Raw genomic sequence first — 92,992 nt, 5'->3', positions numbered from 1 at the left:
CCATTGCGCATCGTTCAGTTCGCACCGCTTCACCGCCATCACTTGCTCCGCGTCTCAACACGGATGCCTATGAATCAGCGATCAGCTCGTTTGGGAATCCCGAATGTCGATCCGCGCTAGACGGTGCGGGGGGCGGCCTCCTAGCGCCGGCACGGAAATCCCGCCGATCGTGTCATGAAGGGAAGGCGCTGGCAGCAGGGGACCGATCTTCAACGCCGCGCGTTCGCCCCCTGACCAGGGAGGCCCCGCATGCCCATCAACATCAACGGCGTCGAACATGAGCTCGATGTCGATCCGCGTACCAGTCTGCTCGATTTCCTACGCCGCGATTGTGGCCTCACCGGCACGAAGAAAGGGTGCGACCACGGCCAATGCGGCGCGTGTACCATCCTGCTCAACGGGCAGCGGATCAACAGCTGCCTCACGCTGGCGGTGATGCACGACGGCGACAGCGTGACCACCATCGAGGGCCTGGGTACCGCCGATGCGCCGCACCCGTTGCAGACGGCGTTCGTCCGGCATGACGGCTACCAGTGCGGCTATTGCACGCCCGGCCAGATCTGCTCGGCCAAGGCCATGCTCGACGAGGTCGCCGCAGGTTGGACCAGCATGGTCAGCGACGACGTCGCCGGCACGCCCAGGCTTTCCGAGGAAGAGATACGCGAGCGGATGAGCGGCAATGTCTGCCGCTGCGGCGCCTATTCCAACATCGTCGCAGCGATTGTCGAAGTGGCGGAGGCGCAGGCATGAAGCCCTTCGAATATCAGCGGGCCCATGGCCTGGGCGATGCCGGACAGCTGCTCGTCGCCGACGGTGCCAAGCCGATCGCCGGCGGCACCAACCTGCTCGACCTGATGAAGCTGGAGGTGGAAACGCCCACAGCCCTTGTCGACGTCAATCGACTGCCGCTTGGCGGTATCACGACGCACGGCGAGGGGCTGCACATCGGCGCGCTCGTCTCGAACAGCGCCTGCGCCGCCGATCCGCGTATCCGCGCCGACTATCCGGTGCTCGCCCGCGCGATCTTGGCAGGGGCGACCTTCCAGCTGCGCAACAAGGCGACGACCGGGGGCAACCTCTGCCAGCGGACGCGCTGCTATTATTTCACCGACCTCTCCCAAGCCTGCAACAAGCGCGAACCCGGCACCGGCTGCGCGGCGATCGGCGGGTTCAACCGCATCCACGCCATCCTCGGCGCCAACGACGCGTGCATCGCCACCTATCCGGGCGACATGGCGGTGGCGCTGTCGGCGCTCGACGCGACGGTGGAGATCCACAGCGCCAAGGGCGACAAGCTGATGGTGCCGGTACGCGACTTCCATCGCCTGCCCGGCGACACGCCCCAGCGCGACAATGTCCTCGAGCCCGGCGACGTGATCACCGGCGTGGTGCTGCCGGCACCGGCCGGCGGGACCCAGCTCTACCGCAAGGTCCGTGACCGGGCCTCCTACGCGTTCGCGCTGGTCTCGCTGGCGGCGGTGATTCATGTCGAGGCCGGCAAGATCGCCAAGGCGCGGCTTGCGTTCGGCGGGCTGGCGCACAAGCCGTGGCACGATGCCCGGGTCGAGGCGCTGCTCGAAGGCCAGGCGCCGTCGGATGCGCTGTTCAACCAGGCCGCCGCGCTGCTGCTCGAGGACGCCCGCGGGCAGGGCAGCAACGATTTCAAGATTCCGCTCACCCGCCGCACGCTCAAGGCCGTGCTGCGCGAAGCGACGGGAGGTACGCTGTGACTCGCCTGTACACGATGGACAAGCCGGACGACCGTAACCGGCTGGACGCCATGGCCCAGGGCATCATCGGCCGCCCGCTCGACCGGCCCGACGGCAGCGCCAAGACCAGCGGCGTCGCCCCCTATGCCGCCGAATACAAGATCGCGGACTGCGCCGAGGGCGTGCTGGTCCTCGCCACGATCAGCCGCGGCGAGGTCGTCGAGATCGAATCCGAGCCCGTGCTGGCCATGCCCGGCGTGCTGGCGGTGATCGCCGATCCGCGGATGATCACCCGCTCGGCCCAGGGCGGCGCGGGCAAGTCGCCGGTGCGCGAGATCCAGAAGGTCGACTATTTCGGCCAGCCCGTCGCGCTCGTCGTCGCCGAGACCTTCGAGCAGGCGCGTGACGCCGCCACGCGGCTGCGCATCGCCTATCGCGCCGACGATCCTGCCAAGGTGCCGCTGGATTCCGAGGACGGCCACGCGGCCCATGAATCCTTCGGCGAGCCGGTGCAGCAGGGCAATCTCGACGCCGCGATGCGCGACGCCGTCCATGCGGTCGACGTCACCTACACCACCGAGGGCCATGCCAGTGCGGCGATGGAGCCGCATGCCAGCATCGCCGAATGGGACGGCAATACGCTCACCGCCCATTCGAGCCTGCAGATGCTCAAATACAACCAGAAGGAACTGGCCGACGCGCTGGGCCTCGAGCCCGAGCAGGTGCGGCTGGTCGCGCCCTATGTCGGCGGCGGCTTCGGCTCGAAGCTGGGTATCAGCGCGGAGCTGACCGCGGCGGCGGTCGCGGCAATCGAGCTCGGCCGGCCGGTGCGGGTGGTGATGAGCCGCCAGCAGGTGTTTCAGACCGTGATGCGTCGGTCCGAGACGCGCCAGCGCATCCGCCTCGCCGCCGATGCCGAGGGGCGGCTGGACGGCTTCGGCCACGAGGCCTGGGTCTCCAACCTGCCCGGCGAGAAGTTCGCCGAGCCGGTGACCCAGGCGAGCGAGTTCCTCTATCGCGGCGAACATCGCACGCTGCGCATCGACCTCGCCCGGATCCACCGGATGACCGCCGGCTCGGTGCGCGCGCCGGGCGAGGCGGTGGGCATGCAGTGTCTCGAAGCGGCGATGGACGAGCTGGCGCTGGCCAGCGGCATCGATCCCGTCGAGCTGCGTCTGCGCAACATCCCCGAGCAACATCCGAGCGAGGGCCTGCCCTATAGCTCGCGGCGGCTGGCGGAATGCCTCAAGGTCGGCGCCGAGCGCTTCGGCTGGGACGGCAGCGACCGCCGTCCGCTCCAGCGGCGCGAGGGCGAATGGTGGATCGGCACCGGCATGGCCAGCGCCACCCGCGTCCACAATCTCAACGAAGCTCAGGCCAAGGTGACGCTGTCGACCGATGGCACCGCGATCGTCGAAAGCGACATGACCGATATCGGCACCGGCACCTATGCCATTCTCGGCCAGATCGCGGGCGAGATGCTCGGCCTGCCGCCGGAGAAGGTGCTCGTCCAGCTCGGCGACACCCGCTATCCGCCGGGGTCGGGGTCCGGCGGCAGCTGGGGGGCCGCATCGACCGGTTCGGCGGTGCTGGTCGCCTGCGAGGCGATCCGCGAGCAGCTCGCCGAGCAGCTCGGTGTCGAGGAAGCCGACCTCACGCTCAAGGACGGCGAGGCGATTGCCGGCAACCGCCGCATCCCCTTCACCGAGCTGCTCAAGACCGACCTCACCGAGACCGGCCATTTCAAGAATGGCGGGATCGACGAGCAGTTCGCCATCGCAATGTACGGCGCCTTCTTCGTCGAGGTCGGCGTCAACGCCTATACCGGCGAGACGCGGGTGCGGCGGATGACCGGCGCATTCGGTCTGGGCCGCGCGCTGAACGCGAAGACCGCCACCTCGCAGTGCCTGGGCGGCATGGTGTGGGGCATCGGCAGCGCGCTGACCGAGGAACTCGTCTTCGATCCGCGCGACGGCCACCTCGTCAACCATGACCTCGCCGAGTACCATGTCCCGGTGAATGCCGACGTGCCCGCGCTCGACGTGGTGCTGGTCGACGAGCGCGATCCGGCAGGTAGTCCGCTCCAGGCCAAGGGCGTCGGCGAGCTCGGCATCTGCGGCGCGGCAGGGGCTATTGCGAATGCCATTCACCATGCCTGCGGTGTGCGCGTGCGCAGCTTCCCGATCACCCCCGACAAGCTGCTAGGACAGCTGCCGGAGGTGTGAGCGCAGGCACCTCGGTTTCAAGGATGAAAAGCTAGATCTTATAACAGGTTAAGCCGAATTTCCCCCATGGGTGTGATTGCCAGCCGGAAGTGGGCCGGTTAGGAATCGTTTCGCGAGCGACTGCGGCCCGGCGTGGAAGGGCCGCCGTGCCGGCGAACACATCCAGTAGGGGGGGAACATCGGGGGTGCCGAACTATCCGTTGACGCGGTTCCACGAGCAGGCGACGCTCACCGAAGCGGAAGCCCACGCCCTGCGCGGCATGGGCGATCCGGAAATTCTCGTCCGTCGCAACGGCACGATCCGCCGCGAGCGCGATCCGGTGGACGCGATCTATCTGTTGCTCGAAGGCTGGGCCACTGCGGCGATCCGGCTGCCCGCCGGGCAGCGGCAGATCGTCAAGGTCCACATCACCGGCGACATGATGAGCACGCCCAGCATGGTCCTGGATACCGCTGCCGATACGCTGGTGGCGGTGACCGAATGCCGGATCGCGGCGGTGCCGCTGGTACGGCTTCGTGACGTGCTGATCGCCTATCCGCGGCTTGGGTCATTGCTGTTGATGGGCGTTCAGGTGGAGCGACTGGCATTGATGGACATCGTGGCGGCGATGGGAAAGTCCTCTGCGCGGGAGCGGATGGTGCGGCTGCTGCTCGATCTGCACGATCGGCTGGCCAAGATCGGGGCGGTGGAGGAGGGCCGTTTCGACCTGCCGCTAACCCAGGAGGTCCTAGGCGACGTGCTCGGGCTGACGGCCGTGCACGTCAACCGCACGATGCGGCTGCTGGAACGCGAGGGATTGATCGCGCGGCATGGCCAGCGGATCGCGCTCGGCGACATCGACAGGCTGCGCAAGATCTCGCCGCTGCCGCCGCGTCGGGTGCGGTTCGATCCCGTCTGGCTGCCCGGTCCGGGCGAGATGTGAGGCGGGTTCAGTCGAGCAACGCGTCCACCGCATCCAGCAACTCGCGTTCCCGGAACGGCTTGCGCAGCTGCGGCACATCGGCGGGCAGGTCTTCGGCTGCATCGGTGTAACCGGTCAGCAGCAGGAAGGGCTGAGGCAGACCCGCATGGCGTGCGCGTGTGATGAACTCGCCGCCGGTGCCGCCCGGCATCATATAGTCGGTAATCACCAGCGCCGTATCGGGTGCGCCGGCAAGGGCGGCCATTCCCTCGCGCAGCGAATCCGCCTCGGCCACCAGGTGACCATGGGCGCGCAGCACTTCGGCTGCGGCTTCGCGAACGGCGGGATCGTCGTCGACCAGCAGGATCTCGGCGGTGCGCGTCGGGCGTTCGCGCACCGCGACCGGCACCGGTGGCACTGCGTCGGTCGCCGGCAGGATCAGCGTGGCGTGCGTACCCTGGCCCGGCACGCTTTCCAAGAGTAGCCGCCCCGCCGATTGTTCGGCAAAGCCGTGGACCATCGACAGGCCGAGTCCGGTGCCGCGATCGCCCGCCTTGGTGGTGAAGAAGGGCTCCATCGCGCGGCGCAGCGTCGCTGCGTCCATTCCACAGCCGTCATCGTGCACGACAAGTGCAAGATAGGCACCCCGTGCCAGCCCGCGAGCCTCGTCGCGGCGGGACAGGTGGGCTTCGATTCTAATCGTGCCATGGCCGCCGCCGCGGCTGTGGATGGCGTCGCGGGCATTGATCACTAGGTTCAGGACGGCCAGCTCCAGCTGATTGCGATCGGCGCGCACTGCGGGAAGACCGTCGTCGGCTTCGATCGCGCAACGGATCGCCGGCCCCACCGACCGCTGGAGCAACTCGTGCAGATCGGCGAGCATCGCCGGCACGTCGATCGCCTCCGGCGTCAGCGCCTGGCGCTTGGCGTAGGCGAGCAGGCGCGCAACCAGGCTGCGGGCACGCTCGGCACTGCTGGTGGCGCTATCGATGTAGCGCTTGGCCTTGACGTCGTCGCCGATGCGCGCGCGTAACAGGTCCAGCCCGCCCAGAATGGGGGTGAGCAGATTGTTGAGATCGTGCGCTACGCCGCCGGTCAGCCGCCCGAGCGCCTCCAGCCGTTGTGCCTGCAGCGTCGCCGCTTGGCGTTGCCGGAACCGGCGAAGCTCGATCGCCAGGGCAAAGGTGAGCGCCGCGAACACCGCAAGCGCAACCAGCCCACCGACGATCAGGACAATGCGTGTCTGACGGGTCAGTGCCGCGAAGGCACCCCTGGGTACGGCAACCTCCACCCGCCAGCCCGCCTCCGGAACCGCGCTGACTACTGACTGCATGGAGTCCTGCGTGGTCGGGCCCGATTGCGCGATCACCGCGCCGCGCTTGTCGAACAGTCGCACGCGCCAGTCGGGCGGCACTTCCTCCGCGAACAGCAGGTGCTGCATCGCCTGCACCGGCACCACGGCGGAAACGACATACGGCACGCTGTGTCCCCGCAATACGGGTGCGCGCACGGCGAAGGCGGTGATTCCGCGTGGTCCCTTGATGACATGGCCTATCTGGGCCTGGCGGGTGCGCACCGCCCTGGCGAGACTGAAGGGATCGATGACCTTTCCCAGCGCGCCGCCAATCGGCCGCGGTAGATCCAGCAGGCGGTTGCCGTCGGAATCGGCGATGCTGAGGGCGGACCAGTTGCGGTGGTCCTCCATCAATCTCAGACCCAGCATCGTGAATCGCGGACGATCGATGCCATTGTCGAGCGACGGGGAGCGGCTGATCATCTTCACCGCGTCGATCGTGGCGGCGATCTCGCGGCCCACCAGCCGCGCGGTCGATCGGCTCGCAAGGGCTGCCTGGCGATCAAGCGCGGCGCGTTGTTCGCGCAGGGTGACGGCGCCGTACGCGGAACCGAGTACGACGATCGGCAGCAGACCGGTCAGACCCATCAGGATCAGCGAACGACGCAAATTGACCTGTCCCCGTTATCAGGACCGAGTAGGTCCACCAGGCAGAGACGGGTATTTCACGGCGAAAGTCAAACCCATATCCTGGATCAATACTTATGCCGTAACGAAGTCGTCCGCAGTCTCAGCGCGACTTGGGCAGGGCATAGGCGACGATCGAATCGCCGCGCTTTGTCCCCAGCGAGCCATGGCCACCGGCGGCGATCACTACGAACTGCCGCCCGCTCGCGCCGGACCAATAGCTCATCGGCGTCGCCTGGCCGCCAGCCGGCAGGCGACCGCGCCAGAGGACCCTGCCGGTCGTCACGTCATAGGCGCGCAGATAGTAATCCAGTGCCGAGCCCATGAAGGCGACGCCGCCCGCCGTCAGCATCGGCCCGCCGAGCGATGGCACGCCTAGCTTGAAGGGCAAGGGGACCGGAGTCTGGTCGCGCGAGGTGCCGTTGCGGTGCTGCCATACGGTCTTGCCGCTTACCAGATCGATGCCGGCGACATAGCCCCAGGGCGGCGCCTGACAGGGCAGGCCCAGTGCCGAGAGGAAGGGGTTCAGCGCCACCGCGAACGGCGCGCCGGTGTTGGGGTTGAACCCCTTGATGTCGGATCCGCTGAAGTCGGAGCCCCCCGCGGGGCCGCGCAGTTTGGGGTCAGCCGCGTCTGATTCGGGCCGCGGCACCAGCCGATCGACGAAGGCCATGTAATTCGGGTGGGCAAAGGCGATCATGCGGACCGGATCGATCGCCATGCCGCCCCAGTCCATCACGCCGAAATTGCCTGGGAAGACGAGCGTGCCCTGCTGCGACGGCGGGGTGAACGGCCCTTCGTAGCGCAGCCGCTTGAACTTGATGCGGCAGGCAAGCTGGTCGAACATCGTCGCCCCCCACATGTCCGCATCGGTGACACGCTTCTTCGACATCAGGCTGAGCGCGGATTCGGGTTGGGTGGGGGACGTGCGGTCGCCCGCTGCGGCGCCCTGCGGCACGGGGATCTCGCGAACCGGCACCACCGGCTGGCCGGTGCGCCGGTCGAGCACGAAGATATTGCCCGTCTTGGTCGACTGGATCAGCGCCGGCACGCGGCTGCGACCCGGCAGGTTCAGGTCGACCAGCGCGGGCTGGGCGGGCACGTCCATGTCCCAGAGATCGTGATGGACGGTCTGGAAGGTCCAGCGGACCTTGCCGGTCGCAGCCTCCAGCGCGATCACCGAGGTGGCGAATCGCTCCGTCTCCGGCGTGCGACGGCCGCCCCATTGGTCGATCGCGGCCATGCCGGTCGGGATGTAGACAAGCCCGAGCGCCGGATCGGCGGCGGCGATCGTCCAGCTGTTGGGGCTCGACGGCGTGTATCGGCCGGCGCCGGACGCCTTGGGGCGCGTGTCGTCGGGGTTGGCGGGGTCGAACGCCCAGACGGCGCGGCCGGTATTCACGTCATAGCCGCGGACCACGCCGGAGGGCATGAAGGTCGTTTTGTTGTCATATACCGCACCGCCAAACACGGCGAGGTTGCCGATGATGACGGGGGGAGAGGTGATCTGCCACCAGCCGCGCTGCTGGCCCGGCAGGCCCGGCCATACATCGACCTGACCGTTGATGCCAAAGCCGGGGCAGGGTCGGCCGCTCGTCGCATCCAGCGCGATCAGTCGGGCGTCGTTCGTACCCATGATGATCCGGTTGGCGCAGAGTCCGCCGGTGCCGGGCGCGGCGCCGTTGCTGTGATAGGAGACGCCGCGGCAGGTGAGGTGCTGCATCTCCTGCGACGACCGGATCTGCGGATCGTAGCGCCAGACCTGCTTTCCCGTTTCCGGATCAAGCGCGAACACGATATTGTGTGGTGAGCAGAGATAGACGAGGCCGCCGACCTTGATCGGCGTCACTTCATAGGTGAACTCGTCCGGGTCCGCCCCAGTCTTCAGGTCCCCCGTATGGAATTCCCAGGCCTTTTCCAGCTTGGCGACATTGCCGGGCGTGATCTGATCGATCGGCGACCAGCGGTCGCCCCGCCACGAGCGGCCATAGGCGCTCCAGTCCTCCTTCGGTGTATCGCCCAGCACGCTTGCCGGCGCGATCCCGCGCGCGCCAGGCAGCGACCCGGCAAGGTCGTGCGGATTGGTGAAGGCGGTGGCGAGCAGCACCATCGCGGCAGCCCCCAGGCTGCCGACCAGCGGCCAGGCGCGTCCCGGCCAGCGCGGCGAGCCGAGCCGCCGCGTCACCCAGGGCAGCGCCAGCACGATGCCGAGCGGGACCAGCACGTCGCCACGCGGGGCGAGCGCCCAGAAGTCCCATCCGGCCTCGGCCACCGCCCACACCATCGTCGCGATCAGCAGCACGGCGTAGAGGAACAGCGCCTTGGGGTCGCGCCGGTGCAGCAGCCAAGCGGTGGCGAGCAGCGCCGTGCCGGCGAGCAAATAGTAGATCGATCCGCCCAGCAGCGCCAGCCAGAGCCCGCCGCCGCCGATCGCGAGACCGACCAGCGCCAGGAGTACGGCAAGCACGGTAAGCACGCGCGAGGAACGTTGCTGGTCGGCCATCGGGGCGCTCCGGCTGGGGTAACGGGAATGCCCGCCCAACCGGTTGCGTGGTGCCGAGGTTCCGCAGCGGGCTCGACCAATCATGTTTTTCTGGCGTAGGCGGTTGCGGCCTGCGCGCGGACGGGTCCGTCCGGGCGACGAAGGTAGAATGACGTGAAGGATTTGCGGATGAAGACGGTGAAGGTCGGTGCCCTCGAGATCGCCAACGACAAGCCCTTCGTGCTCGTTGCCGGCCCCTGCGCGATGGAGAGCCGCGACCATGCCTTCTTCATGGCGGAGGCGCTGACCAAGCTGTGCGCCGATCTCGGCATCGATTTTATCTACAAGAGCTCGTTCGACAAGGGGAACCGCACCTCGATCGACGCGCCGCGCGGCATCGGCATGCAGGCGGCGCTGCAGGTGTTCGCGGACCTCAAGGCACAGTTCGGCTGCCCGGTACTGACCGACGTCCATGATGCTGGCCAGTGCGCACCGGTGGCGGAGGTGGTCGACGTGCTGCAAATCCCGGCCTTCCTGTGCCGCCAGACCGACCTGCTGGTCGCCGCCGCGCAGACCGGCCGCGCCGTGAACGTGAAGAAGGGCCAGTTCCTCGCGCCCTGGGACATGAAGAATGTCGCCCGAAAGATCGCATCCTCCGGCAACGACAATGTTATCCTGTGCGAGCGCGGAGCCAGCTTCGGCTACAACACGCTGGTGAGCGATATGCGCTCGCTGCCGATCATGGCGGAGACGGGCTATCCCGTGATGTTCGACGCCACCCATTCCGTGCAGCAGCCGGGCGGGCAGGGCACCAGTTCGGGCGGCCAGCGCGAATTCGTCCCGACGCTCGCCCGCGCGGCCGTAGCGGTGGGGGTCGCGGCGGTGTTCATCGAAACGCATCAGGCGCCCGACACCGCGCCCAGCGATGGCCCCAACATGGTGCCGCTGGACGAGATGCCGGCGCTGCTCGCCCGACTGAAGGCATTCGACGCTCTCGCCAAGGCGGGCTGAATTCGCCGCCGCTCAGCGGCCGAGCTGTTCCTTCAGCGCATCGATCCGCTTCGAGGCTTCCGCCTTGTTCAGCGTGCCCTCGATCGGCGGCTCGCCGGCTTCTTCGAGCAGCGTGGTGAGATAGGAGGCCTGCGCGCCCGTCATCGGATCGTCCCCGGACACCCAGTCCTCGGGATCCTTCTCGGTATTCGAGCCGGGATGTTCGTCGAGCTTCGGATTGTGGAGCGGTTCGGTCATGGCGGCTTCCTGAAAGGTTCCTGTTATGTTCGATAACGAGCAGCCTAACATGCGGGTTCCACGCGCTTTCTGTGACCCTTTTCAACCGGGCAGGGTTACTTGGGCGACGCTGTCCGGCGCATCGTGCAGCCGCAAGTAGAGGGTCTTGCCCACCGGGCGCGGCAGCGCGAGGCTGCCGCCGACAAAGCCCAGCGGCACTGCGGTTGCGCCCGCGAGGTCTGGCTTGTCCCCGATGGCGGCCACCAGGAACAGATCGGTACCGGAAAGCGTGCAGCTGCTGCCTTCGGCCGGGCAGGCAAGACCGGTAAGCTGGGGCAATCGCGCGACGGTGACGAGCGGCTGCCAGTCTCCCGCCGCTTCCCCCTGCACTAGCCGGTAGCGTAGCGGCCCGGTGATGCCCGCGCCGAGCAGCGCCCGGGGTGCAAAATGGGCAACCACCACCGCATCGCCGATGCGCTGGAGCGCGCCGTCGCGAAAGCCCAGGCGTGCATTCGGTCCATCGGTCCCGGCGATCTCCACGATTCCGTCGTCGCGCAGCGTGCCGCGCGTCATCTTGAACGAAAAGTCGATCGCAGCGTCGGCCGGGAGCACGCCCTCCGGCAGGGTCAGGGCAAGCGCACCGGACGCGGCCTTGCCGCTCGCCGCGCGGCTGAGCAGCGTCGCCGCGGGCCGCGGTGCCGTCGCGCGAACCGACAGCTTCATCGTGCGCCCGTCGCGCAGCCGCACCACGGCCTCGCCATCGCCCGCGGGGATCGCTGCGTCGGCCTTGAGGGCAAGCTGGTCGCCGTCCTTGCCGCGCGAGAGGTCGGCAGGGGTGAAGTGCAGGCCGTGCCAGTCGAGCCCGGTCACCTGGTCGAGCCGCGCGCCGTCTAGCACCCCGTCGCGGTCGCCCTCGTGCAGCACGAAGCGGTCGAGCCGGCTCGCCTCCAGCCGGGCGACCAGCGGGATCATATCCGGCGGAGCGGTACCGAAGCGGGCGATGTTCAGCGTCAGCGCGCCGGGCTTTGCGTCCTTGAGCGGCAGCGTCATCGTCAGCTCGTCCTGGCCGCTGACCTTGAACGGCACCGGCGTCCGCACGCCCTTGGCGTCGCTGAGCGCGATCTGGCTGACGCAGAAGGCAGCCCCGCCGCGCAACACCAGCGGATGCTCGCGGCCGACCACCACGTTGCTGTCCGGCACGGCGCGCCATGCGCCCATGGCGTCGAGCTGCACCGGCAGGCGCGGCCCGCTGAAGCCATCGAAGCCCCAGCGGCCCTGCAGCACCGCGTTGGACACGGTACCCAGGTCCGCGGGCACCGCCTCGTCGAGGCGGACGCCGCCCTTCTCAACGTCGGGCGCGACGGGGAAATCGCGTGTTTTGCCGTCGTTGCTCGTGACGTGGATCGACAAGGATCGCGCGAAATCGGTGGCGTAGAGCAACGGCGCATCTTCCAGCGGCAGTGCGAGGCCGGGTTGGGCAAGGCACACCGGGGTCGGGCCGCCCGCCTGCCAGATCGGCGGCGTGGCGGCCCCCAGCGGCGGCAGCGCCACGACCAGCACCGAGCGCGGATTCTGGAACGACGGCGCGGCGTTGAGCAGCAGCTTCAGCGCGTCGCCGCGTCCTAGGCCCAGCGCCGGGAGGTACTGGTATTGCGGGCTACGAAACGCCCCGAACAGCTTGGCCACGTCGCGCGCCAGCCCGATATAGGGGCTGTAGAAGCCGCCGCCGCCCTGTGGGGTCGCGGCAAGGCTATAGGCAAGGTCCACGGGCGCACCGGTCAGCGTCTCGGCCAAGGTGGTGCCGCGCTGCGCCTGGAGGACCAGCGAATCGCGATTCTGCGTGAGGCACGCCGCCTGCAGCGAGCGGGGCCGCGACAGGCATTCGGCGTTGAGCTTGATGCGCAGCGCGTTGGCAAGCACCGGCGCAGCGGTGGACAGGCGTTCGGGCGCCGATTCGCCGATGCGGCCGACCGCGGTCACGAAGGCATCGAGCCGTGCGCGATCCAGCGAGGCCTGGAACAGATCCTGCGCGGCCCGCACGAACACGCCGGGGCGGCCGCGCACCGTATCGCGTACCGCATCGAAGCCGCCGCCGGTCTCCGGCGCGAGCAACAGCACCGCCTGTTCGGCTCCCTTGGGAACCTCCAGCTCCATGCGGTTCTTCTTCTTGCGCCAAGTCTCGGCGACGAAGAACCAGTCCTTGGGCGGCGGATTGGTCGCACCGCGCAGGAACGCTACCACCAGCAGATAGTGCGCCGACTGGTCGGGCGGGAGCGCGGCCTCGGCCGTCACCTTGTCGCCGGGCTGAAGCGAGGGCACCGCCCCGATCGGCAGCGTCACGCCGCCACGCGTCACGCTGAGCTTCAGGTCGGGCCCGACGAGATCGAAGGCATTCTGCTGAGCCTGGGCAGGAAGGGCGGCGACCAGCAGCGCGAGCAGCAGCGAGATCAGGGGGAGGCGAGGCATCGCGCCGCTATAGGGGAAGCAGGCAGGGCAGGGCCACCACGCACGCGACGAGCCGTTGGGCCGTCATTCGGCGACATTGTCCGCCACCCAGGCGCGGCGCTTGCCCAGCGGGGCGGCGGGGCCGGTGGTGGTATCGTGGGCGGTCTGGTGCTCGAGTTCCGAATTGAGCTCGGCACCGAACAGCAGCACATAGGCCGACAGATAGAGCCAGGTGAGCAGCGCCACGATGGCGCCGAGCGAGCCATAGGTCGCATCGAAGCGGCCGATATAGCGGACATAGGCGCCGAAGCCGAGCGTCAGCGCCAGCCACAGCAGCGCGGCGAGCAGCGATCCGGGTGTGATCCAGCGCCAGCGCGGCTGAGCGCGGGAGGGGCCGAACCGGTACAGCGCCGCCGCGCCCGCCGCACCCGCCAGCGTCAGCAGCACATGGCTGCCGATCTTGCCCAGCACGAGCAGCGCATCGGGCGCGAAGGGCAGCAGCCGGTCCAGCGCGCCGAGCGCGGTCATGGCGATCGCGGCGATCACCGCCGCGAGCACCGCGCCCAGTGTGATCGCTAGCGCCGTGAGATTGACCCAGACGAAGCTGCGCTTCTCCCTTTCCTCATAGGCGATGTTCAGTGCGGACATGATCGCGCCCGCGCCGTTGCGCGCGCCGAACAGCGCGATCGCCAGCGCGATCAGGATGCCGAACCCCTTCTGGCCGTCCGGGCTGTGCACCAGCCCGAGCAGCTGATCGCCCACCACCAGCGCGATGTCGCGTGGCAGGATCGTGGAAAGCGCGCGGACATCGTGGAGCACCGTCACCGGATCGGCGACCAGCCCATAGCTGAGCACTACGGCACCGAGCAGCGGCACCAGCGCCAGGAACCCGTAAAATGCGACGCCCGCGGCGATCAGGCCGATATTGTCGTCACTCGATTCGTTCCAGCTGCGCCAGAGCACGGACTTCCATCCCGCCCATGGCATCGTCCACGGGCTGCGCGCATCGCGCCCTTTCGGGTCCATCCTGCATCCCCTTTTTCTTCTTCGGGAAAGCGCGCGACGCGGGATCCGGGTTCCCCGCCCGAGAGGGAGCAAGAGAGTACGATCGCGAAGGTGTTACGCGTCCGCGTGGCCGAATAGGGGCAGGGGCTCGGCCACGCCGCGATCGAAGTTGGAGACGGTCACCCCCACCAGCCGGATGCCCTTGGGCGTCGGCAGCACCGACCGCAGCAGCGCGATGCTCGCGGCGTGAAGTTGCTCGCGGCTGGTGATCGGCGTCGTATGGCTGCGGCTGCGCGTGATGATCTGGAAATCGGCATATTTGATTTTCACCGTTGCCGTGCGGCCGAAACCCTGGGTGCGTTCGCACCAGTCCCACACATCGTCGGCCTGGCCGAGCACCGCCACCTCGATCTCGGCATCGTCGGTGAGGTCGTGGCTGAAAGTCGTCTCGGAGCCCGAGGATTTCCGCTCGCGATTGGGGTTCACCGGCCGATCGTCGACCCCCCGGACGATCTGGTGGTACCATTCGGCGCTGCTGCCGAAATGCTGCTGGAGAAAGTCGAGCGACTTGGCGCGCAGGTCCGCGCCGGTCTCGATCCCCAGCCGCTGCATCTTGGCGGCCGTCACCGGCCCCACGCCGTGGAAGCGGGAGACCGGCAGCGTCTCCACCCAGGCTGCCCCCATGTCCGGGGTGACGGCGAACTGGCCGTTGGGCTTGCGATGATCCGAGGCGAGCTTGGCGAGGAACTTGTTGTACGAGACGCCTGCCGAGGCGGTGAGTCCCGTCTCTGCCAGGATACGCGCGCGAATCTCCTTCGCCGTCGCCCAGGCGGTGCCGAGCCCGCGGCGATCGTCGGTTACGTCGAGATAGGCCTCGTCGAGCGACAGCGGCTGGATGAGATCGGTATAGTCGGCGAAGATCGCATGGATCTGTTGCGACACCGCCTTGTACACATCGAAGCGCGGCCGCACGAAGATCAGGTCCGGGCAGCGCCGCAGCGCGGTGACCGAGGGTAGCGCCGATCGTACGCCGAACGCGCGTGCTTCATAGCTTGCCGCCGCCACCACGCCGCGCGCTGCGGCCGAGCCGACCGCCACCGGCTTGCCGCGCAACGCGGGATCGTCGCGCTGCTCTACGGACGCGTAGAACGCATCCATGTCGATGTGCAGGATCTTGCGGACGGGCGACGCGGCCATGGCGCGCTATACCGCCGATCGAACGAATAGGGAACAGGATTTCCCGATCAAGTCATTGTGAAGCAGCAGCTTGGGCGGCTAGGAACGGGCCATGCCTATGCCCCTCCGCCGCCTTGCGCTGCTCCTCGCCTGCCTTTTCTGGACACTGCCCGCCGCTGCCAAGACGATCCTGTTCGTCGGCAACAGCTTCACCTTCGGCGCCAATTCGCCGGTGATGCGCTACCGGCCGGACCGGGTGAACGATCTCAATCGCGAGGGCATCGGGGGCGTACCCGCGCTGTTCAAGACCTTCGCGGTCGAAGCGGGGCTCGACTGGCAGGTGAGCCTGGAGACCTCGCCGGGCAAGGACCTCGCCTGGCATTTGGCGAATCGCCGGGCGCTGATCGACCGGCGCTGGGACGTGGTGGCGCTGCAGGGCTTCAGCACCCTCGACGCCGAGCGGCCTGGCGATCCGACCCGTCACCTTGCCGCTGCCCGCGCGCTCGCGGCGCTGTTCCATGCGCGCAATCCCGCCGCGCAGGTGGATCTGGTCGCGACCTGGTCGCGTGCCGACCAGACCTATCGTCCCGGCGGCCATTGGCACGGGCTGCCCATCTATCGCATGGCCGAGGACCTGCTGGCGGCCAACCGGCTGGGGCTTGCGCCCGGCTATGGCATCCACGGTGTGCTGCCGGTCGGCACCGCCTGGAACCGCGCGATTCGAGACGGATACGCCGATCCCAATCCCTATGACGGCATTGCCTATGGCCTGTTCAGCCTGTGGACCTGGGACCAGTATCACGCCAGCGCCGAAGGCTATTATCTGGAGGCGCTGGTGGAGTTCGGCGCGATCACCGGCCACGATCCGCGCAGCCTGGGGCCGCGCGAGCGCGCCGCCGAGGATCTCGGGATCAACCCCGAAGTTGCCCGGCGACTGCGCGATGTTGCCGCCGCCGAGCTGGCCGCTCAGCGGATCGGGGGGGCGCCATAATAGTCGGGTGCGCCATCGAGGCGCACATCGATCCGGTCGAGCAGGAAGCCCGGGTCCATCGCGAAGACCTCGATCTTATGTGCGCCGGCCGCAAGCAGGCCGAGCTTGAGCGTGCGCACGGCGGTGTTGGAGAGGACGTTGGCCTTCCACTCGTCGCTGCGGCCATGGGTCTCATACTCGAGCACGGTGATCGCGCCGCCGTCGACGCGCACGCCGATGCGGAGCTTGTTCGCGGAGGTGAGGGCATGGACCGGCAGGGCGACGATCCTGAGTTCGGCGTCGCCCTTGTTGCCCAGCTGGAAGGGCAGGACGAGCGGGGAGGCGGCGTCCGCCTTGTCGGTGGAGGGCAGGTCGAGTTTGCTGCGCAGCACGGCGCCGCGCGAGCCGAGTTCGGCGATCCGCTCCCACGGCAAGCCGGCCAGCTGGAGGTCGGCCGGGGTCAGCGAAATGATGTGGTTGACCTCGGGCGTGGCGTCGCCCGCGGGGAAGGGCTGGAGCACCGGCTCCAGATAGACCATCGCGCCGTTGCAGCGGATCTTGCCTGCGGCGATCGGGCCCTTGCCGTCATAGTGCACTGAGACGCGCATCTCATAGCCGTTGCCCGCATCGAGCCGTCCCGCGCGGGCGGAGAGTTCGACGCCTTCCAGCCCTTCGACGGTCCAGTCGCCCACCGCGCCCTTGCCATAGACGGTCATGGTGCGCGTCTCCGGCTTGCCGGGTGCGAAGGCGAGCGCGCGGGCGTCTGCGCCGCAGGGGGCGACGGGGGCTAGGTCGATCTTGGGGTAGGGCGGTTCGGCGAAGACGGCGAGCTGGCGCGGGGCCATGTCCATGATGCCGCGCCACTTGCCGCCGTTCTGGGCATTGTAGGTGGCGGTGTCGGCGACGATCGTCTGGTGCGCGGCTCGGGCTTGCTCCGCGAGAGCATTGGCGCTGGCACGCCCCTGGCGGGCATAGAGCGCGGCGAGATCGAGCTTGAGGTTGCGCTCGTTGAGCTTGGCCGCCCCGCGCACCGGATAGAGCACCAGCTGGAAGAAGGCATCGCGGCGATCGGCGGGAATAGTCGCGGCCAGTGCCTCGGCCTTGTCGAGCAGCGCCTGATAGCGGTCGATCCGCGCCTGCGCCTCGTCGCCGCCGGTTCGGACATAGTCGCCAATGCGGATCGGGGTTTCGGGCTCGACGGTGCTGAAGCCCATGAACTCGGGCTTCCGCTCCCAGGCAAGGTCGTAATAGTCCATCAGCACGTCGCCGACGGCCGGCCCCTGGTCGCCGAATTGCGTGGTCGCCCAGTCGTACAGCTGCGCGCGCACCGGCTTGTTCAGCAGCTTCGCGTCGAAGGCGACATCGAGGAAATAGCTCGTCAGTACCTCGCCCGGCTTGATGTCGCCGACATTGACGACCCACAGCTTGCGCGTGCCGGTCTGCCAGGCGCGGTCCAGCTGCTCGCGGATCAGCGCCGGATGGGTCGTCGCCAGCCACAGATAGTCGTGCGGCCGGCCCCAATAGCTGATGTGGTAGTAAAGGCCCGAGCCGCCCTTGCGCGCCCGCTCGGCGGCGGTGGGTAGCTGGCCGAGATAGCCGTAATTGTCCTCGGGCCAGACGAGCGTCACGTCCTCGGGCACCTTGAGCCCGCTGCGATAGACGTCGAGCACTTCCTTGTAGAGGGTGAGTACCTGCGGGATCTGATCGGCCGGCTTGCCCTGCGCGGTGGCGAGCAGGCCGCGCTGCAGCTCGATCGCATGGCTGGTGGCGGCGAGCGCCTGTTCGGGGCTCTTGGCGCCCTCCAGCGCGGAGTCGTGCTTGCCGCGAAGGCCGATGGTGTAGACGTTCTCGAAGCCCTTCACTTCGTCCACCCGGCGGCGCCAATAGTCGGCCATCCGGTCGCGATTGGTGAAGAAGTTGAACGGGCCCTCGGCCTTCTCGTCCCACTCGCGCACATTGTTGCGCAGCATCGGCTCGGCATGCGAGGTGCCTACGACGATGGCATAGGCCTTGGCCGTCTCGGCAGCGCCGGGGATCTGGTAGAAGGGCTTGGTGCTTTCGTGCATCGCCGGCCAGATCAAATTGGCCTTGAGCCGCCACATCAGCTCGAAGACGCGCGCATAGGTTTTGGGGCCGATATCGCCGGTCTCGGGCTCATAGGTCTTGGCGGCCCAGGGCTGAAGGCCCCAATCCTCGTCGTTGAGGAAGATGCCGCGATACTGGACCGACGGTGCGTCGGACAGCAGCCGGCGGCCGTCGACCACCAGCCGATCGGCGTGGCGCGGCGTCACGTCCGCCCACCATTCCCAGGCCGAGATGCCGATCGCGCGGCTGAGGTCCACCGTCCCCCAGATGGCGCCGCGCGGGTCCGAGCCGGCGATCAGCAGGTAGGACCGGCCGGGATGCTGCTTTGAGGGGGCGAGGACGCGGATATAGCGTTCCCACTGGCCGTCCAGCGCGGCGAGATCGACCTTCGCATCGGCGGCGACTTGGCGGACGAGGGCGGAGTCCTTCCGCCCGATGACGACGCAAAGCTTCTCGCAGGCTGCGAGATCGCCTGCGACCAGCGGCGTCTTGCCCGCGCGCTTGGCGATGTCGTGGGCGAGCAGTTCGCCGGCGAGCTTGGTCGAAGTGGCGTCGTCATGGACGATGGTCGCGGTGGAGCGGCCGTCGAACAGCACCGCTTGCTGCGCATATGCGGCGACGGGGAGGGTGAGCAGGGCGGGCAGGGCAAGGTAGCGCATGTCGCGGTTGAAGCATGCTAGGCGACGCAAGGGAATCCCTTGGAGCAAGCGCTCCCCGCCTGCTTGCGGGAGGGAGCGCGTGTAGTCAGCCCTTCGCCCTTGCCGCCGCCCGGGCGATCGCGACGCATTCCACCTCCGCCAGCAACTCCCCTGCGCTGCCGCTGCTCATCATCGCCCGCTCGGCCTGCCGGACTCGCTCGATCGCCCGGGCGATCTGCGGCGCGGACCAGCGGCGCAGCGCACGTCCCGTCGCCGGGCGTTCCTTGAAGAACACGCGGTGGCGCTCCATCGCGTCGTCGACGCTGGCGCCCTGGTCCATCTCGGCGCGGAGTTCGGCCAACGTCATCAGCCGGCGGACGAGCTGGCGCATCAGTGGGATCGCCGAGCCGCCGCCTTCGCCGAGCTTGGCCAGCTCCTCGCCGACTTCCGCCACGCGCCCGTCCAGAATGGCCTCGATCGCGCCGAACAGCTCGCCTTCGCCGAGGTCCGCGCCGATGGCATCCAGCGCCGCGCCGTCGGCGTCGCGCGGATGTTCGGAATCGGCATCGAGGAACAGCGCCAGCTTCTCGATCTCGCGGGTGAGGATCGCGCGGTCGCTATTGGCTGCCGCAGCCATCCGCTGCGGCACGTCGCCGGTGAGGCGCAGGCCATGTTCGCGGGCGATCGTGCCCGCGAGTTGGGCCGCGCCCGCGCCCTCGGGGACATAGCAGGCGAAGGCCATCGCGGTGGGCGCGGCGATCGCCGCCTTGACCAGCTTGCCGGTGGTCTTGAGGTTGGGGCCGATCGCCACCACCGGGTTTCCCGCCCGCTCGGCACCGAGCAGCAGGGCGACCGCCTCGGCGGCGCCTTCCTCGATGTTGGAAACGCGGATGTAGCGTGGCCCCCCGAACAGCGAGAGAGACGCCGCCTCGTCGGCGAGTAACCCGGGCTGATCGCGCAGCATCTTCATGTCGATGTCGATGCGCTCGACGTCCGGTCCCAGCGCCTTGCCGAGCCGCTGGGCAAGATCGGCGGCGCCCGCTTCGTCGGGGCCGTGGAGCAGATAGAGGCGAGTATCGGGCCTGGGCGCGTCTACCGCCGCGCGGATCTGGCCCGCATTGGCCTTCACTTGGGCCGTGCGCCGCCTTCGCGCACCGTCCGAGCAAGCCGCGCGACGATCTGATCGGCGACGATCCCGGACAGCCGTTCCAGCGCCGACTTCTCGGCGGCGATCGTGGCATATTCGGAACCGACCACGTCGATGCCTGCATCGGACCCGGCGGTGGCGTCCAGCACCACCTGGCCGCTGCGCAGGTCAACCAGCTGGTACCGCGCGCGCAGCGTCCGCCGCTCGCGCGAGACCGAATCGTCGCGCCGCACGCCCAGGCCGATGATCTGGTCGTCGAGCTTCACTTCGAGCCGATAGGCCGCCGCGCCGCCATTGTTCGCCAGCCGGTCCTTGAGCGCGTTGGCGACCAGCCAGCCGGACTGGCCCTGGATCGGCGCGACCTCGACCGCCGACAGCGTCGTCGCGACCGCGCCGCCGCTGCCCCCCTGGTACATCGGATGCAGCCCGCACGCGGAGAGCGCGAGGGCGAGGGGAGCGAGCAGGGCGACGGTCTTGTTCATGCGACGATGTTCACCAATCGATCGGGCACCACGATGATCTTGCGCGGCGCGTTGCCTTCGAGCAGCCGAACGATCTTGTCCGACGCAAGTGCCGCGGCCTCGACCACGTCCTTCGCCGCGCCCTTCGGCATCACCAGCGTGTCACGCAGCTTGCCGTTGACCTGCACGGCGATCGTTACTTCGTCGTCGACGAGCAGCGCCGGATCGACCGCCGGCCAGGCGGCATCGGCGATCATGCCGGGCTCGCCCATCGCGGCCCAGGCCTCTTCGGCGATATGCGGCACCATCGGCGCCACGACGCGGACCAGCGCGCGGATCGCCGCGGTGCGCGAGGCGGAGGGCTTTGCCTTCTCGATCGCCGCGGTCAGCTCGTAGAGCTTGGCGACGGCCTTGTTGAAGGTGAGCGCCTCGATATCCTCGGCGACGCCGGCGATGGTGCGGTGGAGCTTGCGGTCGAGATCCTTGTCCTCGCCCCCAGAGTCCTTGGCAGCCGCCTCCAGCCCGTCGAACAGGCGCCACAGCCGGTTGACGAAGCGCCACGCGCCTTCGATGCCGCTCTCGCTCCATTCCAGGTCGCGCTCGGGCGGGCTGTCGGACAGCACGAACCAGCGGGTCGCGTCGGCGCCATACTGGTCGACGATCTCGGTCGGGTCGACGGTGTTCTTCTTCGACTTCGACATCTTCTCGACGCGGCCGACGATGACCTCGGCGCCGGTGTCGGTCAGATAGGCGGAGCCATCGGCGCGGAACGAGACCTGGGTCGGCTCGAAATAGACCTTCCGCTCCAGCCCCTCATGCTCTTCGAGCTGATAATAGCTGGCGTGCGTGACCATCCCTTGCGTGAACAGCCCCGCGAAGGGCTCGGCCACGTCGATGCGGCCGATATGGCGCAGCGCACGGGTAAAGAAGCGCGCATAGAGCAGGTGAAGGATCGCATGCTCGACCCCGCCGATATACTGGCCAACCGGCAGCCACTGCTCGGCCACCGCCTTGTCGAACGGCTTGTCCGAAGGCTGGCTGGCGAAGCGCAGGAAATACCAGCTCGAATCGACGAAGGTGTCGAGCGTGTCGGTCTCGCGTCGCGCAGGCTTGCCGCACCTGGGGCAGTCGACATGCTTCCAGGTCGGGTGGCGGTCCAGCGGGTTGCCGGGGACGTCGAACGACACGTCCTCGGGCAGCGAGACCGGCAGCTGGTCCTTGGGCACGCCGACGGGGCCGCAATCCTCGCAATGGATGATCGGGATCGGGGTGCCCCAATAGCGCTGGCGGCTGACGCCCCAGTCGCGCAGGCGCCACACGGTGCTGCCCGTGCCCCAGCCGCCATCCTCGGCGCGGCGGATGACTTCGCGCTTGGCATCGACGACGTCGAGGCCGTCGAGGAAGTGCGAGTTCACCAGCGTGCCGGGGCCCGTATAGGCCTCGGTGCCGTCGAACCTGGGGTCGGTCTTGTCGCCTTCGGAGACGACGCGGCGGATCGGCAGGTCGTATTTGGTCGCGAATTCGAAGTCGCGCTGGTCATGCCCCGGCACGCCGAACACGGCGCCGGTGCCATAGTCCATCAGCACGAAGTTCGCGATGTACACCGGCACCTGCCAGCTGGCGTCGAACGGATGCTGCGCGGTGAGCCCGGTGTCCCAGCCGAGCTTTTCCTGCGTCTCCAGCTCGGCCGCGGTGGTGCCGCCCTGCTTGCAGCGCTCGATGAACGCCTGCACCTCGGGGTTGCCTGCGGCGAGGGCCTGCGCGATCGGATGGTCCGCCGCGATCGCGACGAAGCTGGCGCCGAAGATCGTGTCCGGGCGCGTGGTGTAGACGGTCAGCCCCTCGCCGTTGGACAACGACCAGGTGAATTGCAGGCCTTCCGATTTGCCGATCCAGTTTTCCTGCATCAGCTTCACCTTATCCGGCCAATGCTCGAGGCCCTTCAGCCCTTCGAGCAGATCGTCGGCGAAATCGGTGATCTTGAGGAACCACTGGTTGAGCTTGCGCCGCTCGACCAGCGCGCCCGAGCGCCAGCCGCGCCCGTCGATCACCTGCTCGTTGGCGAGCACGGTCATGTCGACGGGGTCCCAGTTTACCGCGCTTTCCTTGCGGTAGACGAGGCCGGCTGCATACAGGTCGAGGAACAGCGCCTGTTCCTGGCCGTAATAGTCCGGCTCGCAGGTGGCGATCTCGCGCGTCCAGTCGAGCGCGAAGCCCAAGCGCTTGAGCTGCGCCTTCATCGTCGCGATGTTCTGGCGGGTCCAGGCGCCGGGATGGACCTTCTTTTCCATCGCGGCATTTTCGGCGGGCATGCCGAAGGCGTCCCAGCCCATCGGATGCAGCACTTCCATGCCCTTCATCCGGCGGAAGCGCGCCAGCACGTCGCCCATCGTGTAGTTGCGCACATGGCCCATATGGATGCGCCCCGAGGGATAGGGGAACATCTCGAGCACGTAGGACTTCGGCTTGGGCGAATCGTCGCGGGCGGCGAAGGTGCGGTTTTCCTCCCACGCCTTCTGCCACGCCGCGTCCGCCTTCAAGGGATTGAAGCGAGACGCCATGTTTTATTTCCGGTTAGTTGGCGACGGCCGCGCGGCGCAGATCGCGTGCACGGGTCAGGATGATGTCCTCGAGCTTCTGGACGGTGGCGGCCTGCACGGGCGCAGAGACCCAGGCGCCGTTGCGGTTGACTTCGCGCAGCGCCGCGACCCGCAGCGCATCGGCGCGCAGATCCTGGTCGAGCACGGTCACCGTCACCTTCATCCGCTCGGTGGGGACGTTGGGATTCACATACCAGTCGGTGACGATCACGCCGCCGTTCGAGTCGGTCTGGAGCAGCGGCATGAAGCTCAGCGTGTCTAGGCTGGCGCGCCACAGATAGGCGTTGACGCCGATCGTCGTGACCTTCGAAGCCGCGAGATCCGCTTCGGGGCGGCCCTTGTGGTGGCTGCAGGCGGCGGCGGAAACAGCGAGCGACCCCAGGATCGCAAAGCGCAACAGGCGGTTCATGGACGTCGTACTTCCTACCGGGCAAGGGAAATGAGTGCCTGCATCTATAGGGCGGGATGTGGCGGGAGCAAGGCCGACGCGCTGGTCAGCAATTGGTCTCTGCTGCTACGAATCTGTGGGTCTGGTGCAACACTCCGAGAAAATTGCCCGGGCCCGTGGAACGTCGCTTTGATTCCATGGTAGGGGCACCCATTAGAGAGGTATGCAAATGCGCTTGGTACGTTGGATGTCGGGACTTGGGCTGGGGGCGCTCTGCGCCGCCGGGCTCGTCGTCTCGCCGGCGCTCCAGGCCCAGGAACGAGACCGCGCATCCAAAGCGGCCGTTCGCCCCGCCCCGCTGGCGCTGCAGAGCGCTGGTGGCTTTACCCCCGCCGCCGCCGATCCGAAGCTTGCCGCCGTACTGGCGCGCAGCGGGATGAACGGTGCGGGCTTCCGCTTCACGCCTGCCGAATCGCGTACCGGTTCGGAACGCGGCGTGACGATGGCCGTTCGCGCCGCTTCGACGCGCGCGGTCGAAGCGGCCAGCCGTACGCCCACGGCCAAGCCGGCCTCGGTCAGCCTGGCGCCGATCGCCTATAATCTGGGCGTCGCGGTGGGCTGGCGTCGCTTCGCCGTTTCGGGCGACGTAACTCATATCGACATGGCGAACACCCAGCCGGGCAGCCGCGACCGGTCCGAAGTCGCGCTCAGCTATTCGGGCAAGCGCCTGAGCGGCCGCATCGCGGCGAGCGAGGATCGTCCGCTGGCGGGTACGCCGGTGCTGATCGGCGACAAGCCCAGCTATTCGTTCGATCTCGGCGGTTCCTACGCCGTATCGCGTCGTCTCGATGTTACCGCCGGCGTGCGGTACAAGAGCGAGCGGGATCGCCTGACGCAGTTCAACGAAGACACGCGTCGCGACAGCCAGTCGATCTATATCGGAACAGCTTTCCACTTCTGAGCCGGCGCGGATCGCGATGTGGCACGCTTCGGATGTGCGCGCGGCGCGCATCGGCGCGCAGGCAAGCCACACGAACTAGCGAGGAAGCCGCGCCCGGCATCCCCCCATCGCTCCATTTTGGCATTCGTGCGCCCAGGCATCGATCGCGGCCCAGCCGTGAATCTTCAGCGAGCGGAGCCGCTTCGCCCTGAACCGATCCATGCCGCCCAGCGCGATGATCGGCACGTCAACGCCGCGCACCATCAGGCCGAATCGCAGCGGACCCAGCGCGGGTGCGCCCGGGTGCGAGCGGGTGGGGAAGGCCGGTGAGACCAGCAGTGCGTCGGCACCCGCGCGGATCGCGGCAACCGCTTCGCGGCGCGAATGCACCGGCCAGGTGGTAAGCCCGCGTCCGCGCCGCCCATGGGTGCCCGCTTCGCCGCGCATCGGCGCCGGGCCCGCGCGCAACAGCACCAGTCCTCGCCGCCGCGCGACTTTGGCGATCCGCGCGAACAGCGCGCGCCGCTCGGACGGGGGAAGCTGATAGTGGCGGAAGATGACCCCGCTGCCGCGCGGCAGCCGTTCCAGCGCCGGCCATAGCCCTTCGCCCAGCCTCGGATCGGTCATCAGCCACAGGCGCGGGATTGGGGGGTGGCGGGTCGGCATCGCGATGCCTATAGCCCGCCCCATGCTTCAAGACGATGCCAGCCAGCGGCTCGCCGCGGTGCAGACCGCGATCGCCCGCGCCGCCAAGATCGCCGGCCGCAAGCCTGCCGACATTACCCTGATCGCCGTTTCGAAGACGCACGACGCCGCGACGATCCAACCGCTGATCGACGCCGGCCAGCGCGTGTTCGGCGAGAATCGCGTCCAGGAAGCCCAGGGCAAGTGGCCGCAACTGCGCGAGTCGACGCCTGGCATCGAACTCCACTTGGTCGGCCAGCTCCAGTCGAACAAGGCCGAGGAAGCCGTGGCGCTGTTCGATGCGATCCACGGCGTCGACCGGTCTTCGCTGGTCACCGCGCTCGCCAAGGCGATGGACAAGGCCGATCGCCGGCCAGCCTGTTTCCTCCAGGTCAATATCGGGGACGAGCCGCAAAAGGGCGGCTGCCCCGTAAGCGAACTGCCCGCGTTGCTCGCCGAGGCACAGGCGGCCAATTTTCCGGTAGCGGGGCTGATGTGCGTGCCGCCTGCGGGTCTGGAAGCCGCACCCTATTTCGCGCTGCTCGCCAAGCTGGCGCGCGACCATGGGCTGGGCGGCCTCAGCATGGGCATGTCGAGCGATTATGAGACCGCGGTGACGCTGGGCGCGACCCATATCCGCGTCGGCACGGCGCTGTTCGGAGACCGCGCATGAACGCGATAACGCGCCTGCCTGCCACGATCCCGGTGCGGTTCGCCGGCATTATCTTCGACTTCGACGGCGTGCTGCTCGAAAGCGAATACGCCGGCAATAAGCAGATCGCCGACTATCTGACCAGCATCGGTCATCCGACCACGCCCGAACATTCGATGGCGAACTTCATGGGGCTGGCGGGGCATGATTTCCTGGCGGCGATCGAGCGCTGGATCGGCCGCCCCGTGCCGGAGGGCTTCCACGAGGCCCGCGCCGAGGAAGATGCGCGTGCGCTGTCGGAAGGGCTGCCGGCGGTGGCGGGCGCGCTCCGCTTCCTGGAGAGCCTGCCCGCGGACCTGCCCAAGGCGATCGCCTCGTCGAGCCCCACCCATTGGCTCGACACCCATCTTCGCCATTTGGGGGTACGCGACCTGTTCGGCGACAAGCTGTTCAGCGGCCGCGAGCATGTCGCCAACGGCAAGCCCGCACCGGACCTCTACCTCCACGCCGCTGCTGCGCTGGGCGTGCCAATCGAGGAATGCGTGATCCTCGAGGACTCGCCGGTGGGCGTGAAGGGCGCGGTTGCCTCGGGCGCGACCGTGATCGGGCTCTGCGCAGGCTCGCACTGCGCGGCAGACCATGGCGATCGGCTCAAGGCGTTGGGCGTGCAGCTTATCGCGCAGGATTTCGACGAAGTCGCCCGGCTGATCGCGTAACCCCTTCTACGAGGCGCTGAAGCTGAGCGTATCCTCCCCCGCCAGGGGGAGGTGGCCCGCGCCAGCGGGTCGGAGGGGGAGGATGCCAGAACGGCAGCCGTCGTGCTTCCTCCCCCTTCGTCGCCTTCGGCGCCACCTCCCCCTGGCGGGGGAGGATACGCTAAGGCCTAAAACTCGTGCCCGGTCCGATCGCGCTTGGTCGCCAAATACCGCGCATTGTGCGGGTTGGCCGGCAGCACATGGGGCACGCGCTCCAGCACGTCGACGCCGGCCGCACGCAGCGTCTCCACCTTTTGCGGGTTGTTGGTGAGCAGCCGGATGCGCGGCTGGCCGAGAAGGGACAGCATCCGCGCCGCCACCCGAAAGTTGCGCGCGTCGATCGCGAAACCGAGCCGGGTATTGGCGTCGACCGTGTCGAAACCCTGGTCCTGCAGCGCATAGGCGCGCAGCTTGTTGATCAGGCCGATGCCGCGGCCTTCCTGGCGCAGATAGAGCAGGATGCCCCAGCCGCTCTTCGCAATCTCCGCGATCGCTGCCTTGAGCTGCGGCCCGCAATCGCATTTCAGGCTGCCGAGCATGTCGCCGGTCAGGCATTCGCTGTGGAGCCGCACCAACGGCGCCTCGCCATTGGGCTGGCCGATCAGCAGTGCGATATGCTCGCCGGGCATCTCGTCGGTGCGGAAGGCGACGATCTCGGCATCCTCGGCGGCCTCCACCGGCAGCCGCGCGCGGCCGACGATGCGCAGGCGATCGGCATCTTCATGCGCGTCGATATCGGCGAGGGTGATGGCGTCCTCGGCATCGCCTTCGAGCACGAAGAAGGCCGGCAGCAGCCCCGCGATCCGCGCCAGTCGCAGCGCCGCCGCCGCGGCATCGGGCTGCACCACCGGGATCGCGCGGAAGGGCCCCTTGAGCGGCGTCGCGAGATCGAACTGCGGGTCGGCCAGCGCCGTCGCAGCATCGAAATCGAGCCAGTCGACGCGCTCGACCAGCACTGGCGCATCCGGCGTCGCCGCGTCGCGCTGGTTGGCGAGCTTGAGCGTCGCTGCGCGGCCTGCCGAGAGCAACACCGGCGCGGCACCGGCGGGGTCGAACGCCGCCAGCCGCTCAGCGTCCCCAGTCTCGATCGCGAGCAGCCGCAGGCTGCCCTCAGCCCCGCGAATGGCGATCGGCCAGCCGCGACGCAGCGCATCGACGGCTTCGGCGGCGGCGCGGGCGTTGCTCAAAAGTCGAACTCCGTCACGATCGGCACATGGTCCGAGGGCTTGAGCCAGGAGCGGCACGGCTCGCATACCTTGTGCGCCGTAGCTTTTGCCGCAACCTCGGGGCTGGCCCACATATGGTCGAGCCGACGCCCGCGGTCGGAGGCGGCCCAGTCCTTGGCGCGATAGCTCCACCAGCTATAGTAGCGTGCCGGAGCCGGGATGAACTTGCGGCCGAGATCGATCCAGCCATGCGCCGCCTGCAAGCGGCCCAGCGCCTCCACCTCTACGGGCGTGTGGCTCACCACGTCGAGCAGTTGCTTGTGGCTCCACACGTCCGATTCGAGCGGGGCGATGTTGAAATCGCCGGTGAGGATGGTCGGCACGTTGAGCTGCTCCGACCATTCGGTCATCCGCTGCACGAAATCCAGCTTCTGCCCGAACTTCGGATTCACCGCGCGATCGGGCACGTCGCCGCCGGCGGGGACATAGACATTCTCGAGTCGTACCCCGTTCGGCAGCCGCACGCCGACGTGCCGCGCCTCCTGATTCGCCTGCCAGTCGAGCCGGTCGTCCTCGACCAGCGGCACGCGGCTGACGATCGCGACGCCGTGGTGCATCCGCTGGCCGTGCTTGATGACGTGGGTGTAGCCCAGGTCGTGGAACGGTGCTTCGGGGAAGTCGCCGTCGATCACCTTCGTCTCCTGGAGACACAGGATGTCGGGGGCTTCCTCGCGCAGAAACTGCTCGACGATGGCGATGCGAAAGCGGACGGAGTTGATGTTCCAGGAGGCGATCTTCACGCGCGCCGATGTAGCGATTCTTGGGCCGAGCGCCAGAGCATCGCGGCCACCCCATACCCCAAAAGGAAAGGCCCCCGCTCCGGGGGCAATGGAGCGAGGGCCGACCTAGCGTTCGTCACGCAGGGGGATGAGGCAACAGGCCCAGGCAACAGGGGGAAAAATCCCGGGCAAAAACCCCATCCGCCATGCCCTATTAGAGGAGCAAACCTGTCGCTTGGATGAACGATTGCACATAATTGTCGTTAATGGGTACGTCCCTGGGGACGGGGGTCGGTCCAGCGGAAGCTGGAATCGGCGACAGGTACGTTGAAACGCTGGTTGTTCAGACGAATCGTCGTGCGATTGTTCTGCGCGTCGAGTGCGACCCAACCCTGCAGCTTCAGGCCCGCGGGCGCGGCGGCGTCCTTCTGGAAGACCAGGGTGATGCGGCCATATTCGGGATGCTTGTTGTCGTGCACCTCCACCGAGACGACGCGCGAGTCGGCGGTGGGCTTCACGCTCGCATAGCCGCCGATGTCGCGATTCGGATCGAGCAGGACGCGCAGCGGCGAGTTGCCGATCGGCCAGCGCTGCACCTGCCGCACCTGATAATCGATGAAATAGAGGCTGCTGCCATCGGCGACGATCAGCTGGGGAATGCCCTTTTCATACTGGAAGCGGATCTTGCCCGGGCGCTTCAATGTCATCGTGCCGGCGACGACGCGGCCGTTGCGGTCTTCCTGGGTGAAGTCGGCGGTCATGCTGGTGACCGCCTTCAGATGCTGCTGGACCTGATCCAGCTCGGGCGCAGGCGCGGCTGCGACGAGCAACGGCGCGGCGAGGAGCGACAGAGCCAAGGAACGGGAAAACACGAGAAACGTCTCCGAATTGCTGGTCGCCCGGGTAGCGGGCGGGGCTTGAACGGGCTGTGAACCCGTTACCCGCCCGATTCGATCCCCTTAGAGCGGCCGCCCGTCGGTATCCATCAGCACCTCGCGGCGGCCGACATGGTCGGGCTTGGAGACGAGATTCTCGCGTTCCATCCGCTCGATCAGGCGCGCGGCGGAGTTGTAACCGACGCGGAGCTGGCGCTGCAGCCAGGAGGTGGAGGCCTTCTGGCTTTCCGCCACCAGCTGCACCGCGCGGCGATAGGTCTGCTCCTCCGGGCTGTCTTCGCCGTCGGGGGCGCCTTCCAGCGTGAAGCCGCCGTCCTCAGGCTCCTCGGTGACCGCCGAGATATAGTCCGGCGCGCCCTGCGCGCGCCAGAAATCGGTGATCGCCTGTACCTCCTCGTCGCTGACGAAGGGCCCGTGCACGCGGGTGATGCCCTTGCCGCCGGACATGTAGAGCATGTCGCCCTTGCCCAGCAGCTGCTCGGCGCCCTGTTCGCCCAGGATGGTGCGCGAGTCGATTTTAGACGTGACGTGGAAGCTGATCCGGGTCGGCAGGTTCGCCTTGATCACGCCGGTGATGACGTCGACCGAGGGACGCTGCGTCGCCATGATCAGGTGGATGCCCGCGGCGCGCGCCTTCTGGGCCAAGCGCTGAATCAGGAATTCGACTTCCTTGCCCGCGGTCATCATCAGGTCGGCCAGCTCGTCGACGATGACGACGATCAGCGGCAGCACCTGCAGGTCGAGCGTCTCTTCCTCATAGATCGGCTTGCCGGTTTCGGGATCATAGCCGACCTGCACCTTGCGGCCGAGCGTCTGGCCCTTGGCCTTGGCGGTGCGCACCTTGTCGTTGTAGCTCGCCAGGCTGCGGACGTTGACCGAGGCCATCATCCGGTAGCGATCCTCCATCTGCTCGACCGCCCATTTGAGCGCGCGTACCGCCTTGGGCGGATCGGTCACCACGTCGGCGAGCAAATGGGGGATGTCCTTGTACATGCTGAGTTCCAGCATCTTCGGATCGATCATGATCAGCCGGCACTGCTCGGGCGTGAGCCGGTAGAGCAGCGACAGGATCATGCAGTTGAGCCCCACCGACTTGCCCGAGCCGGTGGTGCCCGCGACGAGCAGATGCGGCATCGGCGCCAGGTCGGCGATCACCGGCTCGCCGGCGATGTTCTTGCCCAGCACCACCGGCAGGGTGGCGCCTTGTTCCTCGAACTGCTGGCTGCCGATCAGCTCGTGCAGGCTTACGCCTTCCCGGGTCGTGTTGGGCAGCTCGATGCCCATCACGGTGCGGCCGGGGATGGTGGCGACGCGCGCGGAGATCGCACTCATGTTGCGGGCGATGTCATCGGCCAGCTGGATCACGCGACTGGCCTTGATGCCGCTCGCCGGCTCCAGCTCGTACATGGTGACGACCGGGCCGGGGCGGACCTCGACGATCTCGCCCTTCACATGGAAGTCCTCAAGCACGCTTTCGAGCAGCCGGGCGTTACGCTCCAGCGCGGCCTTGTCGACCGTCGAGGTGCGGTTGGCCGGGGGCGGGGTCAGCAGGTCGAGCGGGGGCAGCTGGTAGCTGTCCTTGAAGTCGAGCGCGGCCTGCACCGGCGGCTTGGCGCGGGCTGGAGCAGTAGAGACGGTCCGATCGGCAATCACCGGGCCGGGACGATTATCCGGTACCACGACGCGGCGCGGCTCGGCGACGCGGGGCGGATCGCGGTCGAAGGGAAGATCGTCGTCCTCGTCCGGATCTTCGTCGAACGCCGCGACGGTCTGCGGCTTCGCACGGAAGCCCGTGCCTTCGGGGGCGGCGGCGATCCGCTCCTCGCCGGTGGTGCGGGAGAAGCGCGGCATGCGGAACAGGCGAGTCGGCGAGGTGAATTCGAGGCGTATCCACCACAACCAAAGCGCGCCGAGGAGCAGCAGCAGGCCGATACCGCGCCCGACCCAGAAGGACACGGCGGGGTCTCCCGCCAGCCCGATCAGCCAGTCGACGCCGCCGGCAATGGAAAGCCCGACCAGTCCGCCCATGCCGGCGGGCAGCCGCCAGTCGAGCGGCAGCGACCAATCGAAATGAAGCAGCCCGAGCCCGATCGCGGCAAGCGCCGCGGCGACAGCCGCGCTGCCGATCATCCGGCGCGGCCGCTCGATCGGCCGATCGATCATCATCCGGTGCGCGGAGAGCAGGCCGACAGGGGCGAGCAGCAGCACCGGCAGCCCGACCAACGTATAGAGAATGTCCGCGGCCCAGGCGCCGACCGGGCCCAGCCAGTTGCGCACCGGCCCCCCCGCGGCGGTGTTCAGCGCGGGATCGGAGGCATGATAGCTCAGCAGCCCGAGCACGAGCGCGACGGTCAGCACGAACAGTGCGGTGCCTGCCAGGACGAAGCCGCCGCGGCGGACGCCCGCCTTCATCGTGTCGCGCCAGTGCGGCGCCTCTGCGCGGGACGCCATCGTCCAGCCTCCGGATCTGTAAGGAAAAAGGTGGTGGAATCATCGCGCCTACGGAGTCCGGCGTCAAGGCAGGGGAACACGCCGCGCCGCCCTGCACCTGTTGACGGCTGGCAGGCGCGCGCGAACCTGCTAGGGCGGTCGCCATGGACCAGGCGGACATTCTCATCCTAGGCGGCGGGCTGGTCGGCAGCGCGCTGGCGGTTGCGCTCGATGCGCATGGCATCAGCTCGATCGTGATCGATCCGGCGAACCCGGAAACCATCCTTGCCGCGGCCTTCGACGGCCGCGCTTCGGCGATCGCGAGCGCGCCGATGCGGATGTTCGAGGCGATCGGCGTCGCCGGGCGGCTGGCGGGGAAGGGGTGCCCGATCGAGGGCATCCGCGTCTCCGACGGACTGGCGCCGGGCAAGCTAGATTTCGCGCCGGACGCCGAGGATGGCGCGCTCGGCCACATGTTCGAGAATCGCGTGCTGCGCACCGCGCTGTTCGAGGCGGCGCAGGCCGCGCCATTGGCCGATGTGCGGATGCAGACCCGCGCCGTCTCGGTGGAGCGGGGGCCGCACGGCGTGGTGGCGATGCTTGATTCGGGTGCGACGGTGCGCGCGCAGCTGCTGATCGCGGCGGAGGGACGCAACTCGCCCACCCGCGATTCGGCGGGCTTCAAGGTCGCGCGCTGGACCTATGACCATGCCGCGATGATCGCGACGCTCAACCATGAGCGTAGCCACGAGAACATCGCGTACGAAATCTTCTACCCGCAGGGCCCGTTCGCGATCCTGCCGCTGCTCGATGACGAGCGTGGCCATCGCTCGGCCGTGGTGTGGACGGTGCATGCGCGCGATGCGGCAGCGATGCACAAGATTTCGGACCGCGCCTATCTGGCCGAGGCCGAGAAGAAGATGGGCGGCTTCCTGGGGAAGCTGGGGCCGCTCTCCTCACGCTCCTCCTATCCGCTCGGCTTCCACCACGCCGCCTGGATCACCGCCGAACGGCTGGCGCTGGTGGGCGATGCGGCGCACGGCATCCATCCGATTGCGGGGCAGGGCGTCAATGTCGGCTTCCGCGACGTGGCGACGCTGGTCGAGGTGCTGGTCGACGGTAAAAGGCTGGGGCTCGACATGGGCGATCCCGAGCTGCTCGCCCGTTACCAGCGCTGGCGTGGGCTCGACACCTTCATGGTGGCGCTGGCGACCGACGGGCTGACCCGGCTGTTCGGCATTCCCGGCGCGCTGCCCAACGCTGCGCGGCGCTTCGGCCTGTCGGCGGTCGACAAGATTCCGCCGCTCAAATCCTGGTTCATGGGAGAGGCGCGCGGCGAGAGCGGCGATGTGCCCAAGCTGCTCCAGGGGATTACGGCGTAGGGCCACCCGCCGCGTCCACGATCGCGCGCGCGGCGTCGAGGTCCTCGTCGTCGACCATCACGCGCACCGGGATCAGCAGATAGCTGCCGTCGGCGATGCTGGTGCCCGCATCGAACACGAAGCTGGGGATGTCGTCATCCTCCAGCCGACCCTGGACGATAAAGGCTTCCTGCCGGTTGAACCGGCCGAGTTCGACAAGGGCCATGGCGGCCTCCGATGATTGACGCGCATGGGGCATGCGCATAATTTGTCCGCATGAAGCACGATCCCATCGCGTCCGGCAAGCGCAAGGCGGTGAACGTCTCGATCGACACGGGGATTGTGGCGGCTGCGCGCGAGGCGGGGCTCAACCTCTCCCAAGTCTGCGAAGCGGCGCTTCGGACCGCCGCCAAGGCAGAGCGTGACCGTCGTTGGGCCGAGGAAAACCGCGAATGGGCGGAAGCCCATCACCGTTGGGTCGAAGAGAACGAACTACCGCTCGAACACCTTCGCCTGTTTTGATGGCGCAATTCGACGTGCATCGATTGGTGACCGGTGGCCTGGTGATCGATTGCCAAGCCGACGATCTGGCCAATATCGGCACCCGATTCGTGATCCCGCTCGCCAAACCCAGCGAGAGCGCGCCGACCACACCGCGCCTGCACCCTCACTTCAGCGTGGGTGGCGAGACGCTGGTGCTGATGACGGAATTCGCTGCCGCCATTCGCACCAGCCAGCTGGGCGATAAGATCGCATCGCTCGCCGAGGAGCGTTTCCGCATCCTCGGCGCGATCGACGTGCTTACCGGCAGCGGCTGATCACGCCGCCGTCCCGCCCACCGTCAGCCCTTCCACCAGCAGCGTCGGCTGGCCGACGCCCGCCGGCACCGACTGGCCGCCCTTGCCGCACATGCCCACACCTTCGTCGAGCGCGAAGTCATTGCCGATGCCGGTCACGCGGTGGAGCACGGTCGGCCCGTCGCCGATCAGCGTGGCGCCCTTGATCGGCGCGCCGAGCTTGCCGTTCTCGACCAGATAGGCCTCGGTGCAGGAGAAGACGAACTTGCCCGAGACGATGTCGACCTGGCCCCCGCCGAAGCTCTTGGCGTAAATGCCCTTCTTCACGCGCGAAAGTAGCTCGCCGGGGTCGTCCTTGCCGCCCTTCATGAAGGTGTTGGTCATCCGTGGCATCGGCGCGTGCTGGAAGGATTCGCGGCGACCGTTGCCGGTCGGCTCGACGCCCATCAGCCGGGCGTTGAGGCGGTCCTGCATATAGCCCTTGAGGATGCCGTCCTCGATCAGCACCGTCTCGCGCGTCGGCGTGCCCTCGTCGTCGATCGAAAGCGAGCCGCGGCGATCGTGGAGCGAGCCGTCGTCGACCACCGTCACGCCGGGCGCGGCGACACGCTCGCCGATGCGGCCGGAAAAGGCGCTGGTGCCCTTGCGGTTGAAGTCACCCTCAAGGCCATGGCCCACCGCCTCGTGGAGCAGCACGCCGGGCCAGCCGGGGCCGCACAGCACGGTCATGTCGCCCGCGGGGGCGGCCACCGCATCGAGGTTGACCAGCGCCTGCGCCAGCGCTTCGTCGATCGCGCGGTTCCAGGTTTCGGGCTGGAACAGCCGGTCGTAGACCACGCGCCCGCCGGTGCCGAAGCTGCCGGTCTCGCGGCGGCCATTCTGCTCAACCACCATCGAGACATTGAGTCGCACCAGCGGCCGCACATCGGTGGCGACGAAGCCGTCCGCGCGCACGACCTCGACCACGCTCCACTGGCCTGTGAGGCTCACCGAGACTTGGCGAACCCGCGGATCGCGGGCGCGGGCGGCCGCGTCGATCGTCTGGCACAGATTCACCTTGTCGGCGAAGGGCACCAGGTCGAGCGGATCGGCATCGGTGTAGAGATGGCGGTTGTTGCCTTGGGGCGGGGCTGCCTTGCCCTGCTTGGCGGGATCGATCAGCGCCATCGTCTCGGCGGCGCGGCGGATCGCGGCGGCGCTGATCTCGTTGGCGTGCGCGAAGGCGGTCGTCTCGCCCGAGACCGCGCGCAGGCCGAAGCCCGACTGCGTGTCATAGGCGGCGGTCTTCAACCGGCCGTCGTCGAAGCCGAACGCCTCGGACTTGCGATATTGCAGATAGAGCTCGCCATCCTCGGCCTGTCCCAGCGCATCGGCGGTGAGGCGAACGGCGGCGTCGGGATCGAGCCCGTCGCGATAGAGGAAGGCGCGGGGATCGGTGGGAATGCTCATCCAACCGATATAGGAGGCGCGTGCGCAGAGTCACGCGCTCCCGCGGCGATCAGAGGCTGGAACCTGCCGGATGATCGGGCAGCTGGCTCTGGTCGGCACCGTCGGCGGGGCCGCCGATCAGCACGAAACGACGGTCGCAATAGCCGCAATCGACATAGCCGGTCTCGTCGATCTGGAGATAGACGCGCGGATGGCCGAGTGCTGCGGGCAGGCCGGGACCGGTGCCGTCGCAGGCGACACGGGCATGGGCGGTACGGATGACTTCGGGCGGGGCGATCATGCCCCGCGCCTTAGCAAAGCGCGCGGGGGCTCGCAATCGGATGCGCGGGGTCTTAAAGCTGCCCGCCATGACCCAGGCAGCGATCACGATCGACACACTCTGCAAGACCTATCAGGGCGGCAAGCGCGCGCTGGACGGGGTCAGCTTCGAGGTGCCGCGCGGGCAGATCTTCGGGCTGCTCGGGCCGAACGGCGCGGGCAAGTCGACGCTGATCAACATCCTGGCCGGGCTGGTCAACAAGACCGACGGCAAGGTTTCGATCTGGGGCTTCGACATCGACGCGCACCCGCGCAACGCCAAGGCGAGCATCGGCATCGTCAACCAGGAGATCCTGTTCGATCCCTTCTTCACGCCCAAGGAAACGCTGGAGATCCAGGCGGGCCTGTACGGCGTGGCGAAGGGCAAGTTCGACGCGATGGCGCTGCTCCGCGCGGTGCATCTGGAAGACAAGGCCAATGCCTATTCGCGCACGCTGTCGGGCGGCATGAAGCGGCGGCTGATGGTCGCCAAGGCGATGGTGCACTCCCCGCCGATTATCGTGCTCGACGAGCCGACCGCGGGCGTCGACGTCGAACTGCGCCAGCAGCTCTGGGCCTATGTGAAGCAGCTCAACCAGCGCGGCGTGACGGTGGTGCTGACGACGCACTATCTCGAAGAGGCGGAGGAGCTGTGCGACCGCATCGCGATCATCAACCATGGCCAGCTGATCGCCAACAAACCCACGCGCGAGCTGGTCGGCATGGCGCAGGAAAAGGTGGTCGAGGTGACGGTGGACCGCAACATCGTGGGTGCGCCCGATAATGCCTGCTTCCAGAAGGTGGAGCGGAAGGGCGAGCGGGTGCTGGTGATCACCTACCGCAAGGACCAGGCCAATGCCGGCGAAGTGCTGGGCGCGGTGCAGGCTGCGGGTCTGGGGATCGTCGATGTGTCGACCCGCGAGGCGGACCTGGAGGATGTGTTCCTGAATTTGACGCGGGCGGCGTAGCGTCGAGGTATCGAAAGACGCTATCTATGACGCGTTAGGCACGGAAGCTTTGGGCCATTCGGGGCGTTTCAACTCCACGCCGTTTAGCATGTCAGTGATGAATTTAAGTCTATCTGCTAACAAGCTACGAATATTATCACGCTCTTCTTCTGTTGCCGGCCTTCCTTCTATGTCAGTTGCAATGGAATCAAGTAGTAGGCTGGTTCCTGAGAGTGTAAGATTCATCGTAACGAGATAACGGGCTACCGAACGACTGCCTCGGTTATCAAGCTCGTAAATGGGGAAGCGACTTATCTCGTCGGCTACGGACGACATTGAGAGCGCGGCAATGCGAAGATTGATAGAAAGTGGTAGAAAATAAGCGGAGGTTCGATGGAAACTCTCCATGACCTCGTAGCCGTTTTCCAGAAGCCGCTTCCCACTCGCTTCCAACTGTCGCTTCCTGCGCCAAATTGGCATGAAGGCAGTGAAGTAGGTGAGGCCCAAAGCCAAAATTGCGCCGGCAAACTGAGCCCAACCTGCAAGTTTGTCATGAGCTTCAAACCACGCGATCACGCTCATATCCTCATGCCTGCAGCCAGCAGTTTGGTCGAACAAACGGCCGTCGAGAAGTCGATATTCCTGGGCGGCAGCTCCTTCTAGCGTCGTCGCTAAAAGGAAGCAGTCAATGCCGATGCCGCGCGAAGAACGCCCACATGGCCTCATTGTCCGCCACCCAGACATGGCCCGCGCCGTGCTTCACCCGCCCCGCGACCTCCGCGCCGCCCGAGCAGCGGCTGAAGCGCTCCTCCTTTACGTCCGCCAAAACCTCGCGCTCTACCGGCCCCACACGGCACCCGTTCAGGTCCGCCCAGCGCACCAGCGCGGTGTGCATCGTATACTGCCAATAGCCCGCGCCGCCGCCCTGGATCGGGTTGGTGGTGTCGGCATCGCCGGCGAAAGCAAGGACGGGCATCGGTCGCGACGGTTTGCAGGTCGCCGGATCGGGGACGCGGGGCAGGTCCTTGCGCGGATTGCCCGCGCGCAGGCCCACCACCGGGGCGATCGCCGCGAAACGGTCCGCCGCGACGCAGCCGAGCCACGAGGTCAGCCGCCCGCCGCCCGAATAGCCAGTGGCGTAGACGCGGGCGCGGTCGATGCAGTCCTTGGCCGCCAGCTGGTCGATCGCGGTCTTCACGAAGGCGACGTCGTCGGCATCGTCGGGGCCGGGGATCTTGCCGGTTACCGTCGGGACGCCGGGGATGTTCCACACAAAGCCCTTCTCCGCCGGGATGCCGCCATCGGGCGCGGCGAGCAGGAAGCCGTGGCGGTCCGCGGTCGCCTCCAGCTTCGACTGCGCAAGAATGTCGCGGCCCTTGCCGGTGCTGCCGTGGAACACGAACACCAGCGGCAGCCGCGCGGCGCTGCGACCGGCGGGCACATGCACCAGCATCGATCGCCCCGTGCCCGGAATCCCCACCGAAACGGTCGTCCCCGGCGCGCCCAGCCGGCACGTCGCCGCCTGCGCCGAGCCGCTGCCGATCAGCGCCGCAATTCCGATCCACCAGCCCAACCGCATCTGCTTCTCCTTTGCCAACGCGCACACGAAGGTGCGGTATGACCGAAATTATGCTTCCCTGCCCGTCATCCCGGCGAAAGCCGAGATCCATTCGCCCCTCGGCCTCGGAAAGAGCCGATAGGGAGACCCCAATGGACCCCGGCTTTCGCCGGGGTGACGATTGGGGAATAGCGATGGGTTCGCATCCGTGTGCCTGGCATTAGACCCAAGGGTAGGGATTGCGGAACCCCGCCCTTGCGCGCTTTAAGCGCCGCAAAGGAGTGCCTCTTTGTCCGACACCAACCACCAAAGCGATGTCCTGGTCCTCGGTTCCGGTGCGGCGGGGCTTACCACCGCGCTGCATCTGGCGGATCGCTTCAAGGTGACGGTGCTGGCCAAGGGCGGCTTTGCCGAGGGCTCGACCGCCTGGGCGCAAGGCGGCATCGCCGCGGTGCTGGAGGAGGGCGACACCTTCGAGAGCCATATCGAGGACACGATGGTCGCCGGCGCCGGCCTCAACGACCGCGCGACCGTGGAGATGGTGGTCGAGAATGCCCCGGCCGCGATCGAGCGGCTGGTCCAGCTCGGCGTGCCGTTCAACACCGAGGGCAATGCGCTGCACCTTACCCGCGAGGGCGGCCACAGCCACCGGCGCATCGCCCATGTCGACGACGCGACCGGCCTTGCGGTGCAGACCGCTTTGCTCCGCGCCGCGCAGGCGCATCCGAACATCACGCTGGTGCCCGACATGGTGGTGATCGACCTCGCCACCAGCCGGCATGAACTGCGCTATTCGGGCGCAGGCAATGTCTGGGGCGTCTACGCCTTCAACCGCGCGACCAACCGCGTCGAGCTGTTCACCGCCCGCGCGACCGTGCTGGCGACCGGCGGGGCAGGGCGGACCTATCTCTTCTCCACCGCCCCCCGCGGTGCGACCGGGGACGGCATCGCGATGGCATGGCGCGCGGGCTGCCGCATCTCGAACATGGAGATGATGCAGTTCCACCCGACCTGCCTCTACAATCTCGACGTCAAGAACTTCCTGATCACCGAGGCGGTGCGCGGCGAGGGCGGGCATCTGCTGCTGCCGCCCGACGCAGGCGAGGAAGCGGGCCACCGCTTCATGCCCGACTTCGATTCCCGGATGGAGCTGGCGCCGCGCGACATCGTGGCGCGCGCGATCGACCATGAGATCAAGCGGCTGGGCCTCGACTATGTCCACCTGGACATCAGCCATATGGGGCCGGAATTCGTCCAGCACCATTTCCCGACCATCTACCACCGGCTGCTCGACCTCGACATCGACATGACCAAGGAGCCGATCCCGGTGGTGCCCGCCCAGCATTATACCTGTGGCGGCGTGATGATCGATCGCGACGGACGCACCGACCTTCCGGGCCTCTATGCGGCGGGCGAGGTCAGCCAGTCGGGGCTGCACGGGGCCAATCGGCTGGCGTCCAATTCGCTGCTCGAATGCTTCGTGTTCGGCGAGGCGGTGGCGAATCACATCACCGCGCATTGGGGCGAGCTCGCGCCGCCGCCGGCGATCCGGCCCTGGGACGAGAGCCGGGTGACCGATTCCGACGAGGAAGTCGTCATCAAGCAGAACTGGACCGAGATCCGCCGCTTCATGTGGAACTATGTCGGCATCGTGCGGACGACCAAGCGGCTGGAGCGCGCCGCGCACCGCATCAAGCTGCTGCGCGAGGAAGTGGCCGACTATTACGGCCATTTCCGCGTCACGCCCGACCTGATCGAGCTGCGCAACCTGCTGGAGAGCGCCGACCTGATCGTCCGCTCGGCGCTGCACCGCAAGGAGAGCCGGGGCCTGCACTATACGCTCGACTATCCGGAGACGCTGCCGGACGCGGTCGACACGGTGCTGGTGCCTTGATCGGGTTGCGGACGCGCCCACGCCTCGTCGCTCCACCGACTCGCTTCGTCGCATTGCGGGAATCCCTTGCTTTGCCGCCTCTAGGGGCAGACGCATGATGGAAGTGGGCAAGAGGTTGGTTGCGGTGCGTAAAATCCGGTTTTCGAAAGTCGAGCGTGCACTGACCGTGGCGGGGCTTGGGCCCGCGGTGTTGCTGGGCTGCGCCGTCCACGAACATCCCGAACTCGCCGCCTATCTGCCCGCGCCCAATTACGGCGTGCTGATGCCGATTCCCCGCGCGCAGGCCGCACCGCGCCCCGAAGTGCCGCCGCCCGTCGGTCTGGTGAATCGCCTCTCGGACATCGCCCATAATTTCGACGGCGTCGTCGGCATCGCGGTGACCAGTGTCGACCGCAACTGGACCGCCTCGCAGGGCGGCGCGCGCAAGCTGCCGCAGCAGAGCGTCTCCAAGCTGTGGGTGGCGATGACCGTGCTCGACCAGGTCGACCAGGGTCGGATCCGCCTCAACGACCCGCTGGTCATCACGCGTGCGGACTTCACGCTGTTCCACCAGCCGGTCGCCTCGCTCGTGAAGGGCGACCAGGGCTATCATAGCACGGTCGGCGAGATTCTGCGCCGCGCGCTGACGATGAGCGACAATACCTGCAACGACAAGCTGCTGCGCTTGGTCGGCGGGCCGCCGGCGGTGCGCTCGTTCATCGCGCGCAACGCGCTCGGCTCGATCCGCTTCGGACCCGGTGAGAAGCTGCTCCAGCTCGGCACCTCGGGGCTGACGGCGTGGAAGCCGGAATATTCGATGGGCAACACGTTCGCCGTTGCCCGCGCGCAGCTGCCCCGCGAAACGCGCGTCGCCGCCTATCAGCGCTATGTCGCCGATCCGCCTGACGGTGCGGCACCGCTCGCCATCGCCGGCGCGCTCGCCCGGCTGAAGCGCGGCGAGCTCCTGTCGCCCGTGTCGACCCAGTGGCTGATCGCGACGATGCAAGCCTCGCACACCGGCAAGTATCGTCTGCGCGGCGCGCTGCCGCCGGGCTGGCAGCTCGCGCACAAGACCGGCACCGGGCAGGACCTGTTCGGCCGCACTGCGGGCTATAACGACGTGGCGCTGCTCACTGCGCCGGACGGCCGCTCCTATGCGCTGGCGGTGATGATCGGGGACACGCCGCGCCCGATCAACGAACGCCAGCTGCTGATGCAGGGCGTGGTCCGCGCGATCGTCGCCGAGCATCAGCTGGGCGCCTGAAAACAGGCGCTTAAAAATCGGGGCCTAAAACAGGGGCATCGGCGGGATGACGGCGGCGCGGCGCGCTGCTATCTCCCGCCCCATGCCCCATCTCTATCTCGTCGACGGCTCCAGCTACATCTTCCGCGCCTATCACCGGCTGCCGCCGCTGACGAACAAGCATGGCGAGCCGGTGGGGGCGGTGTACGGCTACACCTCGATGCTGTGGAAGCTGGTCGACGAACTGCACAAGGCCGACGGGCCGACCCACATGGCGGTGATCCTCGACAAGTCCGAGCACACCTTCCGCAACGATCTCTACGACCAGTACAAGGCGCACCGCCCGCCCGCGCCGGAGGATCTGGTCCCCCAGTTCCCGATGATCCGCGACGCGACCCGCGCCTTCAGCCTGCCCTGCATCGAGGAGCTGGGCTGGGAGGCCGACGACCTGATCGCCAGCTATACCAAGGCGGCGCTCGCGCAGGGCTGGTCGGTGACGATCGTCAGCTCCGACAAGGACCTGATGCAGCTGATGACCGATCCGTCGGTCGACATGCTCGACACGATGAACAACCGGCGCATGGGGCCGGACGATACCCGCGAGAAGTTCGGCGTCGGCCCGGAGAAGCTCGGCGAAGTGCTCGCGCTGATGGGCGACAGCGTCGACAACGTGCCCGGCGTGCCGGGGGTCGGACCCAAGACCGCCGCCAAGCTGATCCTCGAACATGGCGATCTCGAATCGGTGCTCGCCGCCGCGCCGGAGATGAAGAAGGGCAAGCTGCGCGACAATCTGATCGAGCATGCCGATCTCGCGCGGCTGAGCCACAAGCTCGTCACGCTCGCCTGCGACGTGCCGCTGCCCGAGCCGCTTGAGGCGATGGAACTGCAGGGCATCCCCGACGCGCCGCTCCGCGCGTTTCTCGAACATCACGGCTTCAAGACGTTGCTGTCGCGCCTGTCCTCGGTCGCCGATGCGCCGGTGGAAACGCACGAGGCGCCCGGTGTCGAGCAAGATCCGCCCTGCAACCATGACGGCTATGAGACCGTCACCGACCTCGACGCGCTCGACCGCTGGATCACCGTATCGCGGCATCAGGGCTGGGTGGCGATCGATACCGAGACGACCGGGCTCGATGCGACCCAGGCCGATCTGGTGGGCGTCAGCATGGCGCTGGCGCCCAACCTCGCCTGCTATATTCCGCTCGGCCATGGCGGCACCGACATGTTCGCTGAAAAGCCCGAGCAGATCGACCGCGCCGAGGCGATCGCCCGGCTGAAGCCGCTGCTGGAGGACCCCGCTGTCCTCAAGATCGGCCACAACCTGAAGTACGATATGATCGTGCTCGGCCGCGCCGGTATCCGCGTCGCGCCCTATGACGACACGATCGTGATGAGCTTCGATCTCGATGCCGGGTTGCACGGGCACGGCATGGACGAGCTCGCCGCCACCCACCTCGCGCACAGCTGCATCGCCTACAAGGACGTGGTCGGCACGGGGAAGAGCCAGCTGAATTTCGGCCAGGTCGATCTCAAGGCCGCGACCCGCTACGCCGCCGAGGATGCCGACGTCACGCTGCGGCTGTGGCGCCGCCTCAAGCCGCGGCTCGCCTATGAGAGCGTGACGCGCGTCTACGAGAGCGTGGATCGCCCGCTGGTCGCGGTGCTGGCGGAGATGGAGAGCACGGGCATCAAGGTCGATGCCGGGGTGCTGTCGAAGCTCTCGTCCGACTTCGCGCAGCAGATCGCCGCGCTGGAGGAGGAAATCCACGCCATCGCCGGGTTCAAATTCACCATCGGCAGCCCCAAGCAGCTGGGTGACGTGCTGTTCGACAAGATGGGGATCAAGGGCGGCCGCAAGGGCAAGTCCGGCGTCTATTCCACCGACGTCAACGAGCTGGAGCGCATCGCCGCCGACAAGGATTCCCCCGGCCGCGAGATGGTGCTCAAGGTGCTCGACTGGCGCCAGCTCTCCAAGCTCAAGTCGACCTATACCGATGCGCTGCAGGCGCAGATCAACCCGCACACGGGCCGCGTCCACACCAGCTACAGCCTCACCGGCGCGCAGACCGGGCGGCTGTCGTCGACCGACCCCAATCTGCAGAACATCCCGATCCGCACCGAGGTCGGCCGCCAGATCCGCGACGCCTTCGTGGCGGAGCCGGGCAACGTCATCCTCTCGGCCGACTATTCGCAGATCGAGCTGCGCCTGGCCGCGCACATCGCCGACGTGCCGGCGCTGCGCACCGCGTTCGAGAATGGCGACGACATCCACAGTATGACCGCGATGGAGCTGTTCGGAGAGGTCAACCGCGACACGCGCGGGCGGGCCAAGACGATCAACTTCGCGATCCTCTACGGCATCTCGCGCTGGGGCCTGGCCGGCCGGCTCGACGTGACGCCCGACGAGGCGCAGGCGATGATCAGCCGCTATTTCGAGCGCTTCCCGGGCATCAACCGCTACATCGCCGATACGCTGCGCGAGGCGAAGGAGCGCGGCTACACCACCACGCTGTTCGGCCGGAAGACGCATTTCCCGCGGCTCAAGGCGTCCAACCCCAATGAGCGGGCGGGCAGCGAGCGCGCGGCGATCAACGCGCCGATCCAGGGCACCAGCGCGGATATCATCAAGCGCGCCATGGCGCGGATGGGCCCGGCGCTGCGCGAGGCGGGGCTGGAGAAGGTCCGCATGCTCCTCCAGGTGCATGACGAACTGGTGTTCGAACTGCCCGAAGGCGATGTCGCGGCCGCGCGGCCGATCATCGAGCGGGTGATGGCGACCGCCGCCGAACCGGCAATCCAGCTCACCGTGCCGCTGGGCGTGGAGATCGGCGTCGGTCCCAGCTGGGGCGCCGCGCATTGAGCGAGGGGGAGGCGTCCAAGGATATCAACGCGCTCGCCAAGGGCGGGCGGACGAACATGCTGGGCTTCATCATCCGGCTGGTGGCGCGGCTGCCGTTCCTGTTCATCGCCGGGCGCTCCTACGGCCCGGAGATCGTCGGGCGCTATGCGATCGCAGTGCTGGTCATCGAGTTCGTCGCGCTGGTGGCGACGCTCGGCCTCAAGCGCGGGCTGGCCCAGGCGCTGTCGAGCACCGAGCGGCCGCATACCCATGTCGTATGGGACGCGATGGTCGTCGCCCTCGTCGCGGCCCTGATCGCCAGCGGCATCATGATGCTGTTCCCGCAGGCGATGTTCCCCAACAGCCCGGTAATGGGGCTGGAGCGGTTCCTGTCTGTCGCGGTGATCGCCATCGCGCTGTCCGACGTGTCGCTTTCGGCGCTGGCCTATCGCCACAATATCGGCGCTGCGGTGACGGCGCGGGCGATCATCGAGCCCTGGACGATCAGTATCGCGGCCTACGCCTTTTCGTTCGTCTCGTCGCGTGACGGCCTGCTGATGGCCTATGTGCTGTCGATGAGCGCTGCTTTGGTCGCGTCGATCGTGCCGTTCGTGCGCGAATATGGTCTGCCGATCGGTTGGCGGCCGCAGCCGGCGGAGATCTGGGGGCTGGCGCGGGTCAATGCGCCGCTGGCGGGGGCCGACGCGATCGAATGGGCGACGCGCAACGTCGATCGCTTCATCCTCGGCTTGCTGTTCGCGCCTTCGGTGGTCGGCATCTATTATATGGCGCAGCAGGTCGCTTCGGTGCCGCAGCGGCTGAAATCGAGCTTCGATCCGATCCTGGGGCCGGTGATCACCCAAAGCCTTGCCGCGGGCGACCGTCCGGCGGTGGCGCGCCAGGTGCGGCAGGTGGGCTTCTGGATCCTCTGCGCGCAGGCGGGTCTTGCCGTGATGTTTTCCATCCCCGCCGAGGGGGTGATGGGCCTGCTCGGGCGGGAGTTCGTGATCGGCTCGGCGGTGCTGTGCATCCTGCTCTTTGCCGAGGTGCTCGCCTCGCCCGGCGCGGTCTGCGAGACGGCGCTGATCTACATCGCCCGGCACACCAATCTCGCGATCTCGATCTGCGTCTTGGTGCTCCAGATCGCCTTGAGCTTCGTGCTGATCTTCGTCGCGCGCGGGCAGGGCTGGTCGGTGCCGGTGCAGTCCGCCGCGCCCGCAGTGGCGTTGGCGCTTTCGCTGACGATCGGATCGGTGGCCAAGGGCCTGCTGCTCCAGGCCAAGCTCGGCGCGCCGGTGGTGAGCATCCGCCCCAGCTTCTTCGCGGCGATGGCGATCGCGGGACTGGTGGGCGCCGCCTTCACCTCGCTGCCGCATCGCTTCGAATGGGCGGAGATGAGCCTGGGCATGCCGGCGATCCTGATCACCTTCCTGTTCGTGATCATCCGCTTCGGCTTCGGCCCCGAGGACCGCGCGCTGTTCCGCAAGGTGCCGCGGGCGGAGGGGGTAGCGGGCGAGGCAGTGTGATGCGCCAGTCGATGAGTGAGCCACCGGCTGAAGTTTTTGAAGCTGCTCTAACACTTCGGATGGCAGTGGTTGCTCACCTGGATGGCCGTTTTGAAGATGCGGAGGAGCATTTTCACGCAGCCGATAATCCTATCATCAGACTGTACAATGATGACGCAATGGGGCGGGGGTGGCATAAGCGACACAGAGCAAGGATGGCCGCATGCAGTCTCCCACACCTTCAGAAGTCGGAACGCCCCGTCCCGCGAATGCCGGGTTCAGAGCTGCGAGCTGCGCTCATAGCCCGCGACCGTCTGCAATGTAGATTTTGTCGCGTGCCGTTGATTTACCCGGCTGTACGAAAAGTGGCGACCGCACTCTACCCTGAGGCGGTGCGATGGGGAAGTGCGCTCGACGACCACGCTGGCTTCAAAGCGTTGTGGCTTCAATTCGATCATATCTTGCCGAACGCCCGAGGTGGGGCAACAAGTCTTGAAAACATGGTGGTCGCCTGCGCGCCCTGCAACTATGCCCGGATGAATTACACCTTAGATGAGGCGGGCCTCCTAGACCCACGCACGATCGCGCCAGAGCCTTTGGCGGGCTTTGGAACTTGGGACGGCCTCGTTAAACTGCTCTCAGCAAAATCGGTTGGAAACATGTGAAGTTTGCCGCGCCCCCACCGGAGGCGCGGCGCGCTGGTCTCAATGCCGGAAGTGGCGCATGCCGGTGAACACCATCGCCAGCCCAGCCTTGTCGGCCGCCGCGATCACCTCGTCGTCGCGGATCGAGCCGCCCGGCTGGATCACCGCGGTCGCGCCCGCTTCCACCGCCGCCAGCAGGCCGTCGGCGAAGGGGAAGAAGGCATCCGAGGCGACGGCCGAGCCGATCGTGCGCGGCTGCGCCCAGCCGGCCTTGTCGGCGGCGTCCTTGGCCTTCCACGCGGCGATGCGGGCGCTTTCCAGCCGGTTCATCTGGCCGGCGCCGACGCCCGCGGTGCTGCCGTCCTTGGCATAGACGATCGCGTTCGACTTGACGTGCTTGGCCACCGTCCAGGCGAACAGGCAGTCGGCCAGTTCCTGCTCGGTCGGCTGGCGCTGGGTGACGACCTTGAGCTGGTCGCGCGTGACGATGCCGTTGTCGCGGCCCTGGACCAGCCAGCCGCCGGCGATCAACTTGGCGAACAGGCCCGCACGCGCCGGATCGGGCAGTTCGCCGGTGAGCAGCAGGCGGAGATTCTTCTTCGCCGCGAACAGCGCCAGCGCTTCCTCGTCGGCGTCGGGCGCCACCACCACTTCGGTGAAGATGCCGGTGATCTGCTCGGCGGTCGCGCGGTCGAGCGGGCGGTTCACCGCGATGATGCCGCCGAACGCCGAGACGGTGTCGCAGGCGAACGCAGCGGCATAGGCTTCGGCCAGCGTCGCGCCGCTTGCCACGCCGCAGGGGTTGGCGTGCTTGACGATCACAGCGGTCGGCGGGCCGTCACGGAATTCGCTGACCAGCTCCAGCGCCGCGTCGGCGTCGTTATAGTTGTTGTAGCTCAGCTCCTTGCCCTGCAGCTGGCGCGCCTGGCCGATGCCGCGCGCGGCCGGGCCGGTCGCGGCGTAGAAGGCCGCCTGCTGGTGCGGATTCTCGCCATAGCGCAGCGCCTGGCCACGGCTGAGCGAGATGTTGAGCGTTTCCGGGAACGCCTCGCCCTGATCGGCGAAGGCGAACCAGCTGGAGATCATCGCGTCGTACGCCGCGGTGGCGGCATAGGCCTTGGCGGCGAACTTGCGGCGCTGCTCCAGCGTCGTCGTGCCGCCCATCACCAGCGCGTAGTCCGCGGGATCGGTGACGATCGCCACCGACTCATGGTTCTTGGCGGCCGAGCGGACCATCGACGGACCGCCGATGTCGATATTCTCGATGATCTCGTCGCGGTCGGCGCCCTTGGCGACGGTCTGGGCGAAGGGATAGAGGTTGACCACGACGAGGTCGATCGGCGCGATCGCGTGCTCGGCCATCGAGGCCTGATGCTCGGGATTGTCGCGCACCGAGAGCAGGCCGCCATGCACCTTGGGGTGCAGCGTCTTCACCCGGCCGTCCATCATCTCCGGGAAGCCGGTGAGGTCGGAGATGTCGCGGACGGTGAGGCCTGCGTTACGCAGGGCGGTGGCGGTGCCGCCGGTCGAGACGAGCTCGACGCCCTGGGCGGCCAGCGCCTGACCGAGTTCGACGATCCCGGTCTTGTCGGAGACCGAGAGGAGCGCGCGGGTGATCTTGATGTCCATGGCCCGCCCCTCTCTCCAATCGGGGGCGCGGGGGCAAGCCCTATTTGGAGCGCCTATTTAGAACGGTGGAACACCCAGTTCAGGCTGGCGCCGCCAGCCGGCGTCTCACCGTGGATCACCAGCTGCTGGGTGCCATGCGGCCGGCCGCGCGCATCGATCCACAGGCTTTCCTCGATCGCCAGTGTGCCGCCCTTGGCGCGGAACTGCCAGAGGGTGCCCGAGGCGGTGCGCAGGATCGCACCGTGGCCGTCGGCGGTCGGCGACACCTCGACATGCGGGGCGAGGTGGAAGCGCAGTGCGAACGCGGTCGAGTCGGTGCGGCGCTTGCCCGCGGGGAGCAGCAGGTCCTCGCCGCGCAGATCGCGTCCGTCATGCGAAAGCGTGAGTTCGCGGCGGTGGAGCAGGCCGAAGCGGCGGACATAGCCGTCATGTGCCGCCTCGATCCGGCTGGCGTTTTCGGTCTCGTGCCGGACCAGTTCGACTTCGCTCACCCCGCGGCCGAGCGTGCCGTCGGCATGGATCGCGGTGGAGTTACTGTCGCCCAGCGTCAGCGTCGAATGCGCCGCGGTGGTGCGCAGACCCTGGACCAGCTCGGCGGGCAGGCGCGCATCGGCGGCGCGGCTGCCGCCGCAATTGACGACGATCCGGTCGGTGCCGTCCGACAGCTCGAAGGCGAGGGTGGAGGCGCAGCCGGTCTGTGCCGCGCGCGCGTCGGGCGGCGGTGCGGCGTCGAGGATCAGCACGGTGCCGGCGCAGGACAGGCGCTGATAGCCCCAGTCGCGCGCCTGCTTGAGCGGGCGGGTGCGGACGCCGGTCGCTTCGATCGCCTGCTCGATCCATTCGCCGCCGACTGGCGCACATCCCTGCCAGCTGGAGAGCCCGCCGTCGCCGTGGCATACGCCGAGCAGCGCCGCGACCATCCGGTTGAGCGCGCCGAGCACGAAGGCGGGCGGTTCGATGCGGCGGGCGGCATAGGTTTCGCAGAGCAGGGTGATGAGCTGGATCGCGTCGAGCTGGCCGTCCGGCGAACGGCCGACAGTGCCGCCATCCTCATAGACCGAAGCGGTGATCGCCCGGTTGAGCCCCGCCTCGGCAAAGGCGCGGCGCGGATCGCCGCCGGGCAGGACCAGCCCAGCGACGGTCAAGCCGGCCCAGGCGGCGAGGCGCGGGATGCCTGCTGGCACCTTGTCGGCGCTGCGATCGAGATGCCGGGCACCGCGAGCCAGGGCGTGCATCACGCCCGAGCGGTAGACCTGATCGGTGGACGACAGGATCAGCGGCGCATGCGCCACCCAGGCCAGGATGCGCCGGCCGACGAGATCGGGGCGCCAGGCGGGGTCGGCGACCAGCTCGCCATGGACCTTGAGCCAGCGGCGCATGATGTCTTCGGCGATCGGCGCGCCCTGCTGACGGGTGGCGACGCTGGACAGGTCGCGCAGCCAGGCAAAGCCCTGAAGATGCTGGGTGAAGGCGGGCGACCAGTCGGGCTTGGCGAAGTCGAGCGTCTCGACCGCGCGGACCTCGCCGCATAGGCGCAGTTCGCCATCGAGCAGGGCGTTGCCGCGCTGGGGGTCGCCGAAGAAGGGATCGTCGGCGGCGGTGAGCAGCTTGAGCGGGTGCCGACCCTTCAGCCGCATCGCGTAGAAGGGCGAACGCCAGGCGAGGCGCTGGAAGCGATCCGCGATGCGGTCGGCCAGCGAGAGGCCGCGGTCGCCGCCCACCCGGATCAGCCGCTTGCCTTCCTCGACCCCGTCGGCGGCGGAGTCCGGCACGGACTCCGTCAAGCCCCGCGCAATGCCGCGATATTGGCGGCGTACTGGTTCGGACCGCCGGTAAAGGTCGCGGTGCCCGCGACCAGGGCATTGGCGCCGGCGGCGATCGCCTTGGGCGCGGTCTCGCGGTCGATGCCGCCATCCACTTCAAGGTCGATGGCGCGACCGCTTGCCTCGATGCGGCGGCGCAGCTCGGTGATCTTGGGCAGCTGGCTTTCGAGGAACTTCTGCCCGCCGAAGCCCGGGTTGACGCTCATCACCAGGATCAGGTCGACCAGGTCCATCACATAGTCGACCGCATCGACCGGGGTGGACGGGTTGAGCACCACGCCGGCGCGCTTGCCAAGCGCCTTGATCGTCTGGAGCGTGCGGTGGAGGTGGGGGCCGGCCTCGGGATGGACCGAGATCGTGTCCGCGCCGGCCTCGGCAAAGGCGGCGAGCATCGGATCGACCGGGGTGATCATCAGGTGTACATCGAAGTTCTTGGCCGAGTGCGGACGCAAAGCCTTCACCACCGCGGGGCCGATGGTGATGTTGGGCACGAAATGGCCGTCCATCACGTCGACATGGATCCAGTCGGCGCCGGCGGCGTCGATGGCGCGGACTTCCTCGCCGAGCCGCGCGAAATCGGCCGAGAGGATCGAGGGGGCGATGCGGACGGACATGGTCGTCTCCTAGGGAAGGGGCGAGTCGGGCGCAACCGGAGGGGACGGGCGCACACCGCTTGCGCACCGCTTCTCCACAGACTTATCCACAGCTTGCTGCGCAACCGGGACGAAGGGCCCCGGGCGTGCGATCAGCGGCGGCGAAAGCGGGCGATGAAGAAGCCGTCGAGCCCGCCTTGCTCCGCCAGCATGCCCGGCAGGACGCGCACCGAGCCGTCCTCGCGCGCCGAAATGCCGGCAGGAAGCTCGCCCGCGGTTGCGGGCACCAGCGCGAACTCGGGATGGGCGGCGAGGAAGGGGGCGAGATGGGCCTCGCCTTCCTTGGGCTCCAGCGAGCAGGTGGCGAAGACCAAGGTGCCGCCCGGCTTCACCCATGCCGCGGCGCGGTCGAGCAGCCTGGCCTGAAGCTCGGCCATCTCGGCGATCAGCGACGGCCGGACGCGGTGGAGCACGTCGGGATGGCGGCGGAAGATGCCGGTGGCGCTGCACGGCGCGTCGAGCAGCACGGCGTCGGCAGGGGCGGCGGGGCTCCACGTCAGCAGGTCGGCGGTGACGATCTGCGCCGAAAGGCCGGTGCGCTCCAGATTCTCGCGGAGGCGGGCGAGGCGGTTCTCGGCGACGTCGACCGCTGTCACCTGCCAGCCGGCGGCGGCGAGCTGGAGCGTCTTGCCGCCGGGGGCGGCGCACAGGTCCAGCACGGTGCCGGTGCCCGCGCCGATCAGCCGGGCGGGGATCGAGGCGGCGAGGTCCTGCACCCACCAGTCGCCCTCGGCGAAACCGGGGAGGTCGGGCACGCTGGTGCCGGGTTCGAGCCGCGCATGGCGCGGGGCGAGGCCAACTGCGCCGGGGACCGTCACGCCATCGCTCTTGAGACTTAGGTCGAGCGGCGGCGGCGTCGCGATCGCCTCGCACGCTGCCTGCACCATCGCGTCGCCCCAATGGGCCTGCCAGCGAAGCGCCACGGGATCGGGCAGCATCGGCACGTCCGGCAGCGTCGCGTTGCTGCGCATCAGCGTGCCGAACACGCCGTGGACCAGCTTGCGCGGGCCGCCATCTACCAGCGGCAGGACGGTGGCGATCGCGGCATGGCCGGGGGTGCCGAGCGCAATTGCCTGGACCAGCGCGATGCGCAGCGCGAAGCGGGCCTTGGCGTCGTCGGGCAGGCGCTGGCGGGTGGCGGAATCGATCAGCGCGTCGAGATCGGGCAGCCGGCGCAGCGCCTCGGCGGCGATCGCATGGGCAAGGCCGCGGTCGTTGGGCGCCAAGCCCTGGGCAGCGGAATCGAGCGCCTGTTCGAGCGCGAGGCCCCGGCGCAGCACTGCATCGAGCAGCTTGAGGGCGGCGCGGCGGGCGGGGACGCCGGGGGCATCGGGCTCGCGCTCGGCCGGGCGGCGGGTGTTCGGGCGGGCCATGGTCAGCGCATGCCCATTGAAAGTTCTGCTCGTTCGTACGCTACCCAAGGGTTCACTTGACCATGCTCCTTCGCGGGCCGACATGGGCCGGGCAACCAAGGAAGGCAATCCCGATGGGCAAGCGACCCGACCATGTGCAGCCCCCGGCCTATCTCTCGAAGAGCCCGCCGGTGCCCAAGCCCGAACCGATGCAGCGACCCGAGAAGGACCCGTTGGAGAAGGATCCCGTCCGCTACGGCGACTGGGAGCTGAAGGGCATCGCGATCGATTTCTGAGGACGGGGCGGGGCCGAAGTTTAGGAAGTTTAGGTTCGTGCGCGTTTTCGTGGGGCTGAAGTTTACGAAGTTTACGCCGCTGCAGTTTCCGCCGGCTGAAGTTTAGGCGCGTGCGCGGTGTCGCGCGGCATGTGGCGGGTCTTTTCGCGATCCCCATAGCGTCATCCCGGCGAAAGCCGGGATCCATTCGCCACTCGCTAACAGCAAGAGCCGCTGCGTAGGCCCCAATGGATCCCGGCTTTCGCCGGGATGACGATGCTGTTCGCGACAGCGTCGTGACTCCACTTGTTCAAAGAGCCTGCCGGACATAGCAGGAACTTGCCCGTAGGACAGTCGCCCGATCAGTGCGCCAGCTGGGGGTAGGTCGAGCGGAACGCCGCGACCTTCGGCTGGTCCCAGCGCATGATGTACGGGTGCGTCGGGTGCCGCCAGAAGAAGTCCTGGTGATACTCCTCGGCCGGGTAGAAGGCGCCGGTCTCCAGCTTGGTCGTGATCGGCTTGGCGAATGCCCTGGCCTGGGTCAGCTGGGCGATATAGGCGGTGGCGACGCGACGCTGCTCGGCCGATTGCGGGAAGATCGCGCTGCGATAGCTCGGGCCGCGATCGGGCCCCTGACCGCCCTTCTGGGTGGGATCGTGCGCTACCGAGAAGAAGACACGGAGCAGCGTGCCGTAGCTGACGCGGGTGGGGTCGTAGACTACCTTCACCGCCTCGGCATGGCCGGTATTCTCGTTCTTGACCTGATCATAGGTCGCGGTTGCCGCCGCGCCGCCGGCATAGCCGTTGGTGACGGACTGGACGCCCTTCACCGACTGGAACACCGCCTCCATGCCCCAGAAGCAGCCGCCGGCGAACACCGCGGTCTGCGGCTTCTTCGCCTTGGCGACGTCGACCGCGGGCGGCGGCACCGCGACCGCCTTCACCTTCTCGATCGGGATGCCACCTGCCGCGACCAGCAGCAGGGCGCCGCCGGCAAGGGCGGCGAGGGAGAGCGGGAGCTTCAGCGTGCGTCGGGTCATGATACCCCCATATAGGGAAGAGGAAGCCCCCGCGGTACAGGTCCCTCAGCGCAGGTCGGCGCAGGCCGTCTGGATGCGGGTGCAGGCTTCGCGGAGCAGCGCCTCGGAGGTCGCATAGCTGATCCGCATCGCCGGCGACAGGCCGAAGGCTGCGCCGTGCACCGCCGCCACGCGGGCGTCGTCGAGGAAATAGCCGATCATGTCCTCGTCGGTGGCGATCACCTTGCCCTTGGGCGTGGTCTTGCCGATCAGCGCGCTGAACTCCGGATAGACGTAGAAGGCCCCTTCCGGGGTCGGGCAGTGCATGCCGTCTATTTCGTTCAGCATGCCAACGACGAGGTCGCGGCGCGTCTGGAAGGCGGCGGCGCGGTCCTTGAGGAAGCTCTGGTCGCCGGTCAGCGCCGCAACGGCCGCCGCCTGGGCGATCGAGCAGGGGTTCGAGGTCGACTGCGACTGGAGCTTGGCGATCGCCTTGATCAGCGGCGCCGGGCCGCCAGCGAAGCCGATGCGCCAGCCAGTCATCGCATAGGCCTTGGAGCAGCCGTTCACCGTCAGCGTACGCTCGTAGAGCGACGGGCAGACCTGCGCGATTGTGGCGAATTCGAAGCCGTCGTACAGGATGTGCTCGTACATGTCGTCGGCGAACACCCAGACATGCGGGTGGCGCTCGATCACCTCGCCCAGCGCCTTGAGCTCGGCGGCCGAATAGGCGGCACCCGTCGGGTTCGACGGCGAGTTGAGGATCACCCACTTGGTCTTCGGCGTGATCGCCGCCTCGAGCTGGGCGGGCGTGATCTTGTAGCCCTGGTCGGCACCGGCGGCGATGAACACCGGCGTGCCACCCGCGAACTGGATTACGTCAGGATAGCTGACCCAATAGGGCGCCGGCACGATCACCTCGTCGCCGGCTTCCACCGTCGCGACGATCGCGTTGAACAGCGTGTGCTTGCCGCCGACGTTGATCGTGATCTGCTGCGCGGTGTAGTCCAGGCCATTGTCGCGCTTGAACTTGGCGATCACCGCGTCCTTCAGCTCGGGCGTGCCGTCGACATTGGTATACTTGGTCTTGCCGTCGCGGATCGCCTGGATCGCGGCTTCCTTGACGAACTCGGGGGTGTCGAAATCGGGCTCGCCGGCGCCCAGGCCGATCACGTCGACGCCGGCACGCTTCAGCTCGAACACGCGGCTGGTCATGGCGAGCGTGGCGGAGGGCTGGATGCGCTGGAGCGCGGCGGAGGTCTGCATGAGTCTAGACGCCTTTTCCGGGGAAGATGCGCGCCTATAGGTCCGCTTCGGCGCCTTCCGCAACTGTAACGGCTGCAACCAGTCCGCGTAGCGCATTGCCGAGCAGGAATCCGCCCGCAAGGTCCGCCGGCCGCAAGTCGCCTTCCACCGCGCGACCGCTGGCAAGCAGCTCGGCGCGGAGAACGCCGGGCAGCAGGCCGCGGGCGAGCGGCGGCGTCACCAGCACGCCGCCTCGTTCGACGAACAGCGCGGTAAAGCTGCCTTCCGTCAAATAGCCTTCGGCATCGGTGAACAGCACTTCCCAGGTGCCCGCGGCGCGGCGGGGTTCGTCGTACAGCTTTCGCCGGGTGGTCTTGTGGGCGAGGCGAACGTCATCACGCGGGATCGAATGGGGCACGATCCGGACCTTTACCGGCTCGGGCGGCGGGGCTGGCGGCGGGGAAATGCCGATCGCCACCGCGCCCGAGGGGCCGAGAAGCAGCCGCACCTTGGCGGCGTCGCGCAAGCGGAAGGTTGCCGCTTGCAGCTCGTTGCGAACGACGTGGCGATCGAAGGGGAAGCCGAAGGTCTCGGCACTGACCCGAATCCGTTCGAGATGGCGTTCCAGCAGCAGGATGCCGTCCTCGGGATCGAAGCGCATCGTCTCGACCAGGTCGAACCCGGATTCGCCTGCGGTCACGAACGCCCCCTTGGCCAAGCACTCCGCCCATTCCCCGTCTGCGCTCGAATCCGCAACGACCCCGGAGCCGAGACCGAGCATGGCACGGCCGGAGCGGTCCACCGCAAGCGTGCGGATCGCGACGTTGAATTCGGCACTGCCATCGGCGTCGATCCTCCCTATCGATCCCGTATAGACACTGCGCGCATCGGGTTCGACTTCGGCGATCACCTGCATTGCGCGAATCTTCGGTGCGCCGGTCACCGAGCCGCAGGGGAACAACGCCGCCAGCGCATCGACGGCTCCCAGTCCGTCGGCAAGCTGGGCGCTGACCGTCGAGGTCATCTGGTGAACGGTGGGATAGGTCTCGACATGGAAGAGCTGGGGCACCGCGACGCTGCCCGGTCGGGCGACGCGACCGAGATCGTTGCGCATCAGATCGACAATCATCAGGTTTTCGGCGCGTTGCTTGGGATCGGTGGCAAGGTCGCGGGCGAGCGCGGCGTCGATCGCGGGATCGGCATCGCGCGGGGCGGTGCCCTTCATCGGGCGGGCGGTGAGGGCGCCGCCCTCCAGCGTGAAGAAGAGTTCGGGCGAGAGGCTGAGCAGCCATTGTTCGCCGGTGGCGACGAGCGCGCCGTGCCCGGCGGCGGCACGGGCGCGGAGCAGACGGTACAGCGCGGCCGGGTTACCGGCGATCGGCACCTCGGCGCGGAAGGTGAGGTTGGCCTGATAGATGTCGCCGGCTTCTATATAGGCAAGCACGCGCGCGAGGGCGGCGTCATAGGCCGTGCGATCGAGCAGCGGGCGGGGGCGCCCGGCCCATGCGCCGGCGGGATCGGGAAGCAGCGCGGGGACCTCGTCCGCCGCGAGGCGCCGATGGCCACGGAACAGGCCGAACCAAAGCAGCGGCCCCTTTGTCTCGCGGGCTGGCGCGGCGGGTTCCAGTGCGGCGCCGGCTTCATAGGCGAGCCAGCCGGCGGCATCGAAGCCCTCCGCACCGGCGGTGCGCAGCCGCGCCAGCGCGGGCGCGATCTCGTGCCGACTATGCGCGACGACGATCGCGACGGGATCGACATAGAGTCGCGCCTCGCCACCGGCGCGCGCATCGTCGAGCAGGACGAAGGGGGGACGCAAAACCATCAGCAGGCTGGAATGGAGAGATGGACGGCCAAGGGCAAGCCTTGGTTGCCGCGCGCCCGCGCGCGGGGTAGCGAAGGGGCATGGCTTCCGATCTCAACGCCGCCCAGCCGCCGCTTCGTGCGGCGATCGTACCCGTCACGCCGCTCCAGCAGAACTGCACCCTGCTCTGGTGCACCAGGACGATGCGCGGCGCCTTCGTCGATCCCGGCGGCGACCTCGAGCGGCTGCGCGCGGCGGCGACCCAGCATGGCGTCACGATCGAGAAGCTGCTGATTACCCATGGCCATATCGACCATTGCGGCTCCGCCGGCATCTTCGCAGAGGAGCTGGGCGTGCCGATCGAGGGGCCGCACGAGGCCGACCGCTACTGGATCGCGCGGCTGGAGGATGACGGCCGCGCCTATCGCGTGCCGGGCAAGCCGTTCGAACCGAGCCGCTGGCTGCACCAGGGCGACCAGGTCACGGTGGGCGAACTGGTGCTCGACGTCTATCACTGCCCCGGCCACACGCCGGGCCATGTCGTGTTCCACCATCCCGAATCACAACTGGCGATCGTCGGCGACGTGCTGTTCCAAGGCTCGATCGGCCGCACCGACTTTCCCCTGGGCAACCATCAGGACCTGATCGACGCGATCACCACGCGGCTGTGGCCGCTGGGGGACGAGACCGTGTTCGTGCCCGGGCATGGCCAGCCAAGCAATTTCGGACAGGAGCGGCGCACCAACCCCTTCGTCGCCGATTCGGTACTGGCCAGGGCCTGACGATCACCTTTCCCGGTCAGCCCGGCGTCCGCCAGGATGGCGATCGCCGGTTGACGATTGGGGATGGAGTTCAGTGGAGCGGGTTCGAACCCGCATAGCCGAGCCACGCGGCGTACAGGCCGAGCCCGGCCAGGATCAGGAAGGTGGTGGCCGCCCCGATCTTGCGGCCGAGCAGCCAGCCGTCCATCCCGAAGCCGTGCAGTACGCGACCGATCAGATAGACTGCTGCCACAACCCACAGATAGAATCGCGTACCCTGGGCCAGTTCGATCAGGCCGATCAGGATCAGCACCATGGGCGTGTATTCGACGAAATTCATCTGCGCGCGCATGCGCGCGAGGAGGCGCGGGCTGCCGCCGTCGCCGGTCAGCACCTTCTCGGCGCCGCGAATCTGGATGACGCGAATCGCCAGCCACAGGTTGAGGAGCGCCGCGGCGCCCGCGCTGGTGAGTGTAACCGGCAGAAAAAACATCGCGTCCCCCTGGTCAAGCAGGCTAAAACCCCTGCCACGCGCGGCTTCTGCTTGCAACGCGGACGAGAATCGCTATACGCGCGGGCTCGCTTCGTGACCTGTCCGCTGGTCCGGCGAGCGGCCGGCCTAGCCGTCGCTTGCCCGAACAACCCTGTGGGCGTATCGCGACTTATTGATTCATTAGCTTGTTGAAGGTGCCGAAATGGCCGTTCCTAAGAGAAAGACCTCGCCGTCGAAGCGCGGCATGCGTCGGTCGCACGATTCGCTGACCGTCGAATCGTTCCAGGAGTGCCCGAACTGCGGCGAACTCAAGCGTCCGCACAACCTGTGCAACGCTTGCGGCCACTATAACGGCCGCGAAATCGTTTCGGTCGAGGGCTGAACGACGTTCCGCAACGGGGGGTTGCCGGTATGACTGTTCCCTCGCGGATCGCCGTCGATGCAATGGGCGGCGATGAGGGGGTCGCCGTCATGCTCGCCGGCGCCGCGCGCGCGCGTCGCCGCTTCGAGGGGATGGAGTTCCTCCTCGTCGGCGACGAGTCGCGTATTCGTGACGGCCTGAAGGCGCATCCGAATCTGTCAGCTGCGTCGGAGATCGTCCACGCAGCGGAAGTCGTTGCGTCCGATGCCAAGCCGAGCCAGGCGATTCGCCGTGCCAAGACCACGTCGATGGGCATAGCCATCGATCTGGTGAAGCAGGGGCGCGCCGGCGCGGCGGTCTCGTCGGGCAACACCGGCGCCTTGATGGCGATGGCCAAATTGTCGCTCCGCACCATGGCGGGGATCGACCGGCCGGCGCTCGCCGCGCTGATGCCGTCGCTCGGCGACAACGACACGGTGATGCTCGACCTTGGCGCCAATACCGAGGTGGACGAGCGCAACCTCGTCCAGTTCGCGGTGATGGGCGCCGCCTATGCGCGCACGGCGCTCGATCTCGCGCGCCCGCGCGTGGCGCTGCTCAACATCGGCACCGAAGAGATGAAGGGCACCGACAGCATCCGCGATGCGGCCGCCCAGCTGCGTGCCGCCAAGCATCTGCCGCTCGAATTCACCGGCTTCATCGAAGGCAACCGCCTGTCGCGGGGTGATGTCGACGTGATCGTTTGCGACGGCTTCTCGGGCAATATCGCGCTCAAGACCGCCGAGGGCACCGCACGGTTCGTCGCGGACCTGCTCCGCCGCGCGTTCAGTTCCTCGCTGCGCTCCAAGGTCGGATTCCTGATCTCGAAGCCCGCGACCGAGCTGCTGCGCCACCATCTCGACCCGAACAACCATAATGGTGCCGTTTTCCTCGGGCTGAACGGCATCGTCGTGAAGAGCCATGGCGGCGCGAACGAAGTCGGCGTGGACACCGCGATCGGCTTTGCCGCCAAGATGGTGCGCGACGAACTGACCCGGCGTATTGCCGAGGATCTGGGGAACTTCGAGGCCAAGGCCGCGTAAGAAGACGGGATAAGAAGGGGTCGCATGACCGTACGTTCGGTGATTCTCGGCACGGGGTCCGCCCTGCCGGCGCAGCGTGTTTCCAACGCGGAGCTGGCGGAGCGCGTCGATACCAGCGACGAATGGATCGTCGAGCGGACCGGCATCCGCTTCCGCCACCTTGCCGGACCCGACGAGACCACCGGCACGCTGGCGGCGGATGCGGCGAGGGCCGCGCTTGAATCGGCCGGCATCGATGCGGCGTCGATCGACCTGATCGTGCTGGCCACCGCCACGCCGGACCAGACGTTTCCCGCCACCGCGACGCGCGTGCAGAACGCGCTCGGCATCCTCGATTGCGTCGCCTTCGACGTGGCGGCGGTATGCTCCGGCTTTCTCTATGCGGTGCAGGTCGCCGATTCGATGCTCCGCGCGGGTGTCCACCGGCGCGCGCTGGTGATCGGGGCCGAGACGTTCAGCCGCATCCTCGACTGGGAAGACCGCACCACCTGCGTGTTGTTCGGCGACGGTGCCGGCGCCATCGTGCTGGAAGCGCAGGATACCCAGGGCGAGGCGCCGCAGGGCATCCTTTCGACCAAGCTCCACGCGGACGGCCGCTACAACGATCTGCTCTATGTCGATGGCGGTCCGTCGACCACGGGCACCGTCGGCAAGTTGCGGATGAAGGGGCGTGAGGTGTTCCGTCATGCCGTGGTCAACCTTGCCGCGGTGATGACCGAATCGCTTGCGATGGCCGGGCTCGAACCTGGCGACGTCGACTGGGTGGTGCCGCACCAGGCCAATGCCCGCATTCTCGACGCGACGGCACGCAAGCTGAACCTGGCGCCGGAGAAGGTCATCGTTACCGTCGACCGCCATGCCAATACGTCGGCCGCGTCCGTGCCGCTTGCGTTGGATGCTGCAGTGCGGGATGGTCGGATCCGGCGCGGCGATCTGCTGGTGCTGGAAGCGATGGGCGGCGGGTTCACCTGGGGGGCGGCGGTCGTCCGTTTCTGAGCGTTGGGCTGCAATATCCCCATTTTGGACGAATTACGTGTTTTTCCAGAATATGTCCGCGCGGTTACTGCCGCTTCAACATCAATCTTGATAGCGCGTAACAATCTGATACGGGTACACTAGTACACGAAAGGAATTGCCGGAATGAATGCTGCGGGCACGCTGACCAGGGCAGACTTGGCCGAATCGCTGCATCGCGAAGTGGGGTTGTCGCGCGCCGACGCCTCGCGGATCGTCGAGCAGATCCTGAAGCATATGTGCGAAGCACTGGCGAAAGGCGAGAACGTGAAGATCTCGGGCTTCGGCAGCTTCGTGTTGCGGGACAAGGGCGAGCGCATCGGCCGCAATCCCAAGACCGGTGTGGAGGTGCCGATCGCACCGCGCCGCGTGCTCACCTTCCGGGCCAGCCAGATGATGCGCGACCGCATCGTCTCAGCCCGCTGAGGTCCGCCATGTCGGCGACCGAAAAGGCCGCCGGCGCGTTGCGGACCATAGGTGAGCTCGCCGCTGAAATCGGCAGGCCGCAGCATATCTTGCGCTATTGGGAAACGCGGTTTCCCCAGCTGAAGCCTCTCACCCGTGCGGGCAACCGCCGGTATTATCGACCCGATGACGTGGCGCTGGTGCGCCGCATCCATCACCTCCTCAGCGAGGAGGGCTACACCATCCGCGGCGTCCAGAAACTGCTGGCGGAAGAAAAGGCAGCACGCGGCAAGGGACGGACCGCCGAGTTACAGGCGATTCGCGACTCGCTGGCGCAGGCTTTGGACGAGGACCGCTGAGCTTCAGGCGTCCGGCCCCAGGCTGGGATCAAGATCGCGCGGGCGCACGAACCGGATGAGTTCGGCGTCCGCGCGAGACGCCTCCGCCCAATGTTCCACATCGAACCGAAGCTCTGCCAGCGTGGCGGTTGGGAATTTCTGCTCGACGGCATCGCGCAGCATGCCCGGCGTGCGCACCCGATCCAGCACCAGTTCCTCCAGCCCGGGATTGTGCCCGGACAGCAGCACCGTGCCGGCCGACTCCGGCAGTTCCTCGATGGCGTCGAGCAGCGTGCCGAGCGATGCCAGATATAGTTTCTGATCCCAAATGGGCTGGATCGCGATTCCATAGCCGTGGCCGACCTGTGCCAGCGTTTCCTGCACCCGCACCGCCGGCGAGGCGATGGCGTGCTCGAAGCGAAGCCCCTGGTCGCGCAGATACCGGCCCATCGCCACGGCGGCGCGCTGCCCCTTGGGATTGAGCGGCCGATCGAAATCACGGGCGACCGGATCGTCCCAACCGGACTTGGCGTGGCGGAGGACGAGAAGGGTCTTCATGCTTCCCCGATGTGAACGCTGGCGGTTTCGCCCGCCTCATGCCGCAAGCTCGGTCCCAAGGAAAGCCGAACCCGCTCGACCGCCGAATCAAGCGTGGTCCGGGTAATGCGCGTCCCCGCCGGAAAGGCATCGAGCAGGCGCGAGGGTGTGGCGGCAGAGAGCAGCACGAAGGCGCCGCGATCGTCCGCACGGCGGATCAGCCGGCCGAACGCCTGGGCAAGCCGCGCGCGCACGATGCGATCGTCATAGGCCGAGCCACCGCCTGCCAGCCGCCGCGCGGCATGGAGTACGCTTGGCTTGGGCCAGGGCACGCCTTCCATCACCACCAGCCGCAGTGAATCGCCGGGCACATCCACACCGTCCCGCAGCGCATCCGTGCCGATCAGCGAGGCGCGCGGATCGTCGCGGAAAATATCGACCAGCGTGCCCGTGTCGATCGGGTCGACATGCTGGGCGAGCAGGGGGAGGCCATCGCGCGCGAGGCGATCGGCAATGCGGGCATGCACCGCGCGCAGGCGCCGGATTGCGGTGAACAGGCCGAGCGTGCCGCCGCCCGCCGCCGCGACCAGTCGCGCATAGGCATTGGCAAGCGCGGGCAGGTCGCCGCGCTTCACGTCGGTGACGATCAGCACCTCGGCCTGGTTGGGATAGTCGAAGGGGCTCTTCGCCTCGAAGCGCTGGGCGGGACGGAGCAGATGGACGCTGCCGGAGCGCGCCTCGGCAACGTCCCAGTCGCCGCCGGCGCGAAGCGTCGCCGAGGTGACGAGTACGCCGTGCGCAGGCTCCAGTACGGTCTTGGCCAGCGGCTTGGCCGGATCCAGCCAGTGGCGATGGAGGCCCACGTCATATTCACGACCCTCGACACGATCGATCGCCAGCCAGTCGACGAATTCGGGATCGGCCGGCCCGCCGATCCGCGCGATCAGCGCCAGCCAGGCGCCGACTGTATCCACCCGCCAGCCGAGCGACGCGATCGCCCCTTCTATACGCGCGCGCGCAGGGCCGTCCATCCAGTCCGGTGCCTCTGCGAGCACCGCCTCGAGCCGGCGGCCAAGCACGACCATCGGGCGAAGCAGCGCATCGAGCGCGGCGGTGGCGTTGCCTGCGGCTTCGACCAGCGCTGCATCGGGCTCGGTGAGCTCGGTTTCCAGGCCATAGCCGGCTTCCGCCGAGCCGTTGGCGTCGCGGGCGTATACCAGGCCCCGGACGGCGGCGAGCAGCGCCTCCACCGGGCCGAACGGCTCGCCTTCGTTGAGGCGCTGGAGCCAGCCGTCGCTGGGCAGCGCGCGCGCCGCGTCCACCGCCTCGGCGATCGCGCGTCCGCCGGCATCGTCATAGCTGGCGACATCCGAGAGACGCGCGGCAAGACCCCGGCGGCGTCCGCGCGAACCCGATTCGGGGCCGGTCAGCCAACGGCGCAGCTCGATCGATTCCTGGCCCGTAAGCGCGACCGAGAACATCGCGTCGGCCGCGTCGAACAAGTGATGGCCTTCGTCGAACACATAGCGGGTGGGCCGCGTTTGGTTTTCCCGCCCCCGCGCCGCATTGACCATCACCAGGGCATGGTTGGCGATGACGATGTCCGCATCGGCACTGGCGCGAGCGGCGCGCTCGATGAAGCATTTCCGGTAATGCGGACAGCCGGCATAGATGCATTCGCCGCGGCGATCGGTGAGCGCGGTCGATCCGTTGCGGCGGAACAGCGTGGGCAGCCAGCCGGGCAGGTCGCCGCCGATCATGTCGCCATCGGCGGTATAGGCGGCCCAGCGCGCGACGAGCTGCGCCAGGATCGCGGCGCGGCCCGCGAACCCGCCCTGCAGCGCATCTTCCAGGTTGAGCAGGCAGACGTAATTCTCACGCCCCTTGCGGGTGACGACGCGGGCGCGGCGCTGCGCCGGATCGGGGAACAGGCGCTCGCCTTCATTGCCGAGCTGGCGTTGCAGCGCCTTGGTGAAGGTGGAAACCCAGACCGGCCCGCCCGATCTTTCCGCCCAGAGCGAGGCAGGCGCAAGATAGCCGAGCGTCTTGCCGATCCCCGTGCCGGCTTCGGCCAATACCATATTGGGGGTGTCGGGCACGCTGCGGGGCGCGAAGGCCTGGGCCGCCGCCTCGGCATAATCGCGCTGGCCCTGGCGGCGCTCGGCGGCGGCGCCGGTCAGGCGGGCGAGCCGTTCGGCGACATCCGCGGGGTCGAGCGTGATGGTGCGCGGGGCGGGGCGCGGGGCGGCCTCCTCCCATTCCGGCAGTTTCGAGAAGAGCCAGCGCTCGGCGCGCTCGGGCTTGGCGATGCGCTGGCCGAGCACTGCGGACCAAGGCCAGCGCAGCCGCGCGAGCGATTGCAGGCCGTGCCAGGCGCCTTCGCGCTCAGGCCAGTCGCCTTCCGGAATCGCGAGCAGTGCAGTGGCGGCATCGCGCAGGAACGCTGCAACTTGCGCGTCCTCGCTCGGCGACGCCAGCCCGCACGCCCGGGCAAGGCCCTTCGGCGTCGGCACCATGAAGCGTGCAGGGCGCAGGAAGGCGAACAGCTCGAGCAGGTCGAGCCCGTTCAGTTCCGGGTGGCCCAGCCGCTGGCCGACCAGCGGCGCATTGAGCAGCAGCACCGGCGTGTCCGCGGCGATGCGGATCGCCTCGCCGCGGCTCAGCCCCCGCGTGCCTCCGGACGTGGCGATCCACACGCCGGAATGGCTGGCGTGAAGCGCGGGATAGGGAAGCGGCGGCAGCATCGAACTGCCGCCGTTGTACATGATGCGTTCCGCTTTGACAGCGGGAACCGTCTCAGTTCGTCGCCAGCGTGCCCGGTGCGGTGGGAAGGCGCTTGCGGCGAACCATCCAGCCGAGCAGCCCGAAGCCGGCGAGCAGCATCGCCCAGGCCGAGGGTTCCGGCACCGCGCTAGTGGCGGCGTTGAGCAGGCCGAACTGGTGGTTCATGTCGTTGAGGATTGCCTGGTGCGCGGCGGCGGTGGGGTGATCGCCGTCGAAGAACAGGTAATGCGAGCAGTTCGGCTGGGCGCCGGCGGCGCGGCAGGGTGTTACCGTGTCCAGCCCGGCGGGCAGGCCAAGCTTGGTCGGGTCGGCCGCCGCCTGCTTGAAGAAATCGAGGATGTCATAGCTGTAGAGATGCGTGCCGTCGGGCAGCGTCAGCTGGGCGAGATCGGCCTTCAGCAGGTCCTGCAATTCGTACGAGGTCTTGGTGTCGAGATAGAGGAAGCCGGTAAACAGGATGTTCCGCGCGCCCATGTTCGCCAGCGTCTGGATGCCTGCCGCATAGCTGCCGGCGATTGCCGCCAGCGCTTCCTGCCGCGTGCCAAAGCCGCCGAGATCGCCATTGTCGATCGCACCGACGTCGTTGTCGCCGAAGGTGATCGAGACGAGGGTGTGCGCGTCCAGCTTGCCGCCGGTTGCCGCGAGATGCTGCTGATATTCGCCGATCTGCGTGGCGAAGTCGGGGAAGCCGCCGCCCAATACGCGCGCGCCGCCAAAGGCATAGTTGGTACCGCCAGCCAGCGAGGCGGTGGTCGGGGCACCGGTGATCTGCTGGCTCAGCAGATCGGTATAATCATAGCCGTTGGTGTTGCGGCCTTCGAAGAAGCCGCCGGCCGCATCCGGATAGGTGCCGCCGCTGTTGATGAAGTAATTGCCGGCGTCGACGAGGCTGTCGCCGAACTCGACGGTGGAGGTAAACCGTGCATCGCCCTTGGCCAGGGCTGGGGACATCGAAAGACCATGGAGGCACAGGGCCGCCGCCACGAGGGCGGCGCGCTTCGACCAGGATAACGCCACGAACTACTCCTTTACGCGACTGGGAATCGAGCTGCCCCCGGCGGGCCGAAGGCCGCGGGAAAGAGGCGTATACGATTCCTTAACCATGGCCTTCCCCACCCGACGTAGGGGTGACGGGGCATGGCGCAGCCGGTTAGGACGGATCTTCGGGCGTTTCGCGCCGCGCTTGGTCCAGCGTGCGGACCTTGCGTTCCGCCTCCGCCGCGTCGCGTGCTTTTTCCGCCTTGCTGCGGCCGAAGCGCGCGCGGTTGGTCTCGGCCTGGCCCTGTGCGATCGCTTTCGCTCTCGCTTTTCTCGCTTTGTTCAGGTTAATGATCTCGGCCATTGGAGTCTTCTAGCGCCGTGTGCATCCGGCGCTCAATCGCATTGATCGGAGTTTTTGCAGCATGGCGGGCAGCGTCAACAAGGTGATTCTCGTCGGCAATCTCGGGCGCGACCCCGAGAGCCGGGCGTTCCAGAACGGCGGCAAGGTGGTCGAGCTGCGTATCGCCACCTCGGAGAGCTGGAAGGACCGCAATAGCGGGGAACGCAAGGAGAAGACCGAGTGGCACACGGTCAAGATCTTCAGCGAAGGCCTGGCGAACGTCGCAGAGCGCTATCTGCGCAAGGGCAGCAAGGTCTATCTCGAAGGCCAACTGCAGACCCGCAAGTGGCAGGACCAGAGCGGCGCCGACCGCTACTCGACCGAGATCGTGCTGCAGGGCTTCAACGCGCAGATGGTGCTGCTCGATGGTCCCGGCGGCGGTCAGGGTGCCGGCATGGGCGGCGGCCGCAGCACCGGCGGCGGTGACGACTGGGGCGCGGACGACTCGTTCGGCGGCGGCGGCGGCGGCGGCGGTGGCGGCTTCGGCGGCGGTGCCCCGGCCGGTCGCGGTGGCGGCAACTTCAACGGCGGCGGCCAGCGCAGCGGCGGTGCGACCAGCGGCGGCGGCTTCGGTGGCGGCTTCCCGGACGATCTGGACGACGACGTGCCGTTCTGATCGCTCGCCTCAGCGGCCTGCGCCTGGTGCAGGCGCGGCGCAGGGCCGCCAGAGTTCGAGCGCCCGCTCCTGCCACCAGAAGGACATGCGCGGCAGCGCCGTGCGGCAATAGCGGCCGGGATGCGCCGCCAGCCGGCGTGCCGGCGCGGACGGCCGAAACAGCGGCAACACGGGCGCGACGAACCATGCCGCTGCCCGCTCCCGCTCGCTGAGACGCGACCACACCACATCCGGCCAGGTCGCGGTCGCCGGGTTCAGCCAGAGCAGTACCGGCGCCTTCGCCCCCAGCGCGGCGGCGACGCCCGGGCCGGTTCCCGACAGGTCCACCAGCAGCGCGCCCGTCGCGAGGCCCTGGGTGCCGTGCAGAAAGTCTGCCGTCTCCTCGTCGACCAGCAGGGAACTGCCTGTCACCGGATGGCGCACCGGGGTCTGCTGGGCGAAGATCGAATCAGGCAGGCTGTAAGGCGACATCGCGGCGGTGAGCAGCAGCAGCGGCGCCGCGGCCAGGCTCAGCACTAGGGCGGCCGCGCGGCGCCACGCCAGGGGGTCTTCCTCGGCGAGGCGGAACAGCGCCAGCAGCGGAAAGACCATGCTGAAATCGAGCTGCGCCCATTGATTGTTGAACGTGCCGAGCGCCACCGCGAAGGGGGCGGCGAGCAGCAGGCCCAGCATCAGCCCATCGTCCCGCGCAACCAAGGTCGCATAGCCGGCCGCGGCGAGCAGCAGCGCCAGGCCCGGAAATTCCGGGATGCCGCCATCCAGCGCGTCGGGCACGGCGAGCGCAAGATACAGCAGCGCCAGTGCGATCCCCGCATGGCCGAACCACGCCCCCCAGCGGGCCCGGCGCAGCGCCAGCGCGCCCGCCACCGCCAGCGTCGCGGCGGACAGCAGCGGCGGCACGGCGCTCCAGTCCCCCAGGATCTTGATCGGCAGGTGCAGCGGCGTGTTGGGCAGCGCCAGGACATGCTGGCTGGCGGAAATTCGCGCGAGTAGCGCCGGAACGTGGTGTAGCGGCAGGAACAGGCCGATCACCACCACGGCCAGGGCAAGTGCGCCGAGCAGGGCGACGCTGCGCCCGCGATTCGCCCGCAACGACCTGCCGGCGAGCGCGACCAGCAGCACGCCGCTCAACGCGAAGAGCGGCGGCTTGGCGAAGGCGGCGGCGCAAAGGCCGAGCGCGATCATCCCCGCCGCTGCGGCACGCGCACCGAGCGGTGCCGGGCGGTGCAGGGTCGCCACACCTGCCAGCACCAGCATCGCGCCCACATTCGCAGCCGAGTTGTAGCTGGGTGTGACGATCCACGGAAAATAGATGACCAGCGCAGTGCCCGCGCCGAAGATCGCAAAGCGAAGCCGCGCCGAGGGCTGCGGCGCCAACCCGTTGCCGAGCAGTGCGCCCGCCAGGGCGGTAGTCGCGAAGCCGGTGATTCGGTAGCGTGCGATGTCCCCGCCGAGCAGCGCGTAGAGCGGGTGCAACAGATAGCCGAAGGGCTGGTAGAGCAGCGCATAGGCTTCGGGGTCGCGCGCCCAGACGAGGTAGAAGATCTCGTCGGTAAGATCGATGCCGCGGCCGGCACCATAGACGAGAAGACCGCCGCAGAAGAGCAGGGCGAGCATGGCACCGGCCAGTGCCAGCCTGGCGGACGAACGTCTGAGCATGTGCGCGGCAATCCCCCAATGGGGCCCCTGGGCCCTTTCGCCTGCGCTAGCAGAGCCGGGCGCGCTGCACCAAGGGGCGTGTTCGGGAGCAAAGCGGTGGCGGAGCCGTTGTTCTTCGAAGCAAGGGCCGGCGACGTGCCGGGCCGCGGGAAAAGGGGCCGGGATGGGACATCACGCCATGATCGCACGTACATCGCTGGTCGGTGCGATGGTTCTGCTGGCGGCCTGCGGGCGTGGGCAGCGGACTACCGATGATCCGGTGGGCCAGAATGTCGCCTCGGCGGCGGCCGCCGGAGTTCCCGCCAATGTCGCGGCGGCGGTGGATTGCAGCAACAAGCCCGATTTCGTGCCGGTCTATGCCCATGCGACCATTCTCAGTTGCACGGCAGCGCCCGACGGGCTCGACGGCCGCCACGTCAGCGGCAATCTGGTCTATGAAACCGATGCCCCGTCGAAACAGGTGCTGGGCTGGTCGCGGGCCCAGGCCAATGCTTCCGGACTCAAATATCGCCGCGAAACCGGCTTCAGTTATGAAGCGGGGGAGGAAACCGAACGCAGTCTGCGCGTGGTGGTGGAGAGCCATCTCGGCCGCACCCGCGTTTCGATCAGCTGGGGCCAGAAGGCCGCCTGACCATATTCAGGCGGCGCGGCTCTCCAGGCCCCGCAGCCAGGCGCGGGCAGCCTTTTGCGCTTCGATGATCTCGCGTGCGGTCATGTCCTCGGCGATGTCGGCGCGGCAGGCCTGCGCTTCGTTGCTGCCGGTCATCGCGGCGATGTTGAACCATTTGTGCGCCTCGACCAAGTCGATCGTTACGCCTTCCGCGCCGCTGGAATAGACGATGCCAAGATCGAAACAGGCATCGCAACTACCGCGTGCTGCATCCCGCAGCCTGCTTTCGATCAGAAATCGTGCACTCTTCTCGCTGTTCGCCATCGTCGCATTGCCCCTGTTTCGGCTCCTTCGTTGAGGACGAATTTGGGGGGCTAAGGACAATAAAAGGTTAAGCGGCTTAACCGTATTAGTTCATAGCACCGGGATGTTGTCGATCAGTCGGGTGCCGCCGATCTTGGCGGCAGCGAGCAGCCGCATCGGCCGGCCCTCGGCCGGTGCCGCAAGCGATTCGGCATCGACCAGCGCGACATAATCGACCTCGAAGCCCGCAGCGGCGAGCGAGTCGCGCGCCTGGGCCAGCGCCGCGTCGCGATCACCGCCCTCGCCGATCGTCTTGGCGGCAGCGCCGAGCGCGCGGGGGAGCGCCACGGCGCGGGTACGATCTTCCGGCATCAGATAGGCGTTGCGCGACGAGAGGGCGAGGCCGTCATCCTCCCGCTGGGTGGGCACGCCCTGAATCTCGATGCCCATGTCGAGGTCGGCCACCATGCGGCGAATCACCTGCAGCTGCTGCCAGTCCTTTTCCCCGAACAGCGCCACGTCCGGGCGGACCTGGTTGAACAACTTGGTCACGACCGTTGCCACGCCGTCGAAATGGCCGGGGCGATGCGCACCGTCGAGCCCTTCGCTCACGCCCGACACGGACACCTGGGTCGCAAAGCCCTCCGGATACATGATCTCCGGCGTCGGCATCCACAGCAGATCGACGCCGGCATTGGCGAGCAGCCGCGAATCGGCCTGTTCGCGGCGCGGATATTTCGCCAAGTCCTCATTGGGACCGAATTGGATCGGATTGACGAAGATCGAGACGATCACGCGGGTGCCGGCGCGCTTTGCGGCCTCGACCAGCGCCATATGGCCGTCATGGAGCGCCCCCATGGTGGGAACGAAGGCCAGCCGAGCGCCTTCGCTGCGGAAGGCGTCCAGCGCCTGGCGAAGATCGTCGATCTGGCGAACGGTTTGCACGCTTGGGCACTTTCGATATGAACGGAAGCGGGGCCTTCTATGGGGGGGAGGCCGCCCGATCAAGTGAAGGAATAGCTGCATTGAATCAGCCCGCTAAACGACTGCATGTGCTGGTTTTTGCCAATGAAAAGGGCGGCACGGGCAAGTCGACCACCGCGGTGCACGCGGCGATCGCGCTGGCGGCGAAGGGCGCACGCGTCGCTTGTTTCGATCTCGATCACCGCCAGCGGACCATGGGCCGCTACCTCGACAATCGCCGCGCGACGATGCGCCGGATGGGCCGTGAGCTGCCGATGCCGATCTATGAGACGCATGACGGCGAGAGCATGGATTTCTTTACCGACACGCTGGATCGACTCGGCGAAGGCGCCGACTTTCTGGTAATCGACACCCCCGGCCGCGACGACAAGTTCGCCCGCATCTCGGTCACCAACGCCGATACCCTGGTCACCCCGATGAACGACAGCTTCGTCGACTTCGACCTGATCGGCCAGGTCGACCCGGACAGCTTCCGGGTGACGCGACCCAGCTTCTATTCGGAGATGATCTGGGAATCGCGCAAGCGCCGCGCCAAGGCGGACGGCGAGACGATCGACTGGGTGGTGCTGCGCAACCGCATGCAGCATATCGAGGCGCGCAACATGAAGCGCGTGTCCGAGGCGATCGACCAGCTGTCCAAGCGCGTCGGCTTCCGGGTGATCTCGGGCCTTTCCGAACGCGTGATCTATCGCGAGCTGTTCCCCCAGGGGCTGACGATGCTCGATTCGCGCGAGTTCGGCGAAATGGGGCTCAGCCATGTTGCCGCGCGGCAAGAACTGCGCGAGATGATGGCCGGGCTGGCGCTACCCGATATCGCCACGCCGCTGTTCGCCTGATGACGAAGGTTCTCATCGCCGCCGCACTGCTCTACATTTTGTGGCGCTGGTTGCAGCCGAAACCGAAGTCGCCGATCGCGCCCGCGGCCCGGCTCGGCGAAAGCGAAGCACGGGCGATCCTGGGTGTGGACGCCGCCGCCGGGCCGGAAGAGATCCGAGCGGCGCACCGCAGGCTCGTTTCGGCGCTGCATCCCGACCGGGGTGGGTCCGCCGAACTCACGCGGCGGATCAATTTGGCGCGCGACACGTTGCTGCGCGGCTGAGGTCCGTCCTCTTCACGTAACAATTTGGCTGCAACCTTTATTGCAGTGCAATATATTAATCTTTCCGTGCGTCGAGCGGCTTGCAACTTCGAGTCGAGTCGCGAATGAGGCACGCATCTTTACCTTCGGGAGGGCAATAATGACGCACCGTTTCGATCCTACGTCGCTGCGTGAGTACGACATCCGCGGGATTGTCGGGAAGACGCTGGGTCCGGATGACGCCCGCGCGATCGGCCGTGGCTTCGCGACGCTTCTGCGCCGCGCCGGCGGCCGCCGCGTGGCGGTGGGCCGCGACGGACGCATCTCCTCGCCGATGCTCGAGGCCGCGCTGATCGAGGGCCTGACCCAGTCCGGCTGCGACGTGGTCCGCACCGGCATGGGCCCGACGCCGATGCTATATTATGCCGAGGCAACGCTGGAAGTGGATGGCGGCATCCAGATTACCGGCAGCCATAATCCCGGCAACTACAATGGCTTCAAGATGGTGTTCCAGCACCGCTCGTTCTTCGGCCAGGACATCCAGACGCTGGGCAAGATGGCGGCGGAAGGCGATTGGGACGAAGGCGACGGCACCGAGACGGTGACCGATGCCGACATCGAGGACCTGTATGTCAGCCGCCTGATCGCCGGCTATGCGGGCGGATCGTACAAGATCGGCTGGGACGCCGGCAACGGCGCCGCCGGCCCGGTGATCGAGAAGCTCGTCAAGCTGCTGCCGGGTGAGCACCATACGCTGTTCACCGATGTGGACGGTAACTTCCCCAATCATCATCCCGATCCTACCGAAGAGAAGAATCTCGCCGATCTGAAGAAGCTGGTCGCCGAAAAGAACCTCGATTTCGGTCTCGCTTTCGACGGCGATGGCGATCGCCTGGGTGCGATCGACGGCCAGGGCCGGGTGGTGTGGGGCGACCAGCTGCTCGCCATCCTCGCCGAGCCGGTGCTGCGCATCGATCCGGGCGCGACGATCATCGCCGATGTGAAGGCCAGCCAGGCGCTGTACGATCGCGTCGCCGAACTGGGCGGCAACCCGGTGATGTGGAAGACCGGCCACAGCCTGATCAAGACCAAGATGAAGGAAACCGGCGCGCCGCTCGCGGGCGAGATGAGCGGCCACATCTTCTTCGCGCAGGACTATTATGGCTTCGACGATGCCCAGTATGCCGCGATCCGGCTGATCCAGGCGATTCACGTCATTGGCAAGTCGCTTACCCAATTGAAGGACGAGATGCCGGCGATGGTCAACACGCCGGAAATGCGCTTCCAGGTCGAGGAAAGCCGCAAGTTCCCCGTCGTCGAGGAAGTGCTCGATCGGCTGGAAGCCGATGGCGCCGATGTCGACCGCACCGACGGCGCGCGTGTGAACACGGCGGACGGCTGGTGGCTGCTGCGCGCTTCGAACACGCAGGATGTGCTCGTCGCCCGCGCTGAGGCGAAGGACCAGGACGGTCTCGACCGGCTGATGGCGCAGATCGATGACCAGCTCGGCAAGAGCGGTATCGTACGCGGCGAACAGGCGGCGCACTGATCGCGGAGTAGAAGGATCCGGGCGCGTCCTCGGCGCGCCCGGATATGCCATGGTCGTTACGCGTCCTTGGTTGTAGCGTTGGGATTGTCCCCGCCTTCGTAATTGATGTGGCTCTGCCCGCCATGGCCCATGAAGTGGCCGGGGCCCTCCTTGCGTGCCTTGTCCGGATAGGGATTGGGATAGGCGCCGCCTTCGCTCTCGCCGAGCGTGCGGCCATGCGTTTCGGTATCGGAGACGCCATCGGGCGCGCCCTTGTTGGCACCTCCGCCGGCTGCCTGCATCGGCTGTTTGTCGCTCATCTGCCAAGTTCCTGATTTTTCGTGGTTTGCTTGATCTTCAACGAAGCGGCCTTCTGCGGCGTTCCGTTGATCGACTGCGTCGTTCAGCGTGCTTCTGCCCGCCATGTCGAAGAAGCCGGAACGACCCCCGCTCGAGGTGGGGCAGCGACTGCAACTTCATCCAAGTTAAGTGTCAAAAGAATCGATCAGTCACGAAGCTTTTGAAACAACTGTCAAATCCAGCCGCTCTTGGGGTGTACGAAATATCCAAGGAGAGACTGCATGTTCATGCACAATAAGCGCCTGCAATATACTGTGCGCGTCGCGGAGCCCAACCCGGTGCTCGCTTCCCTGATGCTCGAACAATTTGGTGGCCCCGATGGGGAGCTGGCAGCAGCGATGCGGTACTTCACGCAGGGTCTCGCCGAGGACGATCCTGGCCGCAAGGATATGCTGCTCGACATTGCGACCGAGGAGCTGAGCCACCTGGAGGTGATCGGTTCGATCGTCGCGATGCTCAACAAGGGCGTGAAGGCGCATATCTCCGAGGGTGATATGGAGGAAGCCGAGCTGTACATGTCGCTCACCCAGGGCGGGAGCAGCCATACCCAGGCCATCCTCTATGGCGGCGGCCCTTCGCTCACCAACTCGGCGGGTGTGCCCTGGACGGCCGCCTATATCGACAGCCGCGGTGACCCGACCTGCGACCTGCGCTCCAACATCGCCGCCGAAAGCCGCGCCAAGATCGTTTATGAGCGGCTGATAAACCTTACCGATGATGCGGGTATCCGGGATGCGCTCAACTTCCTGATGACGCGCGAGGTGGCGCACCAGAAGTCCTTCGAGAAGGCGCTCTATTCGATCGAGGACAATTTCCCGCCGGGCAAGCTGCCGGGCGTGCCGGAATATGCGAGCATGTACGTCAACACCTCGCAAGGCGAGGGCGACATGCTCGGCCCCTGGAATGACGGGCCGGAATGGGACCGGGTCGACGATCTGGAGCAGACGCTGCCCGTCGATAACGGCGACGGCATGCCGACGGTGACGCTGGGTTCGACCGATACCGCCGCGCTGGCCCAGCTGGCCGAGCGTACCAAGTCGGATCCGTCGACCAACCCGACCACCGGCGCCGACCTCGCCGCCGGCCCGGGCGCGGGACGGACGAAGAGCGACGTGGAAGTCTGATCCTTCCATACCCGGCCGGGCTGCGCTCGGCCGGGACCCGCGCAGCGGCGATTGATCTGGTCGAACGATAGGGCGAGGGAACCCGTGGGCTTCCGGTGCGGGTAGCTGTCCGCACCCATAGGGCCGCCGCCCGGGCCTGCGGCCACGGCAGCCAAGGCGCAGTCCGGAGTACAGGAAGGCGGCGGGGCTGGGCGCCTCAGCCGAGCACCCGGTCCAGATACGCGTTGGACTGTTCCCGCATCGCCGTGATTCGCCCGGCCACGCGCGCATCGAGCGGCACGTCGAGGACCGGGCCGAGGTCGACAGGCGCGCCGGGGACGAGCAGGTTGCGCTCGGCCCCGAGCAGCGTGGTCAGGTCGCGTACCTTGTTGATCCGGTCGGGCGAGGCCGCGCAGGCCAACGGCTTGCCGTTCAGCAGCGCGAACACGCAGCCATGGAAGAAGTTTGTCAGCACCGCCTCTGCGCCCGCCATGGCAGCCGCGAAGTCCTGGGGGCCCGCGTCGAGCCATTGCTCGTCTGCCCAGTCGTTGCGGTAGCCGATGCTGATCAGGCGAATGCCCCGCGTCGTCGCCCAGTGGCGCGCTGCTTCCGCATAGTCCTCCGGCAGCCCATGGCCATAGACCAGGGCATAGCGACCCTCGGGAATCGGTGTGGCAGCGTCGTGGGGCGGCGGGAATTGCAGGCAGGGATCCAGCACCACCGTGGGATCGCGGCCGATCGCCTGGCGTACGAGCTGCCGGCTGTTCTCGTCGCGCACGGCGATCATGTCGAAGCGACGGAGCTGGTCCTGCCAATAGGGGTCCAGCCCGGCATCGGCATCATAGCTGCCGAAGCTCGCGGCATAGGCGGCCACGCACTCGGCATTGAGCCCCTGACCGAAGAAGATGGAGGCACCGCCATACCAGGGATGGCGCAGGTTCCAGACCTCGTCGCTGCCGACCAGCACGGTATCGACACGCGGCATCTCCAGCGGATCGACCAGATCGAACCCCGGTGACAGCGGCAGCGCGTCGAAGGCGCAGAGGAACTTGCGGAGCTTTGCCCCATAGAGGCGGCGGTCCTCCGCACTGGCGCGTACCGGCAGGGTCGGTTGCAGGGCGTTACGCCACTCGGCGCGGGTGACGCGGGGCGATTCATGGTCGAGCAACATCACGCGGTCGCCGCGTGCATGCACGCCTTCCGCCAGGCAGCGCGCCTGCCAATAGGACCCATAGTTGATGCAGCGATGAAAGGTGAGGATGCCGACGCTGCGCGTATCGGGACGCAGATCGTAGAGAAGCGTCGAAGAATCGTCGGTGCCGGGCAGTTTCATGCGCGCAGGCGCCCGGTGCCGAGTTCGGCCGAAGCCATGTGGTTTCCTCCCTTTGGTTCGCCGTTGAACGTGGAGGAGGGCGGCGGGTTTCGCGGACTGTCTCAAAAAATGTGACGAAGATGAATCAATGGGCGGGAGCGGCTCGGCACCGTCCCCGGCGCGGCTTGCGCGAGCCGCGCCGGCGCGCGCCCCATCCAGCGGCAGGGCGCCCGAGATCTCAGTGCATCCTGTGGTGCCCTTCCGGTACCGTCAGGGTGAGGATCGGCGCGGGGTTTCTGGTCGCGTGCCATGCCTCTGGGCTGGCCGGCAGGTTGACCCAGTCGGTGCTGCCGCTGGCGCAGCGCTGCACCGTGGGGAAATAGAGCGCGCCCGGCGCTTCGGGCAGCTTCATCATGATGCCGAACTGGTCGAACTCGTCCGCGGGCAGCTTGCCCGTCCAGGTGATCGCCGAGACGCGCTGGGTGATCGTCGCGCCGCCTTCGCCCTTGATCGGGGTGGCGAGCGGCGCATGCTCGACCGCCAGCGTCCAGCCCGGCTTGGGCTGGGGCCGCGCGGACACGATGCCGGCGGGGATCTCGACTCGGATCGAGACGGTGTCCGACGCGCCGCAGCCATGGCTCACGCGCAGGAAGCCGGCATAATAGCTGCCTGCGATCGCCTGCGGCTCGGCAAAGACGATATGCGCCTGCGCCGCCACGGGCAGCAGCAGCACAAGCGCGGCGAGGGTATTTCGTACAAATCGCATGATGCTACTCCATGGGGTCAGAAGGCTAGGCGAACGCCGCCGAACAGCGAGCGCCCCTCGCCGGGAAAGAATACGGCGGTGCTCGCGGCACGCGCGTCGGTGACGGCGGCGAATTCGGCAGTGTAGCGCTTGTCGGTGAGGTTGCGCGCGTCGACGAACAGGGTGGCTGGCCCGACGGCCAAGCCCGCGCTCAGGTTGAGCAGGGCATAGCCCGGCGCCTTCCTGGTGTTGGCGTAATCCACCCACACATCGGTGATGCGCCAGTCGAGAAACGGTTCCACGAACAGCCCGTGCGGCCCGTCGTAGCGCAACGAAACGCGATATTGGTGTTCGGGCGCGACCGGCAGGCGGTTGTTGCGATAGACGGGATCGTCGACGAAGCGGAAGTTGCTCCAGGCGTAGGTCTGGCGCAGGCGCAGGCCACGGAGCAGCCGCCAGTCCAGGCTCGCTTCCACCCCGCTGTGCCGGGTATCGCCCGCATTGAAGATCGTCGCCGGCAAATTGGCGCTGGGCAGATAGCTGAGCAGCTCGCCTTCGATCGTCGCGCGGTAGAAGGTCAGGTCCCAGGTAAAAGCCCCCGCCTTGCCGCGCGTGCCGATCTCGGCGGTCCAGGCGCGCTGGCTGTCGAGCGGCACGAACAGCTGGCCGGTGGTGTTGGTTTGGGTCAGCGCGCCGAAATGTGGCGGTTCCACCGATCGCGTGTAGTTTGCATAGACCTGCACCGCGCCCTGTTCGTAGAGCAGCCCGACGCGCGGGGCGAACCAGTCATAGTCGACCGATTGGGTGCGTGCGGACAGCCGGTTGGTATAGTCGCGCGTCGCCCGGCCCCAGGACGCGCCCGCGACGACCGCCAGTTGTGGCAGGACGAAGAAGCGCCCCTCCGCGAACAGGTCCAGGCCGGTGGCGAGCTGCTGGCTGTCGCCGATGCGGGGCCCGCGCTGGCCGAGCGCGTTGACGAACAACCCCTGGTTGGTGCCGCCCTGGCGGTAATAGGCGCCGAAGAACAGGTCCGCCTTGTGCCCAGCCAGCGTGCCGCTCAGGTCGAAGCGGCCGAACGCCCCCTGGGTGTCGGTATCCTGGTCGATCACGATCGAGATCGGATGATGCAGGTCGGTCTGCGTCGCATAGACGCCGCCTTCGAAGACCAGGCCGTCCGACAGTCGCAGGTGCGTCTGCAGCGTGACCCGCTCCACCGTCTGGTTGCGGGCCTGGCGGCGCGCGACCACGCCGGTGCCGGCGAAGCGGGGATTGTTGAGCGCATCGGCCAGGCTCAGGGCGCCTGGCACCTGCTGCTGAATGTCTGCGGCATAGCCGATCAGGCGAACCTCATTCTCCTCACCGAAGCGATAACCGAGGTTGATCGTGCCGCGCGTCTGGTCCTGCTTCTCCTGCTGGCGATAGCCGTCCGAATGGTAGCTGTTGACGCTCGCATAATAGTCGAACGCCCCGGCGGTCGCACCGCCTGCCGCCTGGGCGCGCCAGGTTTCGAACGCACCGCCTTCCAGCCGCATGGTAAAGGGCGTGGCGGCGGTGCGGCCGTTGGGCGTAATCAGATTGACCGCACCGCCCAGCTGTGCCCCGCCGAAGCGCAGCGCGTTGCCGCCCTTATAGACCTCGATATAGCGCGCGCCGAGCGGATCGATCTTCTGCAGGTCCGAGAAGCCGTCGGCGTCGGCGAAGGGCACGCCGTCCTGCGCCAGCAGTACGCCGCGCTGGTGATAGCTCTGGTCGAGGCCGGAGCCCCGGATCGACATGCGCGATTCCTCGCCATAGCGCTTGTTCGAAAGCACCCCGGGCACGTCGCGCAGCAGGTCCGGCAGGCCGACCACGGTGCGGTCCTGATAGGTTTCGGCCGCGACGACCGACACCGATCCCGGCGTTCGGGCGAGACGCGCGCGGGCCTCGGACACGACCTTCGGATCTTCCGGATCGGTCTGGGCAGTGACGATGATGTCGGGTTCGCCGGATCGCCCGGCCTGGGCGAATACGGGCGTGGCAACGCTCGACGCGAGGATCGCGCCGATCAACAATTTCTGCATGCAATTCCCCATGGTCGGCGCGCGGTCTTTGTGCGTGCGCCTTTCTCCTGTTCACGCGTCGTCCAACGGCGGCGGGCCCGGTGTGGGACCGCCGCCTGGCGCGACGTTTCGGATCAGGCGAGGCTGGGTGGCGCGCGCAGGGGCGGCCGCAGCCGTGCAGGGGCACGGGGCGGCAGGGGAAGAGCGGTTATGAAGCCGGTCGCCAGCACGAACAGCAGCAGCGCGGCGAGCTGGATCGGATCCGCACCGCCGATCGCCGCGAGTGCCAGATCGGCGAAGGCGCAGGGCGACTGCATCTGCGCGCCGTCCGCCGGACGGTCGTGCGACGGCATGGCGTGAGTCATGCCCGCCATGTGATGCATTCCGCCCATCGCGTGCGGCATGCCGTCGGCTGGCGATGCGGGCATCGACGCTGCCATCGGAGCGGGGCCATAGCCGGAGCAGAAGGCCAGCCGCACCGTCCCGTCGGTGTCGCGCACGGGCATGAATCCGGCGGGCACGCAGACGCGGGCCAGCAGCGCCGCCGCGAGTATCGCGAAGGCGAGCCAGCAGTGCGTGCGCAGATGCCGTCGCAGCCGGAACATGCCGCCGGGGTAGCCGGAAGCGGGGCCAATGTCATGCGACGGATTGTCCAAGGCGGCATAAGCGCGCCGCCCCGGGGCGGGTTACGACTCCACCGGGCCCTTCGATCCGAAGTTCAGTCGCCGCGTGACGTTATAGTCCAGCACCGCCATCACGAAATAGGCGCCGAACTGCTTCACCCGCGTCCACCAGCCGGTACGGGCCTTGTAGAGCTCCGGCGTGATCCGCTCCGACTGCGCGACCTCGCCGTCGACATAGCGGCGGACATGGGCAGCGAAGGCGGGATCCGCGACGCGCAGCATCAGCTCCAGATTGAGGAACATGCTGCGGATGTCGAAATTGGCCGAGCCGATATGAACGACATCGTCGATCACATAGAGCTTCGTGTGCAGCTTGGTCGGCTGATATTCGTAGATCTGCACATCCTTGCGCAGCAGCCCGGCATAGGTGAAGCGGGCGGCCCAGATGGCAGCCCTATGGTCGAGCTTGGACGGCAGTACCAGCCGCACGCGGCCGCGCCGGCCGGCTTTGTCCAGTCGGCGCAGCATCCCGGGGCTGGGAGCGAAATAGGCGGCGATCAGGTCAAGCGCCTGCGCCCGCTCCATATCGTGCTTCACCACCCGCGCCCAGGGCGACAGCCGCCGCATCGGCCCGCCGAGCAGCCACCGCGTATTCCCTTCGGGTTCGCTCCAGGCCTTGAGCGTTCGTCCGAGCGCGCGCAGGGTCGCACGCGGGCGCTTGGCCCAGGCGGCGAGCGCGTCGAAATAGCCGGTCAGCCGCTTGGCCGCCGGACCTTCGACGAGCAGCCCCATGTCGCGCCAGGCATGATCGGCGACGGTACCGAAATAGCTCGATTCGATGTTGAACCCGCCGACGATCACCCGGGCTTCGTCGGCCAGCGCCAGCTTCTGGTGGTTGCGCAGCAGGTAGCGCCGCCCCCAGCGCGGCACGAATCGGCAGACCTCGACGCCGGCCGCATGCAGCGGATCGAAGAAGTCGTTGCTCTGGGCGTGCTCGCTACCCAGGCCGTCGACGATCAGCCGCACCTCTACGCCGCGCGCCGCCGCGTCGATCAGCGCCTGGCGCACTGCTGCCCCGGCCTCGTCATCGAGATAGATATAATAGAGCACCCGCAGCGTCCGCTCGGCGCCCGCGATCAGCGCGAGCAACGCGCGCATCCGCTCGGGCCCGTCGGGCAGCAGCGTCAGCTGGTTTCCGTCGACGGTGAAGCTGGGCTGGGCGAGGGGCGGCATCGCCGATCCATGGATCGCAGCGGCGCCCGCTGCAAGCGGCTGGGCATCGGCATAGGGCGCCATCGGGAACGGGTTCTCCTGCTAAGACGCGCAGACAACGAGCGAAGCGGAAATGGGTTCGCTTTCGTGTGTCATGCCGCTTTCCTTGACATTTCGGCAGCCGGCCTCTAACTGGCCGGTCTTTCCCGGACACCCCTATCCCAAGGAAGCGTTTTATGGCGCGCGTCACAGTCGAGGATTGCGTCGACAAGGTTCCCAACCGGTTCGACCTGGTGTTGTTCGCCGCCCAGCGCGCGCGGCAGATTTCCGGTGGTGCCGATCTGACTCTCGATCGCGACCGCGACAAGAACCCGGTCGTCGCCCTGCGCGAGATCGCCGAGGAGACCGTGCGTCCCGACCATCTGCAGGAAGCAGTGGTGGCGAGCCTGCAGCGCGTCCGCGTCGACGACGAGGATGCACCGGACGAAATCGGTTCGATCCAAGCCCAGGCCGAGGCCCTTCGTCTCACCGCCGCCGCGCCGCCGCGCAACCAGAATCTGGGTGGCGATTACGAAGGCTGATCGCGTCTTCGCGAACGACCGAAAACAGGGCTGGCGGCAACGCCGGCCCTTTTTCGTTGGCGCTTGCTCAGGCGGGCAGGGCCACGTCCAGCGGCTCGACATCGACCGAGACGTGCATGTTCTGCGCGCCTGAGCCGAGCACGATGCCGTCGATCGGCGCGATGTCGGCATAGTCGCGGCCGATCGCCATCACGATGTGATCCTCGGCCATCCAGATGCCGTTGGTGGGATCGACGCCGACCCAGCCGAGCTGGGGCCCGCACCACAGCAGCACCCAGGCATGGGTCGCGTCCGCACCGACGAGCCGGGGCTGGCCGGGCGGCGGCAGCGTGCGCAGATAGCCCGAGACATAGGCGGCGGGCAGCCCGGCGGCGCGCAGGCCGGAGAGCATGATCTGCGCGAAATCCTGGCAGACGCCGCCGCGCTTCGCGAACGCCTCGTGCGGGGGCGTGTCGACCAGGGTCGCGGTGGGATCGAAGGCGAAGTCGCGCTGGATGCGCTGGGCGAGCGCGATGCCGGCTTCGAGGATGCCGCGGTCCTGCCGCAGCTCTTCCGCGCACCAGGCGGCGATGTCGCGGTCGAGCGGGATCAGCGGCGAAGGGAAGAGATAGGCGGCGGGGCCGGCCGGGGTCGGGTCGCGGCTTTCCCGCGCCCAGGCGGCGATCTGTGCGATGGTGGGATCGCCGGGGGCAGGAACCGGGATCTGGCGGTCGACACGTACCTGCGCGCTGCTCTCGATCGTCAGGCTGTTCGCGTCGTGCTCCACCACCAGCCGCACGACATTGGCGAGGCCCGCCTCCGCGCGCGCCGGGTAGGTGCGCCCGCCGGGCTGCACGCTCAGCGCATATTCCTCGATCATCTGCCCGGACCACAGGATCGGCTTCAGCCGCAGATTGCAGCGTGCAAAGGCGACCGGCTGGGCATAGTCGAACCGCGTCACATGGCGGATGCGATAGAGCATCATGCGAGGACGAGCCCCGCCGCGCGCAGCGGCTCCGCGCCGTGCAGGAAATAGCGGCGGGCGACCGCTTCCGAGAGACTCCACAGCCGCCCCTGAAGATCGGCCAGCCAGGCGTCGTCGATGGCGGTGGCGCGCGCCGTCACCAGCGTTGCGGCGATGCTCCGCGCCTGTTCCTGCTGCGGCTCGGCCAGCCCGTCGTCGGAGAGGACCGGCAACGCATTGAGGTGGGCGGAGATCGCCGCCGCCTGGAAGGCCAGCCCGCGCGGATTGCCGGGGTCCAGCGCGAGCAGGTCGAGCACCGGGACCCGCGCCATGCCCGTAAGATAGCGCTGGCGATAGCTGATCTGGCTGTCCGCGAGGTCCAGCAAGGTCGAAAGGTCGTCGGCGGTCGCCTGGGGTCCACCGAGCGCACGCAGAAAGCCGATCGTCGCCAGCGCACGCTCGATGCGGCGGCCGAGATCGTGAAAACGCCACGCATCGGTGCGGCCCATATGCTCGCCGGCCTGCCCCGCCAGCGCCGAATAGCGCCGCTGCAGCGATCCCGCGCGATCGAGCAGCACGCCGCGCTCGGGGAAGGGGGCGTCGAGCAGACGGATCATATCGGCCGAGAGGCGGTCGCGCGAGACGGCGCCGATCGACCGCGCCTGGCGGTTGATCGCGCGGACGCTGGTCCAGCCATCGGTCGATTCGAGCGCGGTGCGGGCGAGCTGGGTCAGGTCCTGGCGCTTGAAGGCGCGGGGCGCTGGGGCGGCACCGGCGGCGACCACCAGCTGGGCAAGCCGCTCGACCGTCTCGGCCGAGAGCGCCGCGCCCGTATCCGCGCTGATCGAATGGCCGAGCAGCACGCGCAGCACCGAGAGCAGTGCCTCGCCGCGCTCCAGATAGCGGCCGAGCCAGAACATGTTATCCGCCACGCGGCTGGGCAGCGTGCCGGGATTGCGGCGCAGCTGGGTCGAGTCGCCCGAGGGGAGCAGCGATACCGGCGCCACCGGATCGGGCCCGTGGATGCAGACATCGGCCGACCAGCTGCCTTCCCCCATCACCGCGGCGCGGGCGTCGGCATGCTCGCCGATCCGCGCGAAGCCACCGGGGAGCACCGTCCACTGCCCGGCGGCATCGCGCGCCGCGAAGACGCGCAGGGTGAAGGGCCGCGGCGCCAGCCGATCCTCGGCAACGAAGGGCATGGTCGAAAGGCAGACGACTTCCTGCCCGACATAGTCCTGTGGCCGCCGGGTGAGATCGTCGCGCAGCGCTGCCCGCGCGGCGTCATCCAGATGTGCGCCGAGCACCGCCTTGCCGTCGGGCAGGCCGAGCGGCGGGGTGCCGAAGGCAGGCGCGACGACCATCTGGTCGAGATGGGCTGCGACATGCGCGGCTTCGGCAGACTGGCCGCACCACCAGGTCGCGATATTGGGCAGGCGCAGCGGCTCGCCGAGCAGGATTTCGCTGAGGCGCGGCAGGAAGGCGGCGAAGGCCGGTGCCTCCAGCAGCCCGGCGCCCGGCGCATTGGCGATCACGACATTGCCGGCGACCGTCGCATCGATCAGCCCCGCAACGCCGATCCGGGAGTGCGAATCGAGCGCGAGCGGATCGAGATAGCGCGGGTCGAAACGGTGCCACAGCGCATCCACCCGCTTCAGTCCGGCGATGGTGCGGACGTAGACGCGGTCGTCGAGCACCGCGAGATCGGCGCCCTCGACGAGCAGGAAGCCGAGATAGCGGGCAAGATGGGCCTGCTCGGCATAGCTGGCGGTGAAGCGGCCGGGGGTGAGCAGCGCCATGCGCGGCTCGGCACGTCGGCACGCGGTGGCGATGCCGTCGCGGAAGGCGGCGAAGAAGGGGGCGTGGCGCTCGATATTCAGCCGGCCCTGCAGCCCGCCCAGGGTGCGCGCCATCGCCAGCCGGTTCTCCAGCGCATAGCCGGCGCCGGCCGGGGCCCGGAGATGGTCGGCGAGCACGCGCCAATGTCCGTCCGGGCTGCGACACAGGTCGAACGCGACGAAGTGCAGGTGATGCTCGCCCGGCGGGGTCAGGTGGGTCAGCGGGCGAAGGAAGAAAGGGCTGCCGGTGAGCAGCGCGGCGGGGAGATGGCCGTCGGCTACCAGTCGGGTCGGGCCATACAGGTCGCGGAGCAGCCGCTCCATCAGCTCGGCGCGCTGGGCGACGCCGGCCTCGATCGCGCGCCATTCCCGCTGGTCGATGAGCAGCGGCACCGGGGACAGCGGCCAAGGGCGTTCCTCGCCATCGTCGCCGATGCGGTAGCCGGTGCCGATATCCTCGGCATGGCGATGCGCACGCTCGCGGGCGATGGTCAGCCCGTCGCCGGAAAGCCCTGCCAGCTCCTCGAAGAGCGCGCTCCAGGGCGTGCCGGATTCCGCGCACAGCACGTCGCCTGCGGGTGCATGGCCGCAATAGTCAGCGATCCAACGATCGGCGATCGTGCCCGCATCGAACAATCCCGCCTCGGCAAGGCTGGCCACAGCTGCTTCCCTTTCTCGGCCGCGGTGATGGGCGAAACGATGGTGCCATGCAACACGGGAGATGTGCGGGACTGTCTCAGCCGAGCTTGGCGAGCGCCTCGTCCAGGGTACACAACCCGGCAACACCGCGTGCGTTGCACCCGGGGACGGGAAGAATCCGATCGTGCGGACCGTGGGCACCGAGCGGCGCTGCGGTGCGGAGCTGGTCCAGCGTCTGCGCGCGGTAGCGAAGGCGGACATAGCGCTTGCCCGCGCGATCGTGCAGCCGTTCCAGGATCAACGCGCCTCCGGGTACGGGATCGTCGGCGGCGAAGCCGGGGATCTGCCAGTGCACGTCGAACAGCCCGCCGAGATTGGCGATGTTGGTATCGTGGCCTGCAATCATCGTCACGCGCGGTCCGCTGTCGGCCAGCCCGGTGCGGACGATCTCGGCAAGGCCCGCGAAGTTCGCCACGGCGATGGGGCGGGGACGGGCGAGGATGCGGAATTCGAGCGCATGGAATTCGCCGAGCATGGTCACGTCCGCCAGCGTCGCGCGGCCCCAGCCGATGCGCGCGATCGGCATGCCCTCGGCCGCCTCCAGCAGCAGGATCTGCGCGGCGGTGGAGGCGCGGTCGATCGCGCCGGTCAGCTTGGGGCGCTTGTCGGCGCGCGCCGGCGCGATGCCGGTCGGGGTACCGGACACGCCGCAGCCGGGGCGCGGGGAGCCGCACAGGACGGTGTCGAGCCGGGTCAGCAGCGGCCGGTAACGCGCATCGAGCGCGGCGAACCCGCCGGGGCCGACTTCGGCCGCCACGGCAGCATCGGCCTTCGCGGGATCGAGCGGCGCCTCGCCCGATTCGATTGCGTTGAAGCGGGGATCGGGCACGTCCTGCGGGCGATGATCGATGGCAAGGGGGCAGCCTGGTGCCAGCGTCGCCGCCCAGGCCTTCGCGGTTTCGATCGTGCGCTGGTCGCTGTCGGCGACGATGCGGACCGCGCCCGGCACCGGGCAGCCCTTGGTCGGGAGCAGGCGGTGGAATCGCCAGGCGGTGGCATCGGCCGCGCCCAGCCGGGCCACTGCTGCGGCGCCGTGCGGGGTGAGCCAACCCGGCCGAACCGGCCAATCGGGCCAGCGCTCGGGCGTCACCTCGGGCGGCATGGGCGGGGCCTTGGTCGGCGGACGTACGCCGTGGCGCATCAGCATCACGACGCGGTCTACCGCCAGCGAACCGGGGGGTAGCGGCGCGGCGGGGCGGGCGCCGGCAGCCGCCGGGGAACCGAGGGCGAGGGCAAGGGCGAGCCCCAATCCGATCCGCACTTTCATCGTCCGGTTGTCCTTCAGAAATGGATCTGCACGCCGCCGCGCAGCTGGGTGCCGTAGCGCTCGCGCTCCACGAGCAGGTTCTTCGTGCCGATATAGCGCCGCCATGGCGCGTCGGTCAGGTTGATCGCGTCGCCGAAGAGGGTGAACTGCGGTGTCACCTGGTAGCTCAGATGCACGTCAAGCTGGCCGTTGCCGTCGGTATATTGGTCGGCGGCGGCGGTCGCCGCGATCGTGTCGAGATAGGAGGAGCGGTAGTTGAACGCCACGCGCGCGCTCAGCCCGTATTTCTCGAAAAAGATCTGCGCGTTGCCGACATTCTTCGATTGATAGGCGAGCGGCACGTCGCCCGCGCGGATCGCGCCGGCATTGGCGTGGCCCCAGACATGGGTGAAGTTCGCCGAAAGGCCGAAGCCGCTCAGCACCCCCGGCAGGAAGGTGAACTGCACCTGCACATTCCCCTCTACGCCGGTGACCGTTTCCGAATCGGCGTTGAGCAGGCTGGTGACGTTGGCTGCCGCATAGGTGACGTTGGCGGCGGTCACGTTGGTCTGGCGATTGGTGTTGCTGTAGATCGGGTTGTCGATCTGCTTGTGGAAGAATCCGGCCGACAGGATCGCGCCCGGCGCCGGATAATATTCCAATGCCGCGTCGTAGTTCACCGCACGATAGGGCTTGAGGCCGGGGTTGCCGAGCGAGATCGCCGCCACCGCCGGATCGCTGGTGTCGACCAGAACATAGGGCGCAAGGTTGGAATAATTGGGTCGGCCGATCGAGGTCGTCACCGCGCCGCGCAGCAGCAGGTTGCGGGCGAATGCGAATTTGGCGTTCACGCCCGGGAACACATCGGTGTAGCTGGTGTGGCCGAAGCTGTTATAGCCATCGCCGAGCGTCGAGGCGGCGTTGACCACCTTCGCCTTCACGTCATCCTCGGTATGCTCGACGCGCACGCCGGGCACCAGGGTGAGGCCGCCGAACGTCAGCGTCGCCATCACATAGCCGGCGGCGATCTTCTCCTTCACGCCGAAGTCGTTCGCCAGCGTGTCACTGATCGTGCCGCTCTTGTCGATCGCCACCGCGCTTGGATTGGCGTCGAAATAAGCCTTGGCCGCGTCGTAATTGATCCGCGTGCCGAAGCCGAACATGCCGTCGTAGAAATCGCTTTCGCCCGGATAGCCGACGGGGCTGGCCAGCGTCCATTTCGCGCTGCCGGTCTTGTAGTTGGTCTTGTTCTGGTCGTTCACCTTCTCGCGGCGGAGATATTTGCCGCCGAGCTGGATGGTGGAATCGTCGCCGATCGCCACGTCATGGGTATAGTCGAACCGGCCCTGCCACAGTTCCTCATAGGTGCTGCGCTGGTCGAAATTGACCTTGCTGTAGGTGAACAGCGTCGGCGTGGCGAAGGCCGGCGTGGTCGGCACCAGCGTGTAGGGGTAGGTCGACGGATCATAGTTGAGCGTCAGCGCACCCTTGGCGGTGGTGAAGGTGAACTCGCTGCGCAGCGGATCCTTCTTCTCGGCGCGGGTCCAGTTGCCCGAGACCTCCAGCTTGCCGCCGGCGACCGAGTCGAATTCGCCGCCCAGCGTCACCGACTTGGTGTTGTCATTCTCGTTGCGGCGGCGGACGAGGATCGTGCCGGTGCCCTTGAGCGCGGTGCCGAAGCCGGTGACCGCCAGGCGGTTCTGGTCGCGCGTCTCGTGATCCTGGAATTTGGAATAGCTGGAGCGCAGGTACAGCTTCACCGTGTCGCTTGCGCGCCAGTCGAAATTGCCGACCACGCCGAGCCGGGTTCGGGTGAGGTTATAGTCGCGCAGGCCGTTGCCGTCGGGTACGCCTGCGGCGTTGAAGTTGGTCGAGCCCTGATAGTTCTGGCTCTCGATCGGCCGCTGCGAATAGTTGACCGAGACGACCGCGCCGAACTGTTCCTGCGCGCCGAAGCGGCCGCCGACGGTGCCGTCGAGCTCGTAGGGTACCTTGTGGTTCAGCGAATACCAGCCCTGCGCCGCGCGCGCATCGAGGAAGAAGGGCTTTACGCTGTCGAACCCGGTACGGGTGCGGATCGCGACTTCGCCGGCGATGGCATTGGCGTCCTGGCTGGCAAGCAGCGACTTGGTGACCGCCACCGACTGGATCATCGCCGAGGGCAGGTCGTCCAGCTTCACCTGGCGGCCGGCGGGCTCGGGCGCGGGCAGCGTCTGGCCGTTCAGCGTGACGTTGAGCAGGCTCGGGTCGATGCCGCGGACGATCGCGTAGCGGCCCTCCCCCTGGTCGTTGGCGACCGACAGGCCGGGCAGGCGCTTGATCGCCTCGGCGACATTCTGGTCGGGCAGCTTGCCGACATCATTGGCGTGGAGGGTCTCGATGACATTGTCCGCTGCCCGCTTCTCCGCCACCGCTTCGCGCTGCGAGGCGCGGAAGCCGGTGACGACGATCTCGCCGGGAACCTCGACCGTCTCCGGCTCCGCCTGGCTGGTCTGCGCCGGGCGCTCCTCGGCGACGATCACATAGCGCCCGGGGCCGGTGCTGCGCACGGCGAGGCCGGTATGCGCGAGCATCCGCTGTAGCGCCTCGTCGACCGGCATCTTGCCCGACACCGCATTGATCCGCCGGCCCCCACCGACGCTGCCAGCAACGATGATCTGCACGCCGCCTTGGCGCGCGAACAGCCGCACCGCACTGGTGACGTCCTGCGCCGGAATGTTGAAGCTCTGCACCTGCGCCAGCGCCGGCTGGGCGAGCGTGCTCATCGCCACGACTGCCGTCGCGCCGAGCCAGCGATTCTTCGAGATCATGTCTTCCACCCCAAGGCGCCGGAATGGCGCGGTTCTCGATTGCCTGACGGTGGGCGCGGCGATTTCCTTACCCGCGCGCTACTTTTTTTCGGGGGTGCCGAGCACGATCGCGTCCGGGCCGACGCGCGCCCGGGTGCCGAGGCCGATCGCGGCGCTCTGCGCGAAGCCGGCGGAATCGTCGATGCGGAAGGCGCCGTACAGCTTCTCGCGGGCAAGTGCGGGGCTGGCGAGCGTGATCTGCAGCTGGTTGTGCCGATTGAGCTCGGCCACCGCCTCGCCCAGCGTCTCGCCGTCGAGATCGAGCCGGCCGCTGGTCCAGCCGAGCGCGCGTTCGATCCCGGGGGCGTCGACATGCTCGACCGTCGCCGCCGTGCCGCCGTCGATCGCGAAGCGCGCCCGCTGGCCCGCGGCGAGACGGAGCGTGTGCCCGGCGGCGGCGACCTCGACCAAGCCTTCGCTCACCAGCACGTCCACCGTGCCGCCGTCGCGATCGGCGTCGACCTGGAAGACGGTGCCGATATCGGTGATCGTCACGTCGCCGACGGTGACGCGGAACGGCGCGGCGGCATCGTGGCGGACGCGGAACAGCGCCTTGCCGTCGTTGAGCGCGACGGTGCGCGCGGTGCTGCCGATGCGGGTGACGAGATCGCTGCGCGCATCGACCGCGAGCGAGGAGCCGTCGTGCAGCGCCACCGATCGCACCTCGCCGATGCCGGTGCGGATCGCCTCGCCGCGGGCGGGCAGCAGCAGCGCAGCGGCAGCCAGCCCGGCGGCGAGCGTGGCACTCGCCCCGCCCAGCCACCAGAATCGGCGGGATGGGCCTGGATCCTCCGCGACCAGCGTCTCCGGCACCGCGCCCCCCAGCAGTACCAGCGTCGCCTGGGCGCGGAGCAGGGCGCCGGCATGCACGGGGTCCGCGGCCAGCCAGCGATCGAGGCCGGGCGGTGCGGTATCGGGCGATGCGTCGATGCGGGCCGCCCAGCGGGCAGCCTCGTCTTCAAGCCGGGATGCGGGTCTGCCGCGGTTCGCCAACGCCCAATGCTTCCTTCTCGAACCGCTCGGTCCGTACCGCGTGCTGGATGCGCCGCAGCGCCTTCTGCACGTCGTTCTCGACGATGCTTTCACTTACCCCGAGCCGTCGCGCAATCTCTCTTTGCGGCAGCCCTTCGATCCGCTTGAGCGTGAAGATGGTGCGGCATCGCTCGGGCAGGTCGGCGAGCAGCCGCTCTACCATCCGCACCTGCTCGCGCGCCGCCACTGCCGCTTCCACGCCCAGTTCCTCTGCCTCGACGAGCCACTGGGCGATTTCCGTAACTTCCTCGAATCGCACGACGCGCGCACGGCGCAGCTGGTCGCGCCAAAGGTTCTTCACCATCTGCATGAAATAGGCGCCGGGCCGATCGACATGGGCGATGCTGTCCATCGCGGCGAAGCGGCAATAGGCTTCCTGGATCAGGTCGTCGATGTCCGCCTCGGCAACGCCGGCACGGCGCAGCGCTCCGCGCACCTGCGGCTCTTGCGGCACCACGTGCAGCGCCACCCAGCGAATGATCTCGGACGAAGCTGTGCGCACGGACCTGCCTTCCCGTGCGGCGCGCTACGCTGCCCATGCGAAAGCCTCGTGACAGCGGTGTTACAGATCGGGGAGCGTCTGGTCGGCGGTACCCCAGCCGCGCAGCGCCCGGCCGGCGGCGCGTTCGAGCAGTGTTGCCGCATCCTTGATCGTGAAGGCATGGGCGCTGTCGATCCCGCGCAGCTCGGTCCAGGTGACCGGTGCCGCGACGGGCGCGTTGGCGCGTGCCCGCGCGACATAGGGGAGCACCGCGGTCGATCCGCGCTGGTTGCGCAGATAGTCGATGAAGATGCGCCCCGTCCGGCTCGCCTTTTTCAGGTTGGCGGTGAAGCGCTCGGGCTCGGCCTGGGCGAGCGCGCGGGCGAAGCGTTCGCAGAAGCTCTTCGCCGCCGGCCACTCGGCCTGCGGCACCAGCGGCACCACGACATGCACGCCCTTGCCGCCGGAGAGCATCGGCCAGCTGGTCAGCCCGATTTCGGCGAGCTGTTCCTTCAGATGCTCGGCCGCCTTCTTCACCACCTCGAAATCGAGCCCCTCGTCGGGATCGAGGTCGAACACCAGCCGGTCGGGCTTCTCGACATCGGCGACGCGCGATCCCCAACCGTGGAATTCGATCGTCCCCATCTGCACGCAGGCGAGCACGCCGTCGGCGTCCGAGACGTAGAGATAGGGCTCGGTCGATCCGTCCTTCTCGCGGATGTCGACATGGTGGACCTGTTCGCCGAAGCTGCCGGCATCGTGCTTCTGGAAGAAGCATTGCTTGGCGCGGCCCTGCGGGCAGCGGACCAGGCTGATCGGGCGCTCGGCCAGCCAGGGCAGCGCGATGGGGGCGACGGCGGCGTAATAGTCGGCGAGATCGCCCTTGGTCAGCTTCGACTCGGGGAAGATCACCCGGTCGCGGCTGCTGATCTTGATGGACGAGGGTGCCGCGTCGGGAAGCACCGCCGGCTCCTCGGCGACGACCGCGTCGGCGGGCTTGTCCTGGCGCAGGCCGAGGAAGCTGGCGTGGCGGACGACCTTCTCGGCGGTGAACTCGGCAAAGGCGATCTCGGCGACCAGCTCGGGCTTCACCCAATGCGCGCCGCGTGCATCGGGGCGGGGGACCTTGGCGGCGGGCGTGTCGGTGGCGAGGCTGTCGAGGCGTTCGCGCATCGAGAGCAGCGTTTCCGAATTGAATCCGGTGCCGACCTTGCCAGCATAGACGAGCCCGTCGGACCCGTTCAGCCCAAGCAGCAGCGACTTGAACCCGCGGCCCTTTGCGCTGGAGGCGATCCAGCCGAGGATCACGAGCTCCTGCCGATGCGTGCACTTGATCTTGAGCCACGCCTTGCTGCGCGTGCCGCGATAGGGCGCATCGGCGCGCTTCGAGACGACGCCTTCGAAGCCCTCGCGGCACATGCTCTCGAACAGCTTCTCGCCCTGCCCGATAATGTGTTCGGAGAAGCGGATGCGATCGTCCGTCCCCTCGATCAGCGCGCGCAGGCGTTCCTTGCGCTCGATCTGGGGGAGAGCGGTCAGGTCCTCGCCCGTTTCGGCAAGCAGGTCGAAGGCGAAGAACAGCAGTCCCTCGCCGCCGGCTGAGATCGCCTCCTGCAGCGTGGAGAAATCGGGCTTGTCGTCCTTCATCGCGACGATCTCGCCGTCGATCATCGCGCCGGGCGGGAGCGTGGCGGCAGCTTCGGCGATGCCGGGGAATTTGTCGGTCCAGTCGAGCCCGGAGCGGGTGTAGATCTTCGTCCCGCCGCTGCCGGTGGCGATCAGCGCGCGGTAGCCGTCATATTTGATCTCGTGGAGCCATTGGTTGCCTGTGGGTACCGCGTCGACCAGCGTGGCGAGCTGGGGGGATTGAAACGGTGGCGCCTTCGATCCTCCCCGGGACGGGGAGGGGGACCGCCGCGAAGCGGTGGTGGAGGGGGGCTTCGGCTGGGCAGCGCTCTTTCTGGAACGGCTCCCCTTGCCGCGCTCCCCCTTCACCAAGCCGCGCTCCCCCTTCACCAAGCCGCGTTGCGGCTTGGTCCCCCTCCCCGTCCCGGGGAGGATCTTGGGGCTCGCGCCCTCGGCGATTTCCTGCATCGTGCGGCCGGTGGTGACGCTGGTGAGGCCGGTTTCCACCAATTCGTCCGTGGCGCCTGCAAACCCTTCGTCGATTTTGCGCAGCAGCCAGTTCTCGGCCTTTTCCTTGCCGCGCGGCTTGAGGCGAATCAGCAGCCATTCGCCCTGCATCCGCTCCCCGTGGAGCACGAAATGGAGATGGCCCTTCGCCAGATTCTTGGCGCTCTTGCCCGGAATCGGTTCCCAGGTGCCGCTGTCCCACAGCATCACGGTGCCGCCGCCATATTCGCCCTTGGGGATCGTCCCCTCGAAATCGGCATAGGAGAGCGGGTGGTCCTCGGTGCGCACCGCCAGCCTTTTCTCGTCGGGATCGAGGCTGGGCCCGCGCGTCACCGCCCAGCTCTTGAGCACGCCGTCCACTTCCAGCCGGAAGTCCCAGTGCAGCCGGGTCGCATCGTGCTTCTGGACGAGGAAGCGGTTGCCGCTGCCCTTCGCGATCTTGCCCGCGGGCTCCGCGGTCTTCGCGAAGTCGCGCTTGGCGTTGTAGCGGGCGAGGCTGTCGGCGTCAGGCACGCTTCTTCGCCGCCGGCTTCTTGAGCGCTGCCTTCTTCGCCGGCGCCTTGGTCTTGGACGCAGGCTTGGCGTCGCCGGTGTTCAGCGACTTCTTCAGCGCCGCCATCAGATCGACGACGTTGGAGCCACGGCTTTCCGGCTTGTCCGGGTCTTCCAGGATCTTGGCGCCTTTGGCCTTTTTCTTCTTCTCGATCAGGTCGCGTAGCGCATCGACATAGCGGTCGTGGAAGCCTTTGGGATCGAAGCTGCCCGACTTCTTCTCGATCAGCGTTTGCGCCAGGTCGAGCAGCTCGGGGTCGGGCTCGCTGTCCGGGATCTCGCGGAAATAGCCCTGCGCCTTCTGCACCTCGTCGGCATAGCGCAGCGTCTCCAGGATCATGCCGCGCCCGCAGGGCTTGAGGCTAACCACATATTCGCGGCCGCGCATCGCCAACTGGCCCAGCCCAACCTTCCGCGCCCGCCGCAGCGCCTCACGCAGCACGATGAACGCTTCCTCGGCGAGATCGTCGGCGGGCACCACGAAATAGGGGCGTTCGTAATAGAGCACGTCGATCTCGTCGGCGTCGACGAACTGGGTGAGCTCCAGCGTCTTCTTGGATTCGAGCTTCACCGCATCGATCTCGTCCTGCTCGAGCAGCACGTACTCGCCCTTCTCGACCTCATAGCCTTTCACGATCTCGTCCGGCTCGACCGCGCCAACGCCCGGCGCGACCTTCTCGTACTTGATCCGCTGGCCGCTCGGCTCGTGGATCTGGTGGAACGCGATCTGCGCGCCGGACTTGGTGGCGGTGTATATTTCGACGGGAATCGAAACGAGGGCCAGCCGGATCTGTCCCTGCCAATAGGCACGTGCCGCCATGCGGAAGTCTCCTCGTTGCAGGCCCGATTCAATTCCCCAAAGGGCACCATGTTCCGCCCATCGCAACGGCGGCGTTTAGGCTGTAGAGGCACATCCCATGAGCACCGATCCTTTTGCGCTGTTCCACACCTGGTACACCGAGGCGCGCACCACCGAGGTCAACGATTCCAACGCGATGGCGCTGGCCACCGCGGACGCGCAGGGCCATCCCTCGGTGCGGATGGTGCTGCTCAAGGGCTATGACGAACGCGGCTTCGTCTTCTACACCAACCGCGAGAGCCGCAAGGCTGGCGACCTCGCCGCCAACCCGCATGTGGCTTTGCTCTTCCACTGGAAGTCGCTCCGCCGCCAGATCCGCATCGAAGGGCCCATCGCCTTCGCCAGCGACGCGGAGTCTGATGCCTATTTCGCCAGCCGCAGCCGCGATTCGCAGCTCG

General features: G+C 67.8%; 83 protein-coding genes (1 of these 83 only partly in view). 33 read left to right on the top strand and 50 right to left on the bottom strand.

The genetic code is table 11. The annotated features are described in order from the left end of the window. Positions 1 to 249: 249 nt before the first annotated feature. The 4 genes from A7X12_RS05730 (at position 250) to A7X12_RS05715 (ending at position 4,857) form a co-directional block, all read left to right on the top strand. A complete protein-coding gene (locus A7X12_RS05730) occupies positions 250 to 750 on the top strand; it encodes a 2Fe-2S iron-sulfur cluster-binding protein (protein WP_084445100.1) in 501 nt (166 codons plus the stop codon). Continuing rightward, positions 747 to 1,730 (top strand): FAD binding domain-containing protein, encoded by a 984-nt coding sequence (locus A7X12_RS05725; RefSeq protein ID WP_064310652.1) that lies wholly within the window; start codon positions 747 to 749, stop codon positions 1,728 to 1,730. Before A7X12_RS05730 ends, A7X12_RS05725 begins: the two co-directional genes overlap by 4 nt. A 14-nt stretch (positions 1,731 to 1,744) precedes the next feature. Next, on the top strand, positions 1,745 to 3,934 hold the full coding sequence (locus A7X12_RS05720; protein ID WP_064310651.1) for a xanthine dehydrogenase family protein molybdopterin-binding subunit: 2,190 nt from the start codon (positions 1,745 to 1,747) through the stop codon (positions 3,932 to 3,934). Between the two features lie 185 nt (positions 3,935 to 4,119). Further along, positions 4,120 to 4,857, top strand: a complete 738-nt coding sequence (locus A7X12_RS05715) for a Crp/Fnr family transcriptional regulator (protein ID WP_064310650.1) — start codon at positions 4,120 to 4,122, stop codon at positions 4,855 to 4,857. A gap of 7 nt (positions 4,858 to 4,864) precedes the next feature. Here the strand turns inward: A7X12_RS05715 and A7X12_RS05710 are convergent, their stop codons facing one another. Both A7X12_RS05710 and A7X12_RS05705 read right to left on the bottom strand, forming a co-directional pair. Continuing rightward, complete coding sequence (locus A7X12_RS05710; RefSeq protein WP_064310649.1) at positions 4,865 to 6,799, bottom strand: hybrid sensor histidine kinase/response regulator; 1,935 nt, start codon at positions 6,797 to 6,799, stop codon at positions 4,865 to 4,867. Between the two features lie 121 nt (positions 6,800 to 6,920). Further along, positions 6,921 to 9,320, bottom strand: a complete 2,400-nt coding sequence (locus tag A7X12_RS05705; protein WP_064310648.1) for a membrane-bound PQQ-dependent dehydrogenase, glucose/quinate/shikimate family — start codon at positions 9,318 to 9,320, stop codon at positions 6,921 to 6,923. A 168-nt stretch (positions 9,321 to 9,488) separates the two neighbouring features. On the opposite strand from A7X12_RS05705, the gene kdsA reads away from it, so the two are divergent. Next, positions 9,489 to 10,310: a 3-deoxy-8-phosphooctulonate synthase gene (gene kdsA / locus A7X12_RS05700; protein WP_064310647.1), complete on the top strand. Its 822-nt coding sequence runs from the start codon at positions 9,489 to 9,491 to the stop codon at positions 10,308 to 10,310. 12 nt (positions 10,311 to 10,322) lie between these two features. Here kdsA and A7X12_RS05695 read toward each other — a convergent pair whose 3' ends face one another. The 4 genes from A7X12_RS05695 to dinB all read right to left on the bottom strand — a co-directional run bounded on the left by A7X12_RS05695 (position 10,323) and on the right by dinB (position 15,173). After that, positions 10,323 to 10,547: a DUF3072 domain-containing protein gene (locus A7X12_RS05695; RefSeq protein WP_064310646.1), complete on the bottom strand. Its 225-nt coding sequence runs from the start codon at positions 10,545 to 10,547 to the stop codon at positions 10,323 to 10,325. Between the two features lie 81 nt (positions 10,548 to 10,628). Beyond that, positions 10,629 to 12,992: a hypothetical protein gene (locus A7X12_RS05690; protein ID WP_064310645.1), complete on the bottom strand. Its 2,364-nt coding sequence runs from the start codon at positions 12,990 to 12,992 to the stop codon at positions 10,629 to 10,631. 63 nt (positions 12,993 to 13,055) lie between these two features. After that, entirely contained in the window at positions 13,056 to 13,997 is a 942-nt protein-coding gene (locus tag A7X12_RS05685; protein ID WP_064310644.1) for a YihY/virulence factor BrkB family protein, read from the bottom strand. Positions 13,998 to 14,090: 93 nt separating this feature from the next. Beyond that, entirely contained in the window at positions 14,091 to 15,173 is a 1,083-nt protein-coding gene (gene dinB / locus A7X12_RS05680; RefSeq protein WP_064310643.1) for a DNA polymerase IV, read from the bottom strand. A gap of 91 nt (positions 15,174 to 15,264) precedes the next feature. Between dinB and A7X12_RS05675 the strand changes: the two genes are divergently transcribed. Beyond that, positions 15,265 to 16,143: a hypothetical protein gene (locus tag A7X12_RS05675; protein ID WP_064310642.1), complete on the top strand. Its 879-nt coding sequence runs from the start codon at positions 15,265 to 15,267 to the stop codon at positions 16,141 to 16,143. Here A7X12_RS05675 and A7X12_RS05670 read toward each other — a convergent pair. Genes A7X12_RS05670 through A7X12_RS05650 form a run of 5 tightly spaced genes read right to left on the bottom strand, consistent with a single transcriptional unit; the run spans position 16,119 to position 23,462 of the window. Continuing rightward, positions 16,119 to 18,896, bottom strand: a complete 2,778-nt coding sequence (locus tag A7X12_RS05670) for a glycosyl hydrolase 115 family protein (RefSeq protein ID WP_232318373.1) — start codon at positions 18,894 to 18,896, stop codon at positions 16,119 to 16,121. The genes A7X12_RS05675 and A7X12_RS05670 overlap by 25 nt on opposite strands. Positions 18,897 to 18,951: 55 nt before the next feature. After that, positions 18,952 to 19,974, bottom strand: a complete 1,023-nt coding sequence (holA, locus tag A7X12_RS05665; protein ID WP_064310640.1) for a DNA polymerase III subunit delta — start codon at positions 19,972 to 19,974, stop codon at positions 18,952 to 18,954. Next, positions 19,971 to 20,474: an LPS assembly lipoprotein LptE gene (gene lptE / locus A7X12_RS05660; protein WP_064310639.1), complete on the bottom strand. Its 504-nt coding sequence runs from the start codon at positions 20,472 to 20,474 to the stop codon at positions 19,971 to 19,973. The genes holA and lptE overlap by 4 nt, the downstream gene beginning before the upstream one ends. After that, the gene (leuS, locus tag A7X12_RS05655; protein WP_064310638.1) at positions 20,471 to 23,014 is read right to left on the bottom strand and encodes a leucine--tRNA ligase; all 2,544 of its coding nucleotides are present in this window, start codon (positions 23,012 to 23,014) and stop codon (positions 20,471 to 20,473) included. Before leuS ends, lptE begins: the two co-directional genes overlap by 4 nt. 13 nt (positions 23,015 to 23,027) lie before the next feature. Further along, complete coding sequence (locus A7X12_RS05650; RefSeq protein WP_064310637.1) at positions 23,028 to 23,462, bottom strand: DUF3576 domain-containing protein; 435 nt, start codon at positions 23,460 to 23,462, stop codon at positions 23,028 to 23,030. Between the two features lie 208 nt (positions 23,463 to 23,670). Here A7X12_RS05650 and A7X12_RS05645 point away from each other — a divergent pair, with 208 nt between their 5' ends. Continuing rightward, positions 23,671 to 24,402 (top strand): hypothetical protein, encoded by a 732-nt coding sequence (locus A7X12_RS05645; RefSeq protein WP_332308515.1) that lies wholly within the window; start codon positions 23,671 to 23,673, stop codon positions 24,400 to 24,402. Between the two features lie 75 nt (positions 24,403 to 24,477). On the opposite strand, the gene A7X12_RS05640 is transcribed toward A7X12_RS05645, so the two are convergent. Then, positions 24,478 to 25,047, bottom strand: coding sequence for a thiamine phosphate synthase (locus tag A7X12_RS05640; protein WP_064310635.1), 570 nt, complete (start codon positions 25,045 to 25,047; stop codon positions 24,478 to 24,480). A gap of 22 nt (positions 25,048 to 25,069) precedes the next feature. Between A7X12_RS05640 and A7X12_RS05635 the strand changes: the two genes are divergently transcribed. Together A7X12_RS05635 and A7X12_RS05630 are read left to right on the top strand one after the other, a co-directional pair. Next, positions 25,070 to 25,738: a YggS family pyridoxal phosphate-dependent enzyme gene (locus A7X12_RS05635; protein WP_064310634.1), complete on the top strand. Its 669-nt coding sequence runs from the start codon at positions 25,070 to 25,072 to the stop codon at positions 25,736 to 25,738. Further along, complete coding sequence (locus A7X12_RS05630; RefSeq protein ID WP_084445098.1) at positions 25,735 to 26,433, top strand: HAD family hydrolase; 699 nt, start codon at positions 25,735 to 25,737, stop codon at positions 26,431 to 26,433. The genes A7X12_RS05635 and A7X12_RS05630 overlap by 4 nt, the downstream gene beginning before the upstream one ends. Positions 26,434 to 26,600: 167 nt before the next feature. Here the strand turns inward: A7X12_RS05630 and ribA are convergent, their stop codons facing one another. From ribA to A7X12_RS05610, 4 genes are all read right to left on the bottom strand, one after another. Continuing rightward, positions 26,601 to 27,659: a GTP cyclohydrolase II gene (gene ribA / locus A7X12_RS05625; RefSeq protein WP_064310633.1), complete on the bottom strand. Its 1,059-nt coding sequence runs from the start codon at positions 27,657 to 27,659 to the stop codon at positions 26,601 to 26,603. After that, a complete protein-coding gene (locus A7X12_RS05620; RefSeq protein ID WP_064310632.1) occupies positions 27,656 to 28,438 on the bottom strand; it encodes an exodeoxyribonuclease III in 783 nt (260 codons plus the stop codon). Before A7X12_RS05620 ends, ribA begins: the two co-directional genes overlap by 4 nt. 242 nt (positions 28,439 to 28,680) lie before the next feature. Continuing rightward, entirely contained in the window at positions 28,681 to 29,289 is a 609-nt protein-coding gene (locus A7X12_RS05615) for a LolA family protein (RefSeq protein ID WP_064310631.1), read from the bottom strand. Between the two features lie 87 nt (positions 29,290 to 29,376). Next, complete coding sequence (locus tag A7X12_RS05610) at positions 29,377 to 31,764, bottom strand: DNA translocase FtsK (RefSeq protein WP_064310630.1); 2,388 nt, start codon at positions 31,762 to 31,764, stop codon at positions 29,377 to 29,379. Between the two features lie 143 nt (positions 31,765 to 31,907). Between A7X12_RS05610 and A7X12_RS05605 the strand changes: the two genes are divergently transcribed. Beyond that, positions 31,908 to 33,125: a UbiH/UbiF/VisC/COQ6 family ubiquinone biosynthesis hydroxylase gene (locus tag A7X12_RS05605; protein ID WP_064310629.1), complete on the top strand. Its 1,218-nt coding sequence runs from the start codon at positions 31,908 to 31,910 to the stop codon at positions 33,123 to 33,125. Here A7X12_RS05605 and A7X12_RS05600 read toward each other — a convergent pair. Next, positions 33,115 to 33,330, bottom strand: a complete 216-nt coding sequence (locus A7X12_RS05600; protein ID WP_064310628.1) for a putative signal transducing protein — start codon at positions 33,328 to 33,330, stop codon at positions 33,115 to 33,117. The genes A7X12_RS05605 and A7X12_RS05600 overlap by 11 nt on opposite strands. A gap of 50 nt (positions 33,331 to 33,380) precedes the next feature. Here A7X12_RS05600 and A7X12_RS05595 point away from each other — a divergent pair, with 50 nt between their 5' ends. Both A7X12_RS05595 and A7X12_RS05590 read left to right on the top strand, forming a co-directional pair. Further along, entirely contained in the window at positions 33,381 to 33,626 is a 246-nt protein-coding gene (locus A7X12_RS05595; protein WP_064310627.1) for a type II toxin-antitoxin system CcdA family antitoxin, read from the top strand. A gap of 14 nt (positions 33,627 to 33,640) precedes the next feature. Beyond that, positions 33,641 to 33,922 carry a CcdB family protein gene (locus A7X12_RS05590; RefSeq protein ID WP_232318372.1) on the top strand — a complete coding sequence of 94 codons (282 nt, stop codon included), beginning with the start codon at positions 33,641 to 33,643 and terminating at the stop codon, positions 33,920 to 33,922. Here A7X12_RS05590 and tldD read toward each other — a convergent pair whose 3' ends face one another. Continuing rightward, positions 33,923 to 35,350 carry a metalloprotease TldD gene (tldD, locus tag A7X12_RS05585; RefSeq protein WP_064310625.1) on the bottom strand — a complete coding sequence of 476 codons (1,428 nt, stop codon included), beginning with the start codon at positions 35,348 to 35,350 and terminating at the stop codon, positions 33,923 to 33,925. A gap of 49 nt (positions 35,351 to 35,399) precedes the next feature. Further along, the gene (locus A7X12_RS05580) at positions 35,400 to 35,630 is read right to left on the bottom strand and encodes a zinc-finger domain-containing protein (protein WP_064310624.1); all 231 of its coding nucleotides are present in this window, start codon (positions 35,628 to 35,630) and stop codon (positions 35,400 to 35,402) included. Between the two features lie 67 nt (positions 35,631 to 35,697). Here A7X12_RS05580 and A7X12_RS05575 point away from each other — a divergent pair, with 67 nt between their 5' ends. Further along, positions 35,698 to 36,615, top strand: a complete 918-nt coding sequence (locus A7X12_RS05575; RefSeq protein WP_064310623.1) for an ABC transporter ATP-binding protein — start codon at positions 35,698 to 35,700, stop codon at positions 36,613 to 36,615. 24 nt (positions 36,616 to 36,639) lie between these two features. Here the strand turns inward: A7X12_RS05575 and A7X12_RS24960 are convergent, their stop codons facing one another. Further along, complete coding sequence (locus A7X12_RS24960; RefSeq protein ID WP_084445096.1) at positions 36,640 to 37,176, bottom strand: hypothetical protein; 537 nt, start codon at positions 37,174 to 37,176, stop codon at positions 36,640 to 36,642. Positions 37,177 to 37,279: 103 nt separating this feature from the next. Continuing rightward, positions 37,280 to 38,173: an alpha/beta hydrolase family esterase gene (locus A7X12_RS05570; RefSeq protein ID WP_064310704.1), complete on the bottom strand. Its 894-nt coding sequence runs from the start codon at positions 38,171 to 38,173 to the stop codon at positions 37,280 to 37,282. A gap of 268 nt (positions 38,174 to 38,441) precedes the next feature. Between A7X12_RS05570 and nadB the strand changes: the two genes are divergently transcribed. The 5 genes from nadB (at position 38,442) to A7X12_RS25890 (ending at position 46,277) form a co-directional block, all read left to right on the top strand. Next, positions 38,442 to 40,046: an L-aspartate oxidase gene (gene nadB, locus A7X12_RS05565; protein WP_064310622.1), complete on the top strand. Its 1,605-nt coding sequence runs from the start codon at positions 38,442 to 38,444 to the stop codon at positions 40,044 to 40,046. Positions 40,047 to 40,140: 94 nt separating this feature from the next. Next, the gene (locus A7X12_RS05560; protein WP_443029290.1) at positions 40,141 to 41,289 is read left to right on the top strand and encodes a serine hydrolase; all 1,149 of its coding nucleotides are present in this window, start codon (positions 40,141 to 40,143) and stop codon (positions 41,287 to 41,289) included. Positions 41,290 to 41,371: 82 nt separating this feature from the next. Continuing rightward, positions 41,372 to 44,128, top strand: a complete 2,757-nt coding sequence (polA, locus tag A7X12_RS05555; protein ID WP_064310621.1) for a DNA polymerase I — start codon at positions 41,372 to 41,374, stop codon at positions 44,126 to 44,128. Continuing rightward, positions 44,125 to 45,633 (top strand): lipopolysaccharide biosynthesis protein, encoded by a 1,509-nt coding sequence (locus A7X12_RS05550; protein WP_064310620.1) that lies wholly within the window; start codon positions 44,125 to 44,127, stop codon positions 45,631 to 45,633. Before polA ends, A7X12_RS05550 begins: the two co-directional genes overlap by 4 nt. Before the next feature lie 314 nt (positions 45,634 to 45,947). Further along, positions 45,948 to 46,277 (top strand): HNH endonuclease, encoded by a 330-nt coding sequence (locus A7X12_RS25890; protein WP_198161898.1) that lies wholly within the window; start codon positions 45,948 to 45,950, stop codon positions 46,275 to 46,277. Between the two features lie 39 nt (positions 46,278 to 46,316). Here the strand turns inward: A7X12_RS25890 and purH are convergent, their stop codons facing one another. The 4 genes from purH to A7X12_RS05530 all read right to left on the bottom strand — a co-directional run bounded on the left by purH (position 46,317) and on the right by A7X12_RS05530 (position 51,734). Further along, positions 46,317 to 47,885 (bottom strand): bifunctional phosphoribosylaminoimidazolecarboxamide formyltransferase/IMP cyclohydrolase, encoded by a 1,569-nt coding sequence (purH, locus tag A7X12_RS05545; RefSeq protein ID WP_064310619.1) that lies wholly within the window; start codon positions 47,883 to 47,885, stop codon positions 46,317 to 46,319. A 53-nt stretch (positions 47,886 to 47,938) separates the two neighbouring features. Then, entirely contained in the window at positions 47,939 to 49,669 is a 1,731-nt protein-coding gene (locus A7X12_RS05540; protein WP_084445092.1) for a heparinase II/III family protein, read from the bottom strand. Continuing rightward, complete coding sequence (gene rpe, locus A7X12_RS05535; protein ID WP_064310617.1) at positions 49,666 to 50,322, bottom strand: ribulose-phosphate 3-epimerase; 657 nt, start codon at positions 50,320 to 50,322, stop codon at positions 49,666 to 49,668. Before rpe ends, A7X12_RS05540 begins: the two co-directional genes overlap by 4 nt. Before the next feature lie 131 nt (positions 50,323 to 50,453). Beyond that, positions 50,454 to 51,734, bottom strand: coding sequence for an RsmB/NOP family class I SAM-dependent RNA methyltransferase (locus A7X12_RS05530; protein ID WP_064310616.1), 1,281 nt, complete (start codon positions 51,732 to 51,734; stop codon positions 50,454 to 50,456). Between the two features lie 113 nt (positions 51,735 to 51,847). Between A7X12_RS05530 and A7X12_RS24865 the strand changes: the two genes are divergently transcribed. Then, positions 51,848 to 52,009: a DUF1674 domain-containing protein gene (locus A7X12_RS24865; protein WP_064511181.1), complete on the top strand. Its 162-nt coding sequence runs from the start codon at positions 51,848 to 51,850 to the stop codon at positions 52,007 to 52,009. Positions 52,010 to 52,350: 341 nt separating this feature from the next. Here A7X12_RS24865 and msrA read toward each other — a convergent pair whose 3' ends face one another. Genes msrA through pabB form a run of 3 tightly spaced genes read right to left on the bottom strand, consistent with a single transcriptional unit; the run spans position 52,351 to position 56,074 of the window. Beyond that, on the bottom strand, positions 52,351 to 53,028 hold the full coding sequence (gene msrA / locus A7X12_RS05525) for a peptide-methionine (S)-S-oxide reductase MsrA (protein ID WP_064310615.1): 678 nt from the start codon (positions 53,026 to 53,028) through the stop codon (positions 52,351 to 52,353). A gap of 45 nt (positions 53,029 to 53,073) precedes the next feature. Further along, positions 53,074 to 54,273, bottom strand: a complete 1,200-nt coding sequence (locus A7X12_RS05520) for a pyridoxal phosphate-dependent aminotransferase (protein WP_064310614.1) — start codon at positions 54,271 to 54,273, stop codon at positions 53,074 to 53,076. Between the two features lie 34 nt (positions 54,274 to 54,307). Next, the gene (pabB, locus tag A7X12_RS05515; RefSeq protein ID WP_198161890.1) at positions 54,308 to 56,074 is read right to left on the bottom strand and encodes an aminodeoxychorismate synthase component I; all 1,767 of its coding nucleotides are present in this window, start codon (positions 56,072 to 56,074) and stop codon (positions 54,308 to 54,310) included. A gap of 80 nt (positions 56,075 to 56,154) precedes the next feature. Here pabB and A7X12_RS05510 point away from each other — a divergent pair, with 80 nt between their 5' ends. Continuing rightward, positions 56,155 to 56,835, top strand: a complete 681-nt coding sequence (locus A7X12_RS05510) for an MBL fold metallo-hydrolase (RefSeq protein WP_064310612.1) — start codon at positions 56,155 to 56,157, stop codon at positions 56,833 to 56,835. Positions 56,836 to 56,905: 70 nt separating this feature from the next. On the opposite strand, the gene A7X12_RS05505 is transcribed toward A7X12_RS05510, so the two are convergent. Beyond that, positions 56,906 to 57,307 (bottom strand): MAPEG family protein, encoded by a 402-nt coding sequence (locus A7X12_RS05505; RefSeq protein WP_064310611.1) that lies wholly within the window; start codon positions 57,305 to 57,307, stop codon positions 56,906 to 56,908. Between the two features lie 202 nt (positions 57,308 to 57,509). Between A7X12_RS05505 and rpmF the strand changes: the two genes are divergently transcribed. The 5 genes from rpmF (at position 57,510) to A7X12_RS05480 (ending at position 60,528) form a co-directional block, all read left to right on the top strand. After that, positions 57,510 to 57,689, top strand: a complete 180-nt coding sequence (rpmF, locus tag A7X12_RS05500) for a 50S ribosomal protein L32 (RefSeq protein ID WP_064310610.1) — start codon at positions 57,510 to 57,512, stop codon at positions 57,687 to 57,689. A gap of 29 nt (positions 57,690 to 57,718) precedes the next feature. Continuing rightward, complete coding sequence (gene plsX / locus A7X12_RS05495) at positions 57,719 to 58,750, top strand: phosphate acyltransferase PlsX (RefSeq protein ID WP_064310609.1); 1,032 nt, start codon at positions 57,719 to 57,721, stop codon at positions 58,748 to 58,750. A 24-nt stretch (positions 58,751 to 58,774) separates the two neighbouring features. Continuing rightward, the gene (locus tag A7X12_RS05490) at positions 58,775 to 59,746 is read left to right on the top strand and encodes a beta-ketoacyl-ACP synthase III (protein WP_064310608.1); all 972 of its coding nucleotides are present in this window, start codon (positions 58,775 to 58,777) and stop codon (positions 59,744 to 59,746) included. Between the two features lie 144 nt (positions 59,747 to 59,890). Next, positions 59,891 to 60,190 (top strand): integration host factor subunit alpha, encoded by a 300-nt coding sequence (locus tag A7X12_RS05485; protein ID WP_064310607.1) that lies wholly within the window; start codon positions 59,891 to 59,893, stop codon positions 60,188 to 60,190. 8 nt (positions 60,191 to 60,198) lie between these two features. Next, positions 60,199 to 60,528: a MerR family transcriptional regulator gene (locus tag A7X12_RS05480; protein ID WP_064310606.1), complete on the top strand. Its 330-nt coding sequence runs from the start codon at positions 60,199 to 60,201 to the stop codon at positions 60,526 to 60,528. Between the two features lie 3 nt (positions 60,529 to 60,531). Here A7X12_RS05480 and A7X12_RS05475 read toward each other — a convergent pair whose 3' ends face one another. The 4 genes from A7X12_RS05475 to A7X12_RS05460 form a co-directional block, all read right to left on the bottom strand. Continuing rightward, positions 60,532 to 61,065, bottom strand: coding sequence for a SixA phosphatase family protein (locus tag A7X12_RS05475; RefSeq protein ID WP_064310605.1), 534 nt, complete (start codon positions 61,063 to 61,065; stop codon positions 60,532 to 60,534). Beyond that, positions 61,062 to 63,809 (bottom strand): ATP-dependent DNA helicase, encoded by a 2,748-nt coding sequence (locus tag A7X12_RS05470; RefSeq protein WP_232318371.1) that lies wholly within the window; start codon positions 63,807 to 63,809, stop codon positions 61,062 to 61,064. Before A7X12_RS05470 ends, A7X12_RS05475 begins: the two co-directional genes overlap by 4 nt. Before the next feature lie 31 nt (positions 63,810 to 63,840). Next, positions 63,841 to 64,845 carry a PEPxxWA-CTERM sorting domain-containing protein gene (locus tag A7X12_RS26160; protein ID WP_064310604.1) on the bottom strand — a complete coding sequence of 335 codons (1,005 nt, stop codon included), beginning with the start codon at positions 64,843 to 64,845 and terminating at the stop codon, positions 63,841 to 63,843. Between the two features lie 133 nt (positions 64,846 to 64,978). Beyond that, positions 64,979 to 65,170 (bottom strand): DUF4169 family protein, encoded by a 192-nt coding sequence (locus A7X12_RS05460; protein ID WP_064310603.1) that lies wholly within the window; start codon positions 65,168 to 65,170, stop codon positions 64,979 to 64,981. A gap of 61 nt (positions 65,171 to 65,231) precedes the next feature. Between A7X12_RS05460 and ssb the strand changes: the two genes are divergently transcribed. Then, positions 65,232 to 65,825 (top strand): single-stranded DNA-binding protein, encoded by a 594-nt coding sequence (ssb, locus tag A7X12_RS05455; RefSeq protein ID WP_064310602.1) that lies wholly within the window; start codon positions 65,232 to 65,234, stop codon positions 65,823 to 65,825. A gap of 9 nt (positions 65,826 to 65,834) precedes the next feature. Here the strand turns inward: ssb and A7X12_RS05450 are convergent, their stop codons facing one another. After that, positions 65,835 to 67,484, bottom strand: coding sequence for a hypothetical protein (locus A7X12_RS05450; RefSeq protein ID WP_064310601.1), 1,650 nt, complete (start codon positions 67,482 to 67,484; stop codon positions 65,835 to 65,837). A 178-nt stretch (positions 67,485 to 67,662) separates the two neighbouring features. Between A7X12_RS05450 and A7X12_RS05445 the strand changes: the two genes are divergently transcribed. Beyond that, entirely contained in the window at positions 67,663 to 68,115 is a 453-nt protein-coding gene (locus tag A7X12_RS05445; protein ID WP_232318370.1) for a hypothetical protein, read from the top strand. Positions 68,116 to 68,121: 6 nt separating this feature from the next. Here the strand turns inward: A7X12_RS05445 and A7X12_RS05440 are convergent, their stop codons facing one another. Both A7X12_RS05440 and panC read right to left on the bottom strand, forming a co-directional pair. Further along, on the bottom strand, positions 68,122 to 68,418 hold the full coding sequence (locus A7X12_RS05440; protein ID WP_064310600.1) for a sel1 repeat family protein: 297 nt from the start codon (positions 68,416 to 68,418) through the stop codon (positions 68,122 to 68,124). Positions 68,419 to 68,508: 90 nt separating this feature from the next. Beyond that, entirely contained in the window at positions 68,509 to 69,342 is an 834-nt protein-coding gene (gene panC, locus A7X12_RS05435) for a pantoate--beta-alanine ligase (RefSeq protein ID WP_064310599.1), read from the bottom strand. Between the two features lie 80 nt (positions 69,343 to 69,422). Between panC and A7X12_RS05430 the strand changes: the two genes are divergently transcribed. The 3 genes from A7X12_RS05430 to pgmG all read left to right on the top strand — a co-directional run bounded on the left by A7X12_RS05430 (position 69,423) and on the right by pgmG (position 72,008). Next, positions 69,423 to 70,217 carry a division plane positioning ATPase MipZ gene (locus tag A7X12_RS05430; RefSeq protein ID WP_157105500.1) on the top strand — a complete coding sequence of 265 codons (795 nt, stop codon included), beginning with the start codon at positions 69,423 to 69,425 and terminating at the stop codon, positions 70,215 to 70,217. Beyond that, complete coding sequence (locus A7X12_RS05425; protein WP_064310598.1) at positions 70,217 to 70,480, top strand: J domain-containing protein; 264 nt, start codon at positions 70,217 to 70,219, stop codon at positions 70,478 to 70,480. The genes A7X12_RS05430 and A7X12_RS05425 overlap by 1 nt, the downstream gene beginning before the upstream one ends. 139 nt (positions 70,481 to 70,619) lie before the next feature. Continuing rightward, entirely contained in the window at positions 70,620 to 72,008 is a 1,389-nt protein-coding gene (gene pgmG, locus A7X12_RS05420) for a phosphoglucomutase/phosphomannomutase PgmG (protein WP_064310597.1), read from the top strand. Positions 72,009 to 72,064: 56 nt separating this feature from the next. Here pgmG and A7X12_RS05415 read toward each other — a convergent pair whose 3' ends face one another. After that, on the bottom strand, positions 72,065 to 72,307 hold the full coding sequence (locus A7X12_RS05415; protein WP_064310699.1) for a hypothetical protein: 243 nt from the start codon (positions 72,305 to 72,307) through the stop codon (positions 72,065 to 72,067). Positions 72,308 to 72,568: 261 nt separating this feature from the next. Here A7X12_RS05415 and A7X12_RS05410 point away from each other — a divergent pair, with 261 nt between their 5' ends. After that, on the top strand, positions 72,569 to 73,471 hold the full coding sequence (locus A7X12_RS05410) for a manganese catalase family protein (RefSeq protein WP_064310596.1): 903 nt from the start codon (positions 72,569 to 72,571) through the stop codon (positions 73,469 to 73,471). Positions 73,472 to 73,667: 196 nt separating this feature from the next. Here the strand turns inward: A7X12_RS05410 and A7X12_RS05405 are convergent, their stop codons facing one another. The 5 genes from A7X12_RS05405 to A7X12_RS05385 form a co-directional block, all read right to left on the bottom strand. Continuing rightward, complete coding sequence (locus A7X12_RS05405; RefSeq protein ID WP_084445090.1) at positions 73,668 to 74,783, bottom strand: polysaccharide pyruvyl transferase family protein; 1,116 nt, start codon at positions 74,781 to 74,783, stop codon at positions 73,668 to 73,670. Between the two features lie 217 nt (positions 74,784 to 75,000). Beyond that, the gene (locus A7X12_RS05400; protein ID WP_064310595.1) at positions 75,001 to 75,528 is read right to left on the bottom strand and encodes a YcnI family protein; all 528 of its coding nucleotides are present in this window, start codon (positions 75,526 to 75,528) and stop codon (positions 75,001 to 75,003) included. Between the two features lie 17 nt (positions 75,529 to 75,545). Further along, the gene (locus A7X12_RS05395) at positions 75,546 to 77,567 is read right to left on the bottom strand and encodes a TonB-dependent receptor family protein (protein WP_064310594.1); all 2,022 of its coding nucleotides are present in this window, start codon (positions 77,565 to 77,567) and stop codon (positions 75,546 to 75,548) included. Between the two features lie 113 nt (positions 77,568 to 77,680). Beyond that, entirely contained in the window at positions 77,681 to 78,151 is a 471-nt protein-coding gene (locus A7X12_RS05390; protein WP_064310593.1) for a hypothetical protein, read from the bottom strand. Positions 78,152 to 78,232: 81 nt separating this feature from the next. After that, positions 78,233 to 79,465, bottom strand: coding sequence for a phospholipase D-like domain-containing protein (locus tag A7X12_RS05385; protein WP_198161888.1), 1,233 nt, complete (start codon positions 79,463 to 79,465; stop codon positions 78,233 to 78,235). Positions 79,466 to 79,617: 152 nt separating this feature from the next. Here A7X12_RS05385 and rpoZ point away from each other — a divergent pair, with 152 nt between their 5' ends. Further along, positions 79,618 to 79,962 carry a DNA-directed RNA polymerase subunit omega gene (rpoZ, locus tag A7X12_RS05380; protein ID WP_064310592.1) on the top strand — a complete coding sequence of 115 codons (345 nt, stop codon included), beginning with the start codon at positions 79,618 to 79,620 and terminating at the stop codon, positions 79,960 to 79,962. A 67-nt stretch (positions 79,963 to 80,029) separates the two neighbouring features. On the opposite strand, the gene A7X12_RS05375 is transcribed toward rpoZ, so the two are convergent. The 8 genes from A7X12_RS05375 to ku form a co-directional block, all read right to left on the bottom strand. Then, the gene (locus A7X12_RS05375) at positions 80,030 to 80,923 is read right to left on the bottom strand and encodes a transglutaminase family protein (RefSeq protein ID WP_064310696.1); all 894 of its coding nucleotides are present in this window, start codon (positions 80,921 to 80,923) and stop codon (positions 80,030 to 80,032) included. Further along, positions 80,923 to 83,403 (bottom strand): circularly permuted type 2 ATP-grasp protein, encoded by a 2,481-nt coding sequence (locus A7X12_RS05370; protein ID WP_064310591.1) that lies wholly within the window; start codon positions 83,401 to 83,403, stop codon positions 80,923 to 80,925. The genes A7X12_RS05375 and A7X12_RS05370 overlap by 1 nt, the downstream gene beginning before the upstream one ends. A gap of 76 nt (positions 83,404 to 83,479) precedes the next feature. Next, positions 83,480 to 84,709 (bottom strand): histidine-type phosphatase, encoded by a 1,230-nt coding sequence (locus tag A7X12_RS05365; RefSeq protein WP_157105499.1) that lies wholly within the window; start codon positions 84,707 to 84,709, stop codon positions 83,480 to 83,482. Between the two features lie 14 nt (positions 84,710 to 84,723). Further along, positions 84,724 to 87,498 carry a TonB-dependent receptor gene (locus tag A7X12_RS05360; protein WP_064310590.1) on the bottom strand — a complete coding sequence of 925 codons (2,775 nt, stop codon included), beginning with the start codon at positions 87,496 to 87,498 and terminating at the stop codon, positions 84,724 to 84,726. Positions 87,499 to 87,576: 78 nt separating this feature from the next. Further along, the gene (locus A7X12_RS05355) at positions 87,577 to 88,530 is read right to left on the bottom strand and encodes a FecR family protein (protein ID WP_064310589.1); all 954 of its coding nucleotides are present in this window, start codon (positions 88,528 to 88,530) and stop codon (positions 87,577 to 87,579) included. Next, the gene (locus A7X12_RS05350) at positions 88,496 to 89,071 is read right to left on the bottom strand and encodes an RNA polymerase sigma factor (protein WP_232318369.1); all 576 of its coding nucleotides are present in this window, start codon (positions 89,069 to 89,071) and stop codon (positions 88,496 to 88,498) included. The genes A7X12_RS05355 and A7X12_RS05350 overlap by 35 nt, the downstream gene beginning before the upstream one ends. 60 nt (positions 89,072 to 89,131) lie before the next feature. Continuing rightward, complete coding sequence (gene ligD / locus A7X12_RS05345; protein WP_064310588.1) at positions 89,132 to 91,696, bottom strand: DNA ligase D; 2,565 nt, start codon at positions 91,694 to 91,696, stop codon at positions 89,132 to 89,134. Further along, positions 91,689 to 92,555, bottom strand: coding sequence for a non-homologous end joining protein Ku (ku, locus tag A7X12_RS05340; RefSeq protein WP_064310587.1), 867 nt, complete (start codon positions 92,553 to 92,555; stop codon positions 91,689 to 91,691). The genes ligD and ku overlap by 8 nt, the downstream gene beginning before the upstream one ends. Before the next feature lie 97 nt (positions 92,556 to 92,652). Between ku and pdxH the strand changes: the two genes are divergently transcribed. Continuing rightward, positions 92,653 to 92,992, top strand: the 5' portion of a protein-coding gene (gene pdxH / locus A7X12_RS05335) for a pyridoxamine 5'-phosphate oxidase (protein ID WP_064310586.1). 239 nt of this gene lie beyond the right edge of the window; 340 of the gene's 579 nt are visible here — the first part of the coding sequence; the start codon lies at positions 92,653 to 92,655; the stop codon falls past the right edge of the window.

The sequence above is a fragment of the Sphingomonas sp. TDK1 genome, from assembly GCF_001650735.1.
Classification (GTDB): Bacteria; Pseudomonadota; Alphaproteobacteria; order Sphingomonadales; family Sphingomonadaceae; genus Sphingomonas.
Note: the sequence above shows the minus strand (reverse complement) of the source record. Positions and strands in the feature narration are given on the sequence as shown.

What these genes read in the sequence shown, in the direction of transcription:
- A7X12_RS05445 (WP_232318370.1), top strand. Translation starts at nt 67,663, where the DNA reads ATGATCGCACGTACATCGCTGGTCGGTGCGATGGTTCTGCTGGCGGCC.
- A7X12_RS05475 (WP_064310605.1), bottom strand. Translation starts at nt 61,065, where the DNA reads ATGAAGACCCTTCTCGTCCTCCGCCACGCCAAGTCCGGTTGGGACGAT.
- leuS (WP_064310638.1), bottom strand. Translation starts at nt 23,014, where the DNA reads ATGGCGTCTCGCTTCAATCCCTTGAAGGCGGACGCGGCGTGGCAGAAG.
- A7X12_RS24960 (WP_084445096.1), bottom strand. Translation starts at nt 37,176, where the DNA reads ATGAGCGTGATCGCGTGGTTTGAAGCTCATGACAAACTTGCAGGTTGG.
- A7X12_RS05530 (WP_064310616.1), bottom strand. Translation starts at nt 51,734, where the DNA reads ATGGCCCGCCCGAACACCCGCCGCCCGGCCGAGCGCGAGCCCGATGCC.
- ssb (WP_064310602.1), top strand. Translation starts at nt 65,232, where the DNA reads ATGGCGGGCAGCGTCAACAAGGTGATTCTCGTCGGCAATCTCGGGCGC.
- A7X12_RS05685 (WP_064310644.1), bottom strand. Translation starts at nt 13,997, where the DNA reads ATGGACCCGAAAGGGCGCGATGCGCGCAGCCCGTGGACGATGCCATGG.
- A7X12_RS05375 (WP_064310696.1), bottom strand. Translation starts at nt 80,923, where the DNA reads ATGCTCTATCGCATCCGCCATGTGACGCGGTTCGACTATGCCCAGCCG.
- A7X12_RS05675 (WP_064310642.1), top strand. Translation starts at nt 15,265, where the DNA reads ATGCCTATGCCCCTCCGCCGCCTTGCGCTGCTCCTCGCCTGCCTTTTC.
- A7X12_RS05650 (WP_064310637.1), bottom strand. Translation starts at nt 23,462, where the DNA reads ATGAACCGCCTGTTGCGCTTTGCGATCCTGGGGTCGCTCGCTGTTTCC.
- plsX (WP_064310609.1), top strand. Translation starts at nt 57,719, where the DNA reads ATGACTGTTCCCTCGCGGATCGCCGTCGATGCAATGGGCGGCGATGAG.
- A7X12_RS05460 (WP_064310603.1), bottom strand. Translation starts at nt 65,170, where the DNA reads ATGGCCGAGATCATTAACCTGAACAAAGCGAGAAAAGCGAGAGCGAAA.
- A7X12_RS05570 (WP_064310704.1), bottom strand. Translation starts at nt 38,173, where the DNA reads ATGCGGTTGGGCTGGTGGATCGGAATTGCGGCGCTGATCGGCAGCGGC.
- A7X12_RS05705 (WP_064310648.1), bottom strand. Translation starts at nt 9,320, where the DNA reads ATGGCCGACCAGCAACGTTCCTCGCGCGTGCTTACCGTGCTTGCCGTA.
- A7X12_RS05725 (WP_064310652.1), top strand. Translation starts at nt 747, where the DNA reads ATGAAGCCCTTCGAATATCAGCGGGCCCATGGCCTGGGCGATGCCGGA.
- A7X12_RS05485 (WP_064310607.1), top strand. Translation starts at nt 59,891, where the DNA reads ATGAATGCTGCGGGCACGCTGACCAGGGCAGACTTGGCCGAATCGCTG.
- A7X12_RS05415 (WP_064310699.1), bottom strand. Translation starts at nt 72,307, where the DNA reads ATGAGCGACAAACAGCCGATGCAGGCAGCCGGCGGAGGTGCCAACAAG.
- A7X12_RS05400 (WP_064310595.1), bottom strand. Translation starts at nt 75,528, where the DNA reads ATGCGATTTGTACGAAATACCCTCGCCGCGCTTGTGCTGCTGCTGCCC.
- A7X12_RS05490 (WP_064310608.1), top strand. Translation starts at nt 58,775, where the DNA reads ATGACCGTACGTTCGGTGATTCTCGGCACGGGGTCCGCCCTGCCGGCG.
- tldD (WP_064310625.1), bottom strand. Translation starts at nt 35,350, where the DNA reads ATGAGCATTCCCACCGATCCCCGCGCCTTCCTCTATCGCGACGGGCTC.
- polA (WP_064310621.1), top strand. Translation starts at nt 41,372, where the DNA reads ATGCCCCATCTCTATCTCGTCGACGGCTCCAGCTACATCTTCCGCGCC.
- A7X12_RS05405 (WP_084445090.1), bottom strand. Translation starts at nt 74,783, where the DNA reads ATGAAACTGCCCGGCACCGACGATTCTTCGACGCTTCTCTACGATCTG.
- dinB (WP_064310643.1), bottom strand. Translation starts at nt 15,173, where the DNA reads ATGGCCGCGTCGCCCGTCCGCAAGATCCTGCACATCGACATGGATGCG.
- A7X12_RS05395 (WP_064310594.1), bottom strand. Translation starts at nt 77,567, where the DNA reads ATGCAGAAATTGTTGATCGGCGCGATCCTCGCGTCGAGCGTTGCCACG.
- A7X12_RS05365 (WP_157105499.1), bottom strand. Translation starts at nt 84,709, where the DNA reads ATGAAAGTGCGGATCGGATTGGGGCTCGCCCTTGCCCTCGCCCTCGGT.
- purH (WP_064310619.1), bottom strand. Translation starts at nt 47,885, where the DNA reads ATGGACATCAAGATCACCCGCGCGCTCCTCTCGGTCTCCGACAAGACC.
- rpe (WP_064310617.1), bottom strand. Translation starts at nt 50,322, where the DNA reads ATGTCCGTCCGCATCGCCCCCTCGATCCTCTCGGCCGATTTCGCGCGG.
- A7X12_RS05520 (WP_064310614.1), bottom strand. Translation starts at nt 54,273, where the DNA reads ATGCAGACCTCCGCCGCGCTCCAGCGCATCCAGCCCTCCGCCACGCTC.
- A7X12_RS05385 (WP_198161888.1), bottom strand. Translation starts at nt 79,465, where the DNA reads ATGGCGCCCTATGCCGATGCCCAGCCGCTTGCAGCGGGCGCCGCTGCG.
- A7X12_RS05640 (WP_064310635.1), bottom strand. Translation starts at nt 25,047, where the DNA reads ATGCCGACCCGCCACCCCCCAATCCCGCGCCTGTGGCTGATGACCGAT.
- A7X12_RS05595 (WP_064310627.1), top strand. Translation starts at nt 33,381, where the DNA reads ATGAAGCACGATCCCATCGCGTCCGGCAAGCGCAAGGCGGTGAACGTC.
- A7X12_RS05600 (WP_064310628.1), bottom strand. Translation starts at nt 33,330, where the DNA reads ATGGCCCTTGTCGAACTCGGCCGGTTCAACCGGCAGGAAGCCTTTATC.
- A7X12_RS05480 (WP_064310606.1), top strand. Translation starts at nt 60,199, where the DNA reads ATGTCGGCGACCGAAAAGGCCGCCGGCGCGTTGCGGACCATAGGTGAG.
- A7X12_RS05505 (WP_064310611.1), bottom strand. Translation starts at nt 57,307, where the DNA reads ATGTTTTTTCTGCCGGTTACACTCACCAGCGCGGGCGCCGCGGCGCTC.
- A7X12_RS05645 (WP_332308515.1), top strand. Translation starts at nt 23,671, where the DNA reads ATGCGCTTGGTACGTTGGATGTCGGGACTTGGGCTGGGGGCGCTCTGC.
- A7X12_RS05470 (WP_232318371.1), bottom strand. Translation starts at nt 63,809, where the DNA reads ATGTACAACGGCGGCAGTTCGATGCTGCCGCCGCTTCCCTATCCCGCG.
- kdsA (WP_064310647.1), top strand. Translation starts at nt 9,489, where the DNA reads ATGAAGACGGTGAAGGTCGGTGCCCTCGAGATCGCCAACGACAAGCCC.
- A7X12_RS05360 (WP_064310590.1), bottom strand. Translation starts at nt 87,498, where the DNA reads ATGATCTCGAAGAATCGCTGGCTCGGCGCGACGGCAGTCGTGGCGATG.
- A7X12_RS05390 (WP_064310593.1), bottom strand. Translation starts at nt 78,151, where the DNA reads ATGTTCCGGCTGCGACGGCATCTGCGCACGCACTGCTGGCTCGCCTTC.
- pabB (WP_198161890.1), bottom strand. Translation starts at nt 56,074, where the DNA reads ATGGTTTTGCGTCCCCCCTTCGTCCTGCTCGACGATGCGCGCGCCGGT.
- A7X12_RS05690 (WP_064310645.1), bottom strand. Translation starts at nt 12,992, where the DNA reads ATGCCTCGCCTCCCCCTGATCTCGCTGCTGCTCGCGCTGCTGGTCGCC.
- A7X12_RS05630 (WP_084445098.1), top strand. Translation starts at nt 25,735, where the DNA reads ATGAACGCGATAACGCGCCTGCCTGCCACGATCCCGGTGCGGTTCGCC.
- A7X12_RS05610 (WP_064310630.1), bottom strand. Translation starts at nt 31,764, where the DNA reads ATGGCGTCCCGCGCAGAGGCGCCGCACTGGCGCGACACGATGAAGGCG.
- A7X12_RS05720 (WP_064310651.1), top strand. Translation starts at nt 1,745, where the DNA reads ATGGACAAGCCGGACGACCGTAACCGGCTGGACGCCATGGCCCAGGGC.
- A7X12_RS05425 (WP_064310598.1), top strand. Translation starts at nt 70,217, where the DNA reads ATGACGAAGGTTCTCATCGCCGCCGCACTGCTCTACATTTTGTGGCGC.
- A7X12_RS05580 (WP_064310624.1), bottom strand. Translation starts at nt 35,630, where the DNA reads ATGATCGCCCCGCCCGAAGTCATCCGTACCGCCCATGCCCGTGTCGCC.
- A7X12_RS05695 (WP_064310646.1), bottom strand. Translation starts at nt 10,547, where the DNA reads ATGACCGAACCGCTCCACAATCCGAAGCTCGACGAACATCCCGGCTCG.
- A7X12_RS05730 (WP_084445100.1), top strand. Translation starts at nt 250, where the DNA reads ATGCCCATCAACATCAACGGCGTCGAACATGAGCTCGATGTCGATCCG.
- pgmG (WP_064310597.1), top strand. Translation starts at nt 70,620, where the DNA reads ATGACGCACCGTTTCGATCCTACGTCGCTGCGTGAGTACGACATCCGC.
- msrA (WP_064310615.1), bottom strand. Translation starts at nt 53,028, where the DNA reads ATGACCCGACGCACGCTGAAGCTCCCGCTCTCCCTCGCCGCCCTTGCC.
- lptE (WP_064310639.1), bottom strand. Translation starts at nt 20,474, where the DNA reads ATGAACAAGACCGTCGCCCTGCTCGCTCCCCTCGCCCTCGCGCTCTCC.
- A7X12_RS24865 (WP_064511181.1), top strand. Translation starts at nt 51,848, where the DNA reads ATGGGCAAGCGACCCGACCATGTGCAGCCCCCGGCCTATCTCTCGAAG.
- A7X12_RS05450 (WP_064310601.1), bottom strand. Translation starts at nt 67,484, where the DNA reads ATGCTCAGACGTTCGTCCGCCAGGCTGGCACTGGCCGGTGCCATGCTC.
- A7X12_RS05410 (WP_064310596.1), top strand. Translation starts at nt 72,569, where the DNA reads ATGTTCATGCACAATAAGCGCCTGCAATATACTGTGCGCGTCGCGGAG.
- rpoZ (WP_064310592.1), top strand. Translation starts at nt 79,618, where the DNA reads ATGGCGCGCGTCACAGTCGAGGATTGCGTCGACAAGGTTCCCAACCGG.
- A7X12_RS05635 (WP_064310634.1), top strand. Translation starts at nt 25,070, where the DNA reads ATGCTTCAAGACGATGCCAGCCAGCGGCTCGCCGCGGTGCAGACCGCG.
- A7X12_RS05560 (WP_443029290.1), top strand. Translation starts at nt 40,141, where the DNA reads ATGATGGAAGTGGGCAAGAGGTTGGTTGCGGTGCGTAAAATCCGGTTT.
- A7X12_RS05605 (WP_064310629.1), top strand. Translation starts at nt 31,908, where the DNA reads ATGGACCAGGCGGACATTCTCATCCTAGGCGGCGGGCTGGTCGGCAGC.
- rpmF (WP_064310610.1), top strand. Translation starts at nt 57,510, where the DNA reads ATGGCCGTTCCTAAGAGAAAGACCTCGCCGTCGAAGCGCGGCATGCGT.
- A7X12_RS05510 (WP_064310612.1), top strand. Translation starts at nt 56,155, where the DNA reads ATGGCTTCCGATCTCAACGCCGCCCAGCCGCCGCTTCGTGCGGCGATC.
- A7X12_RS05575 (WP_064310623.1), top strand. Translation starts at nt 35,698, where the DNA reads ATGACCCAGGCAGCGATCACGATCGACACACTCTGCAAGACCTATCAG.
- ku (WP_064310587.1), bottom strand. Translation starts at nt 92,555, where the DNA reads ATGGCGGCACGTGCCTATTGGCAGGGACAGATCCGGCTGGCCCTCGTT.
- A7X12_RS05440 (WP_064310600.1), bottom strand. Translation starts at nt 68,418, where the DNA reads ATGGCGAACAGCGAGAAGAGTGCACGATTTCTGATCGAAAGCAGGCTG.